Below are 113,873 nucleotides of genomic sequence, written 5' to 3'. Positions count from 1 at the left end.
GCGGGTGTCGGAGCGCTTCGGACTGGAGGGGCGCTTCTTCTCCACACCCACGTCCATCTTCTCGTCCTTCGGGCCGCCGGAGGCCCTGCGCACCTCGCTCGTCCGCGTGGAGCCGGGCGACATGGACCTGGAGCGGCTGGCGCTGCTGGACACGCTGGCGGACGAGGTCATCCACGGACAGGTGCCCCCAGCCGAGGGAGCCCAACGCGTGGACGCCATCCTCGCGCAGCCCGAGCGCTTCGGCCCCGCGCTCCAGCTCCTCTGCTGGACGCTCGCGGGCGGCGCCGCGGGGCGGCTGTTCGGCGGTGGCCTCAAGGAGATGGCGGTGGCGGCGCTCAGCAGCCTGCTCATCGGCACATTGGGCGTGTTGACCCGGAAGCAGCCCACCACGGCCCGGGTGCTGGAGCCGGTGGCGGCCATCCTGTCCTCCGCCGTCGCCGCGCTTGCCGCGAGCCTGATGGGGCCGCTGTCCGCGCAGGTTGCCACGCTGGCGGGGCTCATCGTCCTGCTCCCCGGCCTCTCCCTGACGGTGGCCATCAACGAGCTGGCCACGCGCAACCTCATCTCCGGCACCTCACGCCTCACGGCGGCGGCGCTCGTCTTCCTCCAGCTGGGCTTCGGCGTGGCCCTGGGCAGTCGGCTGTCGGTGGTGCTGCCCGCGCCGCCCATGGCGCCGCTGCCCCCCGCGCTGCCGGACTGGACGCAGCTGCCCATGCTGCTGGTGGCCATCTTCGCGGTGTGCGTGCTCTTCCGCGCGCGCCCCAGGGACTGGGGCTGGATTGCCGGAGCCTGCACGTTCGCCTTCGCGGGGGCCCGGCTGGGCTCGCTGCTGCTGGGGGCTCAGCTGGGTGCCTTCGTGGGCGCGCTGCTGCTGGCCATGGGCAGCAACGCGCTGGCCCGGCTGCGCGACAAGCCCTCCATCACCACGCTGGTGCCCGGGCTCATGCTGCTGGTGCCTGGCAGCGTCGGCTTCCGCAGCCTGTCGTCCCTGCTGGAGCGGGACGTGGTGGCCGGCGTGGACACGGCCTTCTCCATGCTGATGGTGGCCGTGGCGTTGGTGGCGGGGCTGCTGTCCGCCAATGCCCTGGTCCCCACGCGCAAGGTGCTCTGACTCAGCCCAGGCGGGTGAGGTACACCGCCACCAGCGTCAGCAGGAAGTAGTGCACCAGCCCGCCCGCGCCGGCGTAGTCCTTCGCGATTCGCTGGCCGAAGAAGAGCGCCACCAGCGACACCGCGGAGAGCAGCGCGCCCCAGAAGGCCAGCGTCGCGCTGCCCGTGGCCACCAGCGACACCAGCCCCGCGGCGCTGAGCGCGCCCGCCGCCAGCTCCAGCACGGTGACGGTGGCCAGCATCAGCGGCACCACGCCGCGCAGCGGGCTCTTGGAGAAGTGGCCCGTGAGCCAGCCCAGGTTGCCCTTCCAGTCGATGACCTTGTCGAGGCCGGACTGGAGGAAGAGGATGGCCAGGAAGACGGCGCAGAGCGCCTGGAGCAACCAGACAGTGAATTGAGCGGATTCGAAGGGCGGCATGGCGCGGCCACTCTAGCCGCCTTGTGGCCAAGCCCAAGCCTTCTTGCAAGGACAGCAGGCAGCCAGACAAAAGCGCCTCTCGTGCCTGCCCTTCCGCGAAGGCAGCCCTACCTTGGCGGGTATGGCAACCGAGCAGACCGCCCAGCGGGTGTTCACCGGGCTCATCATCCTGTCCATCATCCTGCTGGCCCTGGTCGTCCGCCCGTTCGCCAAGGCCTTCTTCCTGGCGGCGGTGCTCGCGGGAACCTTCTACGGCCTCTATTCGCGGCTGAGCCGGAGGCTGCGCGGACACAACAACGTGGCGGCGGGGGTCATCGTCTCGGGGGTCATCCTGGCCCTGCTGCTCCCCCTGGGGGGCCTGACGGCCTTCGTCGTCACCGAGGTGTCGGACGGCGTGAAGTTCGTCTCCGACACGGTCCAGCGGGAGGGGGTGGAAGGGCTGATTGACAAGATTCCCGGCCCGGTGCGTGGCCCGGTGGAGCGGCTGATGGAGCGCATCCCCCTGGAGGAGGCCCAGCTCGACGAGACGCTGCAGCAGCAGGTGAGCACCCAGGGCGGAACAGCGGCGCGGGCCGTCACGGGGGCGGTGGCGGCGACGGGCTCCATCGCGTTCCAGACGGTGATGATGCTCATCGCCCTCTTCTTCCTGCTGACGGAGGGCGCGCGGCTGGTGAGCTGGGTGGAGAGCGTCTCGCCGCTGCGGCGCGGCCAGACGGGGGAGATCCTGCGGGAGTTCCGCAGCGTCTCCGTGGCGGTGCTCGTCTCGTCGGTGGCCACCGCGGGCGTGCAAGCGGCGGCGGCGCTCGTCGGCTTCCTCATCGCCCGCGTCCCCGCGGCGCTCTTCTTCGCGGGCGTGGCCTTCTTCATGGCGCTCATCCCCGCGGTGGGCGCGGCCATCGTGGTGTTGGCCGCCGCGGCGCTGATGTTCTTCAGCGGCCACCCGTGGGCCGCGCTGTTCCTCGCCATCTGGGGCACGGTGGTGGTGGGGCTGGTGGACAACATCGTGAAGCCGCTGCTGGCCAAGCGCGGCATGCACCAGCACGCGGCCATCGTCTTCTTCGCGCTCCTCGGAGGCCTGGCCGCGTTCGGCACGGTGGGCCTGCTGTTGGGGCCCCTCATCGTGGCCTTCTTCCTGGCCCTGCTGCGCATCTACGAGCGCGACTACGGCCGGCCCACGCCGCGCCCCGGAGACCCGGCCACGCCCGGAGGCTCGGGCGGCGGCGAGGGCCTCATCATCCGCCCATCCGAGCTGTCCGCGGAGACGCGCGAGCGCCACTGAGGCCCCGCTGAAACAACACGGCCCCGCTCCCCGCGCGAACGGGGAGCAGGGCCGCGACGATTCACGCGAGGCCGCTCAGAACGCCGAGCCGTTGACGCGATGGCCCGGCGAGGCCTTCAGGCTGGACAGGCTGGTGTGCAACACGAAGGTCGCCGCGGCGCCCAGGTCCGGGCTGCGGTTGGCGGACACGCCATCCGTGCCACTCACGCCGGAGGACAACACCGCGGACTCCACCACCGCGCCGGTGGCCATCTTCACGATGACGGTGTCGCCGCTGTTGGACAGGCCCAGGGTGCCCGTGGAGGCGGACACCGCGTTGGGCGTCCCAGACGGGATGCCCGCCGCGCCGCCGAACACCACGATGACGCCGCCCGCCGCCAGCGACGTGCCGCCGGGGAAGGTGTGGCGCACGCTGACCGCGTCGGACACCGTCCACCCGCTCAGGTCCACCGCCCCGGTGCCCGTGTTCACCAGCTCCACGAACTCGCCCACGACGTTCGAGCCCGGCTCGTTGACCATCACCTCGTTGATGAGGACCTTGCCCGTGCCACCCGTCGGAGCCGTGGTGATGGTGAAGGCCGCGTCGCTGGTGTCGCTGACGCTGGCGTCGGCCGCGTCGCTGATGCGCACGCGCGCGGTGGTGGTGGCGCTGGACGGCACCGTCCAGGCGTAGCTGCCCGCGGAGGCGGCCGTGTTGGCGGCCAGGGTGCTCCAGGTGCTGCCATTGAGCGTGTACTCCAGCTTCACGTTCGCGACGCCGGTCGACGTCCAGGCGATTTCGCGCACGCTCCCACCCGCCCAGCTCTCACCGCCGTTGGGCGACGTCACCGTGACGGAGGCGTCGTCACCGGTGGCGCCGTCCCCTGGGATGAGGAAGTCCTTGATGACGGCCATGTGCTGCATGCCGGAGGCGGCGCTGTCGCCGTAGAGCGCGGGGGAGATGGCGCTCAGCGGCGTGTACACGCGCGTGTCCACCACCAGCCCGTTGGCGAAGCTGCCGCCGCCGATGACGACGGACGTCTGGTGCGCGAACAAGTCACTGTCCACCAGCACATGGTCATACGGCCTGTTGCGGCCCGCGTTGGTGTTGCCATTGCCGTTCTTGTCCACCGGATGGGGGCCAGCGGTGCGCACCACCTGGGACAGCGTGCTGAAGGCGGACTCGTTGCGGCTGCCGGTGTTCAAGTCTCCGCCAATCACGAGGTAGTCGTCCGCGGGGATGTTGGCCCGGATGCGGCTGACCAGGCTGCTGGCCTCCGAGTTGCGATTGCCGCTGCTCGTGGTGAGGAAGTGCACGCTCACCGCCCAGAGGTCCTTCGGGCCCGGCACGTCGATGCGCGCCCAGGCGAAGTCGCGGTTGGAGACGTAAGGGTCATCCCACTCGCCCGAGGCGATGATGGGGTAGCGGCTGATGATGCCGTTGGGAATCTGCGCCCCGCCCTCGCGGTAGTAGTTGAACTGCGTGCCGAAGGCCGTGTCCACGAAGCTCCGGAGGTCCGCCGCAGAGTTCGACTTGTAATTGAACTCCTGAATCATCACCACGTCGGCGTCCGTGCCCTGGAAGATGCGGATGCCGTGGCCCAGGTCGTAGTCCTGCCCGTTGCCGCTGGATGTATTGGCCGCCAGCAGGCGAAGGCGGACCTCGCCCAGCGCGTCCTGCCGCTGTCCGACTTCCGCGCCGTCGAGCCCCACGGGCTCCAGCGACGAGTCCTCGCCACCACACGCCGCGAGCACCGCCAGCAACAGCGCCGCAGCATGGCGACGCCAGTTCAACCACACCGGGCTTGTTGGAATTGCGTTGTCACGCACGATGCACAGTCCTTCCCCTGGCAAGGGGCTGTTGAGAGGTCGATTGAGACATCCACACGATACCCGCTTCACGGGGAATGCGATGCTCACCCGTCTCCTTTATCAGGGAGGGACCCACACGCGTTGCGTGAAACATTCGTGAAACTGGCGGAGCCGGGCGCTACAGCGCGGCGGCGGCGGACAGGGCGACGGCGAGATACCGAAGGCCCTTGCCGAGCGTGACGAAGAAGACGAAGGGCAGCGGACGCACCCCCAGCATGCCGCCGGCGATGACGAAGGCGTCACCCACCACGGGGAGCCAGGACATGATGAGCGCGGGCGCGCCCCACCTCCGCGTCCAGGCCTCCACGCGCTGCATGCGAGGCCCCTCCTTCTCACGGCGCCGCGCGTACCAGCGCCCCAGGGCGCCTCCGCCACCGCCCGCCACCCACCGGCCCAGCCCGTAGAGCGACAGCGCGCCCAGCACGTTGCCCGCGGTGGCCACCCCGATGGCGGTGACGGGCGCCGTCCCGCCGTAGACGAGCGCGGCCAGCAGCGCCTCCGACGGCACCGGCACCACGGAGCCCGCAAGCATCGCGACGAGGAACAGCCCCGGGAGGCCCCAGGTGGCGAGTGCGGACGGGTCGGGCATCAACGCTTCGGAGGTGAGCGCCCCCAGCCTGCCATGCCGCCCGCCGCGGCGCACGCGCTCAGACGCCCGGGACGCAAGGTCTGCGCCCCAGCCCACCCACGCGCAGCAATTGCGCTCCGTCCCGGCCCGCGCACACGTCCCCCCCGGGGAGAGAGGGCCACGGCGCGGCGCTTGCTATGGGGCGGGGCCTACACCCCAGAGCGGGAAGGAACGCCGCGCCCATGAGCAGCACCGTCGCCCCAGCCCCGAGCTCCGACCTCCGCCTCGTGCCGGTGGAGATTGCCCCCGAGACGTTCTGGGTGGGCAAGCGCGAGCCCGGCAACATCTTCTACGCCAACCCCTACCTGCTGCGCTTCCGCGGCACGGACAAGAAGACGCAGCGGCCCACGGAGTTCAACCTCCTCATCGACCCGGGCTCGAGCAGCGACTTCTCCACCATCCACACCAAGGTGACGGCCCTCATCGGTGGCATGGACCGGCTGTCGGCCATGTTCATCAACCACCAGGACCCGGACGTGGGCTCGTCGGCGAGCATCATCTCCGCGCGCTACGCGCCCCGGGCCGGGCTGCTGTGCTCGGAGGACACCTGGCGGCTCATCGTCCACCAGAACCTGCCGCGCCACCGCTTCATCCCCACGGAGAAGTTCGCGCAGGGGCTCAGCGTGCCCACAGGCCACCGGCTGCTGCCGGTGCCCTCGCCCTTCTGCCACTTCCGCGGCGCCGTCATGCTCTATGACCCGCAGACGCGCGTGCTCTTCACCGGAGACCTCTTCGGCGGGCTCACGGACTCCAACGCCAAGGGCATCTGGGCGGATGAGTCCGACTGGGCGGGCATCCGCGCGTTCCACCAAATCTACATGCCGGTGAACGCGGCGCTGCAACGCACGGTGGCGGCCATCCGCAAGCTGGAGCCGGGCGTGGAGATGATTGCGCCGCAGCACGGCCGCATCATCCGAGGGCCGCTGGTGCAGCAGTTCCTGGACCGCATGGAGAAGCTCCAGGTGGGCCTGGACATCATGGACGAGGCGCAGGACCGCACGCACCTGCAGGCCTGGAACTCCGTGTTGGACCGGGTGGTGTCGCTGGCGCGCGGCTACCTGGGCGACTCCGTGGAGGCCAAGCTGGCCGCGAGCCAGGACCTGCCGGACACGACGCAGTATGACGGCGCGCGGCTGGTGGTGAACCGGCTGGGCAAGTGGACGGTGGAGCACGTGGTGGACCTGTTGTGCCACGGCGAGCCGCCGGAGATCGCCGGCCCCATCATCGTCGAGGCCACCAGCGCCGCGTCCGAGTACAACCTGCCCACGCCGCACCTGGACATCGAGGGCGTGGGGGCACCGTCCCACATCTCGCTGCTCGACCCCTGAGAGCGACGACGCAGCCGAGGGAGGACGAGGTGCACTCGACCGACGACGTAGAAGGCGTGGCGTACCTGGGGGGCGCCGCGCCGGAGCCGCCGCCCCGCGCCGACCTCCCCCCTGTCCCGCGGCGGGCGGAGACCCCTCCCGAGGCGACGCTCCAGCCGGTGACGCCACCACCGGCCCTGTCGCTCGCGGAGACACTGAGCCCGGTGACCCCCATGTCGCCGCACGGCACGCTGCTCCAGGGCATTCCGGTGCCCGCGCCCGCCAGCGTCATACGGGGCCTGGTGCCCGGCCAGACGGTGGCCCAGCGGTACCAGGTGGAGCGCTGGCTGGGCGCCGGGGGCAGCTCCGCCGTGTACGAGGCCATCGACCTCCGGCAGGACTTGCGCGTGGCCCTCAAGGTCCTCGCGGTGCCCCACGCGGATGCCGCGATGGTGGCGCGCTTCCGCCAGGAGGTGGAGCACGCCCGGGCGCTGGAGCACGTCAACATCCTGCGCGTCTTCGATGCGGGCGTGGACGGCGAGCGGCACTTCCTCACCATGGAGCTGCTGGACGGCGTGGATTTGCGTCAGCGGCTGTTGGAGCGGCGCGCCACGTTGGCGGAGGCGCTGCGCTGGCTCACCCACGCGACGGTGGCGCTGGAGCACGCGCACGGCCGGGGCGTGCTCCACCGCGACGTGAAGCCCGCCAACCTCTTCATCACCCGCACGGGCGTGCTCAAGCTGATGGACTTCGGGCTCGCCAAGAGCACGCACGTCATGGGGACGACGGCCCAGGGCGCGGTGCTCGGCACGCCGGAGTACATGGCGCCCGAGCAGGTGACGGGCAGCCCCGCGGTGTCACCCGCCACGGACCTGTACGCGCTCGGCGTGGTGGCCTACGAGCTGTTCACCGGACAGCTCCCCTTCCGCCACCCGGAGCCCGTGCCGTTGATGTTCCTGCACGTCCAGGAGCGCCCCGCGCCGCCGCGCGCGTTGCGGCCGGACTTGCCGGAGCCCTTCGAGCGCGTCGTGCTGCGGCTGATGGAGAAACGCCCCGAAGACCGGTACCGGACCGCGGCGGAGCTCCGCTCCGCGCTGGCGAAGCTGTGGCCTCATGCGATGAACGCTGATGCCCCGGCGGCGGCAGGGGCACCGACGCCGCTCCACGCGCGCGCCCGAGCGCCGGAGCCGGGAGGCGGCACGGGCTGAGCGGAACGTGCCCGCTGTCACGCCCATGATGCCGAGGACTCCGTCCTGCCTGGGGCCAGCAGCGCCAACCCGAGCGCCGCCATGGCCGTGAGTCCAGCGGCGATGCCGAACTGCAAGGCGAAGTGCCCGCGGGCCAGCGCGAGCACCGCCACCGCCAGCGAGCCCCCCAGCAGCCGCGTGGCGTAGAGCGCGCTGGTGACGATGCCCCGGTGGTGCCAGGGCGCGCGGGACTGCGGCCCAATCAGCGACGTGCTCGCCGCGGGCCCCAGCCCCAGGCCGAGCACCGCCAGCCCCACCAGCGCCGCGGGCACGCCCCAGCCTCGCGCGGCGGCCCATGACAGCCACCCGGCCCCCAGCGCCGCCACCGCGAAGCCCACGCCCGCGCTCAACCGCATGCCCCCCCGCACCAGCAGCTTCACGCCGAAGGTGGAGCCCACGGACCAGCCCAGCAGCATCGGCAGCAGCGCCAGCCCCGCCGCCAGCGGCGTGTGGCCGCCCTGCTCCGTCATCCACAGCGGCACCCACGCGGCCATGCTGTACAGCAGCGCGCCACCCGCCATGCCGCCCACGACGCCGCTGAGCACCGCGCGGTCTCTCAGCAGCTCCGCCGGGAGCAACGGAGACACCGTCGCGCGTTGCTGCCGCACCAGCAGCCAGCCCGCGCCCACGGCGGCCAGCGCGCAGGCCCACCGCAGGCTCGCGGCGCCCGGCTCCAGCGAAAAGAGGAGCAGCGCCGCCGAGGAGCCCGCGAGCACGGGCCCCCACCGGTCCATGCGGACCTCCGAACGGCGAGGCGGGTCGCGGTAAGACAGGTACAGCAGCGCCGCGGCGAACAGGCCCACCGGCACGTTGACCAGGAACACCCAGCGCCACGAGGCGTGCATCACCAGCCAGCCGCCAATGAGCGGCCCCACGACGTTGCCCGCGCCCCAGGCCCCCGTGAACAGCCCCTGCACGGCGACGCGCTCGCGCAGCGTGTAGAGGTCAGCGGTGATGGTGAGCGTGGTGGGCTGCAGCGCGCCCGCGCCCAGGCCCTGGATGACCCGGAAGGCGATGAGCCCCGGCACCGAGTCCGCCAGCCCACACAGCGCCGAGCCCACCAGGAACAGCCCCATGCCGAAGAAGAAGACGGGCTTGCGGCCCAGCCGGTCCGCCAGCTTCCCGGAGACGAGCACGCCGACGGTGGAGGCGAAGAGGAAGGCGGAGAACACCCACGAGTAGAGGTGCTGACCTCCCAGCTCCCGGGTGATGGTGGGCATGGCGCTCGTCACGACGGTGCCCTCGAACGCGCTGACCACCAGGGCCAGCAACACCGCGCCCGTCGCTGTCCGCCGCGCCACGCCGGGACGCGCGCTGGCCATGGGCTCCGCTGTGACGCCGCTTCCGTCCATCACCTCTCTGTACGCCCCATGCCCCCATGCGGAAACCGCATCTTCCGCATAGGCTCCTTGCGGAATCCGCATGACCTCCGAACAGCTCCGAGCCTTCCTCGAAGTCGCCCGGGCGGGACGCCTGGCCACCGCCGCGCGTGGGCTGGGGCTGTCCCAGTCCGGTCTCTCCCGGCAGCTCCAGTCGCTTGAAGCGGCGCTGGGCACCCGCCTGCTCGTCCGCACGCCCGGCGGCGCGGTGCTGACAGACGCGGGAGAGCGCTTCCTGCCTCACGCCCAGCGGGCCCTGGACGCATTGACGGCGGGCACCTCGGAGCTGGAGCGGCTGTCGGGGACGCCACACGGCGTGGTGTCGCTCGGCACGCTGCATACCGTGGGAGCGTACCTGCTGCCGGACATCATCCCGGCCTTCGCTCGCCAGTTCCCGGAGGTCCAGCCGCGACTGAGCGAGGGGCTGGCGCCGGCCCTGGAAGAAGGCGTGGCACGCGGCGCCCTGGACCTGGCCATCCTCTCTTTGCCCGCGCGGCGCGCCGACCTGGTGGCGCAGCGACTGTGGGAGGAGTCCCTGGTGCTCGCCGTCCCGCGAGGCCACCGGCTGACGAAGTCAGGCAAGCCCGTGACGATGGACGAGGTCGTGGGAGAGCCCTGGGTCGTCATCCCCGGCATGAGCGGCACCCGGGCCATGGAGGCCGCCTGCGAGGCGCGGGGCGTGACACCTCGCCTGGCGGTGGAGACGGACAACGCGGAGGCCATGCGCCGCATGGTGGAGCGCGGCCTGGGCGTCGCGGTGGTGCCGCAGTTGATGGCCCGAGACCACCATGCCCAGGGCTTCGACGTGGTGACCCTGGCGCGCGCCGGGCTGAAGCGGCAGGTCGCGCTGATTCACCGGGGAGAGGGCTACCTCACGGCCGCGGCGCGGGCGCTCAAGTCCTTCATCGTGGAGAGCGTGCGCGCCATGCCCGAACCCTGGGGCACGAGGAAGGCCGCTCCAGGCCCGCGGGTGCGCTAGCGTGCCGCGGCCGGTGGCGCCGCCTTCACGAGGCCCGCCGAGACACGGAGACGCCTCATGGCCCGGACGGACAGCTTCGTTGAGTACACGGTGGAACTGCTGGAGAAGCTGGGGCCCGTGCGGTCGCGGTCGATGTTCGGCGGCTGGGGGCTCTACTTCGGCGGACGGATGTTCGGGCTCATCGGCGACGGGCAGCTGTTCCTGAAGGTGGATGACGTCACCAGGCCGGACTTCCAGGCCGCCGGCTGCCGGCCGTTCGTCTACGAAGGCAAGGGCGCCCCGGTGGAGATGGGCTACTGGACCCCGCCCGCGGACGCCGCGGATGACGCCTACGCGCTCCTGCCCTGGGCCCGGAAGGCCGTGGACGCGGCGAACCGGGCCGCGTTGAAGAAGGCCAGGAAGGCGCCCGCGAAGAAGCGCGCCTCGCGCGTCAAGCCGTCTTGATGGCCGCGGCGTCCTCCAGCCCCAGCTCGACGACGGACGCCTCGCGCATCTTGAACTTCTGCACCTTGCCCGTCACCGTCATCGGGAACGCGTCCACGAACTTCCAGTAGCGGGGAATCTTGAAGGACGCGATGCGGCCCGCGCAGAACCGCGTCAGCTCCTCGCCGGTGAGCGCCACGCCCGGCTTCGCGCGCACCCAGGCCATGACCTCCTCGCCGTACTTCTTGCTCGGCACGCCGATGACCTGCGTCTCGCTGACGCCCGGGTGCGTGTGGAGGAACTCCTCGACCTCGCGCGGGGAGATGTTCTCCCCGCCCCGGATGATGGTGTCCTTGATGCGGCCCACCACCTTCACGTAGCCCTCGTCATCCATCACCGCGAGGTCGCCGGTGTGCATCCACCCGGCGGAGTCCACGGCCGCGGCGGTGGCCTCGGGGTTGGCCCAGTACCCCAGCATGACGCTGTACCCGCGCGTGCACAGCTCACCCTGCGAGCCACGCGGCACCACCGCCCCCGTGCCCGCGTCGATGACCTTGACCTCCAGGTGCGGGTGCACGCGCCCCACGGTGGACACGCGCTTGTCCAGCGGCTCATCCAGCGCGCTCTGCGTGGACACTGGCGACGTCTCCGTCATCCCGTAGCAGATGGTCACCTCGCGCATGTGCATGCGCGACTGCACCTGCTTCATCACCTCCACCGGGCACGGAGAGCCCGCCATGACCCCGGTGCGCAGCGTCGACAAATCGAACTCACCGAAACGCGGATGCTCCAGCTCCGCGATGAACATGGTGGGCACGCCGTACAGCGACGTGCAGCGCTCGGCCTGCACTGTCTGGAGCACCGTCAGCGGGTCGAACGCCTCGGCGGGAATCACCATGGTGGCGCCGTGGCTGGTGCAGGCCAGGTTGCCAATCACCATGCCGAAGCAGTGATAGAATGGCACCGGGATGCACACCCGGTCCTCGGGGCCGTAGCGCAGGGCCTCCCCGATGAAGAAGCCGTTGTTCAAGACGTTGTGGTGCGACAGCGTGGCGCCCTTCGGAAAGCCTGTCGTCCCCGACGTGTATTGGATGTTGATGGCGTCATCGAACTGGAGCGACGCCTCGCGGGCGGTCAGCGCGTCCTCGGGGACCGCCTTCGCGCCGTCGAGCAGCCGCTGCCAGTCGTCCTCCAGCACCAGCGCCGTCTCCAGGCCGCCGCAGCGCGGCTGGACCTCCTTCACCATGCCCCGGTAGTCCGTCTGCCGGAAGCCCCGCGCATGGAGCAGCACCTTCGCGCCGGACTGGTTGAGGGCGTACTCCAGCTCCGAGGTGCGGTAGGCCGGGTTGATGTTGACCAGGATGGCGCCGATACGGGCCGTGGCGTACTGGACGGCCACCCATTCGAACCGGTTGGGTGACCAGAGGCCCACCCGGTCCCCCTTCTGGACGCCCAGGGCCATCAGCCCCCGGGCCACCTGCGAGGTGAGCGCCCAGAGCTGCTGGTACGTGGCCCGAAACCCCTGGGACGCCACCACCAGCGCCTCCCGGTCCCCGTGGCGCTCGACGGTGCGGCGCAGGTTCTGGCCAATCGTCTCCCCCAGCAGCGGGGTGGTGCTGGTGCCATGAGCGTAGGAAGGGACCGGGCTTTGGGACATGGCGTCATCGTCCCGCCTGGTGGGACACGCGGCAAGCGCCGCGAAACTCCGCTGTCCACCGCGCGCCAGCCAGGGCCCCCAGGGGCCTGCCCCCTCCCGGGAAATGACAGTCGGCTCTGGAATCTGCCATTACGCCGTGCAGCCAGCCCACGCGCCGCGTTAGAAACGGGGGCTCATGGATGACTCCAACGCCAGGCTGGTCGCGGCCCTGCTGGAAGCCCGGCAGCGCCACTGCTTCCCTGCGGACGTGCGGCGCGCCGCTCCCGAATTCGTAGGCCAGGTGCTGGGCCTGCTCTTCCCCCACTTCGCAGACCGCCTGGAGTGTACGGCCGCCGCCGTCCACCGCGACGTCACCACCGTGGAGGCCAGCCTCCACCGCATCCGGGACACGCTCGCGCCCCTGTACCCGGGCATCGAGCGGGACCTGCCGGCGCGCTTCATGGAGCGGCTGCCCGGGCTCTACGACTGGCTGCGCCAGGACGCGGACGCCATCTTCGAGGCGGACCCGGCCGCGCGCACCGTGGACGAGGTCATCCTCACCTATCCGGGCTTCACCGCCATCGCCATCTACCGGGTGGCCAACGCGCTGCACGCCCTGGGCTTCCCGCTGCTGCCCCGCCTGCTCACCGAGTTCGCGCACCAGCGGACCGGCGTGGACATCCACCCGGGCGCCACCATCGGCCGGCGCTTCGTCATCGACCACGGCACCGGCGTCGTCATCGGCGAGACGACGCTGATTGGGGACAACGTCAAGCTCTACCAGGGCGTCACCCTGGGCGCGCTCGTGGTGGAGAAGGGGCTGACGGACAAGAAGCGCCACCCCACCATCGAGGACGACGTGGTGGTGTACGCCAACGCCACCATCCTCGGCGGTGAGACGGTGGTGGGCCGGGGCAGCATCATCGCCGGCAACGCCTGGCTCACGCAGAGCATCCCGTCTCAATCCGTGGTGACCCGCCGCAGCGAAGTGCGTCAGCGCGGCGCGGACGGCTCGCTGGACGCACTCGAATTCCACATCTGACCCACCGACGAGGCCCCCCATATGAAGGTGAACAACATCCTGGAGACCATCGGAAACACGCCGCACGTGCGCATCAACCGGCTGTTTCCGTCCCGCGTGACGGTCCACATGAAGCTCGAGCGCGCCAACCCGGGCGGCAGCATCAAGGACCGCATCGCGCTGTCCATGATTGAGGACGCGGAGCAGCGCGGCCTGCTCAAGAAGGACAGCGTCATCATCGAGCCGACCAGCGGCAACACCGGCATCGGCCTGGCCATGGTGGCGGCGGTGAAGGGCTACAAGCTGGTGCTCGTCATGCCGGAGTCCATGAGCATCGAGCGCCGCCGGCTGATGGCCGCCTACGGCGCCACCTTCGAGCTGACCCCGCGCGCGCAGGGCATGAAGGGCGCCATCGCCCGCGCCAACGAGCTGCTGTCGCAGGTGCCCAACGCGTGGATGCCGCAGCAGTTCGAGAACGAGGCCAACATCGAGGTCCACCGCCGCACCACGGTGCAGGAAATCCTCAAGGACTTCCCGGAGGGGCTGGACTACCTCATCACCGGCGTGGGCACCGGCGGCCACATCACCGCGTGCGCCGAGGAGCTCAAGAAGGTCTGGCCGAAGCTGAAGGTCCTCGCCGTGGAGCCCACCAAGTCGCCCGTCATCAGCGGCGGCCAGCCGGGCCCGCACCCCATCCAGGGCATTGGCGCCGGCTTCATCCCGAAGAACCTGCACCAGGACGCGCTGGACGGCGCGATTCAGGTGGCCGAGGAGGACGCCTTCGAGTTCACCCGCCGCGCCGCGCGTGAGGAGGGCATCTTCGTGGGCATCTCCTCCGGCGCCGCGCTGTCCGCCGTGAATCAGAAGCTGGGCGAGATGACCGACGGCAGCCGCGTGCTCGTCTTCAACTACGACACGGGCGAGCGCTACCTCTCCATCGAGCCGCTCTTCCCGGCCCAGTAGTCCCAGGGCCCTTTAGCCGCGGTGCGTCCGCACCAGCTCCACCAGCCGGTCCATCTCCTCGGGCAGGTTGTAGAAGTGGGGTGAGAGGCGGACGCGCCCGCGGCGCACCGAGAGGGCCACGCCCCGTCCGGTGAGCCACGCGCCGAGCGCGCCGGCCTCGCCCTCCGGAGGCAGGAAGGTGAGGATGCCCGCCCGGTGCTCCGGCGCGGGCCCCACGTCGCAGCCCAGCCCGCGCAGCCCCGTGTCCAGTTGGCCCAGCAGCTCGCGGATGCGCGCGGAGCTGGCGTCCACCCCCACCTCGTGCAGCAGCTCCAGCGCGGCCCCCAGGGCGTAGATGCCGGTGTACGCGGCGCTGCCCTCCTCCAGCTTGCCCGCGTCCGGGCGCAGCTCGAAGTGGCTGCGGTTGAAGTTCCACGGGTCGGTGGTGCTGCGCCAGCCCACCAGCACGGGCCGCAGCCTGGGCAGGACGTCCTTGGCCACGTAGAGGAAGCCGATGCCGGAGATGCCCAGCATCCACTTGTGGCTGTCCGCGCTGAGGAAGTGGATGCGGCTCTTCTTCACGTCCACGGGGATGCAGCCCACGCTCTGGATGCCGTCCACGCAGAACAGGACGCCCGCCCGCTCACACACGGCGCCCACCGCGTCCAGGTCGGTGCGGTAGCCGGTGGCGAACTGTACGGAGGACACCGCCACCAGCCGGGTGCTCGGGGTGAGCGCGGCCGCCACGGCCTCCGGCGTGACGCCCCCTTCGGGCGTCTGGATTTCGCGCACCGTCACGCCGCGGTCCTTCAGGTGCAGCCAGGGATAGACGTTGGAGGGGTACTCCAGCGAGGAGGCGACGACGACCTCGTCGCCGGGCTTCCAGTCCAGCCCCTCGGCCACCAGGCCCAGGCCGTGGCTGGTGCTGCGCACGAAGGCCATCTCACCAGGCTCGGCGTTGATGAGGCGGGCGGCCAGGCCCCGCACCCGCTCGCAGTGGGCCTCCCAGCCGCGCTCGTGTTTGATGCCGTGGTGGACGACGTCATCCATCCACCCACGCACGGCCTCGGCGACGCGCAGGCTGGTGGGGGCCACACCGGCGTGGTTGAGGTAGAGCTGCTCCCCCAGCACGGGGAAGAGGTCGCGGTAGGACTCGAGCGAGCGCGTCATGGTGACTGGGAGTGTAGCCACGTCGCCGCGCCGCGCCGTACCTCGTGAAGGCCGGGTGTCCGCCATGGACAGAGGGGGTGGGTTTTCCGTCTCTCGCGGGGATGCGATATGCGTCAGGGCCTGCTCGACGCGGAAGGACCCATGCGCCGCACCCTCCAGGACGCCATGAGGAGCACGTTGTTCGTGGGAGCCGCCCTGCTGGCGGGCTGCGCTGGGACCGTCCACGCGCCCTACCCGCCCATCCGCGCGGACCTGTCCCCCGCCGCCCTGGAGCGAGGGGCCTCCATCTTCCACGCGAGCTGCGAGTCCTGTCACCGAGGCGGCGACGCGGAGACGGCGTCGGGCGCGCCGCTGCGCGAGCTGCCCTCGTACATGGGGCGCTTCTACGCGGCGAACCTCACGTCGCATGCCGAGGCGGGCATCGGCGCCATGACGGATGAAGAACTGGCGCGGGCCATCCGCTACGCCGTGAGCCGCGATGGGCGGTTGATGGTGATGCCCAGCTACGGCATGGGCGACGCGGACCTGGCGGCGGTGCTGGGCTTCATGCGCTCCGGACATCCGCTCTTCACGCCGGACTCGGTGCCCGCGCCCCCGTCGGAGTTCAGCTTCTTCGGCGGCATCGGCTTCCGCTTCATCACCGGGAACGAGCCCGTGGAGCGGCCCGCCTCGGGCATCCCCGTGCCGCCCAAGGCGGCGACCCGGGAGTACGGCCACTACATGGCGCATGACGTCTATGACTGCGCCTCGTGTCACACGGATGGCTTCAGCCCTCGGAAGACAGAGGGCGATGACGTGTTCGCGGGGGGCATGGCGTTCGTCGACCCGGAGGGACGGAAGGTTCATTCCAGCAACATCACCTTCCACGAGACGGGGCTGGCGCACTGGACGCTGGAGGACTTCACCCGCGCGGTGCGTGACGGGCTGGCGCCGGATGGCTCCGTGCTGCGCTCGCCCATGCCTCGCTTCCGGGGCATGGACGCGGTGGAGGCGCGAGCGCTCTATGACTATCTGCGCTCGGTGCCGAACAGGGAGAACGCGGTGAAGGGCGCGCGGCCACGGCTCACCGCGGCGTCGGTGCGCCCGGACTGGGTGGCGGAGGAGCAGCGCGCGGAGACACGCCCCGAGGCAGCACCGGCCAGCGCGCCCGATGAGACGCGCGCTGGGGATGCGCCCGGTGCCAGGGGTTCCGTGAAGGAAGCAGCGGGAGACACCTCGGCTCCGTCCGTCTCCCCCGCGCAAACCCCGGCCATCCCGCGGGACACGCTGGGAGCAGAAGCCCCTGCCAGCGTGACGGCCTCGGCGACCGGCGCTGGCGCAGCTCCGCGCACGGAGCCTGGCGCCCCCCACCCGGGCGTGGACTCCGCGCCGTCCGCGAAACACGCTGCGGCCAGCCCCACGGCGCCCGCTCCCACGGCGCTGGCCAGCAAGCCCGCCCCCACCCGCAAGCCGCGCTCCGTCGAGCCCAAGGTGGACGCTCCCGCCCTCTTCGTGCGGTTTGGCTGCGCGAGCTGCCACGCCCCGGGCGCGCGCTACCACGACCGGCTCGACAAGGTCGCCACGCGCAGCGAGGCCGACCTGGTCCGCTGGGTGCGCAACCCCGAGCAGTTCCTCCCCGGCACGCCCATGCCCACCTACGCGGAGTTGATTGACGAGAAGACCGCGCGCGCACTGGTGCGCTGGGTGAAGGCGGGCGGCCTGGCCTCGCTTCCCTCCTCCCCGCGCTGAGCCGCGCCCCCAGCGCACGCGAAAAGACGTCCCGGAAATGACCGAGGAAAACCCCTGCTGGCGTATCCCGTCTGGAAGTTCTCAGCGGGCACCTCGTCGAGGCACTCGCTGGGCGCGTACCACCCCGGTGCCAACCGGCCCCAGCCCCGGGGTGGTGCGTGAGACTTCCCACCGCACCGTCGGCTGGCTCGCCAGCGTCTGCGGCTACAGGGACGGCTGCACCCGCGCCGCCGCTCGCGTACGGTGCGCCGCATGACGAAGTGCCTCCTCAACGTCGACCTGGGCGAGCTTCCTGGTGAAGACGAACAGCTCTACGCGTTGGCCCATGTGGCGAACATCGCTTGCGGCGGGCATGCCGGAGACGATGGGTCCATGCGCCGCGCGCTGGCGCTGTGCGAGCGGCACGGCACGCGCGCGGGCGCACACCCCTCCTACGAAGACCGCGAGGGCTTCGGCCGCCGCGCGCTCGACGTCACGCCGGAGCACCTCCAAGCGCAAGTGGCCGCGCAGTGCGGCCGGCTCGCGAAGCTGGCGGCGGACCGTCAGCTGCCCGTGACGTACGCCAAGCCTCACGGCGCCCTGTACCACGCGGCGAATGCCACACCGGCCCTGGCCCGCGCGGTGGTGGCGGGCGTGGTGGAGGCGCTGGGGACCGCCGCCACCTTCATTGGCCCCGGCACGGGCGCTCTGCATGACGCGGCCCTGGCGGCGGGACTGGCCTACGCCCGCGAAGGCTTCGCGGACCGGGGCACCCGGCCAGACGGCTCGCTGATTCCCCGAGGACAGCCCGGCGCGGTGCTGACCGACCACGCCCAGGCGCGGGCCAACACCGTGCGCCTGGCCACCGGCGGCACCGTGGACACCGTCTGCGTTCATGGCGACACGCCCGGCGCGGTGGCGCTGGCGCGCGAGGTCCGCGCCACCTTGGAAGCGCTCGCGCTCCGCTCCGAGCCCCTGGGCGACGGCGCCCTGCGACTGGTCCTCCCCGAGGGACTGGAGCGACGCGCCACGCGCGAGGCGCTCTGTGCCATGCCCGGTGTCCTCGACGCCGTCATCACCGAGGAACACGCCTGCGTGTACTTCGCCCCGGAGGCCCCCCCCGAGGAGCCTCGGCTCGCGCTGGCCCGGTTGCTGCGCATTCCAACGCCGGGGGCAGGACGGCCCCTCACGACCATCTCCGTGCGCTACGACGGGCAGGACTTGCGCGCGGTGGCGGAGCGCGCGGGCCTCACCGAGGACGAGGTGGCGCGGCGTCACACGGCGCGCGAGTACACGGTGCGCTGCGTGGGCTTCCTCCCTGGGTTTGCCTATCTGGGAGAGGTCGACCCGAGCATCGCGGTCCCCCGGCTGGCCACGCCCCGCACGCGGGTGCCCGCCCTGGCGGTGGGAATCGCCGGTGGGCGCACGGGGGTGTATCCCTTCGCGTCGCCGGGAGGCTGGAGCCTCATCGGCACCGCGCTGGACTTCACCGCCTTCACGCCCGAGCAGGGTTCGGTGCTTCAGCTCGGGGACCGGGTGCGCTTCGAGCGGGTGGACCGATGACGGGCTGGCTGGACATCACGAGCGTGGGTGCGCCCGTCACGGTGCAGGACGCGGGACGGCCCGGGCAGATGCACCACGGCGTGCCTCCGGGCGGACCGCTGGTCCCGGAGCTGCTCGCCGTGGCCAACCTCGCCGTGGGCAACGCGAGTGGAGCGGCGGCGCTGGAAGCCTTCGGCCGGCTGGAGCTGCGCGCCCGTGGCCGAAGCGTCCGCGTGTCCATGGACGGCCGCGCCTTCACGGTGGCGGATGGGGCGCGCCTCACCGTCCCCGCGCCCGAGTCGACGAGCGTGCGCTATGTCGCGGTGGATGGCGGGCTGGCGGTGCCGGAGGTGCTGGGAGGACACGGCACGCTGCTGGTCGCACGCCTGGGCGGGCACGAAGGCCGCCTGCTGCGTTCGGGAGACAGCCTGCCCCTGGGTGACGCGAACACGCGCGCCGAGACGCGGGCGCCCGGTGCGGCGCTGGATGCCGCGGCGCCCATCCGCGTGACGCTCGGGCCGGACAACCGCCGCTTCGAGCCAGCAACCGTGGCCACCCTGCTGTCGGGCGCCTTCACCGTGTCCGCTGCCACCGACCGCGTGGGGATGCGCCTCCAGGGGCCAGCGCTCACCCATGGCGACGAAGGCACGGGCACGTCGCGCCCCATGGTTCGCGGGGCCATCCAGGTGACGCTGTCAGGAACGCCCATCGTGCTGGGGCCCGACCATCCGACGACGGGCGGCTATCCACTCATCGCGACGGTCATTCGCGCGGATTGGGGCCGGCTGTGCGCTCGCCGTCCAGGCGCCGCTGTCCGGTTCCAGGAGGTGAGCCTCGACGAGGCACGGGCAGCGTGGCGCGAGCACGCGGAGCACTTCGGTATCAGCACGCGCCCCACGAAGCCGTAATCCACGTCACGGCGCCTCCAGCTCCGGGGGCCACAGCGCGCCCAGGTCCAACTCCAGGTCCTCGAACGGCTCGGCGCGCACACACGCATCCCCTGAGTACTGCCCCCGCACGACCCAATCGCCTTCCCGCCGTGCGAAGACCTCCAGCGTCTTCACGGCGGGGTCCACCAGCCACACGTGCCCCACGCCTTCGCGCGCGTAGAGTTCCCGCTTGCGGTTCCTGTCCAGCTTCCGGGTCGACGGTGACAGCACTTCACAGACCCAGTCCGGCGCCAACGTGAAGAACGGCACTCGCTTCATCACCGGCATGCGCTCGCGGCGCCATCCCGCGATATCCGGCACCAGGACGTCCTGACCGAAGTGCAGCTCGGGCTCGGTAACAATCCACCAGCCTCCCGGCGCTCGCTGCCCGACCTGAAAACGGGAGACAAGCAGACCGCCCAGCACGGAGTGCGCCACCGCATGCGGACTCGCGGGCCTCGGCAGCGCGATGAGCTCACCGTCGATGATCTGCCCGACCATGTTCTCGGGCAGCGCCATCAGGTCTTCATAGGTCGCGGGACGCTTCGTTTGATTCCCCATTCCGGGACTCCCCAGGCCAGCCGCCTCTCCCCCCTCTATCATCTGTCCTGCCTCCCCCAAGTGGAACCCCACCTGAAACAGCGTGTCCAGGGATTCCTACCTCAGGGGTCCGACATGCCCTCGGGGGCAGGGCGCAAATCTTTTCCCGTTTTCCACCGATAATACGGGAATGAAGACTCCGCTCCCCAATCCCCGTGCCCCCGAGCGCCCCACGGAGTCCGGGGAGCCCACGCATCCTCCTCGCAACGAGCTGAGGCTCCCGGCGCCCTCGTGCGACCCAGCCGCCGAGCCCACCGGCTCGAGCCCACTCCAGGGCCCCCGCGTCGAGCCGGGGACCTACCCTTCCCCCGAGGACGTGCGGCACATCTGCGCCATGAAGGACCTGGTGGTCCGCAACCAGGCGGTGACGCAGAGCTACTCCGACCTGTCCAACGCCGTGGGTCAGCTCCTGGGCACGGAGAACGCCAACTGGTCCACCTTCGCGACCTGGGCCTCGAAGCAGGCCGGCGTGAGCATCCGCGGCGAGGACATGCCCAGGTTCTTCACCGACGTGCTCAAGGGACTCGACGGCGTCACCCGGCCGCTCTCCCAGGTCGACGACCTGCTGCGCAAGCTGGGCCTGCCCGCCCTTCCCCTGGCGGACATCGGCTCAGCCGGCAATGACGCCATCCAGAACGTCAGCCTGGCCATCTCCGAGGGCAACAAGCGGGTATTCGAGGAGGTGGGCCAGGAGCTCTCCCGCTTCGTGGCGACCTTCCAGGGCGACACCCAGTACGACACGGCGAAAGTCGCGCAGTACCTGAGCGAGTTCCCCGCCGACAAGCCGGTGCTGGAGGAAGCCTTCGGCCACTACGCCCAGGCCATGTTCGAGACAGACCCGAAGAAGAAAGCCGAGCTGATGCTCCTGGCCAACAACAAGGTGGGGCTGCACGAGCAGCGAAGGCTCCAGCCGCAAATCGAGCAGGCGCTCAACGCCCCCATGAAGGAGACCTTCCACGGCATCCTGCGGCAGACCATCGAGGCGCAAATCAACGCGCTCCCCTTCCCCGCCAACCTCGCGGGCAAGGCGGCGCTGAAGTCAGGCGTGGTGGACGCCGCGCTCGGCCCCGTGGTGGAGCGCATGGCCAGCGCGTTCCGCCGCCTCGCCACCGAGCACATGATGAAGCTGGCCGTTCCCGGAAGCGCGCTGAAGCTGGGCAATGATTTGCCGCCGCCACCGGGCATGGAGTCCACGCTCTTCCCGCCGCACCTGCGCACCATCGAAAGCCCCGAGCTGCGAAAGCTGCTGGCGCAGTTCGACAAGAGCCCGGACAGCCTCGAGGGCTCCGGGGCGGAAGACTGGAGCCGCCTGGACCAGCGGATGAACTACATCATCGACCTCTTCCGCTCGCGTCAGTCAGACCCGGCCCTGTTCGACCCGCCGTTCGGCCAGCGCGTCGCATAGGCTCGACGGCACGGCTGCAACGCCCAGGGACGCAACTTTTTCCGGGTTCAACCGATACTGGAGAAGATGAGTCCCCCCAGAATCGGCTCCCGTGCCCCCGCCCGTCCCACCGAGCTCCGCGAGCTGCCCCGCCCCGCTCGCAACGAGGTCAAGCCCCAGGCCAAGGCCCAGGTGACCCGGCCCGGCATGTCCGGGGTGTCCCAGTTCGAGTCCCCGCCCGCCCGGCAGCAGCCGGTGGCGCTGAATGCCCCCGCGGCCCTGGCGCGCGGCCCGAGCGTCGCGCCGGGCAGCTACCCCACCGCCGCGGACGTGCGGAACATCGCCGCCATGCAGGACCCGGTGGCGCGCAACCACGCGATTACCCAGGGCTATTCGGACCTGTCCAACGCCGTGGGTCAGCTCCTGGGCACGGAGCACGCCAACTGGTCCACCTTCGGGACCTGGGCCTCGAAGCAAGCCGGCGTGAGCATCCGCGGCGAGGACATGCCCAAGTTCTTCACCGAGGCGCTCAAGGGCGCCGACGACGTCATGGGGCCGCTTTCCAAGGTGGACGACGTGCTGCGCAAGCTGGGCCTCCCCTCGCTGCCGCTGGGTGACATCGCCGCGGCGGGCAACCAGGCGCTCCAGAACCTCAGCAAGGCCATCGCCGACGGCAACAAGCTGGTGTTCGAGGAGGTGGGCCAGGAGTTCGCCCGCTTCGTGGAGACCTTCCAGGGCGACACCCAGCATGACGCCGCCAAGGTGGAGCAGTACCTGAGCGGCTTCCCCGCGGACAAGCCGCTGCTGAAGGAGGCCTTCGGCCACTACGCCCAGGCCATGTTCGAGAAGGACCCGAACAAGAAGGCCGAGCTGATGCTCCTGGCCAACAACCAGGTGGGCCTGCACGAGCAGACGCAGCTGCAGCCCTACGTCGACAAGGCGCTCAACTCGCCGGTGCAGGACACCTTCCGCGACATCCTCAAGCAGACCGTCGAGTCGCAAATCAACGCGCTCCCCTTCCCCGCCAACCTCGCGGGCAAGGCGGCCTTGAAGACGGGCCTGGTGGACGCGGCGCTCAGCCCCGTGGTGGATGGCGTGGCGAACGTGTTCCGCCGCGTCGCCACCGAGCACATGATGAAGCTGGCCGTGCCGGGCGGCGCGCTGAAGCTGGGCAACGATTTGCCGCCGCCTCCGGGCATGGAGTCCACGCTCTTCCCGCCGCACCTGCGCTCCATCGAGAACCCCGAGCTGCGCGCGCTGCTGGGCCAGCTCGACAAGAGCCCCGACAGCCTCAAGGGCTCCGGGGCCAAGGACTGGAGCAAGCTGGACCAGCGGATGAACTACATCGTCGACCTCTTCCGCTCGCGGCAGTCGGACCCGGCGCTGTTCGACCCGCCGTTCGGCCAGCGGGGCACCTACCCGGTGGCGCCCTCGGCGCCGCGCGTCTCCTAGGCGCGCGGCTCCAGGGCTCACGCCTCGTCGACGACGAACTGCTCCAGCCGGGCGATGCCCAGCTTCTTCATCCGGCTCTGGAGCGTGGACGGCTTGAGCCCCAGCAGCGCCGCGGCCCCGTTGGCGCCGTAGACGCGGCCCCGGGTGAGCGTGAGCACCCGCATGATGTGCTCGCGCTGCACGGCCGCCAGCGTCAGCACCGGGGCCAGCTTCGGCCCTCCTGTCGCGGGCGCCGGCTCCTCCGGCAGGGCCGCCACCACGGCCGCGCCGCGCGTGGGCACGTCGAAGGCCTCCGCCCCCAGCTCCGTCCCGCGCGTGAGGATGGTGGCCCGCTCCAGCGCGTTGGCCAGCTCGCGCAGGTTGCCCGGCCACTCGTAGGCCTCCAGCCGCGTCAGGCCCTCCGGCATCACCCGCATCCCCCGCCGTCCCGTCCGGAGCGCCTGCTCCTCCAGGAGGAAGGCGCACAGCTGCGGCAGGTCCTCGCGGCGCTCGCGCAGCGGCGGCAGGCGCAGGGGGAACACGCTCAACCGGTAGTAGAGGTCCTCGCGGAAGCGCTTCTGCGCAATGGCTTGCTGAAGGTCCACGTGCGTGGCCGCCAGGATGCGCACGTCCGCGCGCACCGTCTTGTCGCTGCCCACCGGCTCGAACGTCTTCTCCTGCAGCGCCCGCAGCAGCTTCGCCTGGAGGTCGAAGGGCAGCTCGCCCACTTCATCCAGCAGCAGCGTGCCGCCGTGCGCCATCTGGAAGCGTCCAGCCCGGTCCTTCGTGGCGCCGGTGAAGGCGCCCTTCACGTGGCCGAAGAGCTCGCTCTCCAGCAAGCCCGCCGGAATGGCCGCGCAGTTGAGCGTGACGAAGGGCTGGTCCGCGCGGGCGCTCCAGCGGTGGATGGCGCGCGCCAGCCGCTCCTTGCCCGTGCCCGTCTCACCGGTAATCAGCACCGGCGTGTCCGTCTCCGCCACCTGGCGCGCCCGCCGCGCCAGGTCTCGCATCATCGGGCTCTGCGACGTCTCGAGGATGCCCTCCGAGTCTCCGCCGAGCTGCGCCTCCAGCAGCTTCGCGTGCTCGTGGTCCTGGCGGTGGAGCCGCTCGAAGGTGGCGCGCTGCTCGGCCGCCTGGATCGCCGTGGCCAGCATCTGCCCGTACACCTCCACCAGGTCCACCACGGGCTGGGGGTACGTCTCACACTCGGCGCGGTCCAGGGAGAGCACGCCGTAGCAGCGCTCCCCCGCGCACAATGGCACCACCATGCACGAATGCCCTGGCGGCAAATCCAGCACCCCGTCGAAAGGGTCCCCATCCCCGTGGGCATGGTCCTCCTCCGTGAAGGCCTTCGCCCGCCGCGTCTCCAGCGCCTGCCGCAGCGAGGGGAACTCCGACAGCTGCAACGAGTGCTGCCGCACCTCCGCGTTGGCCAACGGCCCCCGCGCGGCCACCGACACCAGCCGGCCCTCCTTGAGGAGGAACACCGTGGCCAGGTCGAAGCGCACCACCCGCGTCAGCCAGTCGAGCCCACGGCGCAGCAAATCACCGACGGAGTCCTCCGCCGTGGCCAGCTCGATGAGGTCCCGAGCGTCCTTCGTGCCGTCGATGGCGCCTGAAATGTCGTCCTGCATGCCTCCGAAATAATAGGGTTCCACCGAAATTGCAGTGCCGCGGACACCGAGATTTCGGGGTCCGCCCTCCAGGCAACCCGCCAGGCCGGAAGAACCGACGCAGCCGGGCGCCCCGTGGCCCCGTCACCCGTTGTAGGTGAACGGAGCACGCGTTCGCGGCCACACATTCGAGCCGTCGCCTGTCCGCGGAGGGTGCAACCACTTGAGGCTTCTCGTATTTTCCGCTCCGCGCTCGTGAGGGCCCTGAACCGAAATTGCAGTGGCGAGCCGCACCGAGATTTCGTTAGACACCGGCCCAGCGGCACCGACCCAGCGGGGGTAAAATCCAACCCCTTGGAATCATTGATTCGAAGTCCTGGCACGATGACTGCTAAGCGGTAGGACAGAACACATTCACCGGGGTCGGCGCACCGCCGGGCCCCCATCCCAAGGAGCCGTAATGCTGACCGTTGGCGACAAGATCCCGAACTTCAAGGTGAAGGCCACCGTGTCCCTGGAGAAGGGCAAGGAGTTCCAGGACATCACGAACGAGACCTTCAAGGGCAAGTGGCTGGTCCTGTTCGCGTGGCCGAAGGACTTCACCTTCATCTGCCCCACGGAGATCGCGGAGTTCGGCAAGAAGAACAAGGACTTCGCTGACCGTGACGCGCAGGTCCTCGGCCTGAGCACCGACAGCGAGTTCGTGCACCACGCGTGGCGCACGCACCACCCGGACCTGAAGAACCTGCCCTTCCCCATGCTGGCGGACCTGAAGCACGAGCTGTGCAACGCGCTGGGCATCCTCCACAAGGAGGAGGGCGTGGCCCTCCGCGCGACGTTCATCGCGGACCCCGAGGGCATCATCCGCCACGTGACGGTCAACGACCTGTCCGTGGGCCGCAACGTCTCCGAGACGGTTCGCACGCTGGACGCGCTCCAGACGGACGAGCTGTGCCCCTGCAACTGGACCAAGGGTGAGGAGACCCTGACCCAGAAGCTGTCGAAGGCGGGGTAATCCACCATGGCCTCGCTCGAAGTCGTCCGCTCTGAGCTGGCGGACTCCCACAAGGACACCCGCCTCAACCTCCAGGGTGTCCTGGAAGGTGGCAGCCTCACCGCGGAGCAGCGTTGGGGTGTGGCCGTGGCATGCGCCTTCGCCGCTCGGAACGAACGGCTGAAGGAGGCCATGCTCAACGAGGCGAAGAAGGCCCTCGCGAACCCCGAGCCTGTCATCGAGGACGCGCGGGCGGCGGCGTCGCTGATGGCGATGAACAACGTGTACTACCGCTTCCGGCACATGATCGGGAAGGAGTCCTACTCGACCAAGCGCGCCGGGCTGCGGATGAACCGGCTCGCGCAGGTGCTGACGAACAAGGTGGACTTCGAGCTGGTCTGCCTCGCCGTCAGCGCCATCAACGGCTGCGAGATGTGCATGCAGTCCCATGAGAAGGTCGTGCTGGAAGGCGGCCTCTCCGAGGACCAGGTGCACGACGCGGTTCGCATCGCGTCGGTCATCAACGCGGCGGCGGTGGGGCTGGAGTCCTAAGCCCCGCTGTCGCGAGGCCTCGCCGAAGTCTCAAGCGCCCCCCGGTGGAAACACCGGGGGGCGCTCCCTTTTTGGCCGCCGCGCATCCAACCCGCCAAACACGACACGCACACCTGAAAGGAAGACACCATGTACCGCAGCCCCAGCCCCCTCCCCGAAAAGGCCCGCGCCACCATCGCTGAATCACTCAACGAGCGGCTCGCGGACGGGCTCGACCTGCACTCGCAAATCAAGGTCGCGCACTGGAACATCAAGGGCCCGCAGTTCGCCTCGCTCCACCCGCTGTTCGAGACGTTCGCGGTGAGCCTGGCCACGCACAACGACTCCATCGCCGAGCGCGCGGTGACGCTGGGTGGCAGGGCCTACGGCACCAGCCGCCACGTGGGCAAGGCGAGCCGCCTGCCGGAGTACCCGCAGGAGACGACGCGCGACATGGAGCACGTGAAGCTGCTGGCCGAGCGCATCGAAATCTACCTGGACGGCCTGCGGAAGAGCCGCGCCCTCTTCATCGAGAACGGCGACTCCGACTCCGAGGGCCTCACCACGGACATCATCACCGAGTTCGAGAAGCACGCGTGGTTCCTGCGCGCTTCGCTCGAAGGCTGAGCCGACTTACCCGGACGGGCCCGCCGGGGCTGTGCAACCCACTGCACGCACGCCTCGGGCCCTGTCCCGGCCGCGCCTCGTGTTCTCGCGAGGTTGCGCCGGGCATGACAGTTGCTCTTCACGGGGCATGACTCGCCGCGAAGCCGCGGTGTCGTGCAACCCCTGGAGAAGCGCCCATGCGACGCATCACCTGTCTTGCCCTCACCGTCCTCCTCACCGCTTGTGGCGGTGGCGCCCCCACGCAGGAAGAAGTGGACGCCGCCCGCCAGCGCGTGGAGCGCGTGGTGGCGGCCTCGCATCAGGTGCGCGGCGCGCTGGAAGCCCTGGGCGTGCTGCCGGTGTACACCTGCGGGGAGCCCCGGCGCGCCTTCCTCGGCACCGCCGCGCAGGACGTGCGCACGCGGTGGTCCTGCGCCCGCGCCGCGGTGGAGCCCCATGACAGCGTGACGGACCGCGTGGTGCTCACCTTCGATGAAGGCGGCTGTGACGTGCACGGCCTGCGCTTCGCCGGCCAGGCCGCGTTCCTCTACCGCGGCGGCGAGGACCTCATGGAGGTGGAGGCGGACCTGCGCGGCCTGACGGTGGACGGACACCCGCTCCAGGCGGAGGTGGGCTACGGCACCTGCGGCGACGAGACGCGCCTGTGGGCGGACGTGCAAGGCGGCGTCCCTGGACGGCAGGGCCACACGTTCCGCGTCGATGGCCGCGTGGGCATGCGCGCCGGCCTGCCCGTGCTGGGCGGCACGTCGCTGGTGCTGGAGGGCCCAGGCGAGCTGACGGGCCCTCATGGCACCGACCGCCTCACGCTGATGGGGCTGCACTATGAGGTGGGCGAATACCTGCCGAAGGAAGGCACCGTGGTGCTGGAGACTGCGGACGGGCGGCGCGTGGAGGCCCGCTTCCAGCCCGTCCTGTGGCGCCTGGGCAAGGCCGAGGTGACGGTCGACGACCTGGAGCCGGTGACGGTGCCCATCGTCCGCTGAGCGGGCGCGCGCGAGGCAGCGCGTCCGGCGCGGACTTCCGCTAGGGTGTGACGTCGTGAGCGACGACGTTTCCCTTCCGGCATTCCGCGCCGTGCCCCGCACCGGCGTCATCTTCGTCACCGCCGAGGCCACCCGCCGCGGCTACCGCTCCAGCGACCCGGAGTGGTGCAACCTGGGCCAGGGCCAGCCGGAGACGGGAGACCTCCCCGGCGCGCCGCCCCGGCTGAGCCAGGTCACCATCGACGTGGCCGACATGGAGTACGCCCCCGTCGCCGGCCTCTGGGAGGTGCGCGAGTCCATCGCCAGCCTCTACAACCGGCTCTACCGCCGGGGCCTGCCCAGCCAGTACAGCGCGGAGAACGTGTGCCTGTCCGGCGGCGGCCGCGCGGCCCTCACCCGCGCCGCGGCCAGCCTGGGCGCCATCAACCTGGGCCACTTCCTGCCGGACTACACGGCCTACGAGGAGCTGCTGGACGTCTTCAAGGCGTTCACCGCCATCCCCATCCTCCTGGAGGGTGAGCGCGGCTACGCCTTCACCGCGGAGGACCTGCGGCGCGAGGTGCAGGGCCGCGGCCTGTCGGCGCTGCTCTTCTCCAACCCCTGCAACCCCACCGGCAAGCTGGTGCACGGCGAGGAGATGGCGCGCTGGGTGAGCGTGGCCCGCGAGCACGAGTGCGCGCTGCTCGTCGACGAGTTCTATTCGCACTACATCTGGACGGGCCGCCCCGGGCACCTGCCGGTGGAGAGCGCCGCCCGCTACGTGGAGGACGTGAACAAGGACCCGGTGGTCCTGTTCGACGGCTTCACGAAGAACTGGCGCTACCCGGGCTGGCGCATGACGTGGACGGTGGGGCCGCGTCAGGTCATCGAGGCCGTCTCCAGCGCCGGCAGCTTCCTGGATGGCGGCGGCAGCCGGCCGCTCCAGCGCGCGGCGATCCAGCTCCTCCAGGAGGAGCCCGTGGTGGCGGAGACGATGGCCATCCACAACGCCTTCCGGGAGAAGCGGGACCGCTTCCACTCCCGGCTGGAGCGCATCGGCATCCGCACGGACCGCGCGCCAGACGGCACCTTCTATGTCTGGGGCAACGTGTCCGGACTGCCGCCGCCGCTCAACGACGGCATGGGCTTCTTCCGCGCCGCGCTGGACCAGAAAATCATCGCCGTGCCGGGCGAGTTCTTCGACGTGAACCCCGGCAAGCGCCGCGCGCGGCCCTCGCGCTTCCGCGGCTACGTGCGCCTGTCCTTCGGCCCCTCCATGGAGACGCTGGAGAAGGCCCTGTCGCGGCTGGAGGCCATGGTGCTCCACTACTCGCGCACGCCGGGCCAGCCGCCCCCGCCGGCGCCCTGACGTGAGACGGCCCGGCCCCTCCACGCGAGGGTGCCGGGCCCGGGCGCCTCACGCCGTGCTCAGCGGGGCGCGCCGCCCGTGCCGCGCTCGGGGACGACCCACAGGTAGAGCGTCCGCCCCTCGCTCTCCACCGTCTTGGCCGGCGCCCAGTCCCCCATGTCGAAGCTGTGCGACACGATGCGCGTGCCCGGCTTCAGCTCCGAGAGCAGCTTGGACTTGAGCCGCTCGTTGACGGAGGGCAGCAGGTAGAGCGTCACCACCGACGCGTCCCCGATGTCCGCGTCGAAGAGGTCTCCCTGGCGGAACTCCACCTTGCTCTTCACGCCCGCCTTGTTCGCGTTCTGGTTGGCCTCGGCGATGCGCTCCGGGTTGATGTCCACGCCCACGGCGTGCTTCGCCCCGTGCTTCTGCACCGCGGAGATGACGATGCGGCCGTCTCCGCTGCCCAAATCATAGACAGTGTCCCCGGGCTTCACGCCAGCCAGCGCCAGCATCCCCTCCACAGCGCCTTCCGGTGTGGGGACGAAGGGAACCTCGGGTGCCTGCACCGCGCTGCCCGCTGGGCCGCGGACCTGCACCGTCACCGACTGCTGCGCCGTTGAGACCCCCGCGGCGTTCGCGGCCATGCCCACCGTGAGCGTGAGAACCCCCATCATTCGCTTCATGTCGCCTCCTTCGTTCGCTGCAGCTTGGGAGAGCCCCCGCGGGTGCGCGCCGTCTCCACGGCGAGCAGCACACCGCCCGTGCCCAGCACGGCGAGCCCCGCGAGCGCGCCCATCCCGGTGAATGCCAGGCTGGAGTAGAGGACATAGGCGCAGATGCCGATGAAGAGCAGCGGCGTGAGCGGATACAGCGGCACGCGGAACGGCCGTGGCGCGTCCGGCTCACGCACGCGCAGCACCAGCAGCGACACGCCCGTCAGCAGGAAGAAGAACCAGAAGACAGGCGCGGTGTACTCCACCATCGTCTCGAAGCCCCGGCGCGTCAGCGTCCCCAGCCCCACCAGCACCAGGGAGATGGCCCCCTGCACCAGCAGCGCGCGGGACGGGCCATTGGACTTCGCGCGCCACTGCCCCAGGCCGTTGAACAGCACGCTGTCCCGCCCGAAGGCATAGTGGGTCCGCGCGCCGGTGAGCACCGTGGCGTTGGCGGACGTCAACGCGGAGAGGGCGATGAGGACGCTCAGCACCAGCGCGCCCTCGCTGCCCACCGCGCGCTGCATCAGGTCGGCGGCCACCGCCTCCGAACGCGCCATGCCCTCCAGTCCCAGGCCGCGCAGGTAGGCCACGTTGACCAGCAGGTACAGCGCCGTCACCAGCCCGATGCTCGCCAGCAGCGACCAGGCGATGGTGCGCCGCGGGCCACGCACCTCCGAGGACAGGTAGGCCACCTCGTTCCAGCCGCCATACGTCAGCAGCACGAACACCATGGCCAGGCCCCAGGTCGTGCCCGACGCCGCGGCCGGCGCGGGCGCGGCCTCCACGGCGCCCATGGCGGGGGTGAACAGCAGCCCCACGATGATGACGGCGCCCACGCCCAGGACCTCCAGGGCCGTGAGCAGGTTCTGCGTGCGGGTCCCCTGCCGGAGCCCGGCGATGTTCACCGCCGTCAGCCCCACGACCAGCGCGGCCGCGTAGACGGGCGACGAATACGGCCCCAGGGAGAAGAGCTGCGTGGCGTAGTCCCCGAAGACGAAGGCCAGCAGCGCGATGGAGCCGGTGGGGATGACGGTCAGCCGCGCCCACGCGAAGAGGAAGGCGGGCCCCTTGCCCAGCGCGCGAAACAGGTAGTGGTACTCCCCGCCCGGGTGCGGCCAGGCGCTGGCCAGCTCCGCGTAACACAGCGCGCCCACCAGCGACGCGACGCCGCCCAGCAGCCACGTGAGCAGCATGGCCTCGCCGCTGGCGGACTGCGCGGCCACCAGCGAGGGCGCCTTGAAGATGCCTGCCCCCAGGACGATGCCCACTGTCAGGGCCATCACATCCAGCACGCGCAACGACGGCGACGGCGCGGCCTCACCACGCTTCACGACCTCGAATCCTGCTTGCGGCTCCTGCATGGTGACGTGCTCCACGCGTCTCGGCAGCCTCCACCGTTCGGCGCAAATTGAGGCCGGGCTCCGGCCCTGGGGAGGATGAGCGTAGAGCTCGCCCCCTCTCCGTCCATGAGGCGGAGGGCCCCTCTGCACTGCCGTGGACAGGGCCCCACATCCGGACTGGCGAGTGGACACCTCCTCGTTCCCGATACGGTGGCTCTATGCTGGGGGCCAATGAGACTCCCGTCGTCCCGGCTGGCCCTGCTGTGTCTGCTGTACTTCGTGCAGGGCCTGCCCTTCGGCTTCCAGGCCACCGCCCTGCCGGTGTACCTGCGCGAGCAGGGCGTATCGCTGACCACCATTGGACTGCTCGGCGCGCTGTGGCTGCCCTGGGCCCTCAAGGCGCTCTGGGCGCCCCTGGTGGACCGGTATGGCTCGGCGCGCATCGGCCGGCGCAAGTCGTGGATTCTGCCCATGCAGGCGGGGCTCGCGGCCAGCTGCGCCGCGGCGGCCGTCGCGGCTTCGCGGGACGCGCTGCCCGTCCTGCTGGCGCTCATCTTCCTGATGAACCTGTTCGCCGCCACGCAGGACATCGCGGTGGATGGCTTCGCCGTGGACACCCTGCGCCCCAGTGAGCTGGGCCTGGGCAACACCGCGCAGGTGGTGGGCTACAAGCTGGGGATGCTGACGGGCGGCGGGCTGTTGGTGTGGGCCAGCGCGCGCATCGGCTGGTCCGGCCTCTTCGTCGCCATGGCGCTGCTGTGTCTGGCCGCCTTCACGGTGATGCTCTTCGCCCGGGAGTCTCCACCCGAGCCACATGCCACGCCCGCCGCCCGGCAGGAGCCGGACTGGCGCGAGCTGTTCCAGCGGCTCAAGCAGGCGCTCCTGCTGCCGGGCGCGGGCTGGCTGCTGCTCTTCATCGCCACGTACAAGCTGGGCGAGAGCATGTCCGACGTGCTCTTCAAGCCGTTCCTCGTCGACGCGGGCTTCACCGCCGCGCGCATTGGCCTGTGGGTGGGCACGTGGGGCATGGGCGCGTCCATTGCCGGCTCACTGGCCGGAGGCCTGCTGGCCTCGCGCATGCCGCTGCTGGGCGCCGTGGGGCTCACCGCGTCCCTGCGGGTGCTTCCCTTGGCAGGACGGTGGCTGCTGGCCACGGGGGGCGTCACCGACGCGAGCGTCATCGGCGTCACCATGGCCGAGGAGTTCTTCGGCGGCGCCCTCACCACGGTGATGTTCGCCTTCATGATGTCCCGCGTGGACCGCCGCATCGGCGCCACGCACTACACGCTGCTCGCCAGCCTGGAGGTCTGGGGCAAGGCGCCCGCGGGCCCACTCGCGGGCTGGCTCGCTGACGCGAGGCACGGGCTCGGCCTGGGCTACGCGCCCGTCTTCTTGCTGGGCATCGTCCTGTCCGCGGCCTTCCTGGTGCTGCTGGTGCCCATGCGGCGTCAGCAGCCCGCCCCGAGCACCGCGCTCAACACCGCTTGAGTCGAGGCCACACGGCTGACGGCGCCTGGCGCGCCGTCAGCCCTCCACGGGCGGCGTGTCGGGGAGCTCCGCCGAGCGCCACATGTACCAACTGGCCACCGAGCGCCAGGGCCTCCAGCGCTCGCCAAAAGCGAACAACGCCTTGGGCTTGGGCATCTCCGGCAGGCCATAGGCCTTCATGAAGCCCTTGCGCACGCCGTAGTCATCCACGGGCAGCACGTCGGGCCGCTCGAGCTGGAACATGAGCAGCATCTCCACCGTCCACTGGCCAATGCCGCGCACCTGGGTGAAGTGCTCGATGAGCGCGGCGTCGTCCATGCGCCGCACCTTGGCCAGCGGCGGCACGGTGCCGTCCAGCGTCTTGCGCGCCAGGTCCTGGAGCGCGGCCAGCTTGTTGGCGGACAGGCCCGCTTCGCGCAGCGACGTGTCCGGAACCGCCAGCAGCGCCTGGGGCGTGAACTTCCGTCCCGAGCCCACGCGCTCGCACACGCGACCGAAGATGGTCGCGGCCGCCTTGCCGTGGAGCTGCTGGTAGACGATGGACTCCGCCAGCGCGCCGAACGGGCTGTGCAGCGGACGCACCTGGAGGCGGAAGGGGCCGACCTGCTTCATCAACGCGCCCAGCGTCGGGTCCGCGCGCGACAGGGCACGGCGGACCGCGGGCGTGTAGTAGCTGGGGTATCGAATGACGTCGGGAGGAGGACGTGGCATGGGCGGCGACCATGATGCCGTCGCCCAGCCCCCTTCACGCAACCCGATTCTCGCGGCAAGACGCCGCGGCTCAAATCGGCGCGGCGTGCTCCGTCTCGGATGGGACCTGGGTGCGAGGCTCGCCCTCCATCAGCTCCTCGAACTCCTGTTGCATCTGGACGCCCAAATCCACGAGCTGCTCCTTGGACAGGAGCTTGCGGACCTTCTTGAAGAGCTCGCCCTCTTCCTCTTCGACGTGGTGCTCAATCTGCTCCTGGAGCACCTGCATCTTCGCGTCGAACTCCTCGTCCGACGGCTCCAGGTCCAGCAGGTCGGCGATGAGGCGCTTGGCGGACAGGTGCTCCTCGGCGGCCTCGCGCAGCAGGTCCTCCGTGTCCTGGGCCTTGGCCGCGGGATAGAAGTACTGCTCCTCGATGGAGGCGTGCGCGCTCAAGCGGTCGGAGATCATCTCGAAGAGCTCCTGGCGCTTCACCTCCGCCCCCTCCGAGAGCTTCTCGTACTTCTTGAACAGCTTCTTCACCTCGTCGTGCTGCTGCGTCAACAGTGCGATAGCGTCCATGTTCGCCCTCTCCCGTGTGGATGATGTGTCGTGTTGAGTGTGAAGACGTGTGGCTCAGGTCGGCAGCTTCTTCGTCGGCAGGTCCTTCACGGCGGGGCCGTTGAGCACCTTGCCGGTGGGACTGAAGCGCCCCCCGTGACAGGGACAGTCCCAGGAGCGCTCCGCGCCGTTCCAGTGCACGTGGCAGCCCAGGTGCGTGCACACCGGGGACACCGCGTGCGCGGTGCCGTCCTCCGCGCGGTACACCGCGACCTTCTGTCCCGCCACCTCCAGGACCTTGCCCTCGCCGGGCGCCACGTCCGCCAGCCGGTGCCCGTCAGGCCGTGACAGGCGGTCCGCGACGAAGTGGAAGGCGACCTCCGCGTTCTCCTGGATGAAGTCCTTCGCGCCCGCGTGAGGCTTCACCCGCGTCGCCGCGTAGAGCGCGGCGAAGGGGCTCTGCTTGTCGAGGATGGCGTCGGAGAGAATCATCCCCGCCAGCGTGCCGAACGTCATGCCCGTGCCGGAGAAGCCGGTGGCCACGTACACGTGGCGGCTGGCCGTGTTGCGGCCGATGTACGCCAGCCCGTCCGCGGGCTCGATGACCTGGCCAGACCAGCGGTGGGTGATGTCCGTCACCGGGAAGCGCCGCAGCGTGTACGCCTCCAGCGCGGCGTAGCGCCGGGTGGTGTCCTCGTCCGTTCCGACCTTGTGGTCCTCGCCGCCCACGATGACGTAGGCGCGCCCGTCCACCTGCTGCGTGCGGATGTAGTGATAGGGCTCCTGGCTGTCTTGGTACTGGCCCGGCTCCAGCGGCCCGTTGAGCGGCCCCGCCACCGCGTAGGTGCGGTAGGGGTAGAGCTTGGTGTGCATGGCCACGCGATTGAGCGGCGTCGTGGTGGCCTCCACCACGGCCGCGGCGGTGACGGTGCCCCGGTCGGTGACGACGCGGCAGGGCGTGCCGTCGTGGACCTCGGTCACCCGCGTGTTCTCGAAGAGGTGGCTGCCGTCGCCGGGAATCCGGTCCGCCAGCGCCAGCAGGTACTTGCGAGGATGGAAGAGCGCCTGGTCCTCCACCCGCAGGGCCCCCTTCACGGGATACGGCAGCGGCACGTCCTGGGTGAAGGTGGCCAGCAAGCCCGCCTCGCGCGCGGCGGTGACTTCGTGGTGCAGGTCGGCCAGCTCGCGCTCCGTCTCCGCGTAGCGGTACATGGGCACGCGCTGGAAGTCACAGTCGATGCCGAGCGCTTCGACCAGCGCGGCGATCTGCTCGATGGCCGCGCGGCTGGAGGACGCCGCGAGCTGGGCCCCCTTCTCACCGAAGTCGCGCCGCAACGTGGCGTAGGGCGTGTCGAGCACCTCGGTGAGGTGCGCGGTCGTCTGGCCCGTCTGCCCCGACAGGATGCGGTGCATGTCCAACACCGCCACGCGCTTGCCAGCGCGCTTCAGGAGCCACGCCGTGGTCAGCCCCGCCACTCCCCCACCAATGATGGCCACGTCCACCGTCACGTCGCCCGGCAGCGCCGGGAAGTCGCGCGGGGGGGCCGTCACCGTCCAAAGCGACCTGTGCGCCCGCTGCTCGTCATCCATGGCCCAAGGCTAGGGACGGGGCCCCGGAGCGATAAGCCATGGGAGCGGGCCACGCGGCTGCCTGCCTACCCAGCTTCGAAGCGCGACAGATGTACACGGGCGAACACTGTCGGCCCTCTCGTGTTCGCAAATCACGGTGCGGGCAAGCCTGTCCTGGGGTGGCTCGCCGTCGCGCGCTACAAAACCTGGCCCCAGGAGCCGAGGAGCTTCGACGATGCCCGTGGAAAGATTGGCTGGGAGCGCCAGCCTCGTCGACGTCCTGGACCGGGTGCTGGACCGGGGTCTGCGCTGGGACGCGAACGTCCGCGGGCAGGCGCTCCGGGACTGGCCACCCGCGTCCACACACCCCATCGTGGTGAAGTTCGTGGAGGTGCGAACGCCCACCCCTCCTTCCCGCGGAGCCTGACGCAGTGGCCCCTTCCGCCGCACTGCCCAACCCAACGCCCGAGCCGGACGTCGAAGCACGGCTCGCCCTGGCCGAGCACCTGCTCGCCTGCGACGAGCCACGGCTGTGCGCGCGGCACGTGGTGGACTGGCTCACCCGCGAGCGGCCATCGGACGTCGCCGCCTGCCTCGCGCGCGACCGCGGCACGGGAGGGTGGGTCTGCCTCGCGGCCCGGAACCTCTCCGACGCCCAGTGCGCCGCGCTGGCGTTCCAGCCCGGTGAGGCCGCCCATCCCCTGGCGGAGACGCTGACACAGGGGACGCCTCGCTTCTTCGCCGCGCCCCGGGCCCCGCTGCCGTCCGTGGGGTGCATCGCGGTCCCCCTGGGCCGGCCCGGAGCGCCCGCGGTGGGCTTGCTGCTGCTGTCCGCGGACGGCCCCATGCTGACGCCGGACGCGGCGTGGGTGAGCGCGCACGCCGGGCCCCGGCTGGCCGCCATGCTGCCCACGGAGCGCCGCGAGGTGGCGGGCGGCGAGCTGCTCCGTCGCATCATCGACACCGTGGCGGACCCCGTGCTGCTGACGGACCTGGAGGGGCGGCCCCACATCGCCAACGCCCGCGCGGAGGTGCTGCTGGTGGCGGGGCCGGAGGCGAGCGAAGGCCGCCGCCGGGCGACCGAGCTCAACCGGCAGGTGTTCTCCTCCGCGCTGGCCAGCTTCGCCAGCGGAGACACCGCGACCGTGCGCCGCCGGGAAGTCCCGCTGGTGGACCCGGTGGAGGGAGTCGACCTGCTCTTCGAGGTCGTCAGCACCCCCGTGCTCGAGCCGGATGGCCGCGAGGCCCTGGTGAGCGTGCTGCGCAACGTGACGGACCTGGGCCGCGCCACCCAGGCGCTGGGTGAGAGCTACCGGCGCCTGCGCGCCACGGAGCGGGAGGCCCGCAGCGAGCGTCACCGGCTGGACCGCGTGCTGGACTCCGTGCCGGACCCCCTCATCCTGTCCGACCCGGCGGGCGGCATGGTGATGATGAACGGCCCGGCGGAGAAGCTCTTCGCCACGCACCCCGACAGTGGAGAGGCCGCGCTGCGCCGGCTGCACTCCAACAACGCGGGCTTCGCGTCGTTCCTCGCCAACCTGATGGACGAGGAGGGCCGGCCCCGCTGGCGTGGGCAGCTCGGGCTGGTGGAACCGGCCACGGGCGCCACGCTCCCCATGGAGGCCGTGGCCAGCAAGGTCCTGGGCGACTCCGGCGAGCTGACGGGCATCGTCACGCTCTTCCACGACCGCAGCGAGGCGATGGAGAAGGCGCGGCTGCTGGAGCGGGTGAAGGAGGGCTCCGTCCACATGGAGGCGCGCGTGCAGGCCGCCACCGCGGAGCTGGCCGAACAGAACGAGATGCTGCGCCGGCAGGCCATCCAGGTGGAGCAGGCCAGCGCGGCCAAGTCCCAGTTCCTGGCCAACATGTCCCACGAGTTCCGCACGCCGCTCAACGCCATCCTCGGCTACACGAACATGCTGCTGCAGGGCGTGTCCGGTGAGCTGAACCCGGCGCAGAAGCGGAACCTCACGCGCATCGACTCCAACGGCAGACACCTGCTGGAGGTCATCAACGAGATTCTGGACATCACCCGCATTGAAGCGGGCCGCATGCCCTTGAACCTGTCGGACTTCGGCATCCCGGAGCTGCTCCAGGAGGTGATGGCGGAGCTGGACCCCATCATCGCGCGCAGCAAGCTGGCGGTGAGCGCCCACCTCGGCCCGCGCGTGCCGGCGGTGTACAGTGACAGGCAGAAGGTGAAACAAATCGTCCTCAACCTCCTTTCGAATGCGTTGAAGTTCACGCATGAAGGTTCGGTGCGGGTGCAGGCGGAGTACGTGGCTGCTACGTCCACGCTCACCATCTCCGTGGCGGACACCGGCATCGGCATCGACTCCGCGAACCAGGAAAAAATCTTCGAGGACTTCCAGCAGGTGGACAGCTCTCCGACCCGGGCCTATGGAGGCACGGGGCTGGGGCTCTCCATCTGCCGGCGCCTGGCCGCCATGCTGGGGGGACGCGTCACCCTCCAGAGCACCCAGGGCGAGGGTTCGACATTCACCCTGCACTTCCCCCGACGCGCGAGGCGCGCATGACGACCCCATCTGAGACCCCGAAGCCCCTCGTGCTCGTCGTAGACGACTATCAAGATGCCCGGGAGATGTACGCCGAGTACCTGGAGTTCTCGGGCTTCCGCGTCGCCGAGGCCAAGAATGGCCAGGAGGCGCTGGACAAGGCCTTCGAGCTGCGGCCCGACATCATCCTCATGGACCTGTCGCTGCCCGTCATGGACGGCTGGGAGGCGACGCGGCGGCTGAAGGGCGACGACCGCACGCGCGCCATCCCCGTCGTGGCGCTCACGGGCCATGCGATGACGGGGCAGTCCGACGAAGCCAAGGGCGCGGGCTGCGACTCCTTCGTCACCAAGCCCTGCCTGCCCGACGCGCTGGTGGATGAAGTCCGCCGCGTGCTCGCCACCCACGGAGGCGCAACGGCGAGGTGAAGCGCACCATGCCCCGGACGACACGTCCCCGGAAGGGGGCGGCTCGCAGCGACAGGCGCACGTCCCAGGCCGCACCGCCTTCGCCTCCCACGGCGGAGACGGCGGCGCCCGACGGGCCCCGGTATCTCTACGGCATCCTCCGGGCCGATGCGCCCCCGGACGTCGGGCGCATCGGCGTGGGCGCCGTTCCCTCGCAGGTGTACGCGGTGAGCGAAGCCGGCCTCGCCGCCATGGTGTCCGTGGCCCCAGGCCGCGTGGTGGACCCGACGCGGGCGCACCTGCTCGGGCACCAGCGCGTCACCGAAGCCCTGCTCCATGGGCACACCGTGCTCCCCGTGGCCTTCGGCACCGTCATGGCGTCCGAGGCCCAGGTCCGAGCGGTGCTCCGCACGGCCCATGACGCGCTGTCCGACGTGCTGGACGCGCTGGAGGGCAAGGTGGAGCTGGGCCTGAAGGTGCTCTGGCACCGCGAGCACCTCGCTCAGCGCCTGGTGCTGGAAGACGCCAGGCTTCACCGGCGCGACGCTGAGCCGGAGGCCGAGCACGAGCGCCGCTTGGAGGCCGCCGTGGAGGACCGCGCCGGGCGCGACATGCGGGCCCTGCTGGACGGCCTGCGTCCCCGTGCCGCCGCCACGCGCGAGCATCCCCCCGTGGGTGAGCGGATGCTGCTCAACACGGCCTTCCTCGTGGAGCGGGCGCGGCTGGAGTCCTTCGAGGCGAAGGTCCGCTCCCTGGCCGCGCGCTCGGACACGTACACGTTCCGCTTCACCGGCCCCTGGGCGCCGTACAGCTTCGTGGACGTGCGCCTGGGCCTGCGTGACGAGGACGCGGTGGGGACCTGAGCCCAGGTCCCCCCGCGCGTCACTTCCCGGAAGCGGCGGACACCGGCGCCGTCACCCGCGCAGCCTCTTCCGCCAGCGCAGCCATCCCGGAGTGGAGCCGGGCCCAGCCCGAGGTGTGCTCGGTCCGGGCGTAGAAGCCATCCTCGGCCTTCGCCACCATGACGTGGCCCACGGGCTGGCCCGCGCGCAGGTAGTCCACGCGGAAGGACTCCCGCGGCTCGCCCCCGGGAAGCGGCTCGTCGCGGCCGAGCAGGTCCACCGGCATCATCCGCCACACGCGGTCATGCCAGTTGCGCGCGAAGTCGTCCGGCCGCTCCGGCGTCTCCTCCGGTGCCAGGACGACCGGGCCGGGGGCCTTACCCGTGGCCCGGAAGGCGCGGGTGCCACCGCCGGCGCTGACACGCACGGCGTCGAAGTCCCCCAGGTCGAAGGTGTGCAGCCGGCGGTCCACCAGGCGGCTGCTCGCGTTCTCCAGGTCCGGCAGCATCGCCGGACCCAGCAGGTACACGCGGCCATCCTCCTCGCTGCGCAGGTACGGCGTCCCCCAGCCGCCCGCGGGCGACGCCAGGGCGAACACCCGCGCCTTGCCGCCCACCGTCAGCGTCAGCTTGCGCGTGGACGTGGCCAGGCCGACCTCCTCCAGCTTCTTCGCGTCCAGCTCACCCAGCGCCCGCATGGCGCGCATGGGCGCGAAGCGGGAGAACAGCTTGTCCGCCACCTCGTTGGCGCGCAGCTCGCGCGGCGGGGGCGGCGCCTCGCGCGTGGCCACGGGCGGCGGTCCCAGCGCGGCGTGGGTGCCCGCGTCCGTGCCCACCGCCGCGGTGGCCACGCCCGCGTCCGTCGCATGCTGAGCCACACCCGCGTCGGCGGCGCCCGCGCTCGCGCCGCCGGAGGCCGTCTTGGAGGCCTTGTGGCCCAGACGCACCCAGAGCCGGTCGCGCTCACTGGCATCGCGGAACACGTCCACGAAGCGGGAGTCGTCCTCGTAGCGGATGCTGTCCAGCGCGCGCGCCGGGACATCCACCACCGTGACTTCACCCGGGCCCGCGGAGGGCTCGCGCTGCCAGACGACGAACGCCGCGACCAGCGCGGCAGCCGCCAGGGCCCCTTGCAGGGCCAGGTCCCGAACCTTCATCGCTCACCTCCCGCCACCGCGGGGCGCGGCGCGCGGCGTCCCCGCCGGCGCGTCATCACGAAGCCCACCACCAGCACCAGGGCCGGCCCCAGGAACACCGTCGCGTAGAACCAGAGGACGTCCTGCTCCCGCGTGTGCTGGATGGGCGTGTCCTCCTCCGAGGACACGGCGCCGGAGATGGACTCCTCGCCGGTGAGCCACCGCAGCGTGTCCACCGCCAGGTACGCGTTGCCCATGTTGCCCAGCAGCAAATCACCCACCGCGTCCGCGTCCGCCATCACCACGGTGCGCATCGCCTCCTGGCCGGCCGGCGCGGGCTTCTCCACCGCGATGACCAGGGGCCAGGGCCGCCGCTGCTCGCCCGCGTCCAGCGTGAAGTTGTCATTGGCGTCCGCGAAGGTGGCGCCGTGCGCGCGCACGGACACGTCCTGCGCCAGGCCGCCCGGCAACGGCTGGAGCTGCTCCAGGGCGCCCGCGCTCACGAAGACGACCGGCGCCTGTCCCGCCAATGACGACAGCGACGTGACGGACGGGTGCGAGGAGAACGTCGCCGTGCCCAGGTTGCCACGGTCGCTCTGCTGCCGCGACGTGCGGAAGTACACCTGGTCGTTGGCCAGCGGCGTCTTGAGGTACTTCAGGCCCAGGGGATCCAGCAGCGGCTGGAAGTCCGGCCCCTCCGGCTCCAGCGCCAGCCACAGCCGGCCGCCGCGCGCGGAGTACTCGCGCAGGGCTTTCAGCTCCTCGGGGAGGAAGGCCTGCGTCGGCCCCGCCACCACCACCACGGCGGCGTCACGCGGAACCTCCGTGCCCAGTCCCTCGGAGACGCCGAGCGACCGCACGTCCACGTTCTGCGCGCGCAGCAGCTCCTTCAGCTTCTCGACGGACGGGCGCATCGTCTCGCCCGGCACCGCGCGCGACTCGGCGCGCTCACCGTGGCCGGACGTGAAGTAGACGACCCGGCGAGGCCGGGCCACCGTCAGCAGGCGGCGCTGGACCTCCTGGTCCAACCGCTGGAGCTGGCCGCGCGCCCGCTCGATCTCCAGGCCCACCGTGAGCGGCTCCTTCCGGTCGCCTCGCGCCAGGACGACGGTGCCGTTGTTGTGGACGCCCAGCGACTTCGCCCGGGCCGGCTCCACCGCCTGGTCCAGCCGCTCCACGTTGAGCAGGCCCGGGCTCTCCACCGCCAGGTCGCGGAAGTACTGCCCCACCGCTTCGCCCACCTCGTTCGCGGGTGGGAAGAAGAGCGTCACCTGGAGCGGCTCGTTGAGCCCTCGAATCACCTTGCGGGTGCCGTCGCCGGGCTTCGCGGTGCGGAAGTAGGACAGGTCCCACGTCACGTCGGCCTGGGTGGCGACGAACATGGACGCGAAGGCGAAAACGAGCACGAAGGCCAGCCCCAGGCCGGAGTACAGCGCGCTGCGGACCCGGCCCGTCTCCAGCACCGGCGCGCGCGTCATCGCCGCGGCGGCGGCCTCCACCATCGCCAGCGGCAACAGGCAGCACGCGAGCAACGCCGGGAAGAGCGCCGCCAGCGACACCGCCAGCCGAGGCGCCTTCTGTGACAACGGGCCACCGAAGAGTCCGGTGCCCACGTCCGACTGGACGAAGTAGAGCCCCAAGGCCAGGAGGCCCACGCCGTACAGGCCCGACACCCACGCCTCGACGGCGCGCCGGTCCGCGCTGGCCGACCGCATGCGCGCGATGCGCCAGCCCAGCGCGCCCACCGCCACCGCGACGCCCAGGCCCGACAGGACGGTGCGGCCCGTGCCGATGCCGAAGAGCCGCTCACCGAGGAAGACCGCCAGCAGGCCTGAGGCGAAGGCCAGCGTCACGGAGAGCCCTCCACTCGAAGGACGTGTGCTCATCGCCACCTCCGCGCCTCAATCACCCGCGTGGCCGCGAACAGCGCCACGTAGGTGACCACGAGGTAGTAGACGACGTCACGGATGTGGATGAGCCCCGCCTGGAACGGCGGGAAGTGCTGATTCCACAGTGACATCGCGCTGAAGACATCCGCCAGCGGCTGCTCGGTGATGCGCGCGAGCAGCCAGCACAGGATGAGGGCCACCAGCATCACCGCGGACGTAATCGCCGCGAGCAACTGGTTACGCGCCAGCGCCGAGCCGAACGTCCCCACCGCCAGAGACGCGCTGCCCAGCAGCAGCAGGCCGAAGTACCCCGCCGTCACGTGCCCGAAGGACACCTTGCCGTTCACCAACACCAGCAGCGGCATGTAGACGGTGCACAGGAGATACAACGCGAGGAAGGCCAATCCCGCGAGGAACTTGCCCAGGACGATGTCGCGGTCGCGCAGCGGTGACGAGTACAGCAGCGACAGCGTGCCCGTCTGGCGCTCCTCGGCCAGCAGGCGCATGGAGATGAACACCGAGGCGACGACGGTGAAGCCGCTCGAATAATAGAAGAACTGAGACAGCACCTCGGCGGAGCGCTTGCTGGCGCCGCCCAGGGCATACGCGTTGAAGAACAAGCCGTTCAACGCGAGGATGACCGCGATGATGACGTAGCCGCTGAGCGTGCGAAGGTACGCGGACAGCTCGCGGCGGGCGATGAGCAGCGCTTTCACGCGCGCACCTCCTGGCCGTGGGTCAGCCGCAGGAAGATGGATTCGAGCTGACCTGCGCCCTGGTCCAGCCGCAACAACTCCAGGCCCGCGCCCACCACCGCCTGCGCCACCTGGGGCCGCTGGTCGGGCGAGGTCCGCACCGTCAGCGCCACCACGCCGTCCGACGCGCGGTCCACCTCCACCGCGCCAAAGCGCTGGAGCACCTCCACCGCGCGCGCCCTGTCGCCGCGAAGCTCCAGCTCGATGGTGCCCCGGCCGCCCATCTTCGCGGCCAGCTCCTCCTCCGTGCCCTGCGCCACCAGCATCCCCTTGTGGATGATGAGCAGCCGGTCACACGTCTGGGAGATCTCCGGGAGGATGTGGCTGGAGACGAGCACCGTGTGCGCGCCCTTCAAGCCGCGGATGACATCGCGCATCTCCACGATTTGCCGGGGGTCGAGCCCGCTGGTGGGCTCGTCGAGGATGAGCAGCGCGGGCTTGTGCACCAGCGCCTGCGCCACGCCCACGCGCTGGCGGTAGCCGTGACTGAGCGTGGAGATGAGCTCGCCGTGGACGTCACGCAGGCCCGTCTTCTCCTCGGCCTCGCCCACGCGGCGGGTGGTGTCCCGGGACGTGACGCCGCGGAGCTGCGCGACGTAGGTCAGGTACTCACCCACGGTCATCTCTTCGTACAGCGGAGGCACGTCTGGCAGGTAGCCGATGCGCTGGCGGACCTCGTGGGCATTGCTCACCACGTCATGGCCGTCGATGACGACGCGCCCCGAGGTCGGCAGCAGCACGCACCCCAGGACCTTCAGCGTCGTCGATTTTCCAGCGCCATTGAGGCCCAGGAAGCCAATGACTTCTCCCTGGCTGATAGTGAAGGCCAGGTCCCGGATCGCCGCGTGCTCACCGTAGTATTTGGTCAGCCCTTCGACCTGAATCATCAGGAGTCCTCTCCCCTTCGAATGCGTCGTTCCTTCTGTCGCAGCGGAGGGGATTGTCAAGCGCCGGACTTGCTAGGAGTGGCGGTATTCAGGGCCCCCCGTCGTGCGCCCCAGCGTGAAGCGCAGCGCGCCCTCCAGGTCGGGGAGGAGGAAGGCGAACCCCAGCCGCTGGGCCGCCTGGGGCACGATTCGCGCGCCCTCCAGCAGCGCCTCCTGCCCCATCTGTCCGAAGAGGGTCCGCACGACGGGCGCGGGGACCGGGAAGACGGCCGGACGCCGCAGCACCTTGCCGAGCGTCCGGGCGAAGTCCGCCTGCCGCACCGCCCCGGGCGCCACGGCGTTGATGGCGCCGCGCGCGGCGTCGGTGAAGACGGAGAAGTGGATGAGCCCGAGCACGTCCTCCAGCGCCACCCAGCTCATCCACTGCTGCCCGGAGCCGATGGGCCCGCCGCCGCCCGCGAGGAACGCCGGCAGCATCTTCGCCAGGGCGCCCTCGCTTGCGTCCAGCACGGGGCCGATGCGCAGGTGCACCACGCGGATGCCCGCGGCCTCGGCGGGAGCGGCGGCGGCTTCCCACTCGCGTGACACCTGGGAGAGAAAGCCCTTCCCGTCCGTGCTGCTCTCCTCGGTGAGGACTTCGTCGCCGCGGTCTCCGTAGATGCTGCTGCCGCCCGCGGAGACGAGTACCTTCGGCTTGCGCTTCATGCGCGCCAGGGCCTCGGCCAGGGTGCGGGTGCCCTGGGTGCGGCTCTTGAGGATGGCGTCCTTGTACTCGGGGGTCCACCGCTGGCCGGCCACGTTGACGCCCGCGAGGTGCACCACGGCGTCCACGCCTTCGAGCGCGTCGGTGTCCACCTCGCCCTTGTCGGGCGCCCAGGCGACCTCGTTCCGCGCCGGGTCCGCCTTGCCGCGCACCAGGCGCTTCACCGTGTGGCCGCCGGTGGTGAGGAAGGGCACCAGCGACGAGCCCACCAACCCCGAGGCCCCGGTGACGGCGATGGTGAGCGGCCCCTGCCCCGCGAAGGCGGCGTGACGCTTGAGGTCCTCAAGCGTGACGCGGTGGCGGTACGCGAACATGCGCTCCAGGGTGCGCCGGGCGAAGCCTCCGCCGAAGAGGCTGCCCAGGGGTCCCACGGGGAGGATGTACTCCACTTCGTCCTCCAGGATGGAGGTGCCCGTGGCGGGCTCGGGCCACATCCGGTGGGTGTGGACCCACTTCGAGAAGGGGCCGGACACCTGCGTGTCCTGGAACATAGCGCCTTCGGTGTAGGCGGTGTGCTCGGCCACCAGGCGTTGAGGGATGGGGCCCACGCGCATCTGGACGACGACGCGGGCGCCGGTGCGGATGCCGTCGCCGGTGCGCTCCAGGACCTCCAGCCGCTCCCAGGGCGGTGACAGGCGCTCGAACGCCCCTTCCCGGGCATGCCAGGCGAAGAGCTCCACGGCGGGGACTGGCATCCGACTGCGAGCATCGAAGACGTGCGACTTGCCCATGTTCCCTCCTGGGGCGACAGTGCGGCGGCGCATGATTGCTCCAGAGTCCCTTGAACGCGCGGTGGAATTGCTGCGGCACGGAGGTGTCGTCGCCCTGCCGACGGAAACCGTCTACGGTCTGTCCGCCAACGCGGAGGACGAACTGGCCGTGCGCCGCGTCTTCGCCATCAAGGGCCGCCCCGCGACGCACCCGCTCATCGTCCACATCCCGGGCGTCGAGCACCTGGGAACGTGGGCACGTGTGGTCCCGGAGGCTGCACGGAAGCTCGCGGAGGCCTTCTGGCCGGGGCCGTTGACGTTGGTCCTGCCGCGCACTGCGAGGGCCACGGATGCCGTCACGGGTGGGCAGGACACGGTGGCCCTGCGCGTGCCGAATCACCCGGTGGCGCTCGCGGTGCTGAAGAAGCTGGGCGGAGGGCTGGCAGCGCCGAGCGCGAACCGGTTCGGGAAGGTGAGCCCCACCACGGCGGCGCATGTGCGAGAGGACCTGGGCGGAGACGTGGACCTCGTCCTGGATGGGGGCCCGTGTACGGTGGGGGTGGAGTCGACCATCGTGGACCTGAGCGGGGATGAGCCCGCGATTCTGCGGCCCGGAGGGCTGGCGGCGGAGGACGTGGAGCGGGTGCTGGGGCGGAAGGTGCCGGTGAGGACTACGTCCAAGGTGCGTGTGTCGGGCTCGCTGGAGTCACATTACGCGCCGCGTGCCGGCGTGGTGCTGGCGGAGGCCGGGCAGGTGGTTGCGCGCGTCCAGGAACTGCGGGGCCAGGGATTGCGCGTGGGGGTGCTGGGACCTGCGAGCCTTGTGTTGCCGCCCGATGTGCCGCGCTTCGATGTACCGGATGAGCCCGCTGGGGCGGCGCGCGTGCTGTACGCCCGGCTGCGGGAAGCGGATGCGCAGGGGCACGATGTGCTGGTGGCGTGCCTCCCGGCGGAGAGCGGGCTGGGCATCGCGGTCCGGGACCGGCTGTCGCGCGCCGCCGCGCCACGGGGGTAGCGATTACCCCAAGCAGACTGGGTCTGCCTTTGAAAGTAGCGCTTGGGGTAGCCTCCGACTGACGCCTGCATGACGTGAGTCCGGAAAGGCCCATACTCTTGCGCACGAACGTTTCACCTCTGCGGTTGATGGTGTTGAGTTGTTTGCTCGTCGCCTGCGCAGCCTCTCCGCCCACATCTGCTCCGCCGCGTGGCATCGCGAAAATGGAATCTGGGCAGTTTTGCGATGCCACGGAAGCCGCACCATGTGTCTCCCTGGCGTGTGACGAGGGCTGGTGCGCCTTCTTTCTCTGCGAAGACGTGGCGCCGCGGGTCGAGCCTGCGCTCATGCCCGTTGCTCGGCCACCGCTGCGCAGAGGCTGGGGCGTGCGCCTGGGCATACGCAATGGAGCTCAGCCGGTCATCACCTTCCCATGGCACCCGCACGTCCAGGTTCGGCCGGTCTATCAACTCCCGGCTGGCCGGTACGTCAGGCACCACATCTTTCCTCAAGCTCCCGACCTCGCGCTCTACTTCCAACGAGCCGGCATCAAGATTCACGACTTCACGTTGGTGATTCCCGAGCATGTCCACCGGTACATTCACGGTGGCGGTCCACGCGGAGGACGATGGAATGACGCATGGGCACAGTTCATCAAGGCCCATCCTCAGCCTCCTCGCCCCGATGTCATCTACCGCCACGCCGGCGACCTGATCTTTCGCTTTGAACTGACCGGGAAGGTCATGCCCTACTACAAGCGCTGAGCTTGACCACCTGAGGAGGCAGGGCTCTTGAAGTTCTATGTGGTCGAAGAAGACATGAGCGCTGGGTTCACCGGAAACCTACGAGCCCTTCCCCCCTGGGGGTTTCCCGGCGTTACCCCATGCGATGCATGTGGAGCCGCGGGTGGCTGGGCTGGCCTCCAGTACCCGTGTGTTGACTTGTCGGACCTTCAGGAGCGCAAGGCACTCGAAAACCCAGGCCGACAGGTCAGCTTCGAGGAGTTCTCCCGACTGAGGGAACTGGTCCGTCCATTCGCGCCCGACTGGGCTCGACTGGAACCAGGCGCCGACTTCGGCCCGCCCACGGGAACGGGCAGCGGCACCTTCGGCGACCTCTTCATGCAGAACCCATGGTCGCTCTACATCCGCCGTGAAGCCCTGGAGCGGCTTCAGGACGCGGGCATTCATGGCCTCTCAGGCTGCCCGCTGAACGTGCGGTTCCGTGGACAGACCCCACCCGAGTTGCTCGCCATGCAATTGGAACTTCATGGCCGACTGCACATCGATCTCGTACCTCAAGGAGAGAGCCCTGTCTGCCCGTCATGCGGGATGTCTCGACACGAGCTTCCCCATCCGATGGTTCTCGACGTTCATTCGACGCCCGCTCCTCCAGATCTTTTCCGACTTTACAACTGGCCCACGCTCATCGTGGCAAGCGAACGCATGGTGGCTTCAGTGGAGCACCTCTGCTTGCGAGGCCTTCGCTTCAGTGAACTCGCGAGCCGCCAAGGGCCTTCCGTCACCTAGCAGGCGTCCTGCCGCATGTGCAGACGTCCCTCCAACTCGTGCATCGACGAACTGCTACCCCACCAGAGAAAGCGTCGGAGCTCCACCGACCCACCCGAGTCGCGCCTCCAGCCCCGCCCTGAACATCTCGCTCAGCGGGGTGCTCGTCGAACACGGTCCTCGTCCGTCATCAACCGCTGTCGCCACGTCACTGGCCGGACGGCTACCGAACGGATGGGGCGCTACCAATGGGTGCCTGAGCGCGCTAGCTCAGATAAAGAAAACTCGCTGACTCGGAGTCTGCGATCACGCAAGGATGACATCCACTTCAGTTTCCGCATCCTCAACCGCCGCCTTATACTCCTACATCGTTCCTGTCCCAACGCCTATTAGATGTTGTACGGGAGGAATATTTAACCATGGACTTCAATACACCCCAACATCATGATCAAGCAAATCTACCTTGTTCCTGAACTAGCAACAAAACGCGGCCTCACCGAAGGGCTCCTTGATCGACTCGGGAAGGTCGTGATTCTCGCAGGCCCCAATGGCTCAGGCAAATCCAGATACCTGAAATTAATTCAATCCATATCGCAATACAACACAAAAGACACGGCCAAACGCATCGCCCGCCAACAATCCAAATTGCCATATCTCAACAGCGAACTGGGTCTAACAAAGAACGAGGCGCGGCAACTTGAAATCCAAAACGATATCTCGGAATCCGAATCGACAATCCAAGAACTGAAACAAGAAATTGAACTATACAAAAGAACCATCTTCTCCTCGTCACACACCGACACCCCACCATCCGCTGTAGTGTTGGACTATCCTGCCGCAAACTCTCTCGCAATCAATGCTCGCGACATGAGCCCCACTCGACTCAAGGAAAGCGTCGGATCAACAACCACCCCTGGTCTCCAGTCTGCCTTCAGCGGAATGCACACCTATTGCACTCACGTGGCCCAGTCAATGTATCACGCAAAGCACCCGTTGATGACCGAGAGCAACAAGGCAATTCAAAACCAACAAGACGCCGACACTTTCAATCAAATCGTCCAATCCCTCTTGGGAGGAAAACTGGGCTTTACCCTAGAGGAGACAGAGGTTCTTCCGACATTCAGAGGACGTCCACTCGTCATTCATGAACTTTCAACTGGCGAGCGCCTTCTCCTCGCGTGGGCAATCAGCCTCCACCGACAACAGCAAGCCCTATCCAACGCAATAGTCTTCATTGATGAGCCTGAAAGTCACCTCCACCACGACGCGTGCATCCGAGCACTATCGAAACTCCGTGACGAGGTTTTGGGACCCGACGGCCAAATTTGGCTCGCCACCCATTCAGTCCCACTTCTCGCATGGGGGGCCTCGATGCGGTTCACTTCGTGAAGGATGGTTCGATTAAATTCGCGGGGAACACGGTGACATCTGTCGTCGAGTCGCTCCTCGGAGGGAAAGACGGGAAAGACCGGCTCTCGACCTTCCTTTCCGACGCAGACGAAATCGCATTCATGGAGTTCGCAGTGCAGTGCATACTGCCTGCGGGAGTGGCCGACGCAAAGACGGGAGACAAGCAGCAGGTTCAATTCACGGAAGTCCTCAACCAACGCTTGGCAAGCAATCAGCATGTTCGAATCTTGGACTACTCGGCCGGAAAGGGGCGTTTCGCAAGCGCACTCCGCGAAAGGTTCGCGAGCACGACGGGAAACGAAGCACTCCGAGAGCGTCTCAACTACTTTGCCTATAACGACCCGCGCTTTATCGAACCGGACGAGAAGGACGCATGCAAGGCACGAGTCGCGGTACTTGAACAACCAGGCTCCATCGAAGAATACTACTGGGAAAGCATGGCTCAACTGCAGGCTACGCATCGACATGAAATCGATATCATCGTCCTGTGTAACGTTCTGCACGAGATCGAGCCGGACGACTGGATTAGAACCTTCCGAGACATCGATGAACTTCTGGCTCCAGACGGCGTCTTGGTTGTAATGGAAGACTTGCTTCCTCCCGTGGGTGAACTTCCAAACAAACGAGGGTACCTACTGCTGGATGAGTTTGGCCTAGGCCTCCTGTTTGATGCGCCCAAGAGCGTCAAGGTGCTGCAGAAGCGAGAGAACCGACTGCTTGCGGCGGCGATCCCAAAGGCACTTCTCTCCCGCGTGACGCCCGAGACTCGTAGTTCAGCCCTGGAACACCTCATGAGCTTTTCGAGAGAACGGGTGGAACAAATCCGAGCAGAGGTTTCAAATTCCCCTTCACATCGGCTTGGCCGCGAGCACGCACACTACGCAATGCTCTACACGAACGCGAGCATAGCGCTGACGTCGCTGAGATAGCGTAACTATCGATCCACCAAATCGATCGAATCGTACGGATTGATCCTGTACCACACGAATCAACGAGTCTACAGATTGGCTGAATCATTTTAGTCTTCCTCTACTCCATCCCGACAGGGTTGAGACCATCGTGTTGACGCGTACCTGGTTGAGGGAGCGAGGCCCGAGTTCGAGCCAGCTGCGTGATGGGGTCACGACGACCACCCATCGTCGGCGCGAAACCGGAGCGCCGCGCCCGCCGATGTAGCAGGCGGTCAGGAGGACGGGGAGGATGGTGCGCAGGGGGTGTCAGCAACACCCTCATGCGCGAGCCCCGGAAACCACTGCGAGAAGAGCACCAGGACACCCGAGGAGTCGTCCGGCCCGATGGCGACGTCAAAGAACTGGCCGCCATCAGTGGGCGAGGGACGGCCGAAGCACTGCTCGGTAATTCGACTCTGGTGCCCGGCGGGATGACACCATCGGGAAGAAGGCCGCCGATGCGATTGAATGGCTGACGTGGAGCAAGTCGTCGTGACACACGCTGAATCAGCGCTGGTTCCGAAGCACGGCGGGAGCGTAGCGACAGTCACGCCTCGACTCCGTCAGAACTCGTCATCCAGTGCAGCAAGATTCGCACGCAGGATGTCCTGGTAGTGCGGCACCACTTCCACGACGAGCACGTCGTTCAGTAGCTGGCGAGCGCCGTCGACGTTTCCGGCGTCCCGGCAGCGATCCACTTCAGCCAAGGTGCGAGACAGACGCCTCGAACCATTGCTGATGCGTCGCGACACCTCCGTAACCGTCCGGTGGACGTCGTGCCAGGAGGCTCGATGGCGGACGAGGACCGTGCTCGGCGAGCGCCTCGACGAGCGAGAGCTGTTGTGTCCTTCCGGCAGACGTGCGTGAAGGGCCCTGATGCCCCCCGGTACCGTCCTCGGCCCATTGGAGCGGACCGGGGGGTCTCCCTGCGCATGAAGCGCCCTGGTGCTCTCGGAACGGTGGGACACTGCCATGAACCTCACGCTTGCGCCGCAGAGGGCCGAGGTGCGGCGCGCAGCATGAGCAGGATGGGAGCCACACCCGGCGGATCCTGCTCGGCGCTCTAGAGGCAAGCCCAGACTTCAAATCTCCAACCATTTAGACTAGCCTGTAAAACGGGAATTCAAATCAAGGGAGATGCACCATGGAAAACGTCGATCCAGGCGCAGACGTCGTGCAGTTCGTCGGTAACGCTGCACTCGAGGCATCTGGCCTCGGCTTCGCGACAGAGATCTGGGACTCCTTCTTTCCGCAAGGCGATCCGGTCTTCTCTTCCGCGCAAATACAGCAACTCACCGACTTGTTCAAAGAGCTGTTCGCCGCCCAGTATTACCTAGAGAACCTCGACAACTTCATGTCGACCACGAAGCTTTGCGACGAGTACGCGAACAATCCGACCCCTGGATTGCTGGCCGCCATCATGGTGCAGTCCGCAAACACGGCAGAGGGAATCCTTTCTAATGGCTATGTGACGGCACAAGTGTTCCTGTCGGCGGCCTCCCTTCACGTGCTGACCTTGAAGTTCGCGCTCGAAGCCGCAACCGACCCCAACAAACCCGGCGCGGAGAAGAACCTCGCCCAGGGGGCGCTGAGCACCCTGAACAGCCTCCTGGAACTCGAACTCCAGTATGGCGCCGCGCAGGGGTGGCAGGAGTTCGCGGCCTTCAAGCAAGCAACGGTGCTGAACAACGGCAGCATGTCCCAGGCCGCGATCGCCGCATTCGGAGACACGTACGTCAAGCAGGTGCAGGAGTTGATGGGGCTGGTCGCGCTCTACGCTCCGGAGAAGATGAGCGAAATCGTGCATCCGCCGTACATGATGCTCTTCGTCCCCTACGACGCCAATTCGACCCCATGCACCTGGAGCGCTCGCTCCAGCAAGTACCAGAACACGGTGTACATCTTCAAATGCCAGGCGCTGCCTCCGGGCGTTCCCTCCAACTACGTCCCGCTCAGCGACCTGGCCATGGTCTCGGATTTCTATCCCCAGCCGATGACACCGCCAGACTATGTCATCTACGTCGCGGCAGGCGCTTCGCCCTTGAAGCCTCCGGATACCTTCCAGCAGGTCTATAATGATCACGGCTCGGGCCAGTCACAGGACTATGCGGGATTCTGGCCGCTGCTGATCAAGAAGGATGGCAGCACGGTTCCAGGGGGCATCGGTTCCTATAGTGCCAACGATGACGACGCTACCCAGCCGGATGCCGTGCAGCTGTGCCAGTTGATAGACAGCAGTTTCTTCGTCCAGGTGGAGCTACCTGCTGCGAGCTGGGATGACTCGGGCACGGGGGCAAACGAAGACGGAACGATCTACGCGCACCCACAGTTTGGGGCGTTCGGGATTTATATGATTGAGCGGTCCCATTCGCGTCCGGACCCGGACACGGTCAATGGCCTATCAATGACAGCGCTTTCCGGGCATCCCCAATACGTTCCCGCCCCGAAGTAACCTTTTCAGACCCAAGCGGAGCCCCCGGTGTACCGCATTCGTGACACCGGGAGGCGCGAAGGAGCTGCGCTGTCATTGTTCCGCGATGGTTTGACTTCCCGTTCCCCAGGCTCAGTGCCTCGTCCGAGGCCCCTCCTCCTCCCCAGGCGAAGCCAGCCGCTGGGACAGCAGCCCCAGCAACTCCTGCGTCGACAGCCGTCCCGCCGCGTCCTTCCCTTCCAGCACCCCCGCTACCAACGCGCGCTTGTGCTCGTGCAGCGACAGCATCTGCTCCTCGATGGTCCCCCGCGTCACCAGGCGGTACACCGTCACCGGCCGCTCCTGCCCAATCCGGTGCGCGCGGTCGGAGGCCTGGTCCTCCACGGCGGGGTTCCACCACGGGTCCAGGTGAATCACCGTGGTCGCCGCCGTGAGATTCAGCCCGAAGCCACCGGCCTTGAGCGAAATCAGGAACAGCGGCACGTCTCCCTCCTGGAACGCGCGCACCCGCTCCGCCCGAGCCCCCGCGGGCGTCTGTCCATCCAGGTATTCGTAATCAATCCCCTCCGCGTCCAGCACCTCGCGCACCAGCGCCAGGTGGGAGGTGAACTGGCTGAACACCAGCGCGCGATGCCCCTCCGCGCGGAGCTCCCGCACAAGCTCCATGAACCGCTCCAGCTTGGCCGACTCCAGCTTCGACCCCGCGTCATACAGCCGCGGATGTGAGGACAGGAGCCGCAGCCGCGTGAGCGCCGCCAGAACCTCGATGCGCCGCTCCTGCTCCTTCATCTTCGGCTTGCGCGTCTCCAAATCAGACAGCGCCGCCAGCCGCGCGTCCTCGTAGAGCGCCCACTCCTCCGACGAGAGGACGATGGGCACCCGGATGTCCGTCCGAGGCGGGAGCTGCGCCTCCACCTGCGCCTTCGTCCGGCGCAGCAGGAAGGGCTGGAGCACCCGAGCCAGCGCGGGCGCGGCCGTCGGGTCCACGCCTCGCTCAATCGGCGCGGCGAAGCGCGAGCGAAACGCCTCCCAGCTCCCGAGCAGCCCTGAGAAGACGACGGCGAAGAGGCTCCACAGCTCGCCCAGGTGGTTCTCCAGCGGCGTGCCCGACAGCGCGAACTTGAAGTCCCCCTGGAGCGCCCGCGCCGCGCGGAAGCGGTGCGTCGTCGCGTTCTTCAACGTCTGCGCTTCGTCGAAGATGATGGTGGAGAAGCGCAGCTTCGACAGCCGCTCGATGTCCCGCGTGAGCAGGCCATAGCTCAGCACCAGCACGTCCTTGGGCCCCAGCCGCTCCAACGTCCGCCCACGGTCCGTCGCCTCCGAGAACAGCGTCATCCGCAGCGACGGCGCGAAGCGCTTCGCCTCGTCCACCCAGTTGAAGGCCACCGACGTCGGCGCCAGCACCAGCGCGGGCCCCAGCTTGCTCCGGTCCAGGAGCACCGTCAGCGCCTGCACCGTCTTGCCCAACCCCATGTCATCCGCGAGCACTCCACCCGCGCCCCACGACGCCAGCCGCGTCAGCCAGCGGAAGCCCTCCAACTGGTAGTCCCGCAGCGCCGTCTTCAACCCCGTGGGCACCCGCGGCCTCAGCTCCTTCGCCGCGAAGATGCGCTCCACCAGCGACTGCCACGTCTTGTCCGCCTCCACCTCGGCGCCCGCGTCCTGGAGCGCCGTGAGCGTCTCCACCGCGGAAGGCCCCACCTCCAGGCCATGGCGCGTGGCATGCGCGTGGTCCGCCAGCCGCTCCAGGTGCTCCCGCAGCGCCCCTTCAATCTCCACATAGGACGTCGCGTCCACCTGGACGAAGCGCTCCTTCCGCCGCGCCGCATCGAGCAGCCGCGCCAGCTCCACCCGCTCGCCCTCCACCGCGAGCCCACCCAGCACGCCAAACCAGTCCCGCTTCCGCTCCAGGATGACCTTCAGCGCCGGAGGCGCGGCGGCATGGAACAGCCGCACCGGCGCCCCCACCCACTCCAGCTCCGGCTTCGGCTCCAGCTCCACGCAGGCCGAGAGCACCGCGAGGCCGCCCTGCGCGCTGGTGAAGCGGAAGGTGAAGGGCAGCTCCTCGGGCTCCGCAGTGTCGAGCGGCAACCGGGCCTGAAGCAGCTCCGCCGCGTCGCGCTCCTGAACGAAGTCACGCACCGCGTGCACGGCCCCCGTCCCCCGCCGGAGGTGGACGTCGCGCGCCCCCTCGCCCGGAATGAACGCGGGGCTGTCCGGCAACGGGCGCGTGCGCAGCTCCACACGGACCGCCCCGCTCGCATGCGCCTCCATGCGCACCACGGGCGCGTAGCGCAGCGGCACCGACTCCCCCAGGACGCTCCGAGGCAGCGCCACCGGCACGCGCAAGGACAGCTTCGACAACTGGTCCAGCAGCGCGACGTGGCTCTCCGGCGGAAACGCATTGCCGTGGCGGTTCAGCGCCGTCATCAGCGCGCGGACCTCGGGCCCCGCGTCCAACACCGTGAGCACCCGCTGGCTGTCATCCCAGACGTAGAGCCCCTCCTCCGGCTGCGCCCTGCGCACCCGCTCCAGCATCGCCGTGGGCAGCATCGCGCCATCCACGCCCGCGCTCACGATGACCACGCCGTCCCGGTCCTCGGCGACGAGCCCGACCTTCGCGCGCTCGATGCGCACCAGCAGGTCCGGGTTCTCATCCAGGTGGATGCGGGGATGCCCCACCAGCTCGAAGAGCAGCGCGCGAGACGCGGGGGCCTCCGACTCCGGCAGCAACGCCGCCAGGCGCGCGTCCGCCGCCGACAGCTGCGAGCCGTGGTCCTGCAGCAGCTTGCGCCGGCTCACCTTCGCGCCCGTGCTGCGCTGGCCCTTCTTGTTGCGCTTGTGCACGTAGGCCGCGAGCTCCACGCCGTACCCGTTGATGACGTCCAGCCGCCAGGAGACCTCGCCACCTCCGGGCCCACCGGGGCTGTCGTCGACGGCCCGCTCCAGCGCCCGCAGCGCGCGCTCCCAGCCGGGACGGACCAGCTCCTCCAACTCCTCGCCAAACGTCTCCGTCCACGGCTGCCGCAGCCACAGCAGCGCCGTGTCGATGGCCGCCAGCAGGTGGACGCAGAACGTCGCGCCACAGGAGCAGTCCCCCGTCACCTCGGTGGGCGCGAAAATCAGCCGGGCCTCGGGGAGGATGAAGCCCGCCTGCGCCCCCACCGGCAACTCGGAGATGCGCGTCTCACGGAGCCGGAAGCCCGGGAGCGGCGCGTCGAACTGCATCAAGTCCGGCACCAGCGCGTGCATCGGCCGGGGCGCGACGGACATCGGAACGCGCGCGCGCAGCGCCAGCAGCAGGCCATGGACGCGGTGCGTGCGGGACTCGGCGGGCGGCGCGAGCCGCTCCTCGAGCGAAGCCCGTGACGCCTCCGCGCCCAGCCGCTCCGCCTCCACGAAGCGCCAGGCGAGCGTGGGCAGCAGCTCCTTCATCCGGGGTGCCGGCATCGCCTCCGTCAACCAACGCGCCAGCAAGTCCGTGCTCAGCAGCTCCACGAGCCTGCGGCGGGCGAGCACGGGACGCGCCTGGGGCAGCCACGCCGCCTCCACCAGCGGCATCAGCACCGCCAGGCTCAGCCGCGACAGGTGCTCGAGCCCCTGCTCCCGCAGCCACGCCAGCGCGTCACGGCTCGTATCGAACAAGGGAGTCACGGGCTTCTCGAGCGGCTCGGACATGGCCCCCGCTTCTTCGCAAAGCACGCACGAAACGCAAGCGGCCCCGTGACGCGAGGACGCAAGACGGCGGGTCGCCCTGCAAGGCGCCGCTCCTCAAGAGACTTCGAGCCGGGCCCAGACTTCGCCGGACGCGTCAAGACGCAGGTCGACGTGTCGCTCGCCCAGTCATCCTCGAAGCGGCCGGGTGACGTACTTGAATGACCTCGCCTGCTTCGATATCCCACCAAGGCTGCCAAGGAGCGTCCCCGCGTGAAGCAAAGCGTGTTTGGTCTGGTCGTCGCCCTGTCACTGACCGCGTGCAAGGAGGAGCCCCGTGGGAAGATGGAGCCCATTCCCCGCCCGCCGGGGATGAAGGACGCTCCGCCTCCCGCGGAGGCCACCCCCGCTGCCGCCGCGGAGCCGCCCGTGGACCCCTCCAAGGTGGTCCTCCGGTGGAAGATTGCCCAAGGCGCGCCCACGTCGTACCGGCTCGACATCGAGCGCACCGGCGGCGCGTCCGCCAGCACCGATGAGAACACGCGCCCCAAGAGCGCCAGGGGCAAGGGCAAGGAGAAGCCCGCGCCCGTCGCCGCGGCCCTTCCCGGCCCCGTCACCTACTTCATGGAGCGGACCGACTCGGGTGACTACCGCCTCCGCGTCGTCCCCGTGGGCGGCAACGCCGACGCGGACACGGCCACGCTGAGCGAGCGAGGCTTCGTGCTCGACGGCCTGCAGGGCGCCACCCGCAACACCGCCACCCTGGTGCTGGAGCTGCCCAGAGATCCAGTCGGCCCCGGTGACGCGTGGTCGCTCGGCACCGAGCTCATCCGCGTGGAGGCGCTGGGGCCCCAGTTCCAGGCCGGCCAGCCCGAGCGGAGCAACCGCGTGAAGCTCGCCAGCCTGACGCCCGCCGACGGGGGCGAGCAGGTGGCCACGCTGGAGTACGACATCTCCGAGAAGCTGGCCGGCACGGTCCTCGCAAAGGACGCGCCCCCCACCTCGCCCGCGCGCGCCGCGGAGGAGGACGCGGAGGCGGACGACTCCGAGCGCCCCCGGCCCCGGGCCACGCCCGAGTCCAGTTCCAGCGCCGAGGTGCGCATCACCGGCCGCGGCGAGTTCCTGGTGAAGGCCGGGCGGTGGCGCTCCTGGGAAGGCACCGTCTCCTCGGTGACGAAGGGGGGCTTCCCCACCGCCGCGCTCCAGGTGCCCACCGGCGCCCTGAAGCTGCGCCTCACCGCGGTGGAGTCGGCGCCGACACCGACGGCCCAGCCACAGCAGTAGGCGGGCCGTCCGACTCGCGCACCATACGCACCACGGCGTCCACCCAGGCCGGGTGGGCGTTGAGAGAGGGGACCAGCGTCAGCGACTCCCCTCCCGCCTCCAGGAACTGCTCCCGCGCGCGGAGGCCAATCTCCTCCAGCGTCTCCAGGCAGTCCGCCACGAAGGCCGGGCACATCACCGCCAGGCGCTTCACGCCCTGCTTCGCCAGCTCTGGCAACACCACGTCCGTGTACGGCTTCACCCACGGCGTGCGGCCCAGCCGGGACTGGAAGGCCACGCTCCACCCGCCCGCCGGCAGTCCCAGCCGCTGGGCCAGCCCCCGCGCCGTCGCGTAGCTCTGCGCGCGGTAGCAGTGGCGGTTGGCGTCCGTCATGGCGTCGCAGCACGAGGCGGTGGACAGGCAGTGCGTCCCCGTGGGGTCGCTCTTGCGCATGTGCCGCTCCGGCAGGCCGTGGAAGCTGAAGAGGACGTAGTCGGCGCGCGCGTCGTCAATCACCGGCCGCGCCACGGCGGTGAAGGCGTCCAGGAAGCCCGGGTGCTCGAAGAAGGCCGGCACCGCGCGCACGAAGGGCACGTCCCAGGACTGGGCCAGCACCTCGTAGGTGCGCGCCAGCGAAGACGCGGTGGAGGACGCGGCCTCCTGCGGGTACAGCGGCAGCACGGTGAACTCCGACACGCCGCGCGCCTTGAGCGCCGCGATGCCGTCGGGGATGGAGGGCGAGCCATACCGCATGGCCAGCGCCACCTCGTACTCCCCCGCCAGCCGCTCGGCCACCTGGGCCGCCAGCGCCTGGCTGTGCACCAGCAGCGGCGAGCCCTCCTTCATCCAGATTTTGCGGTACGCCTCCGCGCTCTTCGCCGGACGCACCGGGAGGATGATGAGGTTGAGCAGCGCCCAGCGGCCCAGCGGGTGGATGTCGATGACGCGCGGGTCGCTGAGGAACTCGCGCAGGTAGCGGCGCACCGGCCCCGCATGAGGCGCATCCGGCGTCCCCAGGTTGACGAGCAGCAGCCCTCGCTTCGAGGTGGGCGTTGGCATCAGTGCAGGGAGTTGGGGAGGGTGAGCGCGAACTCGGCGATGCGCGCTTCGAAGTGCGTGCCGTCCGGCCGCGCCATGTCATAGGTGCCGCGCATGGTGCCGAAGGGCGTGCGCAGCATGGCCCAGCTCGTGTACTCGAACCGCTCTCCAGGCCCCAGGTGGGGCTGGCGGCCCACCACGCCCTCGCCCTTCACCTCTTCCACCTTGCCCGTGGCATCGGTGATGACCCAATGCCGCGCCTTGAGCTGCGCCGGCGCATCGCCCTCGTTGGCGATCTCCACCGTGTACATGAAGGCGAACTGCCCGGACTCTGGAGCGCTGCGCTCCGGCCAGTAGGCGGGCTTCACGGTGATGCGGATGCCGTCAGTGGTGGCGCTGGAGGACATGCCCCCAGATTTGGCGGTAACGGCGGCCACTTGCAAGGAAAACGCCGGGTTGGCGGCCCGGCGCCCCGCCTACGTCTTGGCGCTCTCGCGGTCCTGTCCGGGCTCCGGCTGCTTCGGCCACACCAGCGAGGCGATGATGGACGCCACCAGGATGCCGGCAATCACGCCCAGGGAGATGCCGATGGGGACGTGGATGTCGAAGAAGGTGATGAGCATCTTCACGCCCACGAAGCCAAGAATCGCGCTCAGGCCCACCTTCAGGAAGTGGAACTTGTCCATCAAGCTGGACACGACGAAGAACAGCGAGCGCAGGCCCAGAATCGCGCACACGTTGGACGTGTAGATGATGAAGGCGTCCTGGCTGATGCCCAGCACCGCGGGGATGGAGTCCAGCGCGAAGAGCAGGTCCGTGGCCTCCACCACCAGCAGCACGATGAACAGCGGCGTGAACTTGCGCCGGCCGTCCTCCGTCACCCGGAAGCGGCTGCCGTCCCCCAGCCGCGCCACCGGCAGCACCCGGCGCGCGAACTTCACGATGCCCTTCTGCTCCGGATCAATCTCCTCGTCCTTGGACACCAGCATCTTCACCGCGGTGAAGACGAGGAACGCGCCGAACAGGTAGATGAGCCAGTGGAACTGCTTCACCAGCGCCGTGCCGGCGATGATGAGGCCGGCGCGCATGACGAAGGCGCCCAGGATGCCCCAGAAGAGCACCCGGTGCTGGTGCTCGGGCGCCACCCGGAAGTAGCTGAACACCATCAGGAAGACGAAGAGGTTGTCGACGGAGAGCGCGTACTCCACCACGTACGCCGTCAACCACTGGAGCCCCACGGTGGGCCCCTGGTAGTGCCAGATGCCCGCGCAGAAAATCAGGCTGAGGGTAATCCACACCAGCGTCCAGAGGCCCGCCTCCTTCGGCGTCACCGCGTGGTCCTTGCGGTGGAACAGCCCGAGGTCCATCGCGAGCATCGCGAGGACGAAGACGTTGAAACCCACCCAGAGCGCGACTTGCGTGTTCACGGAGCAATCCTGTTGCAGGGGACGGCGGGGCGCACCCTACCGGCGGGATGCCCGGGCGTCGACCCCCGCGTGCAACCCGCTGGACCTCCTGCTTTCGTCCAGCGGGCCCCTCGCGGCCCCTCGGAGGGCTATTCCGTGGCCGGGCGGCGCAGCACCGCCAGGGAGCGGCCCGCCACCTGCACGGTGCCCCCCGCCGGCGTGTGCGTGCGCGGCGACTCCCCCGCCAACGCGGTGTCCACCACCAGCTCCCAGTCCGCGCCCCATTCGACGGCGGGCAGCATGAAGGTGATGGGCTCATGGTGGGCGTTCATCAGCACCAGGATGGTGTCCCCCACAATCCGGTTTCCTTCGTCGTCCGGCGCGGCGATGGCGTCACCGCCCAGCAGGAATCCTAGGGAGCGCACGTAGGGCTTCTCCCAGTCGTCCTTGCGCATCTCCTTGCCGTCGGGCCGGAACCACGCCAGGTCCTTCAGCTCGCTGTCCCACATATGGGCGCCGCGGAAGAAGCGCCGCTTGTGAAGCACCGGCTGTTCGCGCCGCAGCTTCGTCAGGGCGCAGGTGAAGTCCAGCAGCGCGCGCTGCGTGTCATTCAGCTCCCAGTCCACCCACGACAGCGCGTTGTCCTGGCAGTAGGCGTTGTTGTTGCCCTTCTGCGTGCGGCCCATCTCGTCGCCGGCCACCAGCATGGGCACGCCCTGGGACAGGAAGAGCGTGGCCAGGAAGTTGCGCTTCTGCTGTTCGCGCAGGGCGTTGATTTTCGGGTCCGCCGTCTCGCCCTCCACCCCGCAGTTCCAGGAGTGGTTGTCGTTGGCGCCGTCGCGGTTCTCCTCGCCGTTCGCCTCGTTGTGCTTGTCGTTGTACGTGACGAGGTCGTGCAGCGTGAAGCCGTCGTGCGCGGTGACGAAGTTCACGCTCGCGGCGGGCTTGCGGCCGGACAGCGAGAACAGGTCCGAGCTGCCGGTGAGGCGGTAGCCAATCTCCGCCGCCTGCCGGTCATCGCCCTTCCAGTAGCGGCGGATGGTGTCGCGGTACTTGCCGTTCCACTCGCTCCACAGCACCGGGAAGTTGCCCACCTGGTAGCCGAAGTCGCCCACGTCCCAGGGCTCGGAGATGAGCTTCACCCGGCTGAGCACCGGGTCCTGGTGGATGATTTGGAAGAAGGCGGCGCGGGTGTCGTAGCCGTGCCGGTCCCTCCCCAGCGTGGTGGCCAGGTCGAAGCGGAACCCGTCCACGTGCAGCTCCTCCACCCAGTAGCGCAGGGAGTCGGCGATGAGCTTCAGCGCGTACGGGTGCGTGGCGTTCCACGAGTTCCCGCACCCGGTGAAGTCCAGGTAGTAGCGCGGGTCCTTCTCCGTGAGCCGGTAATACGCCACGTTGTCCACGCCCTTGAAGGACAGCGTGGGGCCCAGGTGGTTGCCTTCGCAGGTGTGGTTGTAGACGACGTCGAGCAGCACCTCGATGCCAGCGCGGTGCAGCTGCTTCACCATGTGCTTGAACTCGTCCACCTGCCCGCCCAGCGACCCCGAGCCGCTGTAGCGCGCGTCCGGCGCGAAGTACCCCAGGGTGTTGTAGCCCCAGTAATTGACCTTCTCGCGCTGGATGAGGAAGGGCTCGTCGACGATGTGCTGGATGGGCAGCAGCTCCACCGCGGTGACGCCCACCTTCTTCAGGTGTTCGATGCTGGCCGGGTGGGCCAGCCCCGCGTACGTGCCCCGCTGCGCCTCCGGGACGCTCGGGTGCAGCCTGGTGAAGCCCTTCACGTGGACTTCGTAGATGAGCGTGTCGTGCCACGGCACGCGGGGCGGAGCGTCCCCCTCCCAGTCGAAGGTGTCCGCGCCCAGCACCACGCCCTTGGGCACGGCGGCCGCGTCATCGCGCGTGTCGAGCGCGAGGTCGTCCTCCTTGGCGCCCGGCGTGTAGGCGTAGATGGGGGCCTCGTAGTCCACCTGGCCGTGGATGGCCCGGGCATATGGGTCCACCAGCAGCTTGTGGGGGTTGAAGCGCAGCCCCTTCTTCGGCTCGTAGGGCCCGTGCACGCGCAGCCCGTAGAGGGCCCCGGCGGCCACTCCAGGCACGTAGCCGTGCCACACCTGGTGGGTGTTCTCCAGCAGGGGAAAGCGGCGCGTCTCCTTCGCGGGGTCCTCCGGGTCGAAGAGACAGACCTCGACCCTCTTGGCGTGCTCACTGAATACGGCGAAGTTGACCCCGTGCCCATCGAACGTGGCGCCCAGGGGATACGGCTTCCCTGGAAGCACCTCGGCCCTCCTCATCCGGCGCTCCTCTCCAGCAGAATCACCGGGAATGCCGCCAGGAGCGGCCCCAGGGGCAGCACCGCGCCCCCCGGTCCACGCTCGGGGCGCACCTGACGTCCGGTGAACACTTCGCGGAACATCATGCCCGCATATGCCTCCGGAAGGTCCAGGAACGTGCTGCCGTAAGCGCCCGCCAGCCCTTCGGGGGCCTGCAGGGCGGACAGGGTGTAACGCGGCGCGCAGGCCACCACCACCGCGTCGCCGTGCTCGCGGGCGAAGCCCACCGCCGCCTTCGCCCGGGCGCCGGTCAGCTCGAGCGCCCGGTAGCCGCCCTCCCGGAAGAGGGCCGCCTGCCGCTGGCGCAGCCGCAGGGCCTCCGTCAGGACGTAGAGCTTCACCTGACCGTCCTCGAGGTTCGCCGCCAGCCGCCCGCTCAGCGCGGCCCGGTCCCGCTCCGCCTCGGCGTCCAGCGCCTCCAGCAGCCGCGCGCGCAGCGCGAAGTCCACCGGCCGCCGGTTGTCCGGGTCCACCAGCGACAAGTCCCACAGCTCGCAGCCCTGGTAGGTGTCCACCACCCCGGGCGAGGCCAGCTTCAGCAGCAGCTGCCCCAGCGCGTTGTGCTGGCCCGCGCGCTCGATGGAGCGCTTGAAGTCCCGCGCGTCCGCCAGGAAGGTGCCCGTCACCTTCGGGTCGAAGCAGGCGTCCACGTAGCGCGCCACCGCGTCGTCATAGGCGCTGTCGGGGTTGGTCCACGAGGTGCGGACCTTGGCCTCCTTGATGGCCTTGCCCATGTACTCGCGCACCCGGCGCTGGAAGTCCGCCAGCGCCTCCGCGGAGTGGGCGTCGCCCATGGGCCACGCCCCCACCACCGTCTGGAAGAAGAGGTACATGTCATTGGCCGTGGGCGCCGGGCCGGACGGCAGCTGGGACACCGCCTTCTCCGTCTGGCGGGCCCACTTCCTCACCCGCTTTCGCCACTCCTCCGGAAGCTCGGTCAGCACGTTGATGCGCGCGCGCACGTCCTCGCTGCGCTTGGTGTCATGGGTGCTGGAGGTGAGCTGGCTGGCCGGCCACCGCTCCGCGCGCTCCTGGTTGCGCAGGTGGAAGGTGTTGGCGTGGACGCCGAAGCGCTCCGGCTCGCCGCCCACCTCGTTGAGGCTCACCAGCCGGTTGTAGATGTAGAAGACGGTGTCCTCCAGGCCCTTGGCCATGACGGGCCCCGTCACCTGCTGCAGCTTCATGGCGAAGCGCAGCATGTCCGCCCGCTCGCGCGCGTCGGTGTGCTCCGGGTAGCGGCGCAGGAGGACGTCGCGCAGGAAGTCGAAGATGGACGCGTTGGTGGTGGCGTTGCGCACCTTGGCGCGCTGGATGGTCCACTCGATGTACTGCACGTCCCGCCCGTCCAGCTCCGGGCGCCAGCCGTCCACGTAGGTGCGGTACACGGGGAACAGGGCGATGAACTCCACCAGGGCCCGCCGCAGCGAGTTGAGCGTGAAGTCGCGCGTGCGCCGGTTCATCTCCGAGATGCGGTTGAGCTCGTGCGCCAGCACGTTGATTTCGCTGGCCATGGACACGCGCATGATGAGCAGCTTCTTCTGGTAGACGAGCTCGGCGAAGTCCGCCTGCCCTCCCACGAAGCGCTCGTACGTCTCCGTCAGCGCCTTCTCCGCGTCCGGCTGGACGAACAGGCCGCTCACCGCGTTGGCGTAGCGGTAGCCCGTGGTGCCGTGCACGGCCCAGGATTCGGGCATGCGCTCACGGCCGCCCTGAATCTTCTCCACCACCACGTACAGCGCCTTGCGCAGCGGGCTGTCCGGCTGCTGCGTCACCTCCGCGCGCCAACGCTCGCGCAAGCTGGACTCCACCGCCGGCCAGCGCGTGTCATCCTCCGCATGCGTCTGGAGGAACAGCGCGTGGGCCCGCTCCACGAAGTACGCCTCCTGCAGGTCCAGGAAGTAGGCGGTCGGGTCGAAGAGGCCATCCGGGTGGTCGATGCGCAGCCCCGTGACGAGCCCCTCGCGCAGCCAGCGGAAGATGAGCGCGTGCGCCTCCTGGAAGACGTCCGGGTCCTCCTCGCGCAGCGCGGCCAGGCCGTTGATGTCGAAGAAGCGCCGGTAGTTGATCTCCTCGCCCGCCACCCGCCAGTGCGCCAGCCGGTAGCTGCACGCCGTCAGCACCGAGTCCAGCAAGTCATACGAGCGCGGGTTGCCCGGCTCGCCATTGAAGACGCGGACGTTGTCCTCGATGTAGGCCAGCATCTCCGGGAACTCCGCCGTCACCGCGGCCAGCCGGCGCTTGATGACCTCCTTCTCCCGGTGGCGCTCCACCACCTTCGGCCGCTCCACCTCCGTGCGCGAGGGCAGGTAGTCGATGGCGGTGAGGATGGACAGGAACTCCTGCATGCCGGGGTGCTCCCCCCCCAGCCGCGACTCCAGCCGCTCCAGGCCATGGCGCAGGATGCGGGCGTACTGACGCGGCGCCACCGGCAGCAGGTGCTCGTAGTAATGAAGGAAGAAGGCGCCCTCGCGGAAGGACAGCTTCAGCTCCCCGCGCTCCAGGACGATGCCGTACTGGTCCCCCAGAATCGGCAGCAGCACCCTGTCGCGCAGCTCCTCCTTCACCGGCGCCCAGTCGATGTCGAAGAACTTCGCGTAGACGGAGGACGGGCCGTTCTCCAGCACGTCGAACCACAGGCGGTTGTCCCGCTCGATGCCCATGTGATTGGGCACCACGTCCAGCACCTGCCCCATGCCCCGCGCACGCAGCGCCGCGCAGAGCGCCGCGTGCGCTTCGGGCGTTCCGACCTCGGGGTTCAATTGTTGGTGGTCCACGCAGTCGTAGCCGTGCGTGCTCCCGGGCGTGGCCTTCAGGTAGGGGGAGGCATAGAGGTCACTCACCCCAAGGCGGGCCAGGTACGGCACCACCTGCCGCGCGTCCTCGAAGGTGAAGCCCTGGTGGAGCTGCACGCGGTACGTGGACAGGGGCGTGTGCGGACGCGAATCCAGCTCCGCCTGGACGCGGGCGTAGAGCCCTTCGGCCAGGGACTCCGCCGTCATCGTGGCGCCACCCGCCCCATTCGAGGCGGACCCTTCTTCTTCCAAGGCGTCGAGCAACATGGGGCCCAGAGGTAGGCCGCCCGCGCGCCGACCGCCAGCACACAGAAACGCGTCCGCCCTCTATCCAACGCTCCGCGCCGACACGCCAACCCCTGGAAATGCAAAGGGCCCGCCGCTTGTCGCGGCGAGCCCCGAGTACGGCCGCCGGGAGACCCCGGCCAATGCTCAGCTCAGCTGCTTGTTCACCAGCGCCGTCATCTCGAACATGGTGACGCTCTTCTTGCCACCAAAGATGGGCTTGAGCTTGTCGTCGGCGTTGATCTGCCGCTTGTTCTTCGCGTCCTGCAGGCCCTGCTTCTTGATGTAGGCCCAGAGCTTCTTGACAACCTCGGTGCGCGGCAGCGGCTTCGCGCCGACGATCTCAGCGAGCGCGGCAGACGGCGTCATCTCCTTCATGAACGACGCGTTCGGCGTGCGCTTCTTCGCGGCGGGAGCCTTCTTCGCGGCGGGAGCCTTCTTCGCAGCAGCTTTCTTGGCGGCCATTCGTCTTGAGTCTCCTCCCCTCCGAAGGGGACGTTGTACGGCTTTGCTTATGTGAAGCGACAGCCGATGCGGCGTAGAAGTAGCACGCCCAGGCCCGAAAAACAGCCCTCTCCTGCGTTTTTCCCTCTGAGCGCCCCTCGGGGAACGCGGCTGGAGCCCGAGAATCAGCCTCCGGAGCGCCCTCTGCCCTCTGGAAATCCCTTGTCGGCGTGGATCAGCACCCAAACGGCCGCCGGATTCTCCTTGCGGTCGTGGTGTGTTTTTTTGGATGAAACCCCTTCATGAGAGCCCTCATCACTGGTGCAGGCGGCTTCCTGGGGACGTGGCTGGCCAAGGCCCTAGCCGCGCGCGGAGACAGCGTCACATGCCTGTTGCGCCCGGGAGGTGACGCCTCGGGGCTCGCGGGGGTGACGTACACGCGGGTGGACGGCGACGTGACGGTGCCCTCCACGCTGGCCGCCGCGGTGACGGGGCAGGACGTCGTCTTCCACCTCGCGGGCGCTCGCCGCGGCGCGACACGAGACGACTTCATGCGCGTCAACGCGGAGGGCACCCGCCACCTGTGTGAGGCCATCGTGGCCGCGGGCCACCGCCCCCGGCTGGTGCTCACGGGCTCGCTGGCCGCCTGCGGTCCGTCCACGCCCACCCGCCCGCACGTGGAGGAAGACGCCTTCCACCCCCACGAATGGTACGGGGAGAGCAAGGCGGAGGCCGAGCGCATCGCCTTCTCCTATGGAGACCGGCTGCCCGTCACGGTCTCCCGGCCGCCGCGCATCCTGGGGCCCGGGGACCGGGAGAACCTCCCCTTCTTCAAGATGGCCCAGCGCGGCATCCGGCTGGAGCTGTCCGGCGGACCCCGCCCGCTGACCATGGTGGACGTGGAGGACGTGGTGGACGTCCTCTTGATGCAGGCCACCCACCCCGCGGCGGTTGGCGAGGCCTTCTTCTGCGCGGGCCCCGGCGAGCCCCTGTCATTGGAAAAGGTGCAGGACCTGGGTGCGCAAGCCCTGGGACTCACGCCCCGCACGGTGCGCGTACCCCCCGCGGTGCTCCAGGCCCTGGCCACGGCGGCGGACGGGGTGTCTCAGGTGACGGGCCGCAAGCTGGCCTTGAGCCGGAAGCTGGCGAAGCAGCTCCTGGCGCCTGCCTGGACGTGCTCCGGGGCCAAGGCCGAGCGGCTGCTGGGCTTTCACCCCCGGCGTGACCTGGCGGACTCCATCCGTCGCAGCGTGCGGTGGTACCAGGAGCAGGGCTGGCTATAGCCCTTCTTCCCCGAGCCGCCAGGAGGCGCGCCAGACTCCCGGCATCGTTGACCTCCCCCCCCTCGAAGTGTCAGGAAGCCCGCAGCCCCATGCCCTCGAAAGCCGCCTTCTTCGATGTCGACGGGACGCTCGTGAAGACGAACGTCGTCCACGTCTACGCGTACTACGCGATGAACCGCGGCTCCGTCCTGGGCATCGCGGGGCGGACCCTGAGCACCGCCCTCAGCGTGCCGCTCTTCGGTGTCATGGACGCGGTGGACCGCAAGACGTTCAACGAGTTCTTCTACCGCTACTACGCGGGCCTGAGCGAAGACCGCCTGGTCACCATCGCCGAGGACATGTTCGAGGACGTGCTGCAGCCCGCCCTCTTCGAGCAGACGCAGGACCTCATCGACCAGGCCCGCCGCAGCGGCTGCAAGATTGTGCTCGTCACCGGCGCGCTGGACTTCACCATGCGCCCGCTGGCGCGCCACCTGGGCGCCGACGACCTGATCGCCAACAAGATGCAGTTCGTGGGCGGCAAGGCGACGGGCAAGGTGATTCCGCCCATCATCGAAGGCGCGAACAAGGCGAACGCCATCCGCGCCTACTGCACCAAGGAAGGCCTGTCGCTGGACAAGTGCCACGGCTACTCCGACAGCGCCTCTGACTACGCGATGCTCGCGGTGGTGGGCCGTCCCACCGCGGTGAACCCGGACCTGCGGCTGCGCTCCATCGCGCGCGCCTACAACTGGCCCATCCTCGACCTCAAGTAAGAGCCCCCACGCCATGCGCCCGTTCAAGACGCTCCAGAAGCTGTACGACGAGGAAAGCCAGGTCGTCATCACCGAGAAGGGCAGCCCCCCGCGCGTGCTGTTCCACGGTGAGAACTTCCTGCAAGAGGATTTGCCGGTCGGCACGCGCGTCATCTTCCCGCGCCCGCCCCTGGCCGGCGTGCCCAACGTCAAGGCCGCCATCCGCTACGCCATCAACCACCCGGAGGGCATGGAGCCGCTGCACGCGCTGCTCAAGCCGGGCATGCGCCTGACGTGCGTCATCGACGACATCAGCGTGCCGCTGCCGCCCATGGTGACGCCGGACGTGCGGCAGACCATCCTGGAAATCGTCCTGGAGCTGGCCGCCGACAGCGGCGTGGACGACGTGCACCTCATCATCGCCAACGCCCTGCACCGCCGGATGACGGAAGGCGAGATGAAGCGCATGGTGGGCGAAAAGATCTTCGACGCCTACTACCCGGACCGCTACTACAACCACGACGCCGAGGACCCGGACGGGATGGTCGCGCTGGAGCGCACGTCCCACGGTGAAGAGGTGTCGGTGAACCGCCGCGTGGCGGAGAGCGACCTCATCGTCTACGTGAATGTGAACTTCGTGCCCATGAACGGCGGGCACAAGTCCATGGGCACCGGCGTGTCCAACTACGCGTCGCTGCGCCACCACCACAACCCGAAGACCATCCGCGCCTCCGACAGCTACATGGAGCCGAAGACGAGCGCGCTCTACAAGAGCAACGAGCGCATCGGGCGCAACATCGACAAGCACCTGAAGGTCTTCCACATCGAGACGGCGCTGAACAACCGCATGTTCGGCGGCCCCACCGACTTCCTGGCGAAGAAGGAAGAGGACTACACGGAGGCGGACCGGCTGAAGTTCCAGGCCATGCGCTTCGCGCTGTCCAAGGTGCCGCGCGCCGCCGCGCGCAAGGTGCTCAACTCCATCCCCGCACCCTACGACGTCACGGGCGTCTATGCCGGCGCGACGGAGCCCACGCACCAGAAGACGCTGGAGACGAGCTACAAGCAGTACGTGGTGCCGGTGGAGGGGCAGAGCGACATCGTCATCTTCCCCATCCCGTTCATCTCCCCGTACAGCGTCAACTCCATCCTCAACCCGCTGCTGGTGCAGGTGATGGGGCTGGGCTACTTCTACAACCTGAACCGCGGCGTGCCGCTGGTGAAGAAGGGCGGCGTGCTCATCCTCCTGCACCCGGCCTACGACGAGTTCGACCCGGAGCACCACCCCAGCTACATCGAGTTCTTCCACCGGCTGCTGCCGGAGACGCGCGACTCCATGAAGCTGGAGCACAAGTACGAGCGCGAGTTCGCGGAGAACCCCAGCTACGTGCACCTGTACCGCAAGGGCAACGCCTACCACGGCGTGCACCCCTTCTACATGTGGTACTGGGGCGAGAATGGCCGCCAGCACGTGGGCAAGGTCATCGTCGCGGGCGCGGAGAACAACCACGTCCCCGCCTTGATGGGCTGGGAGCGCACCGACACGCTCACCGAGGCCATTGAAGAGGCCCGCGGGTTCATGGGCCGCTCGGCCTCCATCAGCCTGCTGCGCATCGCGCCCACGGTGATGGTGGACGTGAAGTGAGGACGCCCATGGCCGCCCTTCCCGAGCTGAACGTCACCCAGACCTTCACCGGCAAGCGCCTGCTCTTCGCGGGCGCCACCGGCTTCGTGGGCAAGGTGACGCTGTCCATGCTGCTGACCCGCTACGGGCAGGACCTGGACAAGGTGTACGTGCTGGTCCGCAAGGGCAGCGCCGCGTCCGCCGAGCGCCGCTTCTTCGACAAGGTGGCAACCAGCGAGCCCTTCCAGCCGCTGCGCGACACCCTGGGGGAGGAAGGCGCGCTGGCCTTCATCCGCCAGAAGGTGGAGGTGCTGGACGGCGACATCACCGACCCGTGGATGGGCCTGGAGGAGCCCCAGGTGGAGGCGCTCACCGGCAAGGTGCACGCGTTCATCAACTGCGCGGGGCTGGTGTCCTTCAACCCGTCGCTGGAGGTGGGCCTCAACGTCAACACCCACGGCCTGAAGTTCGCCGCGGCGCTGGCGCTGCGCTGGTCCGTCCCGCTGATTCACATGTCCACGGCCTTCGTGGCCGGCAACCGCAGCGGGCTCGTCTTCGAGGACGAGGAGGTCCGCGGCTACTTCCCCAAGCGGGAGGAGATGGACGGCCGCGACTTCAGCCTGGAGCAGGAGCTGCAGGACGCGGCGCGCATCGTCGCGCGGCTGCGCGAGCAGGCGGATGACCGGGCCCTCACGTCCACCTTCCGCAAGAAGGCGCTGGACCGGCTGGAGGAAGAAGGCCGCGACCCCAACGACGAGAAGACGCTGCGGCTGGCGGTGGGCCGCGAGCGCAAGCTGTGGCTCAGCGGCGAGCTGGTGCGCGCCGGCATGGAGCGCGCCGCCCACTGGGGCTGGCCCAACACGTACACGTACACCAAGTCCCTGGGCGAGCAGGTGCTCGCGGCCACGCCGGGCCTGCGCTACTCCATCGTCCGGCCCTCCATCGTGGAGAGCGCGCGGCACTTCCCCTTCCCCGGCTGGAACGAGGGCTTCACCACCTCCGCGCCCCTGGCCTTCGCGGGCATCAAGGGCCCCGGCGGCATCCCCGCGGGCGAAAACACCATCCTGGACATCATCCCGGTGGACCAGGTGGCGGGCGCCACCATCGGCATCACCGCGCACGCCATGGACGTGGAGGAGCGGCGCATCTACCAGCTCGCCTCCGGCGATGAGAATCCCTTCTACGCCGGCCGCTCCGTGGAGCTGGTGGGCCTGTACCGGCGGCGCTACTACCGCAACCGCGAGTCCGGCAACGCGCTGATGAACAAGCTGCGCTCGCGCGTCGAGCCGCAGCCGGTCAGCAAGAGGGAGTTCGAGCTGTTCAGCGCGCCCATGCTGCTGCGCGGCGCGCGCTTCCTGAAGAAGGCCATCGACGAGGTGCGCCCCGCGTGGGGCGCTCCGGCCGTCCAGGCCATGCTGGACAAGGCGAAGGTGTCGCTGGACGAGGTGGACGACAACGCCCAGGGCATCATGGCCCTGACGGAGCTGTTCCTCCCCTTCCTCTACGAGAACCGCTACGTCTTCCGCTGCGACAACACGCGCTCCGTCTACGCGCGCATGGCGCCCGCGGACCGGCTGAAGGTGCCCTGGGACCCGGAGCACATCGACTGGCGCGAGTACTTCCTGGGGACGCACCTCCCCGGCCTGGAGAAGTGGGTGTTCCCGGGCATGGAGTCGGAGCGCGAGAAGCGCACCGTCATCCCCGCGCACCGCGACCTGCTGGAGCTGATGGAAGCCACGGTGCACGCGTACCGGCACCGCGTGGCCTTCCGCATGGTGGCGGGCGAGAAGGAAGAGCGCTTCACCTACGGCGAGGTGCACCGCTACGCCGCGCGCGTGGGCAGCTTCCTGCTGGCCGCGGGCCTCAAGCATGGCGACCGCGTGCTGCTGGTGTCGGAGAACCGGCCCGAGTGGGGCATCACCTACTTCGGCATCCTGCGCGCGGGCGCCACCGTCGTCCCGGTGGACCCGGGCTTGAGCGAGGCGGAGCTGGTCAACATCGCCCGCCGTGCGGAGGCGCGCGCGTGCCTCGTCTCCGAGGACGCGGCCCGGGACTTCCCGGGCCTGTTCGCCGCGCTGGGTGAAGGCGTCACCGTGGCCAGCCTCGCGGAGGCGATGACGGGCGACCCGGCGCACCCGGACCGCATCGGGCCGGTGCGCAAGTCCGCCGCGGCGGACGACCTGGCCAGCATCATCTTCACCTCCGGCACCACGGGCACGCCCAAGGGCGTCATGCTCACCCACCGGAACTTCGCCGCGCTGGTGGCGAAGCTGGCGGGGACCTTCGACATCGGCGTGGGCGACGGTGTGCTGTCCGTGCTGCCGCTGCACCACACCTTCGAGTTCGCCGCCGGCTTCCTCACCCCGTTCTGGCGCGGGGCGGAAATCACGTACATCGACGAGCTGACGTCGGACCGGCTGGGCGAGGTCTTCGAGACGGGCCGCATCACCGCCATGGTGGGCGTGCCGGCGCTGTGGCAGCTCCTGCACCGCAAGATTACGCAGGAGTTCGCCAGCCGCCCGCCGTTCATTGAACAGGCGCTCAAGGCGCTGATGGCCACCCACGGCGAGCTGCGCAACCGCAACAACATCAACCTGGGCAAGCTGCTGTTCTGGCCGGTGCACCGCAAGTTCGGCGGGCGCATCAAGGTCATCGTGTCGGGCGGCTCGGCGCTGCCGGACGACGTGCACAAGGCCTTCCACGAGCTGGGCTTCAACATCACGGAGGGCTACGGCCTGACGGAGGCCGCGCCGGTGCTGGCGGTGACGAAGCCCGGCAACAAGCGCCAGCCTGGAACGGTGGGCCGCGCGCTGCCCGGCATCGAGCTGCGCATCCTCAACCCGGACAACGACGGGCTGGGTGAGGTCCTGGCCAAGGGCCCCAACGTCATGCCCGGCTACTTCGGCGACCGCGAGGCCACCGAGGCGGTGCTCAAGGACGGCTGGCTCCACACGGGTGATTTGGGGCGCCTGGACGCGGAGGGCCACCTGTACCTGGTGGGCCGCGCGAAGGACGTCATCATCGACCACAACGGGAAGAACATCTACCCGGACGAGCTGGAGGAGCTGTACCAGGACCACGCGCACATCCAGGAGCTGTCCATCGTCGGCCTGCCCGATGACGCGGGCGGCGAGAAGGTGGCGTGCCTGTGCGTGCCCGACTACGCGAACCGCCCACGCGAGGAGGTGCGCCGCGAGCTGGAGGAGCACTTCCGTAAGGTGAGCGCGGGCATGCCCTTCTACCGGCGCGTGAAGGTGCTGCGCCTGTGGGACGGCGAGCTGCCCCGCACCGCCAAGCGCAGCGTGAAGCGCAAGCAGGTGGTGGAGGAGCTCAAGCGCCAGGAGCGCATGGCCGCCAGCGCCAGCAAGGCGCGCGAGAAGGCGGCCCACCCCTCCACGGGCGGCGTCGCGGACTGGCTCTTCCCGCTCATCGCGGAGGTCAGCCACAGGCCGGTGTCCGACGTGCGCCCGGACGCGCTGCTCAGCGGGGACCTCGGCTTCGACTCGCTGATGCTCACCGAGCTGTCCTCCGCGCTGGAGGCGGCCGGCGTGCCGCTGCCCGCCGTGGAGGACCTGACGCAGGTCCAGACGGTGGAGGACCTGCGCAAGGTGGTGGCGTCCTCCGGCAAGCGCCCCTCGGTGGAGACGCGGGCGAAGGAAATCTCCAAGGAGAACGCGCGCGCGGAAGAGGTGGAGATTCCGGTGCCCGACGTGGTGGCGGACGTGGGCCGGCAGCTGATGTCCTTCGGGCAGAAGGTGCTCTACGGCGGCGTGTTCGACGTGAAGGTGACGGGCAAGCCCTTCATCCCGCGCAACCGCAACTTCATCGTCATCGCCAACCACTCCAGCCACCTGGACGCGGGCCTGGTCCGCACGGCGCTGGGTGACCAGGGCGAGCGGCTGGTGTCCCTGGCGGCGCGCGACTACTTCTTCAACACGCCGCTCAAGCGCGCCTGGTTCGAGAACTTCACCAACCTGGTGCCCATTGAACGGCAGGGCTCGCTGCGCGAGTCGCTGCGCATGGCGGGCGAGGCGCTGCGGCAGGGCTTCAACGTCCTCATCTTCCCAGAGGGCACGCGCTCCACCACCGGCGAGCTGATGGAGTTCAAGTCCACGCTGGGCTACCTGGCGCTCACCTTCAACATGGACGTGCTGCCGCTGTACATCGGCGGCGCCTTCGACGCGCTGCCCAAGGGCAGCGTGCTGCCCAAGACGAAGACGCCCCTGCGGGTGAACATCGGTCCGGTGCTGGGCCACGCGGACCTGCGCACGCGGGTGCAGGGCATGGCGCGCTCGGAGGGCTACCGCTACGTCACGCGCATCGCCGAGGACTCGATGCGGGCGCTGCGCGACGGCCGGGTGCTGAGCCTGGAGCGCGTGGACCCGCCTGGGGCCGGGGCCACTCCCCGCGCGTCCACGTCCACGGAAGGGAAGGACTCGTGAAGCTGCTGGTGACGGGAGGCACGGGCTTTCTGGGCACGCACCTGGTGCCCAGGCTGGTGGCGGCGGGCCACGCGGTGCGGCTCATCGGCCGCTCGCGGCCTTCGGGCGCGCCCTATGCGGGCACGGAGTACGTCCCCGGTGACTTGAAGGACCGGGACGCGGTGCGCCGAGCGCTGGAGGGCGTGGACGCCGTCTACCACCTGGCGGGGCTCGTCTCCTTCCAGCCGAAGGACGCGCGGAAGATGTTCGAGCTGCACGTGGACAGCACCCGCGAGCTGCTGCGGGACGTGCGCGAGGCCGGCGTGAAGCGCGTGGTGCTGGCCTCCACCTCCGGCACCATCGCGGTGTCGAAGGAGGCGCAGGTCCACGACGAGCGCGCCGACTATCCGATTACGGTGGTGGGCCAGTGGCCCTACTACCTGTCGAAAATCTACGAGGAGAAGCTGGCGCTCGCGTACTGCCGCAAGCACGACATCCCCCTGGTGGTGCTCAACCCCAGCCTTCTGATGGGGCCCGGGGATGACCGGCTGTCCTCCACGTGGACGGTGGTGAAGTTCCTCAACCGCGAGCTCCCGGCCATGCCGGGCGGCGGCATCTCCTTCGTGGACGCACGCGACGCGGCGGACGCCTTCGTCCAGGCGCTCACCCGGGGCGAGGTGTACGGCCGTCACCTCATGGGCGTGAATCTGTCCATGAAGGACTTCTTCCAGCGGCTGGAGCGCCTGTCCGGCGTGCCCGCGCCGAAGCTGACGCTGCCCTCCAAGGTCAACGTGCTCGGCGGGAAGCTGCTGGAGCGCTGGGCCAAGGTGCGCGGCACCACGCCGACGCTGGACCCGCAGGAAATCGACATCGGCGAGCACTGGTTCTGGCTGGACGCGTCCAAGGCGGAGGCCGAGCTCGGCTTCCGCGCGCGCGACCTCCAGGAGACGCTCTCCGAGACGGTGCGGCACATCTACGGGAAGATGCCGCCCCAGAGCCTGCCGGGCACCAAGGGTCGGCTGGCGGAGCTGCGCGAGAACACCTGAGCGAGGCTCGCGGCGGGAGCTTCCGGGGACCGGACTCCCGCCTCTTCACCGCTACCGCCGCGGCAAGCCCACCGTGCGCTGGGCGTTGTCCACCAGGCGCGCGGCCCAGGGCTCCGAGCGGTGGCTCCACACCCAGGCCGCGCCGAGAAAGACGCAGCCCAGGAGCACGAGCACCAACCGCGAGAGGAAGGACGGACCCGCCTCGCTTGCGCTGGTGGCCACGGCCTAGCCCACCACGCGGTTCCGGCCCGACTTCTTCGCCTTGTACAGGTTCGCGTCCGCCACCTTGATGAAGTGCGTGGGCTCCAGCATGTCCGACGTCTGCTCGGCCACGCCAATGGAGATGGTGACGGGGATTTCCTTCTCGTCGTAGACGAAGGACTTCTCCGCGATGAGCCGGCGAATCTTCTCCGCGAACAGGCGCGCCTTGTCCAGACCGTCCTCGGGGAGGACGACGGCGAACTCCTCGCCGCCGTAGCGGGCGAAGCACTGCTCGCGGCGCACCAGGCGCTTGATGGACTGGGCCAGCTCCCGCAGCACGTAGTCCCCGGCGAGGTGGCCGTGGACGTCGTTGATCTGCTTGAAGTGGTCGATGTCGAACATCATCAGCGTGAGGGTGCGCTGATAACGCGAGGACCGGCCCATCTCCTTCTCGAGGTACTCCAGGAAGTACCTCTTGTTGTTGATGCCGGTGAGGCCGTCCGCGATGGTCAGCGTGTAGATGGTCTCGTGGTACTGGGTCTCGATGTTGTCTCCATCGAGGAACTTGAAGATGGAGCCTCCGACCTTGACCAGGTCCCCGCTGCGCAGCGGCGAGGCCTGAAGCACTTCCTGGTCATTGAGGAAGGTGCCGTTGGTGGAGCCCAGGTCTTCAACGAGCATCTTCCCTCCACGCCCCAGAATCCGGGCGTGGCGGCGGGACACGTTGTCCAGGTCCACCACGATGTGGTTGTGCTGATCCCGCCCGATGGTGAGCTCGGCATCCTCGATGAGGTACTTCTTGCCGAGCTCCGGGCCGTGAATCTGCACGAGACAACACTCCGTGCTGCGGTCGGCATGCACGTTGAGCGTTGAGATCTTCGTGACGCGGGTTTCGTCGCCGGCCATCGGAAACGAGGCTAGCACGATAGCCTCGGCAGACGCCATGCAACGCAGCCGGGGCCGGTTCTTCGGCCCTTGGCGGCGTTTCTCCCACATGCAGCCGGGGGCCGCGGCCAGGCGCGGCGACCCGAGGCGTCGGGACGTCCAGCGCCGGTCAGGACACCTGAAGAGGCGGTTCGGCACTCAACGATGGCTGGCAGGCAGGCACACGTGCCCTTGCCGGCCTTCCGGGGACGGCTAACGTCCGGCACACCTATGTCCAAAGTCCTGGCGATGATTCTGGCTGGAGGCGCAGGCACGCGCCTGGAGCCCCTGACGCGCGAGCGCGCGAAGCCCGCTGTCCCCTTCGGCGGCCGCTACCGCATCATCGATTTCGTCCTCTCGAACTTCGCCAACTCCGGCGTGTACCGGATGAAGGTGTTGACGCAGTACAAGAGCGACTCGCTCAACAACCACCTGTCCCGCGCCTGGCGGATGACGGCGTTCCTGGGCCACTACGTGGAGCCCGTGCCCGCGCAGATGCGCACCGGAGTGGACTGGTACAAGGGCAGCGCGGACGCCATCTACCAGAACCTCAACATCATCACCGACGAGGAGCCGGACTACATCTTCGTCTTCGGCGCGGACCACGTGTACCGGATGGACACGCGGCAGATGCTGGACTTCCACTGCGCGAAGAAGGCCGCGTGCACCGTGGCGGCGATTCCCGTCCCGATTGAGCAGGGACGCGAGTTCGGCATCATCGACGTGGGGCCGGACGGGCGGATGCTGCAGTTCCTGGAGAAGCCCAAGGACCCGCCGCCCATGCCGGGCAACCCGAAGATGTGCCTGGCCTCCATGGGCAACTACCTCTTCTCCACCGACGTGCTGGTGCAGGAGGTGGTGCGGGACGCGGCGAACGAGGCGAGCGCGCACGACTTCGGCAAGTCCATCATCAGCGAGCTGTACAAGCGCGCGCCGGTGTACGTGTACGACTTCGCCCAGAACGAGGTCCCCGGCCAGGAGGCCAAGGAGCGCGGCTACTGGCGGGACGTGGGGAACATCGACGTCTACTACCAGTCCAACATGGACCTGGTGGACGTGGACCCGACGTTCAACCTCTACAACGACCGCTGGCCCATCCACACCCAGCCCAACAACTACCCGCCGGCGAAGTTCGTCTTCGCGGACGAGCAGAACCACCGCGTGGGCCACGCCATGGACACGCTGGTGGCGGAGGGCTGCATCATCTCCGGCGGCAGCGTGCGGCGCTCGGTGCTGTCGCCGAAGGTGCGCGTCAACTCGTACTCGGAGGTGGAGGACTCCCTCCTGTTCGAGAACGTCACCATCGGCCGGCGCTGCCGCATCCGCCGGGCCATCATCGACAAGAACGTGGAGATTCCGCCGGGGATGACCATCGGGTTCGACCCGGTGGAGGACCGGCGGCGCTTCCACGTCACGCCCGGGGGCGTCGTGGTGATTCCCAAGGGCATGAAGGTGACCTGAGGCGGCCATGGGCGCGGACGGACTCCTCCTGAGGCCCGCGAAGGAGTCCGACCGCCGCACGCTGTGGCGAATCCACACCCTGGCCGTGGAAGCCCTGTGCCCGCGCGCGTACGCGCCGCACGAGGTGCTCACCTGGGTGCGGCTCTTGAAACCGGAGGGCTACCTGCGACCGGAGCGTCCGCGCACGGTGCTGGTGGCGGAGCGCGGCCGGCGCGCGGTGGGCTTCGGCCAGGTGGACGCGGCGCTGGGTGAGCTGGAGGCGCTGTACGTGGTGCCGGACGAGGCGGGCCATGGCGTGGGCCCTGCCCTGCTGTCGGCCCTGGAGTCCGCCGTCTGGCGAGGCGGCGCGGCGCTGCTGGGGCTGGATGCCAGCCTGAACGCCGAACACTTCTACCAGCGCCACGGCTATGCCTCCGTCCACTCCGCCCGTCGTCCCCTCACGGTGGACGTCCAGTTGGCGTGCGTGCGGATGCAGAAGCAGCGGCCGGCCACGGTCCTGGGGCGGTGGCCGGCCTGGCGCCGCGGCTAGGTGAAGGCCGCCTTCACCTCGGGCTTGTTGAGCACCACCAGGGCCCAGATGCCCACGGGGATGCCCAGACAGGCGCAGGGGCCACAGCAGGGGATGACGGAGATGATGGCGGCGGCCATCGCCAGCCCGTAGCTCTGCAGGTTCTTCATCTTCAGCGCGCCGAAGAAGACGATGCCGTTGAGCACCAGCGTGGGCAGCGCGAGCAGCAGCTTGCCGCCCGTGGTCGACGTCGCCGCCAGCACCTCCCGGGCGCCTTCGGGCAGGTCGGGGTTGTTGAGCATCTCCGCGACGGCGGGGTCCGCTCCGCCAAAGGCCTGGAGCACGTTGACGAGCCCCAGCAGCACGGTGATGCCGGACAGGACCATCAGCAGGATGGCCGGCAGCGACACGGCCTCCTTCGCGCCCGCGCCGCCGGGCGAGTTCATCGTTCCGTAGGTGTTCTCCATGGTCCCCAGTTCCCCTCGATGCCGCGTGAGCTGCCGTGCGGGCAGTGGGCCCGCCGCGCGGCCATTCCACTCGGAGACAGGGGAGCGCGCCAAGTGAAATGACGTGCCCCCTTCCCTCCCCGCTCAGGCCTTGAAGGTGAGCAGGGGGGAGAGCCGGGCCACCTCCCGGATGATGCCGGCCTCCACCTGGGCCTCCACCACCGGACGGATGGGCTTGTACGCCACGGGCGCTTCCTCGACGCGGCGCTCCGCGCGAAGGGCGATGCAGTCCACGCCCGTCAACCCCAGGGCGGCCTCGCTCTGGTCCGCGCCGCCCCGCGACAGGGAGAAGCGGGAGCGCGCGCGCCCTGCCCCATGCGACGCGGACTCCAGCGCCCGCGCATCCCCACACCCCACCATGAGGAAGGACGTGGCGCCCATGGAGCCGGGGATGATGACGGGCTGCTCCGCCCCCGCCGGGCACGCCCCCTTTCGAGCCAGCCAGCCGCCCTCGTAGGGCAGCGTCAGGTTGTGCGGCACGTCGTAGACGAGCGGCGCCTCCACGTCCCCGAAGAGCTCCCGGAGCGTCTGGCGCAGCAACTCCGCCAGCAGCAGGCGATTGAGGAAGGCGTAGTTGGCCGCCGTCGCCTCCGCCTCCAGGTATTCAGTGACGAGCCGCGTGTCGCTCAAGGGGAGGATGCCGCTGGCCGGGAGCGGCGTGCCCGCGGGCCACGCCTGCCGCGCGCGGTCCTGCCAGGCCACGCCCACGTGCTTGCCCACGTCCCGGCTGCCGGAGTGAATCATGAAGGCGAGCTGTCCCTCGCGCACACCCCAGTCCCACGCCCGCGCCCGGTCCTCCACGGCCTCCACGCGCTGCACCTCCACGAAGTGGTTGCCGCCGCCAATGGTGGCCAGCCCCGCGTCGCGCACCAGGCCTTCGCGCGTGAAGGACTCGGGCGCCCAGCGCGGATGGCCCTTCAGCCCGCCGCCCAGGTGGATGCGCGACACCTCCGCGTCGAGCTGCGCCAGGTCGGCCCGGCCCGCGCACCCCAGCGGCTGCTCCATTGTCTCCAGGAGCCACCCCTGCACGCCGTCGCGCAGCAGCGCCTCGGAGGCCCGCGAGCCCATGGTGACGTCGCGCGTGCCGTAGAAATAGTGGCCCTTCATCCGCTCGACGAAGGCCGACCGCTTCGCCAGGAAGTCCTCCACGGAGAGGTCCGCGACGTGCAGCCGCATGCCGCAGTTGATGTCGGTGCCAATGGCGCCAGGCACCACCAGCCCGCGCGTGTGGAGCACCGAGCCAATGGCCACCCCGGAGTCTCCCGGGTGGAAGTCGGGCGTGGCGCGTACCCGCAGCACCTCGCCACCACCGGGGTGTCTCAGGGCCGCGAGCTGGGCGAGCTGTTGGAAGGCCTTGCCCTCCACGGGCAGGTCCGGCGGGAGGAGGACTTCGGCGGGCGGCGCGTGGGCGTCACCCAGGAGGCGGACGGAATAGAGGCGGCCGTCATAGGCCACCTCGAGCCCCTCGCGGGCGAGCGCCCGGAGAAGCCGGTTCAGTTTCGGCTGCATGACCCAACTCAGGAATGCCCCGGGGTCCGAGCGCGGACCTGCCAGGGGGACGTGACGGAGAGATGAGGGACCCGGGGTCAGCAGCCGCGGTCGCCAGACGGCGCGAAGCCGTCTTCACCGTCCACACACGGGCACCCGGCCCGTTCCTGACGAAGGGACATCAAACGGCCGCGGACAGGCCCCCATCCACGTTGATGGCCGCGCCGGTGATGTAGCCACCGCGGGGCGACAGCAGGAAGGCCACGGTGTCCGCGAACTCCTCCGCCTTCCCCACCCGGCCCAGCGGAATCCCGGCGTGACGCGCCATCTCCTGCTGGAAGGACTCCACGGGCTTGCCCACTTCCTTGGCACGGCGCGCCCACTGGCCACTTTCGATGATGCCCACCAGCACCGCGTTCACCCGGATGGCGTGAGGGCCCAGCTCCTTGGACAGTGCCTTCGTCAACGCGAGCCCCGCCGCGCGAGACACCGACGACGGCGTGGAGTTGGCGCCCGGCGTCTTCGCCGCGATGGCCAGCACGTTGACGATGGCGCCGCTCCCCGACTCCTTCAGGAAGGGCAGCGCCTGCCGCGAGGCGCGAATCGCCGCGAAGACCTTGAGCTGGAGGTCCGCCTCCCACTCCGCGTCACTCACCGAGGCGAAGGGCCGGCCCGCCGCGGTGCCCGCGTTGTTCACCAGCCCGTCGATGCGCCCGAAGCGCGCGTGGGCGGCATCCACGAAGTGCTCCACTTCCCATGCACGCGACACGTCGGCCTGGACGGTGAGCACGTCTCCACCCTCGGCGCGCAGGGCCGCGGCGGTGGCCTCCAACCGCTCCGCCCCGCGGGCACAGAGCGCCACCTTCGCGCCCTCCCGGACGAGCCGCCGGGCCACCGCGGCCCCCAGCCCTTCCGAGCCACCCGTCACCAGCACCACCTTGCCACCCAGCTCCAGGTCCACGTGCCACCTCCTCACGGCCAGCGCCGGCCCCGCGAGGCGACTGCACCTCGCAGGGGCCAGGACGCGGGACGTCACGTCATCAAGCAGGCTGCTTCATCAGGTGCCGCTTCTGGTCGAAGGCCGCCAGCGTCTGGGCGATCTCCTCGTTCACCGCCCGCAGCATGTCCTGCTTCTCCCGGAACGGGAGGAAGGCGCTCTTGAAGCCGGAGACGAGGATGGTGGCCAGGTCCTCCAGTGACAGGCCCAGCTCGGAGTGCGCCGTCCACAGCTCCTTGGTCACCGTGGTGTCGGTGATGAGGCGGTTGTCCGTGTTGATGGTCACCCGCAGGCCGTAGTCGAAGTAGAACTTCAGCGGGTGCGCCGCCAGGCTCGTCACGGCGCCCGTCTGCACGTTGGAGGTGGGGCACACCTCCAACGGAATCCGGTGGTCGTTGACGTAGTTGAGCAGGTCCCCGTCCTCGCGCAGCCGCGTGCCGTGACCGATGCGGTGCGCGCCCAGGTTGTGGATGGCCTGGGAGATGGACTCGGGGCCGTAGGCCTCGCCCGCGTGCGCGGTGCAGTTGACGTTGTTCTTGAGGATGAGCTGGAAGGCGTCCCGGTGGTCCTTCGCCGGGAAGCTCGCCTCCGCGCCCGCCAGGTCGAAGCCGATGACGCCGCGGTTCTTGTAGGCCACCGCCAGCTCCGCCAGCCGCATGGACGTCTGCGGGTTGATGTGGCGGATGCCGCAGACGATGACGCCGCACTTGATGCCCGTCTCCTTCTTCGCGGCGCGCAGGCCCTCCAGCACCGAGTCGATGACCGTGGTCATCTTCAGGCCCTTCTGCAGGTGCAGCGCGGGCGAGTAGCGGACCTCCAGCCAGCGCACGTTCTCCGCGGCGGCGTCCACGGCCAGCTCGTAGGCGGCGCGGTAGAGGGCGTCGGCCGTCTGGAGCACGGAGAGCGTCACGTCGAAGGCGACGAGGTACTCCTCCAGGCTCTCGCACACCTCGCCCATGTGGATGGCCTTGGCCAGCCCGTCCTCGGTGTCGGCGAGCAGCTTGATTTTCTGCTGCTCGGCCAGCTCCAGGATGGTCTTCAGGCGCATGGACCCATCCAGGTGGCAGTGGAGGTCCGTCTTGGGCAGCGCGCGCAGCAGCTCTTCCGTCACCGCCAGGGTGGGCGGCGGCACGAAGTCCGTCCGCCGGGCGGACGAGGGAATGCCGGTGGCGCTGGGAATCTCGTCATCACGAATGGTAGGCATGGTCCAAGTTCCTTCCTTGCGCCATCCTCCAAACCATGTCGTCTCGCGCCTGTCCATGCACGCCCTTGCTGCCCGCCCTGGCGCTGACACTGGTGGCCGCCATGGGGTGCCGGGAGCCCGCGACGAGCGCCTTCCGCTATTCCACGGACGCCTCGTCCCGCGCCGGCCTGGTGGCCCTGAAGGACGGCGTCCTCACCGCCAATGAGGCGGGCGCCGTCGTCCGCCTGGAGCGGAGCGGCCGGGTCGCCTGGCGAGCCGCCCTGGACAGGGAGGTGGCCACACGCCCCGCGCTGCTGGGAGACAGCGTCATCGCCGGGACCGTGGGCGGAGACCTGGTCCGGCTGACCCTCGCGGATGGCGCGGTGCAGTGGCGCCTCACCGGAGAGCCCCCCGTCCTTACCGCACCCGTGGCGGATGCGGAGGGAAAATTCGTCTTCCTCGTCGCGCCGGATGGAGCCGTCCGCTCCCTCTTCACGGACACGGGAAAGACGGACTGGGAGCGCCCCCCACCCGGAAAGCCCGAGCCAACGGCCGCGCCCCGCGGCTTTCCCGTGCCGGTGCTCCAGGACGGCTTGTTGGTGGTGGCGCTCGGTGACGCCGGGCTGATGGCCCTGGCCACCCAGGATGGGGCGAAGCGCTGGCAGCGGGACGTCCGGGACGTGCTGGGGATGACGTTGTGGCAGGACACGCTCTACGTGAGCACCCGCCAGGGCCGCGTCCTGGCGCTGCGGCTCGGGGACGGCACCTCCCTGTGGGAACAGGCTCCCTCGAAGGCCCTGAGCAGCGCCCCCTCGATTGCGCTGGGAACGGTGTGGGTCGGCACGGCTGGGGAAGCCTCCGCGCTCGTCGGCCTGTCCCCTTCGGACGGCAAGGAGGTGAAGCGCATCATGCTGCCCGACCCGCTCGTCTCGGAGGTGACGCCGGTGCGGGAGGACCTGCTGCTGGTGCCCACCAGCGGGCGTCAGGGACGGCTCATCGCGTTGAACACGGCGACCTGGGCACAGGCCTTCTCGGTCCGCGCGGATACGCCGCTGCGCACCCGCCCCGTGGTGCTGGGCGACCAGGTCATCGTCCTGGGCCTGGATGGCCGCGTGCTGTCGTGGCGGCTGCGCAAGATTGAGCCTTGAGCCACGGCTGCGGCCCTCACCACGTCCGCAGCGTCGACAGCGAGCGCTCCACGCGGGCGGACAGCGCGCCATAGTCACGCTCGGGCGCGGAGAAGGAGACGAGCACGAAGCCGTCCTTCCTGGGAACGAAGTACACCAGCGTGCGCGCGCCGCCCGTCTGTGAGAATTCGTAGCGCGCCACGGGCCCCGCCGGGAGCGTGCCCTCCGTGTCCTGGAGCAGCTTTCCGGGCACCTTCAACCCCGCCGCCCCCAGCACGGCCTCCGGGCCCGAATCCAGGGCGGGCGCCGCGCCGCGCACCGAGCGCAGCTCCAAGCCCCCGTCAAAGCGGGCCAGCGCCGGGGGCCCGGCCTCCACCGAGCGCAGGCCCATGCCCGAGGGCGGCTCGTACTGCACACCGAGGTCCTGCGAGGAGAAGCTTCGCGAACAGCCGAAGCCACACCACACCAGCAGGAGGCACCAGGTCAGCGGGGCGAGTCTCACGCGCTGGACTCTGCCACTCGCACGTTCGCCCTGTCAGGCGCGCGGGCTTTGTTTCGTCGCTCTCACCACACCCGGCCGGACAGGCCCCACACGCCCTTCAGGACTTCGCTGGTTCGAATCCAGCCCCCTCCGCAATGTGGAGGGGTAGCCAAGTGGTCGAAGGCATCAGCCTCCAAGCTGACAAGTCTCCAGACGAACTGGCTTGTCCACTCGGGTGACCCCTTCTCAGCCCGGTATCAGGAAGCGGGCGATGATGCGTTTGAGGCCCACGCCTCCGCCGAACTCCACCGTCACCTTCGCGTTGGGGCCGTTGCCGTCCGCGGACACCACGCGGCCCACGCCGAACTGCTCGTGGCGCACGCGCATGCCCCGCACGTCCCCACTCACGCCGTCCATGTCCGACGCCTGCGAGTACGAGCGGTCGATGCGCGGCCCGTCGTCCTCATCCCAGGTCCGCTTGCGCGGTGTCGAGGGCACCATGGGCTTGGGGGCTTCGGGGACCTCCTGCTCGCTGATGCCGAACAGCGCCGGAGGCACGTCCCGCAGGAAGCGGCTGGGCGCGTTGTAGCGCAGCTCACCGAATAGTGAGCGGCACTGCGCCAGGCTCACGAAGAGCCGCTTTCGCGCCCGCGTGAAGCCCACGTAGCAGAGGCGCCGCTCCTCGGCCATCTCCTCCGAGGGCTCCCCCTCCGCCGAGGCGACCTCGTTCAGGAACGTGGACTCCGACTTCACCGCGCGCGAGTGCGGGAAGACGTTCTCCTCCATGCCCGTGAGAAAGACGGCGTCGAACTCCAGGCCCTTGGCCGCGTGCAGCGTCATCAGCGCCACCCGGCCGTCGCCCACCTCCGCGTCCGCCTCGCCCACCAACGAAATCTGCTCCAGGAAGGCCTGCAGCGCCGGCACGTCGGCCGTCAGCGGAGCCGCGTCCACCTCGGGAGGGACTTCGCGGGGAGGATTCGCCGAGGCCGCCACCGCCGCGGCGGCCCGGTTCAGGTCGAACTCCTGCGCCGCGCCCAGGAACTCGCGGAGGTTCTCCGCGCGCGTCTGCGACTCGTCGCTGCCCTCGGCGTGCAGCGTCTCCACCAGCTTCGTCTCGCGCAGCATCTGGTCCACCGCGCCGGCCGCCTCCTCGTTCGTCTGGGCGAAGGCCGTCAGTGACTCCAGCAGGTTGCGGAAGCCCTTGAGCCGCTTCACCGCGGCGCTATTGAGCGCGGGAATCTGCTCCGGCTGGGACAAGGCCTCGTAGAGGCTCACGCCGCGCGTGTTGGCGAAGTCCGTCACCCGCTCCACCGTGGTGTCGCCAATGCCACGCGCCGGGATGTTGATGATGCGCAGCAGGTCCGCGTCCGAGCGCGGGTTCACCATCAGCCGCAGGTACGCGGAGGCATCCCGCACTTCCGCCCGGTCATAGAAGCTGCGCCCGCTCACCAGCGTGTACGGGACGCGCGCCAGGCGCAGCGCCTCTTCCAGCACGCGGCTCTGCGCATTGGCGCGGTAGAACACCGCCATGCTGGAGAGCTTGATGAAGCCCTCCCGCTGGAGCGCTAGAATCTGCCGCGCCACCTCCTGCCCCTCGGCCCGCTCATCGCGGTTGAGCATCAGGTTGAGCGTCTGGCCCCGCTGGCGCTCGGACCAGAGCTTCTTCTCCATGCGCCGCGAGTTCTTCCGGATGACCTCGTGCGCCGCGTCCAGGATGTTCTGGTCGGAGCGGTAGTTCTGCTCCAGCTTCACCACCTTCGCGCCGGGGTACTGCCGCGGGAAGCCGAGGATGTTGTCCACGTCCGCGCCACGCCACCGGTAGATGGACTGGTCATCGTCACCCACCACCACCAGGTTGGCGGAAGGGGGCGGCGCCAGCTGCTTCAGCAGCGCGTACTGCACCGGGTTGGTGTCCTGGAACTCATCCACCAGCACGTGGTTGAAGCGGCGCCGGTAGTTCTCCAGCACGTCCGGCCGGGTGCGGAACAACGTCACCAGCAGGAGCAGCAGGTCTCCGAAGTCCACCGCGTTGGCCGCGCGCAGCCGCTCCTGGTAGGCCGCGTACACCTTGCGCACCAGCTGGCCCCGCTCGTCGCCGGGCGCGACCTGCATGTGCTCCGGCAGCCGGGCCGCGTTCTTCTCCTGGTCGATGCGGTGGAGGATTTCGCGCGGCTGCATGGACTCGATGCCCGCCTCGCGCATGGCCCGCTTCACCACGTTGAGCTGGTCCGAATCGTCGTAGATGACGAAGGAGCGGGTGAGCCCCACGTGCTCCGCCTCGCGGCGGAGAATCTGCGCCGCCGCCGAGTGGAAGGTGCTCACCACCAGCTCGTTCGCCTGGGCCCCCAGCAGTTGCACCAGGCGCTCGCGCATCTCCCGCGCCGCCTTGTTGGTGAAGGTGACGGCCAGGATGCGCCACGGGTAGACGTCGTGGACCTTCACCAGGTACGCCACGCGCCGGGTGATGACGCGCGTCTTGCCGCTGCCGGCCCCTGACAGGACGAGCAGGGGGCCGTCACCATGCAACACGGCCTCGCGCTGAGGCGCATTGAGGTCTTCGAGGAGGGCGGATTCGTGTGGGTTCGCGGGAGACATTCGGGAGGCAGCCCATGCTTCTAACGTCTTTCCCCCACCAATGGGCGCCCTTCCTCGGTCCCCGCCCGGCCGCCCAGCCCCCCAAGCATGCGGCGGGCTTATATAATGGTGCGCCTCCATGTCCGACTCCACGTCCGGCGCCCCTTCGAGGCCTTCCCAGGCCGACCTGGACCGTTACGCCGAGCAGTTCTCCCAGAGCCTCACCCTGCGCCTCTTCGGCGCGCAGCTCAGCTTCCCGGAGGGACGGAAGGTGGTCGTCACCATCCCCGAGCTGCGCCCCGAACACCGGGGCGGCGCCGGCAGCGCCAGCGCCGTCAACGGCGGCATCCTCGCCGCCCTCTTCGACTATGCCGTGGGCTGCACCGGCGCCCTGGTGGACCCGGGCCGGCGCTGCGCCACCGTGCAGCTCTCCATGAGCTTCGAGCGCGCCGTCACCGGCGACAGCCTCCGCGTGGAGTCCGAAATCGACAGCCAGACGGTGTCCCTCCTCTTCGCCACCGCCCGGGTGTACGACGGGGAAGGCCGGGTGTGCGGCCGCTGCCAGGGCGTGGTGAAGCTCTCCAACCTCCGCTGGCCGGCGGGAGACAGCCCCGCCGTCATTTGACCCTTGCCCACTCCGCCCCACATCTCCCCAGCCCCCGTCGATATGTCCGCGCCGGACACACGTTCTGGGGGCACTGGGGAGCAGGCGTGCTCCCCGGACGCCTCTGAGCGACGGGAAGACGGCATGAGTGCAGCCGTGCAGGGCCTGCGGATGACGACGCTGCGATTGTCACAGGAAGCCGACGAGCCGGCCGAGGCGACGGCGCCCGGGGGGGACGAAGCCCTCCTCGCGCGGCGCGCCCTGACGGGGGACCGGGCGGCCTGGGACGCGCTGGTTGCACGCCATCACCGGCGGGTCGTGGTATCGCTGCTCGCACGTGGCGTCCGGGTGGACCGGGCGCAAGAGCTGGCCCAGGAGACCTGGGCACGGCTCATCCAGCAACAGCAGCGCGGGCTGCTGACGGAGCTGCGCCTGCCCAACCTCGCCCTCACCCAGGCGGCCTTCCTGGCCGCGGACGACGCACGACGGACCCGTCGCGAGTCCATTGCCGGGGCGGTGGATGAACTGCCGGAGCGCCACCACCCGGTGGACCCTTCGGTGTCCGCGGAGCGGCGCCTGCTGTCCGAGGAGCAGCTCTCCCGCGCCCATGCCGCGCTGGCGCAGGTGTCCCCCAGCGCACGAAACGTCTTCCTCCTGGCCTGTGACGGCCAGGAACTCCCCCATGCTGAAGTCGCCTCGCGCGTTGGCCTGTCGGTCCAGCGCGTGCGGCAGATCCTGTGCGAGGTCCGCAAGAAGCTGCGCACCGCGCTCGAGGAGGAAACCCATGCTTAAGCCCCACCTCACCCGCGACGCCGCGGAGCAGTACATCCTGGGGGCGCTGGCACCGGAGAAGGCCGCGAGCCTCGAGGCGCACACGTTGGAATGTGAGCCGTGCGCCCGCCTGCTCCAGGAAGAAGCCCTGCTGTCGGAGCAGCTCCACGAAGTCGCCAGCACCCACGCGCCCGCCGTCCAGGTCATCCGCCCGGCCCGCTGGGAGACTCGGCGTCTCACGGCGGGCCTGGCCGGGGCCGCACTGGCCGCGGCGGCGGCGTGGGCCTTCGTCGTGCTGCCCGGCGGACGGCAACCGCCCGCGTCACCCAACACACGGGCCCTTCACGTCGAGCCGCCCTCGGTGGGGTTGGAGAGGGAGGTCGCCGAACCACAGGCCATCGTCGTGGCGTGCCCGGACCTGGCCACGCAGGCGTCCTGCACCCAGGCGGCCGAGGAGCGTGGGCTGCTCGTCCAATATCCCTGGGGCACGGGTGAAGTCCCGCGCTACGAGGCCCGCACCGGCCTCCCCGAGGGCGCGCTGAGCGCGCGCCGCCCCGTATCGCTGTGAGGATTCCCGTCATGGACTTCCGGAAGAAACTCGCCGCCCTGCTGCTCGCGCTGGCCTCCACCGGGGCGGGTGCGCAGCCGTCGGAAGGCGCCCAGAAGCTGCCAGTCGGCTGGTATGTGACGGAGAGCGCCCCCAAGCGCTACGAGGCCGGCGTGGACAGCCGCGCCACGTGCGAAGGCAACCGCAGCGCCTACCTCCGCTCGCTGTCGCCGGACGAGAATGGCTACGGCACCTTCATGCAAGCCTTCGGCGCGCACGACTTCCGGGGCAAGCGGCTGCGCTTCTCCGGCGCGCTGCGCATCAAGGACGTGGAGGGCTGGGCGGGCCTGTGGATGCGCGTGGAAGGGCCCGACCCGAAGCAGCCCCTGGCCTTCGACAACATGCAGTCGCGCGCGCTGGTGGGCACCGCGGGCTGCAAGCGCTACGACGTGGTGCTGGACGTCCCGAAGGAAGCCACCACCATCATGGCCGGCCTCATCATCAGCGGCACGGGCCAGGCATGGTTGGACGGCGTCCGCTTCGAGGTCGTCGACGCGTCCGTGCCGGTGACGGACCTGCTGGGCTCGCGGCCGGTGGTGGCCGCGGCCGGCCCCGCGGGCCTGGAGGACGACACACCCGCGCCGGTGGCGAAGAACGACCCACTGCCCCTGGGCCGCGTGGGCGACGTCTGGTTCAACCACGGCCGCGTCGCCGCGGACAAGCCGTACACCCGGCGCAAGGACGGCGTCTGGGTGAGCATCCTCGGCGAAGAGGTGTACGAGCATGGCATCGCGGTGACGGGCACCCTGGGGCAGCGCGCGCTCGACCTGAAGCTGAAGGCCGGCGGACGGAGCACCCTCGTCGAGGGGACGTGGGGTGAGGAGCCCGTCAACATCCAGCTCACGCCGGAGAGGCTCACCATGCGCTGGGGCCGCAACACGCGCGAGCTGGCGAGGCACCTGGACCCTCAGGTGGACACCACGTGCAACCGCTACCAGCGCACCGAAGGACCCCGGGTACTGGACCAACTGGACGTCTGCGGCGCGGCGCTGGGCACCCGTCCACCCAGCGCGCAGCTCGTGATGTCCCTTCTGGCGAATGGCTTCAGCCCCACGTTGCCGGCGGGGAGCCTTCCCATCCCGCAGCCCCCCGTGCGCAGCCGTCAGGCGCTCGACACGGAGCGGACCGCGGTTCCCATGTCGCCCTGAGCGCGGAGGGCCCTAGACCACGGGCCCCGGCGTGGGCCAAAGGACCTCCCGTCAGAAGGAGAAGTCGCGCTCCAGGGTTTCGCTCCCCGCCTGCACGGACAGGTGGGCAGAGCGCGCGCCGGTGGACGACGCGGACGTCAAATCAAAGGCGATGCCCTCCGGCCCATGGGCCGGCTTGAGCGCGGGGCGGCCGGGACTCAGGAACACCGCCGCCGTCACCGTCCGCCCGGACAGGGGCTGCACCAGCAGGCGCACGCGCTGACGCTCACGCACCAGCACCACGCGAAAGTCGCGGCGCTCATCCAGCACCTCGCGCTGCTCCGGCAGGCGGGCGGCATGAGCGCGGTGGGAGACAGGCGCGCGCGAGGTGCGCGCGGAGCGGGCCACCGCCCCGTCCTCCTCCAGGTCCAGCGCCTCTTCGATGGCCGCCTCGCCCTCGTCCAGCGCCAACACGGCCTGGGCACACTCACCACAGCGCGCCGTGTGCGCATCCAGCCGGGTCCGCTCGTCCTCGGACAGCTGCCCCATGTCGAGGCGCCAGAGGTCGTCCGCGGTGAGGTGCCGGCGGGGGGGCATGTCCACAGGGGCGGCATCCGCCATGTCCGCGCGGCACGCGTCGCATTCCTGAAGGTGGGCCGTCAGCGTCTGGGGATTGGCCGTCCAGGTGGCGACCAGGTCGTCGCAGCCAGCGCGCGCGGAGAACCACCAGGCGGCGTCCTGCTCGGCGGGCTCGAGGAGGTCGCGCTCCTGCCGGCGCTGCGGATTGAGTGGGATGAACCAACGTGCTCGGGGACGGAGTGCTGAGTCCAGGCCCTGGAGCGCGGCGAGAAAGCGGTCTCGAAGCTGCGCGGACTCGCCGTCGAGGGCCCCGTGAAGGCCCTCCCAGACGGCCAGGCCGTGTGCGGCGGAGGCGACCCTGTCCCGGGCGGAGAGTCCCTCCAGCGCGGAGGCTCGCCACATGTCCGCCTCTTCACCGCCGTCGAGCGCCACCTCGATGGCTTCTTCCGCGGCCCTCAGCAGCACCGGCTGCAGCGACTGCGGTTTCTGCGACTTCAACCAGGCTTCCACCTGAGGTCGACCCAGGCCCCGCAGGGCGGCGTCCACACCTTCGGTCTCCAACCGGGAGCGCCGGCGCAGCAGGTCACCCGCCGCCTCGAGCACTTCACCGGGAGAAGCCGTGCCCGACAGGAGCTGCGAGCGGCGGGCGGAATAGCGGGACAGCGTATCTCCAACAATCATGGGTTCATTCCTCCTGGGTACCCCGGGTGTGGCGGGGAAGGAGGCGGCTCACGCTTCCTCCCCATGCGACTCGCGATGAAGGTCCAGCAGGTAGAGCTTGAGGTAGGCCTGCGCCCGGCTGACGCGCTTGTAGCTGTTCACCACGGTGATGCTCAGGCGCCGGGCACATTCTTCGTGATCCTCGACGTCTTCGTGGTGGTACAGGTCCCAAGCCGAAGCTTCCTTCGGGTGCTCCTGCTGGAGGCGGGCAAATGCCGCCCAATACAGCTCCTGGGCTTCGGCGCGCTCTTCACGCCGCTTCCCGAGCTCGACGGCGCGAGCCACCTCGGAGGGTGGCTCTTCCATGGCGTCATCGGGGTCCGACGGAGGCGCCGCGAGCTCCTCGCGGTGCTTCCGGTAGAAGTCGATGGCCACGTGCTTGACGATGCGCAGGAAGAACGTCTTGGGAGACGCGCTCCGGCCGGGCATCTGCTCCGACACGCCGCGGAACTGGTCCAGACCCCGGTCGATGAACTTCCCGACCGCGTCCTGGAAGAGCTCGTCCGCGTCCGCTGGGGAACCACGGCCGTAGCTCGCCTGAATCTTGCTGATGACGTACCGCGAGGGCCGGGCCCACCGCTGCACCAACGCTCCGAGCGGGCCGCCAACAGGCTCGCCAGTCGCGCGGCGGCGGGCCACCTCCGCGAACAATTCATCATCCGTGAGCTGCTCGTACACCGGGAGGACCTGGGGGCTGCGCCGGGGAAGACGCCCCGGGATGTTGGGTTACGGGGATGTGGCGCGGCAAGGTACCACGTTGGCATCCGCAGGCAGCCTCCGAGACAAGCAGGGAGCGCCAACCCGGCGGAATCACCGGACAATTGGCACCCGCGAAGTCGGACGAAAGCCGCGTGGCGTTCCTGACGGGATTTATAGAGCGGCCGTTCGGAAATCGGACCCGGAAAATCCCCCTGTCAGGAACAGCGAGGGCCCGCGTCTTCGCCCCCATCGCTTTCGAGCGCCCAGCCGAAGCGGCCCTACAAGCCGTGGTTCGAATCCACACACATGCCCCACAGGCATGTGACGACGGATGGTCCGTCACTGATCTTGGAATCAGCCAACTGGCTTCTTCACTCGGGCGCTCACCCTTTCCCTTCTTGAGGATTCGCGTCATGTCCCGCCGCACCATCGTCATCGGAGACCTTCACGGCTGCTACGACGAAGCCGTGGAGCTGCTCGACAAGGTGGGCGCGACCTCCAGCGACCGGATCATCTTCGCGGGTGACCTGGTGGACCGCGGCCCGAAGCGCCGCGAGTGCGTGGAGCTGGCCATGCGGCACGAGGCCATCCTCGGCAACCACGAGGAGAAGCACCTCCAGCAGCGCCACCGGGCGGACGAGCGGCTGCTCCCCGACCACCTTGAGACGCGCCGGGTGCTCGAACCCGGGCACTACGACTGGATGGCCCGGCTGCCTCACTACCTGCGGCTGCCGGAGCACAACGCCATCGTGGTGCATGCCGGAATGCTCCCGGACCTGCCCGTCGAGAAACAGGACCCGTACCACCTGCTCCATGCCCAGTGCATCCGGCCTCCGGCGACCAAGAGCTACTGGCCGTCCAAGGCGCCTGAAGGCTGGAACTTCTGGACGCACCACTGGAAGGGCCCGGAGCGGGTCATCTTCGGGCACACCGTCTTCGACGCGCCGCTCGTCACCGAGCACGCGGTGGGTATCGACACCGGGTGCGTCTACGGACACTCCCTGACGGCGGTGGTGCTCCCGACCTGGGAGTTCGTCTCGGTGCCGGCCCGGAGCACATACCGGGGCGGCAAGGCCGTGGCCCGGATTGCGGTCCACGGCGACGTGTCTGTCTTCTCGTAATCAATTTCGCGCCCGGCCGACGGGGTCCAACACGCCATACAGGTGTCGCGGGTTCGAATCCCGCCGGAGCCATTCGTGGCTCCGTAGCTCAGCGGTAGAGCACTGGGACCGTTAATCCAAGAGTGGCCTCGTCACTCGGGCGCACCCTTTCCTCCCCCATCCTCACTTCGCACGGGCCGCCTTCGCTGACGCGCAAGGCACCCGTGCGTCCACGCGCGGTGCACTCCGCTCGCCTCGTCGCGAGTGGTCCGCCCCGCGCCTGACCCGCGGCACGTCCCAAGGGGACACCATGACGACCCAGACGCAGAACCCGAATGCGCTGCTGCCCGAGTCGCAGCGCGGTCCCGCCGAGCGGCTCCTGGACCTGGTGCTCGGAGGCTCCGCCCACCTGTGGCACAACCGGCCTGGCCTGGAGGTGAATGGCACCTGGTACGCGGCGGCGCACGCCACGCCGTTCCAGCGTGAGAAGGGGCGTCCGGTGAAGCCGGGGCTCTTCGTCCCCGCCGCGGTGAAGCTCTACCGGCAGCTCCTGGACATCTACCGGCTCAACGCGGAGCTGATGGCGCACTTCGCGTCGTACGCGCTGACCCAGACGGACTGGCGCGACCTCAAGGTCGCGACGTGCGCGCTCATGCTGGTGCAGGAGCACGCGGGCCAGCCCGTGCGCGACGAACAGGGCGGCGTGGCCTTCCACGACGACGACTGGCGCGCCATTGGCGAGGCGATGGTGCTCCACTACGAGCGCAAGTCGACGCGCATGCTCACGCCCAAGGCGGTGCTGCGCGTGGCGGAGCTGCTGGAGCATCCGGAGATTGCCCGACTCAACCGCGAGGCGGGCTTTGGTGACCCGGCGTCCCGAAAGGCGCCGCTGGGCCGCTGGAAGCGCGTGGCGTCGAAGTGGCTGGCGGCGCGTGAGGCCAACATGCCCATGCTCCAGGGGCTGGTGAAGGCGGGCTACAAGGAGACGCTGAAGAAGCTGGCGCGCAAGGCGGGTTACAAGCCGCGCGCGCAGGGCTTCTTCGAGGTGCTTGGCTGGAAGCAGAAGCAGTCCGCGCAGGGCCACCGCGAGGTGGGCCTGAACGGGCTGACGCTGGTCAAGCGCGAGCGCTTCGACGGCCTGTCGGAGGCGGAGATCTGCGAGTGGATCGACCTGGAGCGCCTCTCCTACAAGGAGGTCGTGGGCCGGCTGCCGAAGGACGTGGGCCTCACGCCGGCCATCATGGCGGCGCTGCTGCCCTCGCTGTCGGACAGGGACTTGCGGCTGATGACGCCCACGCTCGAGGAGCTGGGCCTGCTGGAGGACCCGGCCATCCGCGCGCGCTGGGAGAAGGCGGTGCACACGGCCACCGACCAGCGGGCGCTGAACATCGCGAAGAACGTCCGCGGCGAGGTGCTGCGGCGCAAGCTGGAGGAGGCCAGCGACAACGCGGCACGACAGGCGGTGGCGGAGGCGACGGCGGAGACCGACGTGCGGGTGATGTTCCTCATCGACAAGTCGGGCTCCATGGAGGGAGCCATCGAGAGCTCGAAGGAGGCGCTGTCGCGCATCCTCGCGGGCTTCCCGATGGACAAGCTGCACATCGCCGCGTTCGACACCCTGGGCACGGTGCTGCGTCCGAAGGCCGCCAGCCGCATCGCCGTCCAACACATGCTGGCGGGGCTGCGGGCGTCGGGTGGAACGGCGCACGCATCCGCGCTGTACGCGCTGCACCGTGACGGCGTTCGCGTGCCGGAGGACGCGAAGCTGGTGGTCATCGTGGTGGGAGACGAGGCCGGAGAGGCAGGCGACCAGTTCGCCCGGGCATTCCGTGACCTCCGCATCCCGGTGTCGGCGATGGCCCTGATGGTGTCGGTGGCACATGCGCGGGGCTCGACGGTCCGAACCTGCGCCGCGCAGCTGCGAGTGCCCTTCAGCGAGGTGAACGTGGACCAGTTCGAGGACCCGTACCAGGTCACCCGGGTGCTCAAGGCGCTGCTGGATGCGCCCACAGTGCATGGAACCGCCCAGTCCGGCTGGGTGGAGCGGGTGATGCGCACGCCGCTGCTGAAGGTGGCGTGAGGCCAACGCGGTGAGGAAGGAGGAGGCGTCGTGGACTACCGGAAGTTCCTCGGGAAGGTGGAGTCGGTGGTGCTGCCGTATCTGGGCGGCGGCACCGTGGACTCCGCCTCGCGACGCCTCCGTGTCACCACCCCCGTCACCCCGGGGTGGTGGCGCTTCGAGGTGAAGGGACGAGACGCCACGCCGCGTGAGCCCTCCGAGCCCGAGTGCCTGGAGGCGCTGCCGCGCGTGCGGGGCCATGCCTGGGGACGCCGGCTGGTGCGCGAGGGCGCCGTGGCGGAGCCCCTGGAGTTGATGCCGGAGGAGGAGCCGCCGCGCCTGGCGCCCATGAGCGCGCGTCGATGGTTTGACGGCTCCCTGCTCTTCGAGGGCGTGGACTTCGAAAGCGAAGCGGAGGGCGCGGCACGCCTCGCCCTGGAGCAGAACCACTCCCTCGCCCACATTCGGGGCGTGAGTGCCCCCCTGCGGGCCGCGTTTGGCTACACCCTGCTGGAGCGTGTCTCGCGCGACGTGGGCATCCGCTTCGCACCCGCCGAGGTCCGCGGACGGATCCTCGCGGTGGCGGAGGGCGGCCGCGTTCCGGCGGAAGAATGCCTGCGCCGTCTGCACGACGAACGTGAGGCCCAGGCGGCGCGGACACGGCAGGAGCGGGAGGACGCCGAGCGACGAACCCGGTCCGCGGAGCTGCTCGCGGGAGCCCAGCGGCGCATCGCCCGTCTGGAGACGCGGGGCGTCCGCGGGAATGCGCGGGAGGATGGCATGCAGCGCGCACAGCAGGCGCTGTTGAACGCGGGCGCGCGTCCACTGGACCTGCGGCGGCTGGCGGGTCAACGGCTGGAGGTGACGTATGCCTTCATGGGGGAGCGCTTCGTCTCCATCGTCGCGGCGGACTCGCTCCAGGTCCTGGACGCGGGCATCTGCCTGGACGGCGCGGACGGGGATGTCACGCTGGAGAGCCTGCCGTCCGTCATCCGCGAGGCCATTGAAACGGATGTCCTGGTGGTAACCCGACATGCCTGAGGAGACGGCCATGTCCACACGAGAGGTCTGCCTGCTCATCGGCCACGGCGGCGAGGTGCTGTGGTGCGACGCGTCCGACAGCCCGAATCAACTGCCTGACTCACGCGCCCGCTGGGAAGCCATCTGGCGGCTGCGTGACGTCCTCGAAGAGGTGGCGCACAGCCACCCCGACGGTCCGCTCGGCTTCTCCGCCGAGGATGAGAGCACCATGGCCGCGCTCACCTCCGCGCTCGGCAAGCCCCTGCGCTTCTCCGTCGTGGCGCCCGAGGGCATGGTGGCGCGGCAGCGAGGCCGGGACGTCCTGGTGGCGGCCGAGCCCTGGTGGGCGGAGGCGCTGCGCAGCGCCTCCGGCATCCGCCATACCCCCAGCGGCCTCGCGTGAGCCTTCAGACGGTGCGCGTCCAGAGGTCGCGGATGTCCGACGGGAGCTGGCCCATGACGTCCTCGGACTCCCCTTCGGATATCTGATGGCGGACGGCATCCATCACCGCGCGTACCACCGGCTCCACCGCATCTGGATGAAGGCTCAGGTCCTCCCCGACCCGACGCAGGAGGTGCTCGCGGTGGAACTTGGGAGGCAGCTCTTCCTCGTGCTTCTCACAGCGGTGCAGCAGCAGGGTCAGCTTGCGAGGAAGCTGGTCCTCCAGGTCGCTTGCCTCCTCACTGAGGATTCGCTGCTCCAGGGCGCAGAGGACGGACACCGCGGCCTTTTCGGCCACGGCGGGCGACATGCCGCCTCGCTCGCACAGGTGCTTGATGAAGGCCGAGTACGTCTGGCTCGTGCGTGACTCGTGCCGCAACCTCCTGCGGACCTCGATGGGCGTATCCCGGCGGCTGGTCTGACGCTCGCTGCCCTGCGGAGCGCCCTTTCCCTGCTCACGGTCATCGGGCATGGGCTGTCCTTCCTTCATGAAATGGCGTGTGCGCCTCACGGTGCCCACGCCATCCAGCAGGAGCACGACGAAGCGGCACGAAGGCCGTGCCGCCGCCTCCCTGCTCGCTACGCGGCCTTGCCGCGCACGTATGTCTCGAAGAGCTCCCCGAAGAAGAACCGTCCGAAGCGGGCGAGCGCGGCCAGCCGCTGCACCGTGCCCTGGGCATGGAGCACCCGCAGGGTGGAGAGCTGCACGGCGAAGTCCTTGGCGTTGAGCCGCAGGTAGCCCCGGGCGATGCAGGGCCCCGAGGCGTCCTCGCCACGGTAGATGGACACCAGGAGCCGCGTGGTGTCCACCCACAGGTCCGGACCCTCGTCGTCGTGGACGTCCTTGTAGCCGTCAACGAAGAAGCGCTCGCCGGACTCGGAGACCAGCGGGAGCTGATAGCGCATCCGCCGACCGCCAGGACGAGCGCCATCGTGGGTCATCAGGTGCAGCACGCCCTGCTCCACCGTCATCGGACGGGAGGACAGCACGGGCGCCACCACACAGCCCGACAACTGCATGGGATGCAGCGGATGCGAGAGTGTCTCCTCCAGGTCCCGTGAGTCCACCGTGACGATGAAGCGGAAGGGCGACGTCTCCCGGCGCGCGGGGTCCCCAGCTCGCAGGAAGTCCTCGTCGGCGCCCGCGGAGATGTAGCCGTACATCGTCTCGGTGAACTGAACGGCCAGGGGCTGCGCGGGCCGAGGCCCCGGGGCCTCCGGAACCGGCGAGTAGTCCACGCTCCAGCCGTGCCGCCGGGCCATCAGCGCCACGGTGCGCTCGGCCACTGCGGAGATGGTGAGCAGCGGGTTGATGCCCAGCGGCCTCGGAATCACGGAGCCGTCGCTGACGTAGAGGCCCTCGTGGACCTCCGTGCCCTCGGCTCCCGCGAAGACGCGGCCCTCGTGGTCCACCACGCCGTCTTCCGCGCGCTCGCCCATGGCGCACCCGCCCAGCGGATGGGTGCACAGCAGCTCGTGGCCGGTGAGCTTGTTCCAGAGCGGGTTGCGCACGAAGGTTCCGCCCAGCGCCTCCGTGGCGCGGCGCAGGCGTTCGTCCACCCGCGTGAAGACGGCCTGCCGCCCTGCTTCCGGCCAGTGGACGCGGACCCGGTCGCCCGACAGGCGCAGCTCGCCCGCGCCGTCATCATGGGACATCACGAGGAACGTCTGCGTGTTGCGCATGGCCCCGTGGTACGGCCCTCGCACGGCGCTGTCCGCGATGCGCGCCAGCTCCCCGACGCGGCCGATGACGCCCCGGTCCGTGTCCTGCCCGGCGATGGCTGACGCCGCGGCGAGCAGCGCCGTCACGGGACGCGCGAGCGCGGCGGGAATCGCGCCGTTCTCGATGATCATCCCGTCTTCCTGCCGCAGCGTGGCCCGGTCGTCGATGATGCCGCTGATGGTGGGGCCCACGGGCTCGCGCCCCGCGGAGGGCGCCTCTCCCAGGCCCACGCCGTGGACCGGGACGTCCGTGTTGTAGCCAAAGGCCATCACGTCCCCGTTGTTGCTGAAGCGCTGGCCCAGACGTCCAGAGAGGGACAGCCCCAGCGCCTTCGAGCGCAGCAGGAGCTCCGCGGTGCCCATGGTCCCCGCCGCGAGGATGACGCGGTCGGCGGTCAACCACAGGTCTGGCGCATCGAAGCGCTCGCGGCCGGCGTTCATCGGCCGGTAATACACGCGCCACCGGGCACCCTCGCGCGCCAGGTAGCGAACGCCCACCTCGGTGAAGAGCTTCGCCCCATGGCGGTGCGCGTCCGGCAGGTAGTTCATCAGCACGGAGTTCTTCGCGCCGAAGTTGCAGCCCGTCATGCAGTCACCGCACAACGTGCAAGCGCCCTGACGCACCCCCGCGGCGTTGACGCCCTCCTCGAAGGTGACGGCCAGGGGCGGCCGGCGAAAGGTGCCGCCCAGCTTCTCCGCCGATTTCGCCAGCGCCGACAACGTGGCCAGCGGCGGCGCGGACTCCGGATAGGGCAACGGCCGCAGCATGTGCTCGGCCCAGGCGAAGCCGTCCTCCAGCAAGCCGTCCACGTCGGCGCGGAACGCGTCCGGCCAACGCGCGTCCAGGAACACGCGAGGGTCTGGCCGCATGGCCACGTTGGCGTTGATGAGCGACGTCCCGCCCAGGCCGCAGCCCGTGACGACGGAGACGTCCCCGCCCCGGTGGAGCTCGAACAGGGCCGTCGGACTGCCCACGTCGGCGGCGGCCTCGGGGTCGAAGTGAACCTGGAACTCCGACATGAACTCGGCGTCCGTGCGCGGGTAGTCACCGGGCAGGAGCTCCCGGCCTCGCTCCAGGACACAGACCTGCTGGCCCGCGCGCGCCAACCGGCTGGCGGAGATGGCCCCGCCGTACCCCGAGCCCACCACCACCACGGCGTAATGCGACGCCAGCTCACTCCAAGGTGACGACAACCTCCGCATTGGCGCTCCCAATGACATCTCCCGCCCTGGCCCAGCCCCTCTTCGCAGCCTGGGGTGCTACCGCCAGTACGGGCTGGCGGGAAAGGGCGGCCAGGGAGACAGACGCCCGGACCGCCGTTCCGTGAGGCCCCAGCACTGGAGCCACCCGCGGACATAGAGGCGGTTGGGACGGCGGTCAAACTCAGAGGCCGGGGACCTACTCCAGCTCGGCGGCCTCTCCGTCCGCGCGACGGAGCGCGTTGACCAGCCGGTGCGCATGCCGTGTGGTCTCCGGCTCGCGGTACTTCGGGCTCACCTTGAGTACCCACTCCACCGCCGTGGGGAGGTCCATCAGGTGGCCCGGGGACACGTAGACGGGCTGCACGCCCTTGCGCGTGCGCACCGCCATGCCCACGACCTCGCCTTTGTGCATGAGGGGCGCGGTGGAGCCTCTCGCCGCGCCCAGCGGCCCGTGCGTCCCCACCAGCAGGGACTTGGCGCAGCCGATGGAGGGCACTTCGAACAGCAGCCCCCCGTGACACGCAATCCCCATGCGCCGGGGGTGGGCGGTGCCGTGTCCATCGAAGATGACCACATCGGGGCGCACCGTGAGCCGCTCCCAGGCAGCGGCGATGATGGGCAGCTCGCGGAAGGACAGCAGGCCCGGCACGTAGGGAAAGTGCAACGTCACCGCTGCCCCAGCCTGTGCCACCGGCGCCAAGGTCTCCACGTCCAGGACGACGAGCCCGCCAAAGCCCGTGTCATTCCCCTTCTCCGTGGAGATGTCCGCGCCCGCGATGCGCTCCACCTTCAGCCCGGGGGGCGGCCGGAGCACCAGTTGCTCACGCAGCCGGCGCTGCAACTCCACCGCCTCCGAAGGCGTGACGTCCCACCTGCCCACCTCGGGCTGAAGCTCCATGCACGCGCAACCTCCACTGCCAATTTGAAGGGCCTGACTTCAAGGGCAACCCACGACGTCCCCTCAGCGTGGACTGGTGAACGGGCCGTGCCGCCCCTGGAGCCCGCGACGCCCCACGCGCGAGAAGGAACCGCTGAGCCGGCCCTGACGACCGGCGAGCCCACCGGGTGGCATCAGCCGGGCGCGTGCGTGCTCAGCTCCCCGCGCATGCCACGAAACACCCTCGCCCGCTTCCGCCGGACAGGCCTTCCCCTCCTGGCGCTCTGTGCAGGCCTGGCCACCAGCACAAGCGCGGAGGGTCCGGTGGGCAACGACTCCGCACCGCCGCGGCCTCCCTCCACATCGAAGGGAAACGGGCAGCGCTCCGCATCCGCGCTGGACGCACTGGAGCAGCGCATCCTCGGCAAGGGGTGCGCACCAAAGTTGCTCGGCGATGCGAAGCGCCGCTTCATCGAGTCACAGCTCCTCTGCGATGGCCACCTGTCCTTCATCCTCGTTCAGGCGGCGCTGGACGGCCATCCCCTGCCGGACACGCGACGAAGACTCCATGCGCTCCTCGGAGACGCGCTGGGACGGGCCCGGGCCCCCTTCATGCGCGGTGGGGCGGACTTCGTCCTGGGCCATGCCCTGCCACGGAGCATCCTCTACCGAGGCTATGTGCTGCTGATGCTCGCGGGCATCGAACGCGCGGGCATGCAGGACGCCGCGTCCACGGCGCTCTTCGATGCCCTGGCCAACCAGGTCGTGGCGGCGCTCGAACACCAACTGCTGCTGCCCAGCTTCAGCACCTCCATCTGGCCGTGTGACAGTGCCCCGGCCGCCGCGGCCCTGCTGCTCCATGCCCGGCTGCGAGGCCATGCCCCCTCCGAGGCCGCGGCAGAGCGGCTCATCGCGCGACTAGTGGAACTGTCCGCCCTGCCCTCGGGCTTCCCCACCCGGGTCGACGCGAAGGGACGCGCCGTGGAGCGTACGCAACGGGCCACCACGCTCGCGTGGACGGGCGCCTTCCTCGCCATGGCCGCGCACCCCGCCGCGGAATCCTTCACCACCACCCTGGTGCGCGATTACTGCGCTCGACCCGCGGGCGCGCTCCTGCCGCTGGCCGCCTGCCGGGAGTGGCCTCGCGGCGTGAAGAGGCAGGAGGACTCCGCCAGTGGTCCGCTCGCCCTTGGCGGCTACTCCGTGGGCGCGAGCGCGCTGGCCATCGCCGCGACGCGACTGTCCGGCACGCATGTCGCGTGGCATGCCCACCTGGTGAACGCGGCACGAGAGATGGGCATCAACGACATCCTGTCGCGACCTGGGAAACGTCCACTGGAAGCCGCCTTGTACGGATGGGGAACCACCATTCGTCCGTGGTAGGGCATGGCCAGACATCGCGCCTTGGAGCGCCATGGCGTGTTCAATCACGGACCGCAGTCTCATCCCTCCGGGTTGATTCAAGAATAAGCCGTTTTTGATGTACACCAGTTTTACCCATCACAACCAATTCCTCAGGGTAAAACATGAATCGACACACACTGAAGCTGTTCGTCTCCGTGGGCATGATGTTGCTGATGGGGGCGTGCGCATCGCGGCAGGTGCCCTGCAAGGACCGCACGGCCAGCAGGCCCATGCTGGGCCAGAAGCAGCCCGGCAAGTTCATCACCGTCCGAAAGAAGATTCCGGGTGAATACATTGTCGTCCTGAAGTCACCCGCCCAAAGCCTGGAACAGGTCGAGGTCCAGCAGGCCACGACGGGCCTCACCACGGCTTACGGTGGCACCGCATTCGCGATGTATGAGAATGCGTTGCGTGGTTTCGCGGCGAAGATGACTGAAGCCCAGGCGCGGGCCATGGCGAACGACCCCGCAGTGGACTACGTGCAGGAGAATGGCGTGGTCAAAATCGCCGAGAGCCAGCAGGGCCCCACGTGGGGCATCGACCGGATGGACCAACGCAAGCTCCCGCTGGACAAGGTCTACACCTTCACCGCGACGGGACAGGGCGTGCACATCTACATCCTGGACACCGGTGTGCGCTTCTCGCACCGGGAGTTCGGTGGCCGGGCCTCCATCGGCTACGACGCCATTGGCGACAGCATGCGGGGCAATGACTGCAACGGCCACGGGACCCACGTCGCGGGCACCGCGGCGGGCGCCTCCTACGGCCTGGCCCGCAACGCGATTGTCCACTCCGTCCGCGTGCTGGGCTGTGACGGCTCCGGCGCCACCTCTGGCGTCATCGAGGGCATCGACTGGGTGACCCGGAACCACGTCTCGCCCGCCGTCGCGAACATGAGTCTGGGCAGTGACGTGGACCCGGCGCTCGACGACGCGGTCCGCCGCTCCATCGCCGCGGGGGTCACCTACGTCGTCGCCGCGGGCAACGAAGACAGTGACGCCTGTAAGCACTCCCCTGCCCGCGCGCCGGAGGCCATCACCGTGGCCGCCACCGACAACAAGGACAAGCGCGCCACCTTCTCCAACTGGGGTGACTGCGTGGACGTCTTCGCGCCGGGGAACAAAATCCAGTCCTCCTGGCACTACGGCGACCGGGAGAGCCGGGAGCTGAGCGGCACCTCCATGGCCACTCCGCACGTGACGGGGCTGGCCGCGCTGTTCCTCGAGGTGAACCCCACGGCGAAGCCCGAGGCGGTCGCCAACGCGGTGTTCACCAACGCCACCGAGAACACGGTGTCCAACCCGGGCTGGTGCTCGCCCAACCTGATGGCGTACTCGGGCTTCATCACCGCGCTCCCGGGGCTTCCCGTCGTGCAGCTCAAGGACTTCCTGCCCAAGCCCGCCGTCGTCAGCAGCAGCGAGCCGCGGTAGGTGTCCGCTCCGGCAGCCCGGCTTCCTGGAGGGGGGGAGCCGGGCCCGGGCTGGCAACGCCGCGGGCCGGTATCGTCAGGAGCCCGCCCCCATCGCCGTCCCGGCGTGAGCCCCACCGGGCGCACCCTCGCGCTCCGCCGGGCGCGCGAGGAGGCGCACACGACGATGGCCACGCTCAACATCACCTATGACGGCATGTCCGCGGACGTACCGGTGGAGCTGGACGGCCCCGTGCCCGACACCGACATCCGCCGCATCGCGACGGAGCTGGTTCGTTCCGGCGGAGCGCCCGGCCTCCACCTGAGCCAGCTTCGCGACGATGCGTTCGCCCACTTCGTCGTGGACCGGTTCCGGGGCGCGCGCGGTGAGGAGCGCATCTACCTGCGCCCCAAGGTCCCCTTCGGGTCCCGGTGAGGCTCCGCCATGCGCATCCTCTTCTGTGGCGTGGGCGCCATTGGCTCCACCGCTGCGGTGCTGTGCCGCAACCTGAAGGCCACCCTGGTCTTCGTCGACTTCGACCGGGTCGAGTCCAAGAACCTGTTCGCCCAGGCCTACGTGAAGCCCTCCGTCGGAAAGAACAAGGCCGAGGCGCTCAAGCTCCAACTCCTCAACCTGCACGGGGTGAAGGCGGAGTCCCACGGCGTGCGGCTCACCCGAGACAACGCTGAGGCGCTCTGCGGTGGCGCGGACCTGCTGGTGGACGGCATGGACAACCAGAACAGTCGGCAGGTGCTCATCGACTACGCGCGCCAGGCGGGAAAGCCGCTGGTCCACGGGGCAGTGAGCGCGGACGGCACCTTCGGACTGGTTCGCTGGGATGAGCGCTTCACCCCGGATGCCGAGGATGCCCAGGGCCAGGCCACCTGCGAAGGAGGCGCACACCTTCCCTTGCTGGGGTTGCTCTCCGCGACACTGGCCCGCGCCATTCAGGACTTCGTGAAGCACGGCACCCGCCGTGATTCGCTGGTGAACCTGAGTTCGGTCCTGGCCCAGTGACACACCTGCACGCGCCCGCGCAGCGCCTCCACCTCTCCCGCTGCTGCGATACTTCGTCGCGCCACCGTGTCGCGCCCGGTCCACTCCAATGGGCCGAAGACGGCACCGGGGGCACCAGGGCCCTTCACGCACGTCTGCCGCAAGGACACGCGCAGGCAGGGAGCCCTTCAGCAAGCGCCCATGAACCTCCCGAGCGCCCCAAGGCGGCCTGCCAAGCCCGTGGCCGGCCGCCACCCCAGGGCGCCCACGTTGGCTCGTGACGTGCCCAGAGCGCGAGATGGGACGCCTGGCGCGGCCCGCGGACAAAGGGCGCCCTGGCGCGCCGTCCGCGAAGCAGGAGCGCGAGGGTACAGCAACTTGCCGCGCCCCTTCTTCCCGCGCGTCTGGGCAGGCTTCTTGAGCTGCTTCGCTGTCGCCTCGAAGGCGGCGTCGATCATGCGCGGTTTCGCGTCCTGGAGCGCCTGGTAGCGCTCGTACTCGCGCTCGACCTTCGCCTTCGCGACTTCAGCCGAGCTTGTCGACCCAGTCGCGCGTCGTCATCGGCTTCCGCTCGAGCGCCTGCAGCTCGGCGAACTCGATGTAGAGGTTCACGATGCGATGGAGGACCTGCAGCTCGGGCTCGGTCAGGTAGTTCTTCGAGATCGCGGCGTCGGCCTTGCGGACCACGCCTCCCGGCCGCGTCGTTTGCAGGCCCATAAGCCCTTGACCAGGTACTCCGACAGACGAGCGTTGGCCCACTTGCGGAATTGAGTGCCGCGATGACTCCGGACGCGGAAGCCGACGGCGAGGCCTACCTCGAGGTTATAGTGCTCGATCTCGCGCGCGACGGTACGTTGCCCCTCGGTTCGAACTATTCAATGGCGTCGAATAGTTGCCTCCGGCGCCAGCTCCCCCTCGGCGAAAATCTCCTTCAGGTGGTGGTTCACAATCCCGACGCCGATGTCGAAGAGCTGGGCCATGAGCGCCTGCGTGAGCCAGACCGACTCGTCCTTCAAGCCGCACTCGATGCGCGCGCGCCCGTCCTCGGCTTGGTAGAGGAGCAACTCGCCCTTGGGCGTGCCCTCTTCGCGCAGCGCAGATGAACTGAGCGACGGCGCCTCCGCAGTGGGCGTGTCCTCCGCGGCGTGTCGTCCATGGGCTGCGCGAGCGCCAGGCAGGGCAGGAGGAGCGACAGCAAGATGGAGCGGTTCGCGTGGGAGTGCATGCGCGCGGGGCACCTCGTCAGCGCACGGCGCGCGCGCGGATGCCATGCAATCACCTCCGTGCCGGACTTCATGCTGAACGGACCCCGCAGCCACCCCAGGGGCCCCCTCGCGGCGGGGGGCCGGAGTCACTCCCGTCGCTCGCTGTTCGGAAATGTCGGGGGTTTTGACGCCACAAAAGTCCCGACATTTCCGAACAGCTATCCACCGGGCTGCGCGCCCGACCCACAGGAATGAAACGCGGTAGCCTGCTCGTGGCGTAGGCACAGAGGTCGGCGCGTCATGGGTGTAGGTGAGCCCGTCGAACAGTTGGACCCGAAGCTGGTGAGCACCCCGAATCGTCGCCATCGCGCACCCAGGGGTGCGCCAAGAGCACGCACTGGGCCACAGCCTCCGGCTGCTCGCTTCATCCGCACGCCGCTATCAGTCGACTTCGTCACGGGCGGCCCCCAGCGTCGTGCTTCTTCACGAGGTACGTGACGACCGCAGCGCAGACTGTCGTGACCAGCTCGGCTTCCTCGGTCGACGGCTCTCGGCCCTCCTGAAGGTGTCTGCCGACCTCGAAGGCGTAGCCCCACACTGGGCTTGCCCCGATTTCGTCGCGCTCCCGCACTTTGGGTGGCGCGTGGAACAGGGCGGGTTCACGAGATGTGCTGTTCAGGTGCGAGGACTCCGAGGGCGCGAGCCTGTCCGTCGTCAAAGACTGGAGAGAGAGTCCGGCTCGAAACCCGAGCCCCCGGGGCGATTGCCTCCAATGGCGCCCTGCTGCGTCTGCCTGCTCTTCTGAGGGAGAGCACACAAAGTGCGGGAGCGCCACGGAATCGGGGCAGGCTCACCTCACCGAGTTCATGAGGCAGTTCCTCACGATGACCGGCGAGAAGGTCGCGAAGTCGGCGATCTACAGCGTCCTCAAGAAGCGTTATCTGGCCGCGCCCTGAGTGATGGCGTGGGTCGCGGGCGTCGATGGGAGGGACACGATCAGGGGCCGCCACCCACCACTCGCACATGAAGCGCAGCCGTGAGGCTCAAATAATTGAGACTTGTCAGGAACGAAAATCACCCGCCGTAGAGTCCCGCTGAAAGGAGCGGCGACCATGACGACATTGACGATGCGGACGAACCCGATGAAGCGCAACAATCTCTGGCCCCAGCTCGACGCCGCCTCCTGCTCCCTCGAAAGCTTCGACTCGAAGTACCTCGCGGGATGTGACCAGATTGGTGGCCATCCGCCCGGACCCTGCTGAAGCTCGCGCGCCGTCACCGGCGTGCCAAGCAACGCGGAGGCCGGGCTCCCATCAGGGGACCTGGCCTTTTGTCATTCCGGCCCCGCTGGGTTCGACTCCCAGTGCCCCGAATCACAGCCAACTTCATTATCTGGGTGTAGCTCAGTCTGGCCAGAGCGCACGGTTCGGATCCGTGAGGCCGCAGGTTCAAATCCTGCCACCCAGACACCACGCCTCCGTAGCTCATCGGTAGAGCACCCGCCTCTTAAGCGGGTGGCGAGGGTTCGACTCCCTCCGGAGGTATCTCATTCCCCGGTAGCTCAACTGGCAGAGCACGCGGCTGTTAACCGCGGGGTCGAGGGTTCGAATCCCTCCTGGGGAGCAGTTCATCATAGGCCGCGCTTTGGGAGCAGCTTGAACTCCAAATCCAGGCATGCAGGGTTCGATTCCCTGGCGGCTTGCTCGTTTACCCACTACCCACGCCGGAGTAGCCCAATTGGCAGAGGCACCAGGTCCAGAGCCTGGAGGTTGCGGGTTCGACTCCCGCTTCCGGCACAACCCACGAGGCTCCGTGTCATGGAGACGCTGGTCCTGAGTCAGTCGTTCGAACCTGTCGCGCGTGTGCCCTGGCAACGCGCGGTGATGCTCATCTTCCAGGGCAAGGTCGAGGTGGTCGAGGAGTACGAGGACCGCGTCGTGCGCTCGGTGACGGTGGAGATTCGCATGCCCTCCGTCATCCGCTTCATCCGCGGCCTGCGCCGGCGGCCCAAGGGCGTGAAGTTCAGCCGGGAGAACGTCTACCTGCGGGACAACTGCCGCTGTCAGTACTGCGGCATCAAGGTGTCGCGGCCCGAAGCCACGTATGACCACGTCCTGCCGCGCGCACAGGGCGGCAAGACGAGCTGGGAGAACATCGTCATCGCGTGCGTGCCCTGCAATCAGAAGAAGGGCAACCGGACGCCGGAGCAGGCCCGCATGGCCTTGCGCATCACGCCCGCGAAGCCGAAGAAGCTGCCCCCGGCGATGCACCTGACGTTCATGTTCGAGAAGGGCATGCCCATGTCCTGGTCGAAGTTCCTCAGGGACGTCGCCTACTGGCATGTGGAGTTGGAGGAGTAAGGCCGTGGGGGAAAGGGGAGCCACCCGAGGTGGCTTCCGCCTCCTGAGTGTTTCCGCCCCGGCGGTGGAGGCGCTCAGGAGGTCCGGGAGTCCGCCAGAGGCGGCTCCCACCCCGACAGCCGTCCCGCGCGCCAGCAGGCGGGAGGTCGCTGCTGGCGGTTTTTCTGCGAGGCAGTCGCAGCCGGCCTCCTGCCCGTGGACTGCATTTGACCGGGATTGCGCGCTCACCCTCGCGGTTCAAGGGGGTTAGAGTGCGCTCCCGGCGAGGGGGCGGCAGACAAGGCATGGCGACGAGGAAAAGCGAGGACCAGGAGCGGCTCATCGACCGCGACCTCACCGCGCTGGCGCGGGAGGGAAAGCTACCGGCCGCACACGGCGTGGACGCCGCGGTGACAGAGGTGCTGGGCCTGCTCACGCGGGGAGGCAAGCATCCCCTGCTGGCCGGTGAGCCCGGCGTGGGCAAGAGCGCCCTGGTGCAGGAGGTGGCCCGGCGCATCGCCGAAGGCCGCGTGGACGCCGAGCTGGCGAACGCACGCGTGGTGGAGGTGTCCGTCGCCAACATCCTGGCGCGCAGCACCCAGCGTCAGGCGGCGGAGAGCTTCGAGGAGCTGCTGGCCTACCTCTCCCGGCACCCCCGCCCCATCGTCTACATCCGGGACCTGCCCGCGGCCCTCGGCGGCCCCCTGGCGCCCGTCGCCGTGCGCGGGCTGCGGACCGGTGGCCTGCGCTTCATCTTCGAGACAGAGCCCAAGCGCGTGCAGGAGCTGCTTCGCTCCGACGAGGCGCTGGCCGAGCGGCTCCACCTGCTGCCCCTGCATGAGCCGCCCACGGAGAAGGCCCGCTGGGTGCTGGGCCGCGTGGCGGAGGAGCTGGAGCGCGAGCTGCGGCTGCCCATCGACCCGGCGGCGTGCGACCTGGCGCTGCGCCTGTCGTCCAAGTTCCTGCTCGCGCAGCGCATGCCGCGCAAGGCCATCGAGCTGCTGAAGGAGACCGCGGCGGAGGCGGCGAGCGCGGCCAAGGACCACGTAGGTCCCGAAGACGTGCTCACCCGCTTCTGCGCGGCCACGCGGCTGCCTCGCTTCGTCGTCGACGACGCGATGCCCTTGGACCTGGAGGAGACCGAGCGCTTCTTCGGCGAACGGCTGCTCGGACAGACGGACGCGGTGGGCGCGGTGCTGCGCTCGGTGGCGCTGCTCAAGGCCGGCCTCAATGACCCGCGCCGTCCCCTGGGCGTGTTCCTCTTCGCCGGCCCCACGGGCGTGGGCAAGACGCAGCTGGCCAAGCTGCTGGCGGAGTACCTGTTCGGCTCCGCGGACAGGCTGGTGCGCCTCAACATGGCGGACTACCCCAACGACGGTGACGAGAGCGTCCCCTTCGGCGCCACCTGGGCCCCGGCGCTGGAGACGCGGCGGGGAGAGCTGAGCGCGCTGCTGGACGGCAAGGTGTTCACCGTGCTGCTGCTCGACGAGTTCGAGAAGGCGGCGCGCAGCGTCCACGACCGCTTCCTCCAGCTCTTCGACGAGGGCACCTTCGTCAACGGGGCCGGCGAGACGGTGTCGTGCAACAACACGCTCATCGTCGCCACGTCCAATGTGGGCGCGGAGGTGTACCGCGAGTCCGGCATGGGCTTCACGGGCACGCGCCGCACGGAGGAGATGGTCCCCGAGGTGGACCGACGCATTGGAGAGGCCTTCCGTCCGGAGTTCCTCAACCGGTTCGACGCCATCTGCCACTTCCGTCCCCTGTCCAAGGTGGACATCCGGAAGATTGCGCAGCGCGAGGTCGGCCGCGTGCTGGAGCGAGAGGGCATCCGCGCGCGCGCCCTGGACGTGGAGGTGACGCCCGCGGTGGTGGACCTGCTCGTGGAGCGGGGTTACTCGCCCCAGTTCGGCGCGCGCTACCTGCAGCGTGAAATCGAGAAGACGCTCACCGCCGCGCTGGCCGTGGAGATTGCGCGCAGGCCGCTGCCTCCAGGCACCCCCGTCCGCGTCGAGGCCCGCCTGGGCGGCCGCGTCACCGCCGTGGCGGAGCCCGCCGCGCCGCCGCCCTCCCCCACCGCGCAGCTGCTGCTGCCGTCCGCCCGGGCGGCACCGGTGAAGCGGCGGCTGGACCGCAAGTCGCTCCTGTTCGAGATGGACCGCCTGGTGGGCAAGGCGCGCACCCTGGCGGACTCCGCCGGCCGGCCTCAGCTGGAGCAGCGCCGCGCGGAGCTGCTGGCGGAGACGCAGGCGCCCAACCTCTGGGACGACCCCACGCGTGCCGCCGAGGTCATCCGCGCCTTCCGCACCGTGGAGGCGCAGCTCAACGAACTGGAGCGGCTGGAGGCCGCGGGCCTGTTCGCCCGGCGGCTGGTGCGGGAGGCGAAGAACGAGGTGCAGCTCGGCTCCGCGGCGCGGCAGGTGGAGGACGTGGCGCGCGAGGTCCAGATGGCGGAGGCCCTGCACGCCTCCGGGGCCACCACCCAGGACACCGAGGCGCTGGTGGACATCTGCGCCAGTGACTCTGCGGAGGCCCAGGCGACCTGGGTGCAGGAGCTGGCCTCCATGTACCTGGGCTGGGCCCAGCGGCGCGGCTACGAAGCGGTCGCGATCGCCGAGGCGGAGGAGCCCTCGCGCGTCGTCGTGCGCATCGCCGGCCCGGGCGCCTATGGCTTCCTCGCGGGCGAGGCGGGCATGCACCGGCGGCTGGAGGACGAGAAGCGCCAGCGGGCCTACGTGCGCGTCCACCGCGGCGGCTCGCTCTCCGAGGAGGAGCTGGCGTACCTGGAGGTCCAGGGCCGGCCCATGAAGAGCCACGAGGGCGCCTACCTCCAGCGCGTCCGCACCGAGGTGACGGTGAAGGACGAGTCCTCCGGACGCGTGCTCACGCTCACGGGCGCCACGGAGCTTGACGAGCTGAAGGACATCGCCGCGCGTGTCGTCTACGGCCAGGGCAGCAACACGGACGAGGCGCGGCGCTACTACCTGGGACGGGGCGCCCGGGTGGAGGACCCGCGCACCGGCGCCGGCACTCCCCGCGTGAAGGACGTCCTGCGCGGCGAGCTGGACGTCTTCATCGCCGCGTGGATTACACGGCCACCCACCGAGCCCCAAGCGCCCGGCGGCTGAGCGAGGCCCCAAGGCCTCAGCGGGACATGTCCACGACTCGGAGCGTCGAAAGGCTCTGCGAGGCCGTGGCCATCGACTGGCCAAGCTTGCGGGCGCTCTCAGGGAAAGGGCCCCGCGCCAGCTCCCGCCCCGACGGGCTCAGCACCTTGGCGACGGCCTGACCGAACCCCTTCTTCAGCCCCATGGCCTGGTGCGGCTCGCCCTTGCCGTCCGCCACCATGAAGAGCGACGACTCCAGCTCGGGAGGCGGCGCCTCGCCGTGCTGGCGGAAGATGTTCCGCATGTGCTCGATGGACTCGCGGTGGCTCTTCTTGATTTCGCCCCGCGCCATGCCCTTGAAGAGGCCGGGGACGTCCCGCAGGTCCACGTGAATCAGGACGATGGGCCGCTCCGCGCGCAGGTCATAGATGAACGAGTAGGCGTGCTGGCGCAGCTCATCCCGAGAGCCCCGGTTGGCGTACAGCACCAGGGTGGGCCGCCCCTTGCCGATGGGGACCTCACGGCCGAATACGTCCTTCAGCTCGGCGGCCTGAGAGGGAATCGCCCCCAACAAGGCCAACAGACATGCGAGCGCGGCGACTTTCTTCATGCAGCGAGTTCCTTTTCCAAGGGCATACCGTGGCTCGGACGAACACGGGGCACCGCTATTCGAATCCCTTTTTGCCCAGGGGCCCGGCTGGTTGCCTGACGTCAGCTCCGTCTGGTATCGGATTCATCATGCCGCGCGAGGCTGACTCGCTGTGGTGGGGGAAACCATGTCCAGACCGCACGGGGTGTTTCGAAGGTTCGTCACGCTGCTCCTCCTGTCGCTGACGGTGCCCGCCTTCGCCGCGACGCCCTTCACCGAGGGGATGGTCACCATCACCCTGGACGACGGCTGGGCCACGCAGTTCTCGCTGGCCCGCCCCGAGCTCAACGCGCGGAACATCCCCGCCACCTACGGTCTCGTCACCCTGGCCATCCACGAAGGCTGGGGCGGCTACATGTCGCTGGCGCAAGCCCAGACGCTCGTCTCCGAGGGCAATGACATCGCCAGCCACACGCTGACCCACCCGGACCTGACGTCACTGTCCCCGACCCAGCTCTTTGCCGAACTGCAGGACTCACGTGACTGGCTGGAGAGCGCGCTGGGTCTGCCCGCCGTCCCCAACCTCGTGGTGCCGTATGGCCTGCAGAACGGCCCGGTGCTCGACGTCATCCGCCAGCACTACGCCAGCAGCCGCACGGTGAACGCGGGCCGCAACTTCCGCGACACCGTCGTCTACGAGCTGCGCGCCAACGACGTGGCCCGCACCGTTCCGGTCAGCACCGTCCAGGGCTGGGTGGACCAGGCCATCGCGGAGAAGAGCTGGCTCATCCTCGTCTTCCACGAGTTCGTCAACGGCACGCCGACCCGTGACACCGAGTACATGACGTCCCACTTCGCGGACATCCTCGACTACGTGCAGACGCACGGCGTGCGCACCGTGACGCTGGCCGAAGGACTGGCCCTGACGGAGGGACGCACCGAACCCGACCTGACGGCGGGCCTGTTCGTCTACACCGACGCGCTGCAGAACGGCTTCGCCAACTGGAGCTGGGCGGACCACTCGCTCGACGAGACGGGGGTGGTCCATGCGGGCTCGGCCGCCATCCGCTTCGAGCCGGACACGTGGAATGGCCTGCTCTTCCACCACCATGGGCTGGACCTGGCGCAGTACCAGTCCATCCGCTTCTGGGTCCACGGCGGCAGCGTGGGAGGCCAGGCGGTGCGGCTGGTGCTCCACGATGGCACGCAGATGCTTGGCACCACCCGCCTGGACACCGCGCTGGGGGCGCCCATCGCTCCGGGGGGCTGGCAGCAGGTGACGGTTCCCCTCTCCAACATCGGGGCCACCACGGGCACGCTGCGGGACCTCTACTTCCAGGACGACTCCGGCACGGACCAGCCGGTGCTGTACCTGGATGACGTGGTGCTCGTGCCGCGGTGACGTCCTCGCGCTCCCGGCAGGCGCATCGTCACCGCGCCGTCAGTGCCGCGCCCGGTGACAGGCGGCCCAGCAAGTGGGGCTGCCCGTCCTCCGCCATCACCCGGTAGGCGACGATGCCCTCTGGCTGCGGCGCCGTCTGAAAGATGACCCGGGAGGGCAGCAGGAGCGGACGGCGGAACTCCGAGGACAGCGTGAGCGCGGGGGCCTCGGCGGCTTCACCCATCTCCGCCACGCAGCGGCCCACGGTCCACATCCCATGGACGATGGCGCGGGGAAAGCCGAAGGGGCGCGCCGTGATGCCATACAGATGGATGGGGTTGTAGTCGCCCGAGGCCCGGGCGTAACGGCGGCCCGCGTTCTCCGGGACGGACCAACTGGCCGGACGGCTGTCGGCGAAGACTTGCGCCTCGTCAGAGGAGGGAGGGCGCCCCGCCTCACGGGGCCGCTCCCCCATGCCAGGCAGGCGGCGGAGCATGGTGGTGACGGCGCTCCACACCTGCGCGCCGTCCGACTCCACCACGGTGTGCAAGTCCAGCTCGCGCCCCTGCCGCGCCTCCCGCTGGCCTTCGACCCAGGCATGCACGGAGAGCCGGGCCCCCGCGTGCAGGCGGCGCTGCTGTTGGATGCGATTGCGCACGTGCACCATGCCCAGCAGCCGGTAGGGGAACGCCGGGTGGTTGAGCAGCGTGAGGTGCAGCGACGTCGCGAGCACCTGAGGGAACGGCAGCGGCAGGTAGTCCTCCTCGGGAAACCCACACACCTCCCGGTAGCGGGCCAGTTGACTGGCGTCCGGGGTGAAGCCTTTCACCCGCACCTCCAGGCGGGGCACCTCTCCGGGCCGCGAGGGCCGGCGTGCCACGGCGGCGCGCAGCAACTCCATGGCGAGCAGCGGAGGCTGGGAGAGCTCGAGCGAGGGCGGAGTGTGGGACACGTTGGGACTCCAGGATGACGCAGGCGGACGTACCGCATGGCAGCACGCTCGGCCCCCGGCGTGAAGCAGAGAGTCCAGGAAAGGGCAGTTTGGACTGTAAAGCCCCCCTTTCTCGGGGACACGGGGCGTGGGAGAACGCTGCCTCCGTGTCCTGCTTTGATGAAATCACCGCGCGTGCGCTCGCCGCTGGACAGCTTCATGCTTCGGAGTCCAATCCATTGCGCAGACATGCGGAAGGCTGCCGCAAGTGCGCCCAGTTGCTGGCGCGGGTGACGCCACCTGGCGCGGCGTCGCAGCGCACCGCCGTCGCGCAGGAAATCTCGACGGACACGTCCACCCTGACGGCGGGCCCCGGTGATGACGACACGCTCCCCACCGAGCCCATCCGGGTGGGGAACCGGCCCACGGCCCGTGCGCCAGCGCCGTCGTCGCCATCGGGCCCCAAGCCCTCTGAACGCCCCTCCCGCTCCGCGGTCCGTCCGACCGGGCACGCCACCCACCTGGACAGGCCTCCCGGGGCGGGAGTGCCGACCGCCGTGGACAGCCCCCCGGAGCCGGCCGCCCCCCAG

The 113,873-nt window shown here is 69.6% G+C and carries 98 protein-coding genes, 4 tRNA genes and 1 pseudogene (1 of these 103 running past the window's edge); 59 read left to right on the top strand and 44 right to left on the bottom strand.

The window, feature by feature from the left end; all coding sequences use genetic code 11:
* Positions 1-1,111, top strand: the 3' portion of a protein-coding gene (locus tag HV826_RS08260) for a threonine/serine exporter ThrE family protein (RefSeq protein ID WP_176416454.1). The gene continues 149 nt to the left of window position 1, outside the view; the window shows 1,111 of its 1,260 coding nt (coding positions 150-1,260); its start codon lies beyond the left edge, outside the window; the stop codon is at positions 1,109-1,111.
* 1 nt (position 1,112) lies between these two features.
* Here the strand turns inward: HV826_RS08260 and HV826_RS08255 are convergent, their stop codons facing one another.
* Entirely contained in the window at positions 1,113-1,529 is a 417-nt protein-coding gene (locus tag HV826_RS08255; protein ID WP_176416453.1) for a DoxX family protein, read from the bottom strand.
* Between the two features lie 121 nt (positions 1,530-1,650).
* Between HV826_RS08255 and HV826_RS08250 the strand changes: the two genes are divergently transcribed.
* A complete protein-coding gene (locus HV826_RS08250; RefSeq protein WP_176416452.1) occupies positions 1,651-2,808 on the top strand; it encodes an AI-2E family transporter in 1,158 nt (385 codons plus the stop codon).
* Between the two features lie 75 nt (positions 2,809-2,883).
* Here the strand turns inward: HV826_RS08250 and HV826_RS08245 are convergent, their stop codons facing one another.
* Together HV826_RS08245 and HV826_RS08240 are read right to left on the bottom strand one after the other, a co-directional pair.
* The gene (locus tag HV826_RS08245) at positions 2,884-4,587 is read right to left on the bottom strand and encodes a lamin tail domain-containing protein (RefSeq protein WP_368670868.1); all 1,704 of its coding nucleotides are present in this window, start codon (positions 4,585-4,587) and stop codon (positions 2,884-2,886) included.
* A gap of 190 nt (positions 4,588-4,777) precedes the next feature.
* The gene (locus HV826_RS08240; RefSeq protein WP_176416450.1) at positions 4,778-5,248 is read right to left on the bottom strand and encodes a YqaA family protein; all 471 of its coding nucleotides are present in this window, start codon (positions 5,246-5,248) and stop codon (positions 4,778-4,780) included.
* A 221-nt stretch (positions 5,249-5,469) separates the two neighbouring features.
* Between HV826_RS08240 and HV826_RS08235 the strand changes: the two genes are divergently transcribed.
* A complete protein-coding gene (locus HV826_RS08235) occupies positions 5,470-6,615 on the top strand; it encodes a hypothetical protein (protein ID WP_176416449.1) in 1,146 nt (381 codons plus the stop codon).
* Between the two features lie 29 nt (positions 6,616-6,644).
* Complete coding sequence (locus tag HV826_RS08230) at positions 6,645-7,802, top strand: serine/threonine-protein kinase (protein WP_176416448.1); 1,158 nt, start codon at positions 6,645-6,647, stop codon at positions 7,800-7,802.
* Between the two features lie 17 nt (positions 7,803-7,819).
* Here the strand turns inward: HV826_RS08230 and HV826_RS08225 are convergent, their stop codons facing one another.
* Complete coding sequence (locus tag HV826_RS08225) at positions 7,820-9,193, bottom strand: MFS transporter (protein ID WP_176416447.1); 1,374 nt, start codon at positions 9,191-9,193, stop codon at positions 7,820-7,822.
* Between the two features lie 70 nt (positions 9,194-9,263).
* On the opposite strand from HV826_RS08225, the gene HV826_RS08220 reads away from it, so the two are divergent.
* Positions 9,264-10,199, top strand: coding sequence for a LysR family transcriptional regulator (locus HV826_RS08220; protein WP_176416446.1), 936 nt, complete (start codon positions 9,264-9,266; stop codon positions 10,197-10,199).
* Between the two features lie 57 nt (positions 10,200-10,256).
* Complete coding sequence (locus HV826_RS08215; RefSeq protein WP_176416445.1) at positions 10,257-10,643, top strand: TfoX/Sxy family protein; 387 nt, start codon at positions 10,257-10,259, stop codon at positions 10,641-10,643.
* On the opposite strand, the gene HV826_RS08210 is transcribed toward HV826_RS08215, so the two are convergent.
* The gene (locus tag HV826_RS08210) at positions 10,630-12,279 is read right to left on the bottom strand and encodes an AMP-binding protein (protein ID WP_176416444.1); all 1,650 of its coding nucleotides are present in this window, start codon (positions 12,277-12,279) and stop codon (positions 10,630-10,632) included. The genes HV826_RS08215 and HV826_RS08210 overlap by 14 nt on opposite strands.
* A 175-nt stretch (positions 12,280-12,454) precedes the next feature.
* On the opposite strand from HV826_RS08210, the gene epsC reads away from it, so the two are divergent.
* Positions 12,455-13,300, top strand: a complete 846-nt coding sequence (gene epsC / locus HV826_RS08205) for a serine O-acetyltransferase EpsC (protein WP_176416443.1) — start codon at positions 12,455-12,457, stop codon at positions 13,298-13,300.
* A 21-nt stretch (positions 13,301-13,321) separates the two neighbouring features.
* Positions 13,322-14,242: a cysteine synthase A gene (gene cysK / locus HV826_RS08200; protein ID WP_176416442.1), complete on the top strand. Its 921-nt coding sequence runs from the start codon at positions 13,322-13,324 to the stop codon at positions 14,240-14,242.
* A gap of 12 nt (positions 14,243-14,254) precedes the next feature.
* On the opposite strand, the gene HV826_RS08195 is transcribed toward cysK, so the two are convergent.
* Entirely contained in the window at positions 14,255-15,391 is a 1,137-nt protein-coding gene (locus tag HV826_RS08195) for an aminotransferase class V-fold PLP-dependent enzyme (protein WP_176416441.1), read from the bottom strand.
* 141 nt (positions 15,392-15,532) lie between these two features.
* Between HV826_RS08195 and HV826_RS08190 the strand changes: the two genes are divergently transcribed.
* The 3 genes from HV826_RS08190 to HV826_RS08180 all read left to right on the top strand — a co-directional run bounded on the left by HV826_RS08190 (position 15,533) and on the right by HV826_RS08180 (position 19,548).
* Complete coding sequence (locus tag HV826_RS08190) at positions 15,533-17,119, top strand: c-type cytochrome (RefSeq protein ID WP_176416440.1); 1,587 nt, start codon at positions 15,533-15,535, stop codon at positions 17,117-17,119.
* A 252-nt stretch (positions 17,120-17,371) separates the two neighbouring features.
* Entirely contained in the window at positions 17,372-18,661 is a 1,290-nt protein-coding gene (locus HV826_RS08185) for a LamB/YcsF family protein (protein WP_176416439.1), read from the top strand.
* Positions 18,658-19,548 (top strand): biotin-dependent carboxyltransferase family protein, encoded by an 891-nt coding sequence (locus HV826_RS08180; RefSeq protein ID WP_176416438.1) that lies wholly within the window; start codon positions 18,658-18,660, stop codon positions 19,546-19,548. Before HV826_RS08185 ends, HV826_RS08180 begins: the two co-directional genes overlap by 4 nt.
* Positions 19,549-19,554: 6 nt before the next feature.
* On the opposite strand, the gene HV826_RS08175 is transcribed toward HV826_RS08180, so the two are convergent.
* Positions 19,555-20,130: a Uma2 family endonuclease gene (locus tag HV826_RS08175; protein WP_176416437.1), complete on the bottom strand. Its 576-nt coding sequence runs from the start codon at positions 20,128-20,130 to the stop codon at positions 19,555-19,557.
* A gap of 169 nt (positions 20,131-20,299) precedes the next feature.
* Here HV826_RS08175 and HV826_RS08170 point away from each other — a divergent pair, with 169 nt between their 5' ends.
* Both HV826_RS08170 and HV826_RS08165 read left to right on the top strand, forming a co-directional pair.
* Positions 20,300-21,574 (top strand): hypothetical protein, encoded by a 1,275-nt coding sequence (locus HV826_RS08170; protein ID WP_176416436.1) that lies wholly within the window; start codon positions 20,300-20,302, stop codon positions 21,572-21,574.
* A 66-nt stretch (positions 21,575-21,640) separates the two neighbouring features.
* The gene (locus tag HV826_RS08165; RefSeq protein ID WP_176416435.1) at positions 21,641-23,005 is read left to right on the top strand and encodes a hypothetical protein; all 1,365 of its coding nucleotides are present in this window, start codon (positions 21,641-21,643) and stop codon (positions 23,003-23,005) included.
* Between the two features lie 17 nt (positions 23,006-23,022).
* On the opposite strand, the gene HV826_RS08160 is transcribed toward HV826_RS08165, so the two are convergent.
* On the bottom strand, positions 23,023-24,618 hold the full coding sequence (locus HV826_RS08160) for a sigma 54-interacting transcriptional regulator (protein ID WP_176416434.1): 1,596 nt from the start codon (positions 24,616-24,618) through the stop codon (positions 23,023-23,025).
* Positions 24,619-25,057: 439 nt separating this feature from the next.
* On the opposite strand from HV826_RS08160, the gene HV826_RS08155 reads away from it, so the two are divergent.
* The 5 genes from HV826_RS08155 (at position 25,058) to HV826_RS08135 (ending at position 29,080) form a co-directional block, all read left to right on the top strand.
* Positions 25,058-25,612 (top strand): peroxiredoxin, encoded by a 555-nt coding sequence (locus tag HV826_RS08155; protein ID WP_002638271.1) that lies wholly within the window; start codon positions 25,058-25,060, stop codon positions 25,610-25,612.
* Between the two features lie 6 nt (positions 25,613-25,618).
* On the top strand, positions 25,619-26,143 hold the full coding sequence (locus tag HV826_RS08150; RefSeq protein ID WP_176416433.1) for a carboxymuconolactone decarboxylase family protein: 525 nt from the start codon (positions 25,619-25,621) through the stop codon (positions 26,141-26,143).
* Between the two features lie 129 nt (positions 26,144-26,272).
* Positions 26,273-26,749 (top strand): DNA starvation/stationary phase protection protein Dps, encoded by a 477-nt coding sequence (dps, locus tag HV826_RS08145; protein WP_176416432.1) that lies wholly within the window; start codon positions 26,273-26,275, stop codon positions 26,747-26,749.
* 176 nt (positions 26,750-26,925) lie between these two features.
* Positions 26,926-27,732 carry a hypothetical protein gene (locus HV826_RS08140; protein ID WP_255217097.1) on the top strand — a complete coding sequence of 269 codons (807 nt, stop codon included), beginning with the start codon at positions 26,926-26,928 and terminating at the stop codon, positions 27,730-27,732.
* Between the two features lie 55 nt (positions 27,733-27,787).
* Positions 27,788-29,080: a pyridoxal phosphate-dependent aminotransferase gene (locus HV826_RS08135; protein ID WP_176416431.1), complete on the top strand. Its 1,293-nt coding sequence runs from the start codon at positions 27,788-27,790 to the stop codon at positions 29,078-29,080.
* Between the two features lie 59 nt (positions 29,081-29,139).
* Here the strand turns inward: HV826_RS08135 and HV826_RS08130 are convergent, their stop codons facing one another.
* Together HV826_RS08130 and HV826_RS08125 are read right to left on the bottom strand one after the other, a co-directional pair.
* Positions 29,140-29,745: a cyclopropane-fatty-acyl-phospholipid synthase family protein gene (locus tag HV826_RS08130; RefSeq protein WP_176416430.1), complete on the bottom strand. Its 606-nt coding sequence runs from the start codon at positions 29,743-29,745 to the stop codon at positions 29,140-29,142.
* Positions 29,742-31,109, bottom strand: coding sequence for an APC family permease (locus HV826_RS08125; protein ID WP_368670867.1), 1,368 nt, complete (start codon positions 31,107-31,109; stop codon positions 29,742-29,744). The genes HV826_RS08130 and HV826_RS08125 overlap by 4 nt, the downstream gene beginning before the upstream one ends.
* Before the next feature lie 240 nt (positions 31,110-31,349).
* On the opposite strand from HV826_RS08125, the gene HV826_RS08120 reads away from it, so the two are divergent.
* A complete protein-coding gene (locus HV826_RS08120) occupies positions 31,350-32,606 on the top strand; it encodes an MFS transporter (protein WP_176416428.1) in 1,257 nt (418 codons plus the stop codon).
* 36 nt (positions 32,607-32,642) lie between these two features.
* Here HV826_RS08120 and HV826_RS08115 read toward each other — a convergent pair whose 3' ends face one another.
* The 3 genes from HV826_RS08115 to HV826_RS08105 form a co-directional block, all read right to left on the bottom strand.
* Positions 32,643-33,317, bottom strand: coding sequence for a DNA-3-methyladenine glycosylase (locus HV826_RS08115; protein ID WP_176416427.1), 675 nt, complete (start codon positions 33,315-33,317; stop codon positions 32,643-32,645).
* A 70-nt stretch (positions 33,318-33,387) separates the two neighbouring features.
* Positions 33,388-33,876, bottom strand: a complete 489-nt coding sequence (locus HV826_RS08110) for a hemerythrin domain-containing protein (RefSeq protein ID WP_176416426.1) — start codon at positions 33,874-33,876, stop codon at positions 33,388-33,390.
* A 54-nt stretch (positions 33,877-33,930) separates the two neighbouring features.
* Positions 33,931-35,445, bottom strand: coding sequence for an FAD-dependent oxidoreductase (locus tag HV826_RS08105; RefSeq protein ID WP_176416425.1), 1,515 nt, complete (start codon positions 35,443-35,445; stop codon positions 33,931-33,933).
* Positions 35,446-35,659: 214 nt separating this feature from the next.
* Between HV826_RS08105 and HV826_RS08100 the strand changes: the two genes are divergently transcribed.
* From HV826_RS08100 to HV826_RS08085, 4 genes are read left to right on the top strand one after another with little or no spacing between them, the layout of a single operon-like run.
* Positions 35,660-35,851 carry a hypothetical protein gene (locus HV826_RS08100; RefSeq protein WP_163783165.1) on the top strand — a complete coding sequence of 64 codons (192 nt, stop codon included), beginning with the start codon at positions 35,660-35,662 and terminating at the stop codon, positions 35,849-35,851.
* Positions 35,852-35,855: 4 nt separating this feature from the next.
* The gene (locus HV826_RS08095) at positions 35,856-37,961 is read left to right on the top strand and encodes an ATP-binding protein (RefSeq protein WP_176416424.1); all 2,106 of its coding nucleotides are present in this window, start codon (positions 35,856-35,858) and stop codon (positions 37,959-37,961) included.
* Positions 37,958-38,368: a response regulator gene (locus tag HV826_RS08090; protein WP_176416423.1), complete on the top strand. Its 411-nt coding sequence runs from the start codon at positions 37,958-37,960 to the stop codon at positions 38,366-38,368. Before HV826_RS08095 ends, HV826_RS08090 begins: the two co-directional genes overlap by 4 nt.
* A gap of 8 nt (positions 38,369-38,376) precedes the next feature.
* Entirely contained in the window at positions 38,377-39,210 is an 834-nt protein-coding gene (locus HV826_RS08085) for a GvpL/GvpF family gas vesicle protein (RefSeq protein ID WP_176416422.1), read from the top strand.
* A 19-nt stretch (positions 39,211-39,229) separates the two neighbouring features.
* Here HV826_RS08085 and HV826_RS08080 read toward each other — a convergent pair whose 3' ends face one another.
* The 5 genes from HV826_RS08080 to HV826_RS08060 all read right to left on the bottom strand — a co-directional run bounded on the left by HV826_RS08080 (position 39,230) and on the right by HV826_RS08060 (position 45,349).
* Complete coding sequence (locus tag HV826_RS08080) at positions 39,230-40,345, bottom strand: hypothetical protein (protein WP_176416421.1); 1,116 nt, start codon at positions 40,343-40,345, stop codon at positions 39,230-39,232.
* Positions 40,342-42,210, bottom strand: a complete 1,869-nt coding sequence (locus HV826_RS08075; RefSeq protein WP_176416420.1) for a Gldg family protein — start codon at positions 42,208-42,210, stop codon at positions 40,342-40,344. Before HV826_RS08075 ends, HV826_RS08080 begins: the two co-directional genes overlap by 4 nt.
* Positions 42,207-42,929 carry an ABC transporter permease gene (locus HV826_RS08070; protein ID WP_176416419.1) on the bottom strand — a complete coding sequence of 241 codons (723 nt, stop codon included), beginning with the start codon at positions 42,927-42,929 and terminating at the stop codon, positions 42,207-42,209. The genes HV826_RS08075 and HV826_RS08070 overlap by 4 nt, the downstream gene beginning before the upstream one ends.
* On the bottom strand, positions 42,926-43,855 hold the full coding sequence (locus HV826_RS08065; protein WP_176416418.1) for an ABC transporter ATP-binding protein: 930 nt from the start codon (positions 43,853-43,855) through the stop codon (positions 42,926-42,928). The genes HV826_RS08070 and HV826_RS08065 overlap by 4 nt, the downstream gene beginning before the upstream one ends.
* A 72-nt stretch (positions 43,856-43,927) precedes the next feature.
* The gene (locus HV826_RS08060) at positions 43,928-45,349 is read right to left on the bottom strand and encodes a TIGR01777 family oxidoreductase (protein ID WP_176416417.1); all 1,422 of its coding nucleotides are present in this window, start codon (positions 45,347-45,349) and stop codon (positions 43,928-43,930) included.
* A 31-nt stretch (positions 45,350-45,380) separates the two neighbouring features.
* Here HV826_RS08060 and HV826_RS08055 point away from each other — a divergent pair, with 31 nt between their 5' ends.
* From HV826_RS08055 to HV826_RS08035, 5 genes are all read left to right on the top strand, one after another.
* Positions 45,381-46,343 carry an L-threonylcarbamoyladenylate synthase gene (locus tag HV826_RS08055; RefSeq protein ID WP_176416416.1) on the top strand — a complete coding sequence of 321 codons (963 nt, stop codon included), beginning with the start codon at positions 45,381-45,383 and terminating at the stop codon, positions 46,341-46,343.
* 98 nt (positions 46,344-46,441) lie between these two features.
* Entirely contained in the window at positions 46,442-47,086 is a 645-nt protein-coding gene (locus HV826_RS08050) for a TIGR02269 family lipoprotein (RefSeq protein ID WP_255208268.1), read from the top strand.
* 27 nt (positions 47,087-47,113) lie between these two features.
* Positions 47,114-47,851 (top strand): double-CXXCG motif protein, encoded by a 738-nt coding sequence (locus tag HV826_RS08045; RefSeq protein ID WP_176416414.1) that lies wholly within the window; start codon positions 47,114-47,116, stop codon positions 47,849-47,851.
* Between the two features lie 423 nt (positions 47,852-48,274).
* Positions 48,275-49,219 (top strand): AAA family ATPase, encoded by a 945-nt coding sequence (locus tag HV826_RS08040; protein ID WP_176416413.1) that lies wholly within the window; start codon positions 48,275-48,277, stop codon positions 49,217-49,219.
* The gene (locus HV826_RS08035) at positions 49,216-50,169 is read left to right on the top strand and encodes a methyltransferase domain-containing protein (RefSeq protein WP_176416412.1); all 954 of its coding nucleotides are present in this window, start codon (positions 49,216-49,218) and stop codon (positions 50,167-50,169) included. Before HV826_RS08040 ends, HV826_RS08035 begins: the two co-directional genes overlap by 4 nt.
* Positions 50,170-50,753: 584 nt before the next feature.
* Here the strand turns inward: HV826_RS08035 and HV826_RS08030 are convergent.
* Entirely contained in the window at positions 50,754-51,164 is a 411-nt protein-coding gene (locus tag HV826_RS08030) for a DUSAM domain-containing protein (RefSeq protein WP_255217096.1), read from the bottom strand.
* 170 nt (positions 51,165-51,334) lie between these two features.
* Here HV826_RS08030 and HV826_RS08025 point away from each other — a divergent pair, with 170 nt between their 5' ends.
* Positions 51,335-52,642: a hypothetical protein gene (locus HV826_RS08025; RefSeq protein WP_176416411.1), complete on the top strand. Its 1,308-nt coding sequence runs from the start codon at positions 51,335-51,337 to the stop codon at positions 52,640-52,642.
* A 111-nt stretch (positions 52,643-52,753) separates the two neighbouring features.
* On the opposite strand, the gene HV826_RS08020 is transcribed toward HV826_RS08025, so the two are convergent.
* Positions 52,754-56,299, bottom strand: coding sequence for a DEAD/DEAH box helicase (locus HV826_RS08020; protein ID WP_176416410.1), 3,546 nt, complete (start codon positions 56,297-56,299; stop codon positions 52,754-52,756).
* Between the two features lie 249 nt (positions 56,300-56,548).
* On the opposite strand from HV826_RS08020, the gene HV826_RS08015 reads away from it, so the two are divergent.
* On the top strand, positions 56,549-57,559 hold the full coding sequence (locus HV826_RS08015) for a hypothetical protein (RefSeq protein ID WP_176416409.1): 1,011 nt from the start codon (positions 56,549-56,551) through the stop codon (positions 57,557-57,559).
* On the opposite strand, the gene hemH is transcribed toward HV826_RS08015, so the two are convergent.
* The 6 genes from hemH to HV826_RS07985 all read right to left on the bottom strand — a co-directional run bounded on the left by hemH (position 57,510) and on the right by HV826_RS07985 (position 65,855).
* Positions 57,510-58,598 (bottom strand): ferrochelatase, encoded by a 1,089-nt coding sequence (gene hemH / locus HV826_RS08010; RefSeq protein ID WP_176416408.1) that lies wholly within the window; start codon positions 58,596-58,598, stop codon positions 57,510-57,512. The two genes, HV826_RS08015 and hemH, sit on opposite strands and share 50 nt — an antisense overlap.
* Complete coding sequence (gene apaG / locus HV826_RS08005; RefSeq protein WP_176416407.1) at positions 58,598-58,984, bottom strand: Co2+/Mg2+ efflux protein ApaG; 387 nt, start codon at positions 58,982-58,984, stop codon at positions 58,598-58,600. The genes hemH and apaG overlap by 1 nt, the downstream gene beginning before the upstream one ends.
* 69 nt (positions 58,985-59,053) lie before the next feature.
* Positions 59,054-60,004, bottom strand: a complete 951-nt coding sequence (locus tag HV826_RS08000; protein WP_176416406.1) for a TerC family protein — start codon at positions 60,002-60,004, stop codon at positions 59,054-59,056.
* A 128-nt stretch (positions 60,005-60,132) separates the two neighbouring features.
* Positions 60,133-62,274 carry a glycogen debranching protein GlgX gene (glgX, locus tag HV826_RS07995; protein ID WP_176416405.1) on the bottom strand — a complete coding sequence of 714 codons (2,142 nt, stop codon included), beginning with the start codon at positions 62,272-62,274 and terminating at the stop codon, positions 60,133-60,135.
* The gene (gene treY, locus HV826_RS07990) at positions 62,271-65,372 is read right to left on the bottom strand and encodes a malto-oligosyltrehalose synthase (RefSeq protein ID WP_176416404.1); all 3,102 of its coding nucleotides are present in this window, start codon (positions 65,370-65,372) and stop codon (positions 62,271-62,273) included. The genes glgX and treY overlap by 4 nt, the downstream gene beginning before the upstream one ends.
* A 165-nt stretch (positions 65,373-65,537) precedes the next feature.
* The gene (locus HV826_RS07985) at positions 65,538-65,855 is read right to left on the bottom strand and encodes an SWIB/MDM2 domain-containing protein (RefSeq protein ID WP_011551643.1); all 318 of its coding nucleotides are present in this window, start codon (positions 65,853-65,855) and stop codon (positions 65,538-65,540) included.
* A 281-nt stretch (positions 65,856-66,136) separates the two neighbouring features.
* On the opposite strand from HV826_RS07985, the gene HV826_RS07980 reads away from it, so the two are divergent.
* The 5 genes from HV826_RS07980 to HV826_RS07960 all read left to right on the top strand — a co-directional run bounded on the left by HV826_RS07980 (position 66,137) and on the right by HV826_RS07960 (position 74,942).
* Entirely contained in the window at positions 66,137-67,117 is a 981-nt protein-coding gene (locus tag HV826_RS07980) for an NAD(P)-dependent oxidoreductase (protein ID WP_176416403.1), read from the top strand.
* An 89-nt stretch (positions 67,118-67,206) separates the two neighbouring features.
* On the top strand, positions 67,207-67,872 hold the full coding sequence (locus HV826_RS07975; RefSeq protein ID WP_176416402.1) for an HAD family phosphatase: 666 nt from the start codon (positions 67,207-67,209) through the stop codon (positions 67,870-67,872).
* Positions 67,873-67,885: 13 nt separating this feature from the next.
* Positions 67,886-69,496, top strand: a complete 1,611-nt coding sequence (locus HV826_RS07970; protein WP_163778151.1) for a lactate racemase domain-containing protein — start codon at positions 67,886-67,888, stop codon at positions 69,494-69,496.
* An 8-nt stretch (positions 69,497-69,504) separates the two neighbouring features.
* The gene (locus HV826_RS07965; protein WP_176416401.1) at positions 69,505-73,917 is read left to right on the top strand and encodes an AMP-binding protein; all 4,413 of its coding nucleotides are present in this window, start codon (positions 69,505-69,507) and stop codon (positions 73,915-73,917) included.
* Positions 73,914-74,942 carry an NAD-dependent epimerase/dehydratase family protein gene (locus HV826_RS07960; RefSeq protein ID WP_176416400.1) on the top strand — a complete coding sequence of 343 codons (1,029 nt, stop codon included), beginning with the start codon at positions 73,914-73,916 and terminating at the stop codon, positions 74,940-74,942. Before HV826_RS07965 ends, HV826_RS07960 begins: the two co-directional genes overlap by 4 nt.
* 51 nt (positions 74,943-74,993) lie before the next feature.
* On the opposite strand, the gene HV826_RS07955 is transcribed toward HV826_RS07960, so the two are convergent.
* Both HV826_RS07955 and HV826_RS07950 read right to left on the bottom strand, forming a co-directional pair.
* Complete coding sequence (locus HV826_RS07955) at positions 74,994-75,164, bottom strand: hypothetical protein (RefSeq protein ID WP_176416399.1); 171 nt, start codon at positions 75,162-75,164, stop codon at positions 74,994-74,996.
* 3 nt (positions 75,165-75,167) lie between these two features.
* Complete coding sequence (locus HV826_RS07950) at positions 75,168-76,049, bottom strand: GGDEF domain-containing protein (protein WP_176416398.1); 882 nt, start codon at positions 76,047-76,049, stop codon at positions 75,168-75,170.
* A 249-nt stretch (positions 76,050-76,298) separates the two neighbouring features.
* Between HV826_RS07950 and glgC the strand changes: the two genes are divergently transcribed.
* Entirely contained in the window at positions 76,299-77,528 is a 1,230-nt protein-coding gene (gene glgC / locus HV826_RS07945; protein ID WP_176416397.1) for a glucose-1-phosphate adenylyltransferase, read from the top strand.
* Between the two features lie 7 nt (positions 77,529-77,535).
* Positions 77,536-78,057, top strand: a complete 522-nt coding sequence (locus tag HV826_RS07940) for a GNAT family N-acetyltransferase (RefSeq protein WP_176416396.1) — start codon at positions 77,536-77,538, stop codon at positions 78,055-78,057.
* Here HV826_RS07940 and HV826_RS07935 read toward each other — a convergent pair.
* From HV826_RS07935 to add, 4 genes are all read right to left on the bottom strand, one after another.
* Positions 78,054-78,596: a hypothetical protein gene (locus HV826_RS07935; protein WP_176416395.1), complete on the bottom strand. Its 543-nt coding sequence runs from the start codon at positions 78,594-78,596 to the stop codon at positions 78,054-78,056. The two genes, HV826_RS07940 and HV826_RS07935, sit on opposite strands and share 4 nt — an antisense overlap.
* Before the next feature lie 30 nt (positions 78,597-78,626).
* Positions 78,627-80,051 (bottom strand): RtcB family protein, encoded by a 1,425-nt coding sequence (locus HV826_RS07930; protein ID WP_176416394.1) that lies wholly within the window; start codon positions 80,049-80,051, stop codon positions 78,627-78,629.
* Between the two features lie 160 nt (positions 80,052-80,211).
* Positions 80,212-80,991, bottom strand: coding sequence for an SDR family oxidoreductase (locus tag HV826_RS07925; protein WP_176416393.1), 780 nt, complete (start codon positions 80,989-80,991; stop codon positions 80,212-80,214).
* 79 nt (positions 80,992-81,070) lie between these two features.
* Entirely contained in the window at positions 81,071-82,231 is a 1,161-nt protein-coding gene (gene add, locus HV826_RS07920; RefSeq protein WP_176416392.1) for an adenosine deaminase, read from the bottom strand.
* Between the two features lie 35 nt (positions 82,232-82,266).
* On the opposite strand from add, the gene HV826_RS07915 reads away from it, so the two are divergent.
* Positions 82,267-83,358 (top strand): PQQ-binding-like beta-propeller repeat protein, encoded by a 1,092-nt coding sequence (locus tag HV826_RS07915; RefSeq protein ID WP_176416391.1) that lies wholly within the window; start codon positions 82,267-82,269, stop codon positions 83,356-83,358.
* Positions 83,359-83,374: 16 nt separating this feature from the next.
* Here HV826_RS07915 and HV826_RS07910 read toward each other — a convergent pair whose 3' ends face one another.
* Positions 83,375-83,839, bottom strand: coding sequence for a hypothetical protein (locus tag HV826_RS07910; RefSeq protein ID WP_176416390.1), 465 nt, complete (start codon positions 83,837-83,839; stop codon positions 83,375-83,377).
* A gap of 225 nt (positions 83,840-84,064) precedes the next feature.
* Complete coding sequence (locus HV826_RS07905) at positions 84,065-86,413, bottom strand: ATP-dependent helicase (RefSeq protein WP_176416389.1); 2,349 nt, start codon at positions 86,411-86,413, stop codon at positions 84,065-84,067.
* A gap of 118 nt (positions 86,414-86,531) precedes the next feature.
* Between HV826_RS07905 and HV826_RS07900 the strand changes: the two genes are divergently transcribed.
* The 4 genes from HV826_RS07900 (at position 86,532) to HV826_RS07885 (ending at position 89,522) form a co-directional block, all read left to right on the top strand.
* Positions 86,532-87,017: a PaaI family thioesterase gene (locus HV826_RS07900; protein WP_176416388.1), complete on the top strand. Its 486-nt coding sequence runs from the start codon at positions 86,532-86,534 to the stop codon at positions 87,015-87,017.
* A gap of 135 nt (positions 87,018-87,152) precedes the next feature.
* Positions 87,153-87,788: a sigma-70 family RNA polymerase sigma factor gene (locus HV826_RS07895; protein WP_176416476.1), complete on the top strand. Its 636-nt coding sequence runs from the start codon at positions 87,153-87,155 to the stop codon at positions 87,786-87,788.
* Positions 87,781-88,335, top strand: a complete 555-nt coding sequence (locus HV826_RS07890) for a zf-HC2 domain-containing protein (RefSeq protein WP_176416387.1) — start codon at positions 87,781-87,783, stop codon at positions 88,333-88,335. Before HV826_RS07895 ends, HV826_RS07890 begins: the two co-directional genes overlap by 8 nt.
* An 11-nt stretch (positions 88,336-88,346) precedes the next feature.
* Entirely contained in the window at positions 88,347-89,522 is a 1,176-nt protein-coding gene (locus HV826_RS07885; protein ID WP_176416386.1) for an AraC family transcriptional regulator, read from the top strand.
* A gap of 51 nt (positions 89,523-89,573) precedes the next feature.
* On the opposite strand, the gene HV826_RS07880 is transcribed toward HV826_RS07885, so the two are convergent.
* Complete coding sequence (locus tag HV826_RS07880) at positions 89,574-90,761, bottom strand: hypothetical protein (RefSeq protein ID WP_176416385.1); 1,188 nt, start codon at positions 90,759-90,761, stop codon at positions 89,574-89,576.
* 48 nt (positions 90,762-90,809) lie between these two features.
* On the bottom strand, positions 90,810-91,478 hold the full coding sequence (locus HV826_RS07875; protein WP_176416384.1) for an RNA polymerase sigma factor: 669 nt from the start codon (positions 91,476-91,478) through the stop codon (positions 90,810-90,812).
* Between the two features lie 434 nt (positions 91,479-91,912).
* On the opposite strand from HV826_RS07875, the gene HV826_RS07870 reads away from it, so the two are divergent.
* From HV826_RS07870 to HV826_RS07855, 4 genes are all read left to right on the top strand, one after another.
* A complete protein-coding gene (locus HV826_RS07870) occupies positions 91,913-92,620 on the top strand; it encodes a metallophosphoesterase (protein ID WP_176416383.1) in 708 nt (235 codons plus the stop codon).
* Between the two features lie 289 nt (positions 92,621-92,909).
* Positions 92,910-94,679 (top strand): VWA domain-containing protein, encoded by a 1,770-nt coding sequence (locus HV826_RS07865; RefSeq protein ID WP_176416382.1) that lies wholly within the window; start codon positions 92,910-92,912, stop codon positions 94,677-94,679.
* Positions 94,680-94,709: 30 nt separating this feature from the next.
* Positions 94,710-95,699, top strand: a complete 990-nt coding sequence (locus tag HV826_RS07860; RefSeq protein WP_176416381.1) for a hypothetical protein — start codon at positions 94,710-94,712, stop codon at positions 95,697-95,699.
* A 10-nt stretch (positions 95,700-95,709) separates the two neighbouring features.
* The gene (locus HV826_RS07855; protein WP_255207939.1) at positions 95,710-96,081 is read left to right on the top strand and encodes a Mov34/MPN/PAD-1 family protein; all 372 of its coding nucleotides are present in this window, start codon (positions 95,710-95,712) and stop codon (positions 96,079-96,081) included.
* A 4-nt stretch (positions 96,082-96,085) separates the two neighbouring features.
* On the opposite strand, the gene HV826_RS07850 is transcribed toward HV826_RS07855, so the two are convergent.
* The 3 genes from HV826_RS07850 to nfi all read right to left on the bottom strand — a co-directional run bounded on the left by HV826_RS07850 (position 96,086) and on the right by nfi (position 99,943).
* Entirely contained in the window at positions 96,086-96,592 is a 507-nt protein-coding gene (locus tag HV826_RS07850) for a DUF2267 domain-containing protein (protein WP_176416379.1), read from the bottom strand.
* A gap of 107 nt (positions 96,593-96,699) precedes the next feature.
* Positions 96,700-99,045, bottom strand: coding sequence for a GMC oxidoreductase (locus tag HV826_RS07845; protein WP_176416378.1), 2,346 nt, complete (start codon positions 99,043-99,045; stop codon positions 96,700-96,702).
* 196 nt (positions 99,046-99,241) lie between these two features.
* Complete coding sequence (gene nfi / locus HV826_RS07840) at positions 99,242-99,943, bottom strand: deoxyribonuclease V (RefSeq protein WP_176416377.1); 702 nt, start codon at positions 99,941-99,943, stop codon at positions 99,242-99,244.
* A 303-nt stretch (positions 99,944-100,246) separates the two neighbouring features.
* On the opposite strand from nfi, the gene HV826_RS07835 reads away from it, so the two are divergent.
* The 4 genes from HV826_RS07835 to HV826_RS07820 all read left to right on the top strand — a co-directional run bounded on the left by HV826_RS07835 (position 100,247) and on the right by HV826_RS07820 (position 103,752).
* Positions 100,247-101,305, top strand: coding sequence for a hypothetical protein (locus tag HV826_RS07835; protein WP_368670866.1), 1,059 nt, complete (start codon positions 100,247-100,249; stop codon positions 101,303-101,305).
* 143 nt (positions 101,306-101,448) lie between these two features.
* On the top strand, positions 101,449-102,756 hold the full coding sequence (locus HV826_RS07830) for a S8 family peptidase (RefSeq protein ID WP_176416376.1): 1,308 nt from the start codon (positions 101,449-101,451) through the stop codon (positions 102,754-102,756).
* A gap of 165 nt (positions 102,757-102,921) precedes the next feature.
* Complete coding sequence (locus tag HV826_RS07825; protein WP_176416375.1) at positions 102,922-103,170, top strand: hypothetical protein; 249 nt, start codon at positions 102,922-102,924, stop codon at positions 103,168-103,170.
* A 9-nt stretch (positions 103,171-103,179) separates the two neighbouring features.
* A complete protein-coding gene (locus tag HV826_RS07820) occupies positions 103,180-103,752 on the top strand; it encodes a ThiF family adenylyltransferase (RefSeq protein WP_176416374.1) in 573 nt (190 codons plus the stop codon).
* Positions 103,753-104,256: 504 nt separating this feature from the next.
* Here the strand turns inward: HV826_RS07820 and rhuM (HV826_RS36680) are convergent.
* The 3 genes from rhuM (HV826_RS36680) to HV826_RS36670 are packed head-to-tail and all read right to left on the bottom strand — an operon-like array spanning position 104,257 to position 105,002.
* Positions 104,257-104,448, bottom strand: coding sequence for a RhuM family protein (rhuM, locus tag HV826_RS36680; protein WP_217917298.1), 192 nt, complete (start codon positions 104,446-104,448; stop codon positions 104,257-104,259).
* A complete protein-coding gene (gene rhuM / locus HV826_RS38010) occupies positions 104,376-104,567 on the bottom strand; it encodes a RhuM family protein (protein WP_368670869.1) in 192 nt (63 codons plus the stop codon). The genes rhuM (HV826_RS36680) and rhuM (HV826_RS38010) overlap by 73 nt, the downstream gene beginning before the upstream one ends.
* Positions 104,568-104,606: 39 nt before the next feature.
* Complete coding sequence (locus HV826_RS36670) at positions 104,607-105,002, bottom strand: hypothetical protein (RefSeq protein WP_217918539.1); 396 nt, start codon at positions 105,000-105,002, stop codon at positions 104,607-104,609.
* A gap of 1,046 nt (positions 105,003-106,048) precedes the next feature.
* On the opposite strand from HV826_RS36670, the gene HV826_RS07810 reads away from it, so the two are divergent.
* From HV826_RS07810 to HV826_RS07780, 7 genes are all read left to right on the top strand, one after another.
* A complete protein-coding gene (locus HV826_RS07810) occupies positions 106,049-106,198 on the top strand; it encodes a hypothetical protein (RefSeq protein WP_176416373.1) in 150 nt (49 codons plus the stop codon).
* A 130-nt stretch (positions 106,199-106,328) separates the two neighbouring features.
* Positions 106,329-106,403 (top strand) — tRNA-Pro (locus HV826_RS07805).
* A gap of 6 nt (positions 106,404-106,409) precedes the next feature.
* A tRNA-Lys gene (locus HV826_RS07800) sits at positions 106,410-106,480 on the top strand.
* 6 nt (positions 106,481-106,486) lie between these two features.
* Positions 106,487-106,559, top strand: a tRNA-Asn gene (locus HV826_RS07795).
* Positions 106,560-106,658: 99 nt separating this feature from the next.
* Positions 106,659-106,732 (top strand) — tRNA-Leu (locus HV826_RS07790).
* Positions 106,733-106,753: 21 nt separating this feature from the next.
* Positions 106,754-107,296 carry an HNH endonuclease gene (locus tag HV826_RS07785; RefSeq protein ID WP_176416372.1) on the top strand — a complete coding sequence of 181 codons (543 nt, stop codon included), beginning with the start codon at positions 106,754-106,756 and terminating at the stop codon, positions 107,294-107,296.
* Positions 107,297-107,580: 284 nt separating this feature from the next.
* The gene (locus tag HV826_RS07780; RefSeq protein WP_176416371.1) at positions 107,581-110,403 is read left to right on the top strand and encodes an AAA family ATPase; all 2,823 of its coding nucleotides are present in this window, start codon (positions 107,581-107,583) and stop codon (positions 110,401-110,403) included.
* Positions 110,404-110,419: 16 nt separating this feature from the next.
* On the opposite strand, the gene HV826_RS07775 is transcribed toward HV826_RS07780, so the two are convergent.
* Complete coding sequence (locus tag HV826_RS07775; protein WP_176416370.1) at positions 110,420-110,992, bottom strand: hypothetical protein; 573 nt, start codon at positions 110,990-110,992, stop codon at positions 110,420-110,422.
* 166 nt (positions 110,993-111,158) lie between these two features.
* Between HV826_RS07775 and HV826_RS07770 the strand changes: the two genes are divergently transcribed.
* The gene (locus tag HV826_RS07770; RefSeq protein WP_176416369.1) at positions 111,159-112,373 is read left to right on the top strand and encodes a polysaccharide deacetylase family protein; all 1,215 of its coding nucleotides are present in this window, start codon (positions 111,159-111,161) and stop codon (positions 112,371-112,373) included.
* Positions 112,374-112,401: 28 nt separating this feature from the next.
* Here HV826_RS07770 and HV826_RS07765 read toward each other — a convergent pair whose 3' ends face one another.
* The gene (locus tag HV826_RS07765) at positions 112,402-113,304 is read right to left on the bottom strand and encodes a MaoC/PaaZ C-terminal domain-containing protein (protein WP_176416368.1); all 903 of its coding nucleotides are present in this window, start codon (positions 113,302-113,304) and stop codon (positions 112,402-112,404) included.
* A gap of 146 nt (positions 113,305-113,450) precedes the next feature.
* Between HV826_RS07765 and HV826_RS07760 the strand changes: the two are divergent.
* Positions 113,451-113,873 (top strand): annotated as a pseudogene (locus HV826_RS07760) (serine/threonine protein kinase); the annotation flags it as partial.

Origin of the sequence: Myxococcus sp. AM010 (assembly GCF_013372585.1) — a bacterium.
Taxonomy (GTDB): Bacteria; Myxococcota; Myxococcia; order Myxococcales; family Myxococcaceae; genus Myxococcus; species Myxococcus vastator.
Note: the sequence above shows the minus strand (reverse complement) of the source record. Positions and strands in the feature narration are given on the sequence as shown.

Excerpts from the sequence above, each read along its gene's own strand:
- HV826_RS08255 (WP_176416453.1), bottom strand. The coding sequence starts at position 1,529 with ATGCCGCCCTTCGAATCCGCTCAATTCACTGTCTGGTTGCTCCAGGCG.
- HV826_RS08250 (WP_176416452.1), top strand. The coding sequence starts at position 1,651 with ATGGCAACCGAGCAGACCGCCCAGCGGGTGTTCACCGGGCTCATCATC.
- HV826_RS08240 (WP_176416450.1), bottom strand. The coding sequence starts at position 5,248 with ATGCCCGACCCGTCCGCACTCGCCACCTGGGGCCTCCCGGGGCTGTTC.
- HV826_RS08235 (WP_176416449.1), top strand. The coding sequence starts at position 5,470 with ATGAGCAGCACCGTCGCCCCAGCCCCGAGCTCCGACCTCCGCCTCGTG.
- HV826_RS08225 (WP_176416447.1), bottom strand. The coding sequence starts at position 9,193 with ATGGACGGAAGCGGCGTCACAGCGGAGCCCATGGCCAGCGCGCGTCCC.
- HV826_RS08220 (WP_176416446.1), top strand. The coding sequence starts at position 9,264 with ATGACCTCCGAACAGCTCCGAGCCTTCCTCGAAGTCGCCCGGGCGGGA.
- HV826_RS08215 (WP_176416445.1), top strand. The coding sequence starts at position 10,257 with ATGGCCCGGACGGACAGCTTCGTTGAGTACACGGTGGAACTGCTGGAG.
- HV826_RS08210 (WP_176416444.1), bottom strand. The coding sequence starts at position 12,279 with ATGTCCCAAAGCCCGGTCCCTTCCTACGCTCATGGCACCAGCACCACC.
- epsC (WP_176416443.1), top strand. The coding sequence starts at position 12,455 with ATGGATGACTCCAACGCCAGGCTGGTCGCGGCCCTGCTGGAAGCCCGG.
- cysK (WP_176416442.1), top strand. The coding sequence starts at position 13,322 with ATGAAGGTGAACAACATCCTGGAGACCATCGGAAACACGCCGCACGTG.
- HV826_RS08195 (WP_176416441.1), bottom strand. The coding sequence starts at position 15,391 with ATGACGCGCTCGCTCGAGTCCTACCGCGACCTCTTCCCCGTGCTGGGG.
- HV826_RS08190 (WP_176416440.1), top strand. The coding sequence starts at position 15,533 with ATGCGCCGCACCCTCCAGGACGCCATGAGGAGCACGTTGTTCGTGGGA.
- HV826_RS08185 (WP_176416439.1), top strand. The coding sequence starts at position 17,372 with ATGACGAAGTGCCTCCTCAACGTCGACCTGGGCGAGCTTCCTGGTGAA.
- HV826_RS08180 (WP_176416438.1), top strand. The coding sequence starts at position 18,658 with ATGACGGGCTGGCTGGACATCACGAGCGTGGGTGCGCCCGTCACGGTG.
- HV826_RS08175 (WP_176416437.1), bottom strand. The coding sequence starts at position 20,130 with ATGGGGAATCAAACGAAGCGTCCCGCGACCTATGAAGACCTGATGGCG.
- HV826_RS08170 (WP_176416436.1), top strand. The coding sequence starts at position 20,300 with ATGAAGACTCCGCTCCCCAATCCCCGTGCCCCCGAGCGCCCCACGGAG.
- HV826_RS08165 (WP_176416435.1), top strand. The coding sequence starts at position 21,641 with ATGAGTCCCCCCAGAATCGGCTCCCGTGCCCCCGCCCGTCCCACCGAG.
- HV826_RS08160 (WP_176416434.1), bottom strand. The coding sequence starts at position 24,618 with ATGCAGGACGACATTTCAGGCGCCATCGACGGCACGAAGGACGCTCGG.
- HV826_RS08155 (WP_002638271.1), top strand. The coding sequence starts at position 25,058 with ATGCTGACCGTTGGCGACAAGATCCCGAACTTCAAGGTGAAGGCCACC.
- HV826_RS08150 (WP_176416433.1), top strand. The coding sequence starts at position 25,619 with ATGGCCTCGCTCGAAGTCGTCCGCTCTGAGCTGGCGGACTCCCACAAG.
- dps (WP_176416432.1), top strand. The coding sequence starts at position 26,273 with ATGTACCGCAGCCCCAGCCCCCTCCCCGAAAAGGCCCGCGCCACCATC.
- HV826_RS08140 (WP_255217097.1), top strand. The coding sequence starts at position 26,926 with ATGCGACGCATCACCTGTCTTGCCCTCACCGTCCTCCTCACCGCTTGT.
- HV826_RS08130 (WP_176416430.1), bottom strand. The coding sequence starts at position 29,745 with ATGAAGCGAATGATGGGGGTTCTCACGCTCACGGTGGGCATGGCCGCG.
- HV826_RS08120 (WP_176416428.1), top strand. The coding sequence starts at position 31,350 with ATGAGACTCCCGTCGTCCCGGCTGGCCCTGCTGTGTCTGCTGTACTTC.
- HV826_RS08115 (WP_176416427.1), bottom strand. The coding sequence starts at position 33,317 with ATGCCACGTCCTCCTCCCGACGTCATTCGATACCCCAGCTACTACACG.
- HV826_RS08110 (WP_176416426.1), bottom strand. The coding sequence starts at position 33,876 with ATGGACGCTATCGCACTGTTGACGCAGCAGCACGACGAGGTGAAGAAG.
- HV826_RS08105 (WP_176416425.1), bottom strand. The coding sequence starts at position 35,445 with ATGGATGACGAGCAGCGGGCGCACAGGTCGCTTTGGACGGTGACGGCC.
- HV826_RS08100 (WP_163783165.1), top strand. The coding sequence starts at position 35,660 with ATGCCCGTGGAAAGATTGGCTGGGAGCGCCAGCCTCGTCGACGTCCTG.
- HV826_RS08090 (WP_176416423.1), top strand. The coding sequence starts at position 37,958 with ATGACGACCCCATCTGAGACCCCGAAGCCCCTCGTGCTCGTCGTAGAC.
- HV826_RS08085 (WP_176416422.1), top strand. The coding sequence starts at position 38,377 with ATGCCCCGGACGACACGTCCCCGGAAGGGGGCGGCTCGCAGCGACAGG.
- HV826_RS08080 (WP_176416421.1), bottom strand. The coding sequence starts at position 40,345 with ATGAAGGTTCGGGACCTGGCCCTGCAAGGGGCCCTGGCGGCTGCCGCG.
- HV826_RS08075 (WP_176416420.1), bottom strand. The coding sequence starts at position 42,210 with ATGAGCACACGTCCTTCGAGTGGAGGGCTCTCCGTGACGCTGGCCTTC.
- HV826_RS08065 (WP_176416418.1), bottom strand. The coding sequence starts at position 43,855 with ATGATTCAGGTCGAAGGGCTGACCAAATACTACGGTGAGCACGCGGCG.
- HV826_RS08060 (WP_176416417.1), bottom strand. The coding sequence starts at position 45,349 with ATGGGCAAGTCGCACGTCTTCGATGCTCGCAGTCGGATGCCAGTCCCC.
- HV826_RS08055 (WP_176416416.1), top strand. The coding sequence starts at position 45,381 with ATGATTGCTCCAGAGTCCCTTGAACGCGCGGTGGAATTGCTGCGGCAC.
- HV826_RS08040 (WP_176416413.1), top strand. The coding sequence starts at position 48,275 with ATGATCAAGCAAATCTACCTTGTTCCTGAACTAGCAACAAAACGCGGC.
- HV826_RS08030 (WP_255217096.1), bottom strand. The coding sequence starts at position 51,164 with ATGGCAGTGTCCCACCGTTCCGAGAGCACCAGGGCGCTTCATGCGCAG.
- HV826_RS08025 (WP_176416411.1), top strand. The coding sequence starts at position 51,335 with ATGGAAAACGTCGATCCAGGCGCAGACGTCGTGCAGTTCGTCGGTAAC.
- HV826_RS08020 (WP_176416410.1), bottom strand. The coding sequence starts at position 56,299 with ATGTCCGAGCCGCTCGAGAAGCCCGTGACTCCCTTGTTCGATACGAGC.
- hemH (WP_176416408.1), bottom strand. The coding sequence starts at position 58,598 with ATGCCAACGCCCACCTCGAAGCGAGGGCTGCTGCTCGTCAACCTGGGG.
- apaG (WP_176416407.1), bottom strand. The coding sequence starts at position 58,984 with ATGTCCTCCAGCGCCACCACTGACGGCATCCGCATCACCGTGAAGCCC.
- glgX (WP_176416405.1), bottom strand. The coding sequence starts at position 62,274 with ATGAGGAGGGCCGAGGTGCTTCCAGGGAAGCCGTATCCCCTGGGCGCC.
- treY (WP_176416404.1), bottom strand. The coding sequence starts at position 65,372 with ATGTTGCTCGACGCCTTGGAAGAAGAAGGGTCCGCCTCGAATGGGGCG.
- HV826_RS07985 (WP_011551643.1), bottom strand. The coding sequence starts at position 65,855 with ATGGCCGCCAAGAAAGCTGCTGCGAAGAAGGCTCCCGCCGCGAAGAAG.
- HV826_RS07980 (WP_176416403.1), top strand. The coding sequence starts at position 66,137 with ATGAGAGCCCTCATCACTGGTGCAGGCGGCTTCCTGGGGACGTGGCTG.
- HV826_RS07975 (WP_176416402.1), top strand. The coding sequence starts at position 67,207 with ATGCCCTCGAAAGCCGCCTTCTTCGATGTCGACGGGACGCTCGTGAAG.
- HV826_RS07970 (WP_163778151.1), top strand. The coding sequence starts at position 67,886 with ATGCGCCCGTTCAAGACGCTCCAGAAGCTGTACGACGAGGAAAGCCAG.
- HV826_RS07965 (WP_176416401.1), top strand. The coding sequence starts at position 69,505 with ATGGCCGCCCTTCCCGAGCTGAACGTCACCCAGACCTTCACCGGCAAG.
- HV826_RS07950 (WP_176416398.1), bottom strand. The coding sequence starts at position 76,049 with ATGGCCGGCGACGAAACCCGCGTCACGAAGATCTCAACGCTCAACGTG.
- glgC (WP_176416397.1), top strand. The coding sequence starts at position 76,299 with ATGTCCAAAGTCCTGGCGATGATTCTGGCTGGAGGCGCAGGCACGCGC.
- HV826_RS07940 (WP_176416396.1), top strand. The coding sequence starts at position 77,536 with ATGGGCGCGGACGGACTCCTCCTGAGGCCCGCGAAGGAGTCCGACCGC.
- HV826_RS07930 (WP_176416394.1), bottom strand. The coding sequence starts at position 80,051 with ATGCAGCCGAAACTGAACCGGCTTCTCCGGGCGCTCGCCCGCGAGGGG.
- add (WP_176416392.1), bottom strand. The coding sequence starts at position 82,231 with ATGCCTACCATTCGTGATGACGAGATTCCCAGCGCCACCGGCATTCCC.
- HV826_RS07915 (WP_176416391.1), top strand. The coding sequence starts at position 82,267 with ATGTCGTCTCGCGCCTGTCCATGCACGCCCTTGCTGCCCGCCCTGGCG.
- HV826_RS07905 (WP_176416389.1), bottom strand. The coding sequence starts at position 86,413 with ATGTCTCCCGCGAACCCACACGAATCCGCCCTCCTCGAAGACCTCAAT.
- HV826_RS07900 (WP_176416388.1), top strand. The coding sequence starts at position 86,532 with ATGTCCGACTCCACGTCCGGCGCCCCTTCGAGGCCTTCCCAGGCCGAC.
- HV826_RS07890 (WP_176416387.1), top strand. The coding sequence starts at position 87,781 with ATGCTTAAGCCCCACCTCACCCGCGACGCCGCGGAGCAGTACATCCTG.
- HV826_RS07885 (WP_176416386.1), top strand. The coding sequence starts at position 88,347 with ATGGACTTCCGGAAGAAACTCGCCGCCCTGCTGCTCGCGCTGGCCTCC.
- HV826_RS07880 (WP_176416385.1), bottom strand. The coding sequence starts at position 90,761 with ATGATTGTTGGAGATACGCTGTCCCGCTATTCCGCCCGCCGCTCGCAG.
- HV826_RS07870 (WP_176416383.1), top strand. The coding sequence starts at position 91,913 with ATGTCCCGCCGCACCATCGTCATCGGAGACCTTCACGGCTGCTACGAC.
- HV826_RS07865 (WP_176416382.1), top strand. The coding sequence starts at position 92,910 with ATGACGACCCAGACGCAGAACCCGAATGCGCTGCTGCCCGAGTCGCAG.
- HV826_RS07855 (WP_255207939.1), top strand. The coding sequence starts at position 95,710 with ATGTCCACACGAGAGGTCTGCCTGCTCATCGGCCACGGCGGCGAGGTG.
- HV826_RS07850 (WP_176416379.1), bottom strand. The coding sequence starts at position 96,592 with ATGCCCGATGACCGTGAGCAGGGAAAGGGCGCTCCGCAGGGCAGCGAG.
- HV826_RS07845 (WP_176416378.1), bottom strand. The coding sequence starts at position 99,045 with ATGCGGAGGTTGTCGTCACCTTGGAGTGAGCTGGCGTCGCATTACGCC.
- nfi (WP_176416377.1), bottom strand. The coding sequence starts at position 99,943 with ATGGAGCTTCAGCCCGAGGTGGGCAGGTGGGACGTCACGCCTTCGGAG.
- HV826_RS07830 (WP_176416376.1), top strand. The coding sequence starts at position 101,449 with ATGAATCGACACACACTGAAGCTGTTCGTCTCCGTGGGCATGATGTTG.
- HV826_RS07825 (WP_176416375.1), top strand. The coding sequence starts at position 102,922 with ATGGCCACGCTCAACATCACCTATGACGGCATGTCCGCGGACGTACCG.
- HV826_RS07820 (WP_176416374.1), top strand. The coding sequence starts at position 103,180 with ATGCGCATCCTCTTCTGTGGCGTGGGCGCCATTGGCTCCACCGCTGCG.
- rhuM (WP_217917298.1), bottom strand. The coding sequence starts at position 104,448 with ATGGGCCTGCAAACGACGCGGCCGGGAGGCGTGGTCCGCAAGGCCGAC.
- HV826_RS36670 (WP_217918539.1), bottom strand. The coding sequence starts at position 105,002 with ATGGCATCCGCGCGCGCGCCGTGCGCTGACGAGGTGCCCCGCGCGCAT.
- HV826_RS07810 (WP_176416373.1), top strand. The coding sequence starts at position 106,049 with ATGACGACATTGACGATGCGGACGAACCCGATGAAGCGCAACAATCTC.
- HV826_RS07785 (WP_176416372.1), top strand. The coding sequence starts at position 106,754 with ATGGAGACGCTGGTCCTGAGTCAGTCGTTCGAACCTGTCGCGCGTGTG.
- HV826_RS07780 (WP_176416371.1), top strand. The coding sequence starts at position 107,581 with ATGGCGACGAGGAAAAGCGAGGACCAGGAGCGGCTCATCGACCGCGAC.
- HV826_RS07775 (WP_176416370.1), bottom strand. The coding sequence starts at position 110,992 with ATGAAGAAAGTCGCCGCGCTCGCATGTCTGTTGGCCTTGTTGGGGGCG.
- HV826_RS07770 (WP_176416369.1), top strand. The coding sequence starts at position 111,159 with ATGTCCAGACCGCACGGGGTGTTTCGAAGGTTCGTCACGCTGCTCCTC.